At 67.7% G+C, this 114,384-nt stretch carries 98 protein-coding genes and 1 pseudogene (1 of these 99 running past the window's edge); 42 read left to right on the top strand and 57 right to left on the bottom strand.

The window, feature by feature from the left end; genetic code table 11:
• Positions 1-50 precede the first annotated feature (50 nt).
• The 3 genes from ACSQ2B_RS02915 to ACSQ2B_RS02905 are packed head-to-tail and all read right to left on the bottom strand — an operon-like array spanning position 51 to position 1,567.
• Positions 51-221 (bottom strand): hypothetical protein, encoded by a 171-nt coding sequence (locus tag ACSQ2B_RS02915; protein ID WP_436047177.1) that lies wholly within the window; start codon positions 219-221, stop codon positions 51-53.
• A gap of 28 nt (positions 222-249) precedes the next feature.
• A complete protein-coding gene (locus ACSQ2B_RS02910; protein ID WP_436047175.1) occupies positions 250-783 on the bottom strand; it encodes a VOC family protein in 534 nt (177 codons plus the stop codon).
• A gap of 13 nt (positions 784-796) precedes the next feature.
• Positions 797-1,567 carry a phytanoyl-CoA dioxygenase family protein gene (locus ACSQ2B_RS02905; protein WP_436047173.1) on the bottom strand — a complete coding sequence of 257 codons (771 nt, stop codon included), beginning with the start codon at positions 1,565-1,567 and terminating at the stop codon, positions 797-799.
• 196 nt (positions 1,568-1,763) lie between these two features.
• On the opposite strand from ACSQ2B_RS02905, the gene ACSQ2B_RS02900 reads away from it, so the two are divergent.
• A complete protein-coding gene (locus ACSQ2B_RS02900) occupies positions 1,764-2,345 on the top strand; it encodes a carboxymuconolactone decarboxylase family protein (RefSeq protein WP_436047171.1) in 582 nt (193 codons plus the stop codon).
• A gap of 117 nt (positions 2,346-2,462) precedes the next feature.
• On the opposite strand, the gene pcaF is transcribed toward ACSQ2B_RS02900, so the two are convergent.
• The 3 genes from pcaF to ACSQ2B_RS02885 form a co-directional block, all read right to left on the bottom strand.
• Positions 2,463-3,665, bottom strand: coding sequence for a 3-oxoadipyl-CoA thiolase (gene pcaF, locus ACSQ2B_RS02895; RefSeq protein WP_436047170.1), 1,203 nt, complete (start codon positions 3,663-3,665; stop codon positions 2,463-2,465).
• Positions 3,665-4,288, bottom strand: a complete 624-nt coding sequence (locus ACSQ2B_RS02890; protein ID WP_436047168.1) for a nuclear transport factor 2 family protein — start codon at positions 4,286-4,288, stop codon at positions 3,665-3,667. Before ACSQ2B_RS02890 ends, pcaF begins: the two co-directional genes overlap by 1 nt.
• Before the next feature lie 136 nt (positions 4,289-4,424).
• Positions 4,425-5,744 carry an aromatic ring-hydroxylating oxygenase subunit alpha gene (locus ACSQ2B_RS02885; RefSeq protein WP_436047166.1) on the bottom strand — a complete coding sequence of 440 codons (1,320 nt, stop codon included), beginning with the start codon at positions 5,742-5,744 and terminating at the stop codon, positions 4,425-4,427.
• Positions 5,745-5,981: 237 nt separating this feature from the next.
• On the opposite strand from ACSQ2B_RS02885, the gene ACSQ2B_RS02880 reads away from it, so the two are divergent.
• Positions 5,982-7,565, top strand: a complete 1,584-nt coding sequence (locus tag ACSQ2B_RS02880) for an AMP-binding protein (RefSeq protein ID WP_436047165.1) — start codon at positions 5,982-5,984, stop codon at positions 7,563-7,565.
• A gap of 38 nt (positions 7,566-7,603) precedes the next feature.
• Positions 7,604-9,181, top strand: a complete 1,578-nt coding sequence (locus tag ACSQ2B_RS02875) for an AMP-binding protein (RefSeq protein WP_436047163.1) — start codon at positions 7,604-7,606, stop codon at positions 9,179-9,181.
• 268 nt (positions 9,182-9,449) lie between these two features.
• Here ACSQ2B_RS02875 and ACSQ2B_RS02870 read toward each other — a convergent pair whose 3' ends face one another.
• The 3 genes from ACSQ2B_RS02870 to ACSQ2B_RS02860 all read right to left on the bottom strand — a co-directional run bounded on the left by ACSQ2B_RS02870 (position 9,450) and on the right by ACSQ2B_RS02860 (position 12,999).
• Complete coding sequence (locus ACSQ2B_RS02870) at positions 9,450-10,670, bottom strand: amidohydrolase family protein (protein ID WP_436047161.1); 1,221 nt, start codon at positions 10,668-10,670, stop codon at positions 9,450-9,452.
• Positions 10,671-10,850: 180 nt separating this feature from the next.
• On the bottom strand, positions 10,851-11,822 hold the full coding sequence (locus tag ACSQ2B_RS02865) for an SDR family NAD(P)-dependent oxidoreductase (RefSeq protein ID WP_436047159.1): 972 nt from the start codon (positions 11,820-11,822) through the stop codon (positions 10,851-10,853).
• 28 nt (positions 11,823-11,850) lie between these two features.
• Positions 11,851-12,999, bottom strand: a complete 1,149-nt coding sequence (locus ACSQ2B_RS02860) for an acyl-CoA dehydrogenase family protein (protein WP_436047157.1) — start codon at positions 12,997-12,999, stop codon at positions 11,851-11,853.
• Between the two features lie 217 nt (positions 13,000-13,216).
• Here ACSQ2B_RS02860 and ACSQ2B_RS02855 point away from each other — a divergent pair, with 217 nt between their 5' ends.
• From ACSQ2B_RS02855 to ACSQ2B_RS02845, 3 genes are read left to right on the top strand one after another with little or no spacing between them, the layout of a single operon-like run.
• A complete protein-coding gene (locus tag ACSQ2B_RS02855; RefSeq protein WP_436047155.1) occupies positions 13,217-15,328 on the top strand; it encodes a 3-hydroxyacyl-CoA dehydrogenase NAD-binding domain-containing protein in 2,112 nt (703 codons plus the stop codon).
• A 42-nt stretch (positions 15,329-15,370) separates the two neighbouring features.
• Positions 15,371-16,204, top strand: coding sequence for an enoyl-CoA hydratase/isomerase family protein (locus ACSQ2B_RS02850; protein WP_436047153.1), 834 nt, complete (start codon positions 15,371-15,373; stop codon positions 16,202-16,204).
• Positions 16,205-17,173: a 3-hydroxyacyl-CoA dehydrogenase NAD-binding domain-containing protein gene (locus ACSQ2B_RS02845; RefSeq protein WP_436047152.1), complete on the top strand. Its 969-nt coding sequence runs from the start codon at positions 16,205-16,207 to the stop codon at positions 17,171-17,173.
• Positions 17,174-17,186: 13 nt separating this feature from the next.
• Here the strand turns inward: ACSQ2B_RS02845 and ACSQ2B_RS02840 are convergent, their stop codons facing one another.
• The 4 genes from ACSQ2B_RS02840 to ACSQ2B_RS02825 all read right to left on the bottom strand — a co-directional run bounded on the left by ACSQ2B_RS02840 (position 17,187) and on the right by ACSQ2B_RS02825 (position 22,542).
• Complete coding sequence (locus tag ACSQ2B_RS02840; RefSeq protein ID WP_436047150.1) at positions 17,187-18,320, bottom strand: acyl-CoA dehydrogenase family protein; 1,134 nt, start codon at positions 18,318-18,320, stop codon at positions 17,187-17,189.
• Between the two features lie 10 nt (positions 18,321-18,330).
• Positions 18,331-19,512 (bottom strand): acyl-CoA dehydrogenase family protein, encoded by a 1,182-nt coding sequence (locus ACSQ2B_RS02835; protein WP_436047148.1) that lies wholly within the window; start codon positions 19,510-19,512, stop codon positions 18,331-18,333.
• Between the two features lie 129 nt (positions 19,513-19,641).
• Positions 19,642-21,528, bottom strand: coding sequence for an HWE histidine kinase domain-containing protein (locus ACSQ2B_RS02830; protein ID WP_436049564.1), 1,887 nt, complete (start codon positions 21,526-21,528; stop codon positions 19,642-19,644).
• Between the two features lie 183 nt (positions 21,529-21,711).
• The gene (locus tag ACSQ2B_RS02825) at positions 21,712-22,542 is read right to left on the bottom strand and encodes a helix-turn-helix domain-containing protein (protein WP_436047146.1); all 831 of its coding nucleotides are present in this window, start codon (positions 22,540-22,542) and stop codon (positions 21,712-21,714) included.
• 200 nt (positions 22,543-22,742) lie between these two features.
• Here ACSQ2B_RS02825 and ACSQ2B_RS02820 point away from each other — a divergent pair, with 200 nt between their 5' ends.
• The 4 genes from ACSQ2B_RS02820 (at position 22,743) to ACSQ2B_RS02805 (ending at position 26,492) form a co-directional block, all read left to right on the top strand.
• Positions 22,743-23,606, top strand: a complete 864-nt coding sequence (locus ACSQ2B_RS02820) for an IclR family transcriptional regulator (RefSeq protein WP_436047144.1) — start codon at positions 22,743-22,745, stop codon at positions 23,604-23,606.
• 128 nt (positions 23,607-23,734) lie between these two features.
• A complete protein-coding gene (locus tag ACSQ2B_RS02815) occupies positions 23,735-25,483 on the top strand; it encodes an N-acyl-D-amino-acid deacylase family protein (protein ID WP_436047142.1) in 1,749 nt (582 codons plus the stop codon).
• Positions 25,484-25,503: 20 nt separating this feature from the next.
• Positions 25,504-25,932: a carboxymuconolactone decarboxylase family protein gene (locus tag ACSQ2B_RS02810; protein ID WP_436047141.1), complete on the top strand. Its 429-nt coding sequence runs from the start codon at positions 25,504-25,506 to the stop codon at positions 25,930-25,932.
• A 2-nt stretch (positions 25,933-25,934) separates the two neighbouring features.
• Positions 25,935-26,492, top strand: coding sequence for a nuclear transport factor 2 family protein (locus ACSQ2B_RS02805; protein ID WP_436047139.1), 558 nt, complete (start codon positions 25,935-25,937; stop codon positions 26,490-26,492).
• 35 nt (positions 26,493-26,527) lie between these two features.
• On the opposite strand, the gene ACSQ2B_RS02800 is transcribed toward ACSQ2B_RS02805, so the two are convergent.
• Positions 26,528-27,706, bottom strand: coding sequence for an acetyl-CoA C-acyltransferase (locus ACSQ2B_RS02800; protein ID WP_436049562.1), 1,179 nt, complete (start codon positions 27,704-27,706; stop codon positions 26,528-26,530).
• 138 nt (positions 27,707-27,844) lie between these two features.
• Here ACSQ2B_RS02800 and ACSQ2B_RS02795 point away from each other — a divergent pair, with 138 nt between their 5' ends.
• The 4 genes from ACSQ2B_RS02795 to ACSQ2B_RS02780 are packed head-to-tail and all read left to right on the top strand — an operon-like array spanning position 27,845 to position 31,116.
• A complete protein-coding gene (locus ACSQ2B_RS02795) occupies positions 27,845-28,615 on the top strand; it encodes an enoyl-CoA hydratase/isomerase family protein (RefSeq protein WP_436047137.1) in 771 nt (256 codons plus the stop codon).
• A 2-nt stretch (positions 28,616-28,617) separates the two neighbouring features.
• Positions 28,618-28,977 carry a Zn-ribbon domain-containing OB-fold protein gene (locus tag ACSQ2B_RS02790; RefSeq protein WP_436047135.1) on the top strand — a complete coding sequence of 120 codons (360 nt, stop codon included), beginning with the start codon at positions 28,618-28,620 and terminating at the stop codon, positions 28,975-28,977.
• 2 nt (positions 28,978-28,979) lie between these two features.
• Entirely contained in the window at positions 28,980-30,134 is a 1,155-nt protein-coding gene (locus ACSQ2B_RS02785) for an acetyl-CoA acetyltransferase (RefSeq protein WP_436047133.1), read from the top strand.
• 22 nt (positions 30,135-30,156) lie between these two features.
• Positions 30,157-31,116: a TauD/TfdA dioxygenase family protein gene (locus ACSQ2B_RS02780; protein ID WP_436047131.1), complete on the top strand. Its 960-nt coding sequence runs from the start codon at positions 30,157-30,159 to the stop codon at positions 31,114-31,116.
• 75 nt (positions 31,117-31,191) lie between these two features.
• On the opposite strand, the gene ACSQ2B_RS02775 is transcribed toward ACSQ2B_RS02780, so the two are convergent.
• The 4 genes from ACSQ2B_RS02775 to ACSQ2B_RS02760 form a co-directional block, all read right to left on the bottom strand.
• Entirely contained in the window at positions 31,192-32,103 is a 912-nt protein-coding gene (locus ACSQ2B_RS02775; protein ID WP_436047129.1) for a crotonase/enoyl-CoA hydratase family protein, read from the bottom strand.
• A gap of 119 nt (positions 32,104-32,222) precedes the next feature.
• Entirely contained in the window at positions 32,223-32,978 is a 756-nt protein-coding gene (locus ACSQ2B_RS02770; RefSeq protein ID WP_436047127.1) for an SDR family NAD(P)-dependent oxidoreductase, read from the bottom strand.
• Between the two features lie 19 nt (positions 32,979-32,997).
• On the bottom strand, positions 32,998-34,197 hold the full coding sequence (locus ACSQ2B_RS02765; RefSeq protein ID WP_436047124.1) for an NADH:flavin oxidoreductase: 1,200 nt from the start codon (positions 34,195-34,197) through the stop codon (positions 32,998-33,000).
• Positions 34,163-34,966, bottom strand: coding sequence for an enoyl-CoA hydratase/isomerase family protein (locus ACSQ2B_RS02760; protein WP_436047122.1), 804 nt, complete (start codon positions 34,964-34,966; stop codon positions 34,163-34,165). Before ACSQ2B_RS02760 ends, ACSQ2B_RS02765 begins: the two co-directional genes overlap by 35 nt.
• Positions 34,967-35,140: 174 nt before the next feature.
• Here ACSQ2B_RS02760 and ACSQ2B_RS02755 point away from each other — a divergent pair, with 174 nt between their 5' ends.
• Positions 35,141-36,370 carry a CaiB/BaiF CoA transferase family protein gene (locus ACSQ2B_RS02755; RefSeq protein ID WP_436047120.1) on the top strand — a complete coding sequence of 410 codons (1,230 nt, stop codon included), beginning with the start codon at positions 35,141-35,143 and terminating at the stop codon, positions 36,368-36,370.
• Positions 36,371-36,383: 13 nt separating this feature from the next.
• Here the strand turns inward: ACSQ2B_RS02755 and ACSQ2B_RS02750 are convergent, their stop codons facing one another.
• The 3 genes from ACSQ2B_RS02750 to ACSQ2B_RS02740 form a co-directional block, all read right to left on the bottom strand.
• Positions 36,384-37,592 carry a cytochrome P450 gene (locus ACSQ2B_RS02750; protein WP_436047118.1) on the bottom strand — a complete coding sequence of 403 codons (1,209 nt, stop codon included), beginning with the start codon at positions 37,590-37,592 and terminating at the stop codon, positions 36,384-36,386.
• Positions 37,574-38,548, bottom strand: coding sequence for a hypothetical protein (locus tag ACSQ2B_RS02745; RefSeq protein ID WP_436047116.1), 975 nt, complete (start codon positions 38,546-38,548; stop codon positions 37,574-37,576). The genes ACSQ2B_RS02750 and ACSQ2B_RS02745 overlap by 19 nt, the downstream gene beginning before the upstream one ends.
• Before the next feature lie 143 nt (positions 38,549-38,691).
• Positions 38,692-40,332, bottom strand: coding sequence for a GMC family oxidoreductase (locus ACSQ2B_RS02740; protein ID WP_436047114.1), 1,641 nt, complete (start codon positions 40,330-40,332; stop codon positions 38,692-38,694).
• Positions 40,333-40,562: 230 nt separating this feature from the next.
• Here ACSQ2B_RS02740 and ACSQ2B_RS02735 point away from each other — a divergent pair, with 230 nt between their 5' ends.
• Both ACSQ2B_RS02735 and ACSQ2B_RS02730 read left to right on the top strand, forming a co-directional pair.
• Positions 40,563-41,351, top strand: coding sequence for an SDR family NAD(P)-dependent oxidoreductase (locus tag ACSQ2B_RS02735; RefSeq protein ID WP_436047112.1), 789 nt, complete (start codon positions 40,563-40,565; stop codon positions 41,349-41,351).
• Positions 41,352-41,392: 41 nt separating this feature from the next.
• Entirely contained in the window at positions 41,393-42,865 is a 1,473-nt protein-coding gene (locus tag ACSQ2B_RS02730; RefSeq protein WP_436047110.1) for an aldehyde dehydrogenase, read from the top strand.
• A 157-nt stretch (positions 42,866-43,022) separates the two neighbouring features.
• Here the strand turns inward: ACSQ2B_RS02730 and ACSQ2B_RS02725 are convergent, their stop codons facing one another.
• Complete coding sequence (locus tag ACSQ2B_RS02725; protein ID WP_436047108.1) at positions 43,023-44,144, bottom strand: acyl-CoA dehydrogenase family protein; 1,122 nt, start codon at positions 44,142-44,144, stop codon at positions 43,023-43,025.
• Between the two features lie 17 nt (positions 44,145-44,161).
• Positions 44,162-45,358: an acyl-CoA dehydrogenase family protein gene (locus ACSQ2B_RS02720; protein ID WP_436047107.1), complete on the bottom strand. Its 1,197-nt coding sequence runs from the start codon at positions 45,356-45,358 to the stop codon at positions 44,162-44,164.
• Positions 45,359-45,555: 197 nt separating this feature from the next.
• Between ACSQ2B_RS02720 and ACSQ2B_RS02715 the strand changes: the two genes are divergently transcribed.
• From ACSQ2B_RS02715 to ACSQ2B_RS02705, 3 genes are read left to right on the top strand one after another with little or no spacing between them, the layout of a single operon-like run.
• Positions 45,556-46,317 (top strand): SDR family NAD(P)-dependent oxidoreductase, encoded by a 762-nt coding sequence (locus ACSQ2B_RS02715; RefSeq protein ID WP_436047106.1) that lies wholly within the window; start codon positions 45,556-45,558, stop codon positions 46,315-46,317.
• A 52-nt stretch (positions 46,318-46,369) separates the two neighbouring features.
• Positions 46,370-47,350, top strand: coding sequence for a phytanoyl-CoA dioxygenase family protein (locus tag ACSQ2B_RS02710; protein ID WP_436047104.1), 981 nt, complete (start codon positions 46,370-46,372; stop codon positions 47,348-47,350).
• Positions 47,351-47,369: 19 nt separating this feature from the next.
• Complete coding sequence (locus ACSQ2B_RS02705; protein WP_436047102.1) at positions 47,370-48,302, top strand: SDR family NAD(P)-dependent oxidoreductase; 933 nt, start codon at positions 47,370-47,372, stop codon at positions 48,300-48,302.
• Between the two features lie 58 nt (positions 48,303-48,360).
• Here the strand turns inward: ACSQ2B_RS02705 and ACSQ2B_RS02700 are convergent, their stop codons facing one another.
• From ACSQ2B_RS02700 to ACSQ2B_RS02690, 3 genes are all read right to left on the bottom strand, one after another.
• Complete coding sequence (locus ACSQ2B_RS02700) at positions 48,361-48,957, bottom strand: hypothetical protein (protein WP_436047100.1); 597 nt, start codon at positions 48,955-48,957, stop codon at positions 48,361-48,363.
• 97 nt (positions 48,958-49,054) lie between these two features.
• Positions 49,055-49,873 carry an SDR family NAD(P)-dependent oxidoreductase gene (locus tag ACSQ2B_RS02695; RefSeq protein WP_436047098.1) on the bottom strand — a complete coding sequence of 273 codons (819 nt, stop codon included), beginning with the start codon at positions 49,871-49,873 and terminating at the stop codon, positions 49,055-49,057.
• An 11-nt stretch (positions 49,874-49,884) separates the two neighbouring features.
• Entirely contained in the window at positions 49,885-51,549 is a 1,665-nt protein-coding gene (locus tag ACSQ2B_RS02690; RefSeq protein ID WP_436047096.1) for an FAD-binding protein, read from the bottom strand.
• Between the two features lie 713 nt (positions 51,550-52,262).
• Between ACSQ2B_RS02690 and ACSQ2B_RS02685 the strand changes: the two genes are divergently transcribed.
• Entirely contained in the window at positions 52,263-54,653 is a 2,391-nt protein-coding gene (locus tag ACSQ2B_RS02685; RefSeq protein ID WP_436047094.1) for a TonB-dependent receptor, read from the top strand.
• 133 nt (positions 54,654-54,786) lie between these two features.
• On the opposite strand, the gene ACSQ2B_RS02680 is transcribed toward ACSQ2B_RS02685, so the two are convergent.
• The 4 genes from ACSQ2B_RS02680 to ACSQ2B_RS02665 are packed head-to-tail and all read right to left on the bottom strand — an operon-like array spanning position 54,787 to position 60,070.
• A complete protein-coding gene (locus ACSQ2B_RS02680; RefSeq protein ID WP_436047092.1) occupies positions 54,787-55,989 on the bottom strand; it encodes a cytochrome P450 in 1,203 nt (400 codons plus the stop codon).
• Positions 55,931-57,658, bottom strand: coding sequence for a GMC family oxidoreductase (locus tag ACSQ2B_RS02675; protein ID WP_436047090.1), 1,728 nt, complete (start codon positions 57,656-57,658; stop codon positions 55,931-55,933). The genes ACSQ2B_RS02680 and ACSQ2B_RS02675 overlap by 59 nt, the downstream gene beginning before the upstream one ends.
• Position 57,659: 1 nt before the next feature.
• Positions 57,660-58,805: a serine hydrolase domain-containing protein gene (locus ACSQ2B_RS02670; RefSeq protein ID WP_436047088.1), complete on the bottom strand. Its 1,146-nt coding sequence runs from the start codon at positions 58,803-58,805 to the stop codon at positions 57,660-57,662.
• Positions 58,802-60,070 (bottom strand): cytochrome P450, encoded by a 1,269-nt coding sequence (locus tag ACSQ2B_RS02665; protein WP_436047087.1) that lies wholly within the window; start codon positions 60,068-60,070, stop codon positions 58,802-58,804. Before ACSQ2B_RS02665 ends, ACSQ2B_RS02670 begins: the two co-directional genes overlap by 4 nt.
• Positions 60,071-60,266: 196 nt before the next feature.
• On the opposite strand from ACSQ2B_RS02665, the gene ACSQ2B_RS02660 reads away from it, so the two are divergent.
• The gene (locus ACSQ2B_RS02660) at positions 60,267-61,130 is read left to right on the top strand and encodes a metal-dependent hydrolase (RefSeq protein ID WP_436047085.1); all 864 of its coding nucleotides are present in this window, start codon (positions 60,267-60,269) and stop codon (positions 61,128-61,130) included.
• Between the two features lie 11 nt (positions 61,131-61,141).
• On the top strand, positions 61,142-62,338 hold the full coding sequence (locus ACSQ2B_RS02655) for an epoxide hydrolase family protein (RefSeq protein ID WP_436047083.1): 1,197 nt from the start codon (positions 61,142-61,144) through the stop codon (positions 62,336-62,338).
• A 52-nt stretch (positions 62,339-62,390) separates the two neighbouring features.
• Here the strand turns inward: ACSQ2B_RS02655 and ACSQ2B_RS02650 are convergent, their stop codons facing one another.
• From ACSQ2B_RS02650 to ACSQ2B_RS02620, 7 genes and pseudogenes are all read right to left on the bottom strand, one after another.
• Complete coding sequence (locus tag ACSQ2B_RS02650; protein WP_436047081.1) at positions 62,391-63,050, bottom strand: MFS transporter; 660 nt, start codon at positions 63,048-63,050, stop codon at positions 62,391-62,393.
• A gap of 79 nt (positions 63,051-63,129) precedes the next feature.
• Positions 63,130-63,537: pseudogene (locus ACSQ2B_RS02645) on the bottom strand (MFS transporter); the annotation flags it as partial.
• A gap of 497 nt (positions 63,538-64,034) precedes the next feature.
• Positions 64,035-64,334: a protease inhibitor I42 family protein gene (locus ACSQ2B_RS02640; RefSeq protein ID WP_436047080.1), complete on the bottom strand. Its 300-nt coding sequence runs from the start codon at positions 64,332-64,334 to the stop codon at positions 64,035-64,037.
• A 30-nt stretch (positions 64,335-64,364) separates the two neighbouring features.
• On the bottom strand, positions 64,365-66,281 hold the full coding sequence (locus ACSQ2B_RS02635; protein WP_436047079.1) for a C1 family peptidase: 1,917 nt from the start codon (positions 66,279-66,281) through the stop codon (positions 64,365-64,367).
• 152 nt (positions 66,282-66,433) lie between these two features.
• Positions 66,434-67,861 carry a hypothetical protein gene (locus ACSQ2B_RS02630; protein ID WP_436047078.1) on the bottom strand — a complete coding sequence of 476 codons (1,428 nt, stop codon included), beginning with the start codon at positions 67,859-67,861 and terminating at the stop codon, positions 66,434-66,436.
• 81 nt (positions 67,862-67,942) lie between these two features.
• On the bottom strand, positions 67,943-69,508 hold the full coding sequence (locus ACSQ2B_RS02625) for a S8 family serine peptidase (protein ID WP_436047077.1): 1,566 nt from the start codon (positions 69,506-69,508) through the stop codon (positions 67,943-67,945).
• 11 nt (positions 69,509-69,519) lie between these two features.
• Positions 69,520-69,948, bottom strand: a complete 429-nt coding sequence (locus tag ACSQ2B_RS02620) for a hypothetical protein (RefSeq protein ID WP_436047076.1) — start codon at positions 69,946-69,948, stop codon at positions 69,520-69,522.
• A gap of 407 nt (positions 69,949-70,355) precedes the next feature.
• Here ACSQ2B_RS02620 and ACSQ2B_RS02615 point away from each other — a divergent pair, with 407 nt between their 5' ends.
• Together ACSQ2B_RS02615 and ACSQ2B_RS02610 are read left to right on the top strand one after the other, a co-directional pair.
• The gene (locus ACSQ2B_RS02615) at positions 70,356-72,146 is read left to right on the top strand and encodes a hypothetical protein (protein WP_436047074.1); all 1,791 of its coding nucleotides are present in this window, start codon (positions 70,356-70,358) and stop codon (positions 72,144-72,146) included.
• A 45-nt stretch (positions 72,147-72,191) separates the two neighbouring features.
• Positions 72,192-73,229: a hypothetical protein gene (locus ACSQ2B_RS02610; RefSeq protein ID WP_436047072.1), complete on the top strand. Its 1,038-nt coding sequence runs from the start codon at positions 72,192-72,194 to the stop codon at positions 73,227-73,229.
• A 3-nt stretch (positions 73,230-73,232) separates the two neighbouring features.
• On the opposite strand, the gene ACSQ2B_RS02605 is transcribed toward ACSQ2B_RS02610, so the two are convergent.
• A complete protein-coding gene (locus ACSQ2B_RS02605; protein WP_436047070.1) occupies positions 73,233-74,474 on the bottom strand; it encodes an MFS transporter in 1,242 nt (413 codons plus the stop codon).
• A 712-nt stretch (positions 74,475-75,186) separates the two neighbouring features.
• Entirely contained in the window at positions 75,187-75,324 is a 138-nt protein-coding gene (locus tag ACSQ2B_RS02600) for a hypothetical protein (RefSeq protein ID WP_436047068.1), read from the bottom strand.
• A gap of 290 nt (positions 75,325-75,614) precedes the next feature.
• Between ACSQ2B_RS02600 and ACSQ2B_RS02595 the strand changes: the two genes are divergently transcribed.
• The 10 genes from ACSQ2B_RS02595 to tnpB all read left to right on the top strand — a co-directional run bounded on the left by ACSQ2B_RS02595 (position 75,615) and on the right by tnpB (position 86,243).
• On the top strand, positions 75,615-76,973 hold the full coding sequence (locus ACSQ2B_RS02595; RefSeq protein ID WP_436047066.1) for a hypothetical protein: 1,359 nt from the start codon (positions 75,615-75,617) through the stop codon (positions 76,971-76,973).
• A gap of 949 nt (positions 76,974-77,922) precedes the next feature.
• Positions 77,923-78,891 (top strand): ABC-three component system protein, encoded by a 969-nt coding sequence (locus tag ACSQ2B_RS02590; protein WP_436049561.1) that lies wholly within the window; start codon positions 77,923-77,925, stop codon positions 78,889-78,891.
• Positions 78,888-79,367, top strand: a complete 480-nt coding sequence (locus tag ACSQ2B_RS02585; protein ID WP_436047064.1) for an ABC-three component system middle component 2 — start codon at positions 78,888-78,890, stop codon at positions 79,365-79,367. Before ACSQ2B_RS02590 ends, ACSQ2B_RS02585 begins: the two co-directional genes overlap by 4 nt.
• Positions 79,364-81,244, top strand: a complete 1,881-nt coding sequence (locus ACSQ2B_RS02580) for a hypothetical protein (protein WP_436047062.1) — start codon at positions 79,364-79,366, stop codon at positions 81,242-81,244. The genes ACSQ2B_RS02585 and ACSQ2B_RS02580 overlap by 4 nt, the downstream gene beginning before the upstream one ends.
• A gap of 6 nt (positions 81,245-81,250) precedes the next feature.
• Complete coding sequence (locus ACSQ2B_RS02575) at positions 81,251-82,771, top strand: gamma-glutamylcyclotransferase family protein (protein ID WP_436047060.1); 1,521 nt, start codon at positions 81,251-81,253, stop codon at positions 82,769-82,771.
• A gap of 129 nt (positions 82,772-82,900) precedes the next feature.
• The gene (locus ACSQ2B_RS02570; protein WP_436047058.1) at positions 82,901-83,023 is read left to right on the top strand and encodes a hypothetical protein; all 123 of its coding nucleotides are present in this window, start codon (positions 82,901-82,903) and stop codon (positions 83,021-83,023) included.
• A 253-nt stretch (positions 83,024-83,276) separates the two neighbouring features.
• Entirely contained in the window at positions 83,277-84,809 is a 1,533-nt protein-coding gene (istA, locus tag ACSQ2B_RS02565; RefSeq protein ID WP_436049560.1) for an IS21 family transposase, read from the top strand.
• A gap of 9 nt (positions 84,810-84,818) precedes the next feature.
• The gene (istB, locus tag ACSQ2B_RS02560; RefSeq protein ID WP_436047056.1) at positions 84,819-85,559 is read left to right on the top strand and encodes an IS21-like element helper ATPase IstB; all 741 of its coding nucleotides are present in this window, start codon (positions 84,819-84,821) and stop codon (positions 85,557-85,559) included.
• A gap of 94 nt (positions 85,560-85,653) precedes the next feature.
• A complete protein-coding gene (locus ACSQ2B_RS02555; protein ID WP_436047055.1) occupies positions 85,654-85,881 on the top strand; it encodes a hypothetical protein in 228 nt (75 codons plus the stop codon).
• 26 nt (positions 85,882-85,907) lie between these two features.
• The gene (tnpB, locus tag ACSQ2B_RS02550) at positions 85,908-86,243 is read left to right on the top strand and encodes an IS66 family insertion sequence element accessory protein TnpB (RefSeq protein WP_436049558.1); all 336 of its coding nucleotides are present in this window, start codon (positions 85,908-85,910) and stop codon (positions 86,241-86,243) included.
• Here the strand turns inward: tnpB and ACSQ2B_RS02545 are convergent.
• The 6 genes from ACSQ2B_RS02545 to ACSQ2B_RS02520 all read right to left on the bottom strand — a co-directional run bounded on the left by ACSQ2B_RS02545 (position 86,209) and on the right by ACSQ2B_RS02520 (position 89,407).
• Positions 86,209-86,490: a helix-turn-helix domain-containing protein gene (locus tag ACSQ2B_RS02545; protein ID WP_436047053.1), complete on the bottom strand. Its 282-nt coding sequence runs from the start codon at positions 86,488-86,490 to the stop codon at positions 86,209-86,211. The two genes, tnpB and ACSQ2B_RS02545, sit on opposite strands and share 35 nt — an antisense overlap.
• A 64-nt stretch (positions 86,491-86,554) precedes the next feature.
• Positions 86,555-87,241 (bottom strand): plasmid mobilization protein, encoded by a 687-nt coding sequence (locus tag ACSQ2B_RS02540; RefSeq protein ID WP_436047052.1) that lies wholly within the window; start codon positions 87,239-87,241, stop codon positions 86,555-86,557.
• 201 nt (positions 87,242-87,442) lie between these two features.
• Positions 87,443-88,492, bottom strand: coding sequence for a type IV secretion system protein (locus tag ACSQ2B_RS02535; protein ID WP_436047051.1), 1,050 nt, complete (start codon positions 88,490-88,492; stop codon positions 87,443-87,445).
• A gap of 5 nt (positions 88,493-88,497) precedes the next feature.
• Positions 88,498-88,914 (bottom strand): EexN family lipoprotein, encoded by a 417-nt coding sequence (locus ACSQ2B_RS02530; RefSeq protein ID WP_436047049.1) that lies wholly within the window; start codon positions 88,912-88,914, stop codon positions 88,498-88,500.
• 1 nt (position 88,915) lies between these two features.
• A complete protein-coding gene (locus ACSQ2B_RS02525) occupies positions 88,916-89,197 on the bottom strand; it encodes a hypothetical protein (protein ID WP_436047047.1) in 282 nt (93 codons plus the stop codon).
• A 9-nt stretch (positions 89,198-89,206) separates the two neighbouring features.
• Complete coding sequence (locus ACSQ2B_RS02520) at positions 89,207-89,407, bottom strand: hypothetical protein (RefSeq protein WP_436047045.1); 201 nt, start codon at positions 89,405-89,407, stop codon at positions 89,207-89,209.
• 887 nt (positions 89,408-90,294) lie between these two features.
• On the opposite strand from ACSQ2B_RS02520, the gene ACSQ2B_RS02515 reads away from it, so the two are divergent.
• Together ACSQ2B_RS02515 and ACSQ2B_RS02510 are read left to right on the top strand one after the other, a co-directional pair.
• Entirely contained in the window at positions 90,295-91,353 is a 1,059-nt protein-coding gene (locus tag ACSQ2B_RS02515) for an HWE histidine kinase domain-containing protein (protein WP_436047043.1), read from the top strand.
• On the top strand, positions 91,343-91,765 hold the full coding sequence (locus ACSQ2B_RS02510; RefSeq protein ID WP_436047041.1) for a response regulator: 423 nt from the start codon (positions 91,343-91,345) through the stop codon (positions 91,763-91,765). The genes ACSQ2B_RS02515 and ACSQ2B_RS02510 overlap by 11 nt, the downstream gene beginning before the upstream one ends.
• 366 nt (positions 91,766-92,131) lie before the next feature.
• Here the strand turns inward: ACSQ2B_RS02510 and repC are convergent, their stop codons facing one another.
• The 7 genes from repC to guaB form a co-directional block, all read right to left on the bottom strand.
• On the bottom strand, positions 92,132-93,124 hold the full coding sequence (gene repC / locus ACSQ2B_RS02505) for a replication protein C, IncQ-type (protein ID WP_436047040.1): 993 nt from the start codon (positions 93,122-93,124) through the stop codon (positions 92,132-92,134).
• Entirely contained in the window at positions 93,105-93,986 is an 882-nt protein-coding gene (locus ACSQ2B_RS02500; protein ID WP_436047038.1) for a helicase RepA family protein, read from the bottom strand. Before ACSQ2B_RS02500 ends, repC begins: the two co-directional genes overlap by 20 nt.
• 3 nt (positions 93,987-93,989) lie before the next feature.
• Positions 93,990-94,232, bottom strand: a complete 243-nt coding sequence (locus ACSQ2B_RS02495) for a helix-turn-helix transcriptional regulator (RefSeq protein WP_436047037.1) — start codon at positions 94,230-94,232, stop codon at positions 93,990-93,992.
• A gap of 323 nt (positions 94,233-94,555) precedes the next feature.
• Positions 94,556-95,764: a tyrosine-type recombinase/integrase gene (locus ACSQ2B_RS02490; RefSeq protein WP_436047035.1), complete on the bottom strand. Its 1,209-nt coding sequence runs from the start codon at positions 95,762-95,764 to the stop codon at positions 94,556-94,558.
• 294 nt (positions 95,765-96,058) lie between these two features.
• Entirely contained in the window at positions 96,059-97,627 is a 1,569-nt protein-coding gene (gene guaA / locus ACSQ2B_RS02485) for a glutamine-hydrolyzing GMP synthase (RefSeq protein WP_436047034.1), read from the bottom strand.
• Between the two features lie 9 nt (positions 97,628-97,636).
• Complete coding sequence (locus tag ACSQ2B_RS02480; protein ID WP_436047032.1) at positions 97,637-98,935, bottom strand: RsmB/NOP family class I SAM-dependent RNA methyltransferase; 1,299 nt, start codon at positions 98,933-98,935, stop codon at positions 97,637-97,639.
• 67 nt (positions 98,936-99,002) lie between these two features.
• Complete coding sequence (guaB, locus tag ACSQ2B_RS02475; RefSeq protein ID WP_436047031.1) at positions 99,003-100,463, bottom strand: IMP dehydrogenase; 1,461 nt, start codon at positions 100,461-100,463, stop codon at positions 99,003-99,005.
• A gap of 241 nt (positions 100,464-100,704) precedes the next feature.
• Between guaB and ACSQ2B_RS02470 the strand changes: the two genes are divergently transcribed.
• Entirely contained in the window at positions 100,705-101,568 is an 864-nt protein-coding gene (locus tag ACSQ2B_RS02470; RefSeq protein ID WP_436047029.1) for an SPOR domain-containing protein, read from the top strand.
• Between the two features lie 13 nt (positions 101,569-101,581).
• Here ACSQ2B_RS02470 and ACSQ2B_RS02465 read toward each other — a convergent pair whose 3' ends face one another.
• Positions 101,582-102,295 (bottom strand): RlmE family RNA methyltransferase, encoded by a 714-nt coding sequence (locus ACSQ2B_RS02465; RefSeq protein ID WP_436047027.1) that lies wholly within the window; start codon positions 102,293-102,295, stop codon positions 101,582-101,584.
• Positions 102,292-103,377 (bottom strand): Ppx/GppA phosphatase family protein, encoded by a 1,086-nt coding sequence (locus ACSQ2B_RS02460; RefSeq protein WP_436047025.1) that lies wholly within the window; start codon positions 103,375-103,377, stop codon positions 102,292-102,294. Before ACSQ2B_RS02460 ends, ACSQ2B_RS02465 begins: the two co-directional genes overlap by 4 nt.
• Before the next feature lie 161 nt (positions 103,378-103,538).
• Here ACSQ2B_RS02460 and hspQ point away from each other — a divergent pair, with 161 nt between their 5' ends.
• Entirely contained in the window at positions 103,539-103,868 is a 330-nt protein-coding gene (gene hspQ / locus ACSQ2B_RS02455) for a heat shock protein HspQ (RefSeq protein WP_436047023.1), read from the top strand.
• 146 nt (positions 103,869-104,014) lie between these two features.
• A complete protein-coding gene (gene phhA, locus ACSQ2B_RS02450; RefSeq protein WP_436047021.1) occupies positions 104,015-104,878 on the top strand; it encodes a phenylalanine 4-monooxygenase in 864 nt (287 codons plus the stop codon).
• Here phhA and ACSQ2B_RS02445 read toward each other — a convergent pair.
• Together ACSQ2B_RS02445 and ACSQ2B_RS02440 are read right to left on the bottom strand one after the other, a co-directional pair.
• Positions 104,872-109,068 carry a translocation/assembly module TamB domain-containing protein gene (locus ACSQ2B_RS02445; RefSeq protein WP_436047020.1) on the bottom strand — a complete coding sequence of 1,399 codons (4,197 nt, stop codon included), beginning with the start codon at positions 109,066-109,068 and terminating at the stop codon, positions 104,872-104,874. The genes phhA and ACSQ2B_RS02445 overlap by 7 nt on opposite strands.
• Complete coding sequence (locus ACSQ2B_RS02440; protein WP_436047019.1) at positions 109,065-110,846, bottom strand: autotransporter assembly complex protein TamA; 1,782 nt, start codon at positions 110,844-110,846, stop codon at positions 109,065-109,067. The genes ACSQ2B_RS02445 and ACSQ2B_RS02440 overlap by 4 nt, the downstream gene beginning before the upstream one ends.
• 337 nt (positions 110,847-111,183) lie before the next feature.
• Between ACSQ2B_RS02440 and ACSQ2B_RS02435 the strand changes: the two genes are divergently transcribed.
• Positions 111,184-111,558: a hypothetical protein gene (locus tag ACSQ2B_RS02435; RefSeq protein WP_436047017.1), complete on the top strand. Its 375-nt coding sequence runs from the start codon at positions 111,184-111,186 to the stop codon at positions 111,556-111,558.
• Between the two features lie 8 nt (positions 111,559-111,566).
• On the opposite strand, the gene ACSQ2B_RS02430 is transcribed toward ACSQ2B_RS02435, so the two are convergent.
• On the bottom strand, positions 111,567-113,918 hold the full coding sequence (locus ACSQ2B_RS02430; RefSeq protein WP_436047015.1) for a TonB-dependent receptor: 2,352 nt from the start codon (positions 113,916-113,918) through the stop codon (positions 111,567-111,569).
• A gap of 279 nt (positions 113,919-114,197) precedes the next feature.
• Here ACSQ2B_RS02430 and ACSQ2B_RS02425 point away from each other — a divergent pair, with 279 nt between their 5' ends.
• Positions 114,198-114,384: the start of a hypothetical protein gene (locus ACSQ2B_RS02425; protein ID WP_436047013.1), read on the top strand. Its footprint extends 470 nt past the window's final position; 187 of the gene's 657 nt are visible here — the first part of the coding sequence; it begins with the start codon at positions 114,198-114,200; the stop codon falls past the right edge of the window.

Genomic DNA, 114,384 nt, shown 5'->3' with positions numbered 1-114,384 from the left:
CTGCGGCGGCAGGCGGTCGATCGCGACCACCCCATCCCGGATGACGGCCTTCAAAGCCTGCTCGGGCCGGGCATGACCGTCATTCCGCCCACGTCGATCACGGCGCCCTCGCCTGGCCCTTCCCCGATCGCCGTGATGCGATCGCCGTCCAGGGTCAAGCTGCGGCGGCCGGGCAGCATCTGGCGGCCGTCGAACAGCCGGGCGTTGGTCAGGGTGAGCACGATCTCTTCCTCCCTCGCGGCGTCGCGGTCACCCCAGGGTCCGGACCGGATCCCTTCCGTCCCAGTCCTGGGCGGCGGCGCGGATCTGGCCGAAGATCGAGTCGGCGATCGGATTGGCCTCGACCAGCTCGATCATGAATCCGAGGGTCGCGGTGGTGTCGAGCCAGCAGGTCCGGCTGCCCAGCATGGTGCAGTTGAACGCCACCTCGGCGCCAGCCTCCCGGTAGGCGGCGAGGTTGGCGTCGTAGTCGTCGCAGTAGAGCGCCATGTGGTGGAGGCCCGACTGGCCGGCCGGCACGACGTCGCGAATGAAGGACGGCTGGTCGTCGTTCTGCGCGACGACCTCGATCTGGATGTCGCCGGCCTGGGCGATCGCCGCCTCCAGGCTCAGCGGCGCGCAAGGCTGTCCGCGATAGCGACGGTCCTCGAACGGAACGGTCTCGAAAAAGAAGAAGGGCCCGACGCCGGCGCTGCGGGACCAGGTCGCCATCGCCGCATGGACGTCCGGAACCACCCAGCACATCTGCATGAAGCGACGGTCGGGAAATCGCAGCGAGGTCAAGGTTGGCCTTCCTTCAATCGAGCCGCGGGAAGCGGTCGCCGTCGAGGCGTTGATGGAGCTCCATGCCGGTGGTGTCGAAGGCCTCCGACGGCGCGCCGTTCCAGCAGACGTCGGCCGGCTGCACCAGCATCAGGTAGGCCCAGCGCGGCCTGTCCGTCAGGTTCATCCCGGCGCCATGGACGGTCAGGTGGGAGTGGACCGTGACGTCGCCGGCGGCGTAGCTCATCGGGGCCGACATCTCGAGGTCGCGCAGCTCGGAATAGACGTCGAGCAGGTCGGCGTCCCCGTAGGTGTGGTAGCCGCCCACCACCCCCAGGCGATCCGAGCGGCTGACGAAGGACATCGTCCCGAACTCGGGACCGTAGTCCTCGAGCGCCAGCCAGAAGGTCATCCCGCCGGTGCGGTCGACGGCGAAGGTGATGAAGTCCTGGTGGAAGGCGGTGGGGCCATTGCCGGCGTTCCTGGTCTTCTTCGAGGACGGCAGCTTCGGCGCGAAGAAGTCGGTGAAATATCGGACCCCCGACCCCGCCTTGCGAGCCATCAGGGCCTTGGCGTTGCGGCCGACGCCTTCGAGCAGGGCCCGGATCGGCGGGATCGCCAGGCCGCCCCCATACTCCGCGTTGAAATAGGGCTGGTTCAACCCATAGGCGGCGTTGCTGTCGCCATCCTCGCCCATGCGCTGACGCGCGATGTCCAGCAAGGTCCGGACGATTGCAGGATCCACGAAGCCGCTGAGCTTGACCCAGCCGAACTCCCTGTAGTGGGCGATTTCCTCGGCCGTCACGGATCTGCAAGGCGCGCCCGGCGACGAAATGACATTCCGCGTGGCTGTGTCTTTCATCCGGTCTCCTGTTCCCTTCCCCGGCGCGTTCGCAGCTCGCCGGGGCCTGCCCATCCAAAGGCTACCAACGGACCTCGTTGCGCTCTCGACATCGCGCGCCGCTTTGTCGGCATCCTCCGCCTCGCGACTCGAGACGGTCTTGTCCGGCGTCCGGACGGAAGCCGGCGCCGGGCGGCGGCTGCAGAAAGAGCGGCGCAAGATGTCGAGCCGCGGGCGGCAGGCGGCGCTTGTCGGCGACTTGGGCCATCTCAACTTCGCCCGGGTCATGGCGCAGCATCCGGACCTCTACGGCGCCTTCCTCCCCTTCCTCGGCAAGCTGATCCCGGGCTCGGACCTGCCGCCGCGGGACAGGGAGATCCTGGTCATCCGGACCCTGGCGCTCTGCGAAGAGGTCTACGAGGCGCACCACCACGTCCTGATCGCCGACAAGGCCGGAATGACGACGGCCGACATCGACGCCGCCAGAACGGATGGCCCGGGCCTCACGCCGTTCGGACACGCCCTCGCGAGGGCGGCGGAGGAGCTGGTCCGCGATCACCGCATGAGCGATGAGACCTGGGCCGAGCTGACCCGCCGCTACTCCCAGGCCCAGCTGATGGAGGTGGTCTTCCTGGTCGGCGGCTACGCGCTGATGGCCATGGTCACGAACAGCTTCGGCATTCAGGTGGAAGACGACCCGGACACCATCCGCCGTCTCGCCGAGTTGCGGCAGTACACCTGAGGCTTCGGGACCGCGCGAGCGGCGCCGGGTGGGCGTGACATATCTCTTCGCCCCATCATGCCATGGCACCTTAGCGCTCAAGGCCGCGCTGCGGATACGATCCGAGCGTGGATGTCTTCAGTGGACGCGTTCGAAGGCTAGGCTCACGCCCTGGCCCACGCCGACGCACATGGTGGCGAGCCCGTAGCGCCCGCCGACCGCCTCCAGCTGGCGAACGCCCGTGACCACGAGCCTCGCGCCGCTCGCGCCCAGCGGATGCCCGAGGGCGATGGCGCCGCCGTTCGGATTCACCTGCTCTGCGTCGTCCGGCAGCCCAAGCTCACGAAGCACCGCGAGCGCCTGGCTGGCGAAGGCCTCGTTCAGCTCGATCGTGGCGAAATCCGAGATCTTCATCGAAAGCCGCGCGAGCAGCTTCTGCGTCGACCCGACGGGCCCCAGCCCCATGACCCGCGGCGCCAGCGCCGCCGACGCCATGCCGAGGATCCGCGCCCGCGGCCGCAGGCCCAGCGCCTGCACGGCCTCCGCCGAGGCGACCACGATCGCCGCCGCGCCGTCGTTGACGCCCGACGCATTTCCGGCGGTGACCGTGCCGCCTGGCCGCACGATCGGCTTGAGGCCGGCCAGCGCTGCGCGCGTCGCGTCGCGCCGGATGTGCTCGTCGGTCGCAAACGGCTCGACGTCCTTGCCGCGCCGAACCTGCACCGCGACGATCTCGTCGGCGAAAAATCCGCGCTCCGCCGCGCCGGCGGCGCGCTGCTGCGAGCGAACGGCGAAGGCGTCCTGGTCCTCGCGCGAGATGTTGCGCTCTTCGGCCACGGTCTCCGCGGTCTCAGGCATGGTGTCGACGCCGTAGCGCGCCTGCATCGCCGGATTGACGAACCGCCAGCCGATGGTCGTGTCGTAAACCTCGGCCGTCCGCTGGAAGGGCGCGCTCGCCTTGGGCAAGACGAAGGGCGCACGGCTCATGCTTTCGACGCCGCCGGCGATCGCGAGTTCGATCTCGCCGGCCGCGATCGCCCGAGCCGCCTGTCCGATCGCCTCCAGGCCCGAGGCGCAAAGGCGGTTTACGGTGACGCCGGGCGTGGTTTGCGGCAGCCCCGCGAGCAGCAGGCTCATGCGGGCGACGTTGCGGTTGTCTTCACCGGCCTGGTTGGCGCAGCCGAAGATCACCTCGTCGACGCGCTCGACGATCGCCGGGTTGCGCTCCGCCAGGGCGCGTATCGGCGCCGCGCCCAGGTCATCCGCCCGGATCGAGGAGAGCGCGCCGCCGTACCGGCCGAAAGCGGTGCGGACAGCGTCGCAGATGTAGACCGGGTTCATCATGAGGTTCCTGTGTGCACGGGCTGATCCGTCAGTTCGTCCACACCGGCCGGCGCCAGCCGTTCCCAGAACGGACCCCAGGTGGGGAACGCCCCCGGCAGGGCCGGCGGGAGGTCATGGCCCGGCCAGGCGTTGAACGGCGCGCGCGGCCGTTCGAGGACGTCGGCGGCGTACCAATGCCGCTCTCGCCGGCGCGCGAAGTACCACTGCCCGCCCTGCCGCACGTAGTCGTCGAAATAGCAGATGGCCATGACGATCCAGCGGCCGCGATCTTCATGCTCGGCGCGGCAGTAGACGTGGCCTGCGGCGTGGTCGGCGTCCAGAAAATGGAACGCGTGCCCGCAGATCTGGTGGATCGAGCGATAGAAGGTGGTCAGCGGCCCCTCGATGGTCTTCCGCAGCGCCTCTCGGCCCACGCCGTGTCGCCCGCAGTCGACGTCATCCGGAAACAGCGACAGCCAGGTTTCGATGTCGCGCCCGTCAACGGCGAGCGCGTAGCGCATCGGCAGCTGCTGGATCGCCAGCGAAGATTCGATCCGATCTAGGCGCTCGTCATGGTTTTCCATAGCGCTCTCCCGGTCGCCGTCTGCCGAAAGAAATGCCGCGCCGAGACGGCGCGGCAAGTAAAGGGAGGAACGCGCCGAAGGCGCTGACCGAGTTATCCTGGATTTCGGCGCCCTCCCGCAATCGCCGTTCGCCATAAGCCCTGACCGATCAGGAATACGATGGCGGCGCGATCTTCGCGCCCAAGCCCCGACTTCAGTTCCTTCCGTGCAGATAATGGTGAAGCGTGGCGTGGAAGTTGCTGATCGCGCGTTCCTGAACCGGACTGGGGCGCGCGCCGCGGAAGCCCTGCGACTTCATCCCCTTCTGCACCTCGCCGACATTGTCGAAGTCCTGCGCCAGGATCAGGCCCCAGTCGACGGTGCGCCAATCGCCCGCCACCTCGACCTCGACCTTCGGCGCCTCGCCCTCGGCGAAGCGCTCCAGGACATAGATCTCGAAGATGCAGCTGTCCGGGTCATCGCCGTTCGGCCGCGCCCGGTAGCCCAGCAGGTTGGTCGGCTGGTGCAGGAAGACCATGTTGGGGAAGATGTGCCAGTCGGTTCCGGCGGCCATCTGCTGCTCGACCGTGATCGTGGGCCAGGGCGTGCCGTTCTTCGCCGACGCCTCACGGTGGAACTGGGCGAAGGCCGCATAGACTTCGAACGGGGTCGCCGTCTCCGGCAGCTCCATCAGTCGTTCGCCGGCGGCCAGCATCTCTTCCGTCGTCGTCGCCTTCAGGGTGTTCCAGATCTCGCTGTTGAAGGCGTGCAGGCCCTGGCGCACATCGCCCTGCGGCCCGCCGAGCCGGGGACTCAACAGGCCGAACAGGGCCGTCGGCGCATAGCCGAACATGCCGTGCTTGCCCTTGGCCTGGCTGTAGGTGAGGTCGTCGAACAGCGGCAGCAACTGACGATGGGTCGTCTGGACGTGATAGCCCTCGTTGAAGGCCTCGAGCGCGACCTTCCAGTTGCACGGCAGGACGATCTGCTTGCGCCAGCGGTAGCGCATCTTGTCGAACTCGAAGGGATCGAGATGGGCCTTGGCCGGCTCCAGGAAGGCTTCGAGGGACTCGGCCTCCGGGTCCAGGTTGACGAACACCCAGCCGCCCCAGGTCTCCGCCCGCACCCGGCCCAGGCGGATCTCCTCGTCGGGCAGGCACTCGCCCCAGTCGCCCCGGTCGACAACCTCGACGGGCTCGCCCTCGAGGCTCCACTGCCAGCCATGGAAGCGGCAGTGGAACCGTCCCATGCGCCCGCACCCCGAGGTTAGCCGCCGACCGCGGTGCAGGCAGACGTTGAAGTAGGCGGCGATGGCGCCGTCATTGAGCCGCACGACGGTGACGGACTCATCGGCGATCTCGTAGGTGTAATAGTCGCCGGCATGGGGGATCTCCTCCTCCCGGCAGGCCATCTGCCACACCTTGGGCCACAGCCGCGTCTTTTCGAGCTGCAGCCAGTCCTTGGAGATGTAGGCCTCGGCCGGCACGAAATCCTCGCGCACCGGGGGGTTCGACAACGCAGCAACGGAATTCACAGGTCTGGCTCCACTCTGAAGCTCCCGGCCCCGGGAGCCGGCCCCTCGCCCAAAAGCGCCGCGCCTTTGGCAGGCGCGGCAGTTGGCTCACAAGGTGCGCTCGCGTGAGCGCAGCCGCAGTTTCCGAGATCGCCGGGCCCGTGCAACGGGCGGCCCCGAACCATCACATCACCGCTGAGTGGGGCGTGGGCCGCGCCGAGCTTTTACGTCGCTCGGGCGACTTCCTATCATGGCGGCATGAACGGCCCCGGCCCAGCTTCCGACATGACCATCCCCGGCCTGCTTCGCGACGCCGCGCGTCGTTACAAGGCTCGCCCGTCGCTGGTCGCCGCCGACGCGACGATCAGTTTCGAACGGCTCGACGTCGAAGCCGACCGGGCGGCGCGCGCCTTTCTGGCGACGGGGCTGCAGCCTGGTGAACGAGTCGCGGTCTGGGCGCCGAACGCCTGGGAATGGGTCGCCGCGGCGGTCGGCGCGCAACGTGTCGGCGGCGTGCTCGTCCCCCTGAACACGCGGCTGCGCGGCGGCGAGGTGGCCGACATCGTCCGGCGCGCCCAAGTGCGCCACCTGGTCTCGATCGGAGCCTTCCTCGGCCGATACTACCCCGACATGCTCCGCGGCGAGCTCATGCCCGACCTGCGGCGCATCACCGTGCTGGGCGCCGCCCAGGCCGGCGACGAGGACTGGGAACGCTTCCTGGCCCTGGGCGAGACTGTCCCCGACGGCGAGTTCGCCGATCGGGTCGCCGCCGTCCGGCCGACCGACGTCGCCGACATCATGTTCACTTCGGGCACGACCGGCGCGCCGAAAGGCGCCGTCTTCGACCATCGCCGCTCGATTCTCGGCGGTGCGGCCTGGCGCGACATCGCGGCCATGACCGACGAGGACCGGTACTGCGTCTTCGGCCCCTTCTCGCACAACGCCTCTTACAAGGCCGGATGGGTCGCGGGTCTGCTCACCGGCAGCACGGTCTACTGGCCCGAGGCCTACGACGCCGTCTCGATCCTCGACCTGATCGCGCGCAACCGCATCACGGTGATGGCGGCGCCGCCGACGGTTTGGCAGGACGTGCACGGCCATCCCAACCGCCAGGACTGGGACATCTCGAGCCTGCGGTTCCTGAGCACCGGCGCCACCACCATCCCGATCGAGCTGATCCGCCGGCTGAAGCGGGACTTCGTGGGGACGATCATCTCGACCGGATATGGCATGACCGAATGCTGCGGCTCGGCCACCCAGACCCTGCCCGGCGACGACGTCGAGCGTATCGTCCACACAGTCGGGCGGCCGATCCCCGGCACGGAGATCCGCATAGCGCGGCTGGACGGATCGACCGCCGAGACCGGCGAGGTCGGCGAGGTCCTGATCCGCGACGCCAAGCTGCTGATCGAATACCTCGACGACCCGCAGGCCACCCGCGAGGCGGTGGACGCCGAGGGCTGGCTGCATAGCGGCGACATGGGCGTGCTGGACGCGGAGGGCTACCTGAAGGTCACCGACCGGCTGAAGGACATGTACATCGTCGGCGGATTCAACGTCTATCCGGCCGAGATCGAACGGCAGATGAGCGCCCTGGAAGGGCTGCACAGCTGCGCGGTGATCGGCATCCCCGACGAGCGGCTGGGCGAGGTAGGCCAGGTCTTCATCGTCCGCAGCCCCGGCTCCAACCTGACCGAAGCGGAGGTGCTCGCCTGGAGCAAGACCAACCTGGCCAACTACAAGATCCCCCGGCGCGTGACCTTCGTCGACGACCTGCCGACCAACGCCACGGGCAAGGTCCTGAAGTTCGAGCTCCGGCGTATGGCCGAGAAGCTGGACTGACGCGGATGGAGGGCTGGGACCTCTCGTCGGACCATCACATGCCGCAGCTCGTACGGCGGGCGGCGGCCGCCTACGGCGACGACGTCTACCTGGTCGAGGAGGACGGTCGCACCCTCACCTTCCGCGAGCTCGAGACGAAGGTGGAGGAGGCTGCGCGCGCCCTGATCGCGCTCGGCGTCGAGGACGGCGACCGGGTGGCCATCTGGGCGCCGAACAGCGGCGCCTGGATCGTCGCGGCCTGCGCCATCCAGATGATCGGCGCGGTGATGACGCCGATCAACACCCGCTTCCGCGGCCAGGAGGCAGGCTACATCCTGGAAAAGTCCCGGGCCAAGGCCCTCTTCACCGTGGGCGGCTTCCTGGGATCCGACTACGTGCAGATGCTGCGCTCGGCGATGGGCGGCCCCGGAGGCGACGGGCCCATCAGCGGATTGCCGGCGTTGAAGGCCGTCGTCCTCTTCGACGAGCAACCGACCACCGACGGCGCCCTGAGCTGGCGCCGGTTGCTGAACGAGCTCGCGCCGCGCGAAGCCCTGCTTCAGCGCGAGGCCGCGGTCCGGCCGGAGACCCTCTGCGACATCCTCTTCACCAGCGGGACCACCGGCGCGCCGAAAGGGGCGATGCATTCCCATGGCCAGGCCCTGTGGATGGTCCAACTGTGGAACAAGGCGAACGACCTGCGCCGCGGCGACCGCGCCCTGATCGTCAATCCCTTCTTCCACTCGTTCGGCTATCGTTCGGGATGGGTGTCCGCCCTGCTGGCCGGCATGAGCGCCTATCCGACGGCGGTGTTCGACCCGGGCGAGGCGCTGCGACGGATTGAGGCTGAGCGGATCTCGGTGCTGATGGGCTCGCCGACCCTGTTCAACGCCATCCTCGACCACCCTGAGCGCGGCGCCTTCGACCTCTCGAGCCTCCGCGTCGGCCACACCGGCTCCTCGAACGTGCCGGTCGAGCTGATCCGCCGCGCCCGCGAGGAGCTGGGCTTCGAGCTCTTCCTGACCAGCTACGGCCTGACCGAGGCGACGGCGCTGGTCAGCGTCAACACCCCGGGCGACGATTTCGAGACCATCGCCCGCACGGTCGGGCGCGCCCTGCCCGGCACGGAGCTGAAGATCGCCGCGCCGAACGGCGAGGCCGGCGAACTTCTCGTGCGCGGTCCCAACGTCATGCAGGGCTATTTCGAAGACGCGGCGGCCACGGCCAAGGCGATCGACGCGGAAGGCTGGCTGCACACCGGCGATGTCGGGCGGATCGACGCCGAGGGGCGCCTGCGCATCCTCGACCGGCTGAAGGACGTGGTCATCGTCGGCGGCTTCAACGCCTATCCGGCCGAGATCGAGCACGCCCTCCTCGCGCACCCGGCGATCGCCGAGGCTGCGGTCATCGCCGCGCCCGACGCACGTATGGGCGAGGTCTGCGCCGCCTTCGTCGTGCTGAAGCCCGGCGCCTCGCTGGCGCTCGCCGAGCTGACAACCTGGGCGCGCGAGCGCCTCGCGAACTTCAAGGTTCCGCGGCATCTGTTCTTGGAAGAGGCCCTGCCCAAGACGCCGCTCGGCAAGGTGCAGAAGTTCGTGCTCAAGCAGGCCGCGCTCGAAAGGCTCGGGGTCGGCTGAGGTCGAACCGGTGGGCTACGGCAACGCCCTCTCCCCGCTGCGGGGAGAGGGAAGTGTCAGGGATCATCCCGGTCCAATCCGTCAGGAATCAATCCGGTTGCACACGCAGGCGACCGCACGCTCTGCAGGGGGGCAACAAGGATCCTCGTTCCACCGACCGGCGACGCGACGAGGCCCCGCCGCTCCTCACCCACCCCTCTCCCCACGCTGTGGGGAGAGGGCTCAAGAGCGGCGCCGGTTGTGTATCTCGCAGCCCTGAGAGCGAGGCTCAGAGGCGCATGAAGCGCTTGCCATTATCGTACATGATCGCACGCGCCTGTTCGTAGGGCAGCTCCGTCAAGGCTTCGCCGTAGAAGTCGCGCGGCTCCGGCACGCCCTCGGCGTGCGGATAGTCCGAGCCCATCAGGATGCAGTCGGCGGTGCCGATCCGCTCGACCACGCCCTTCACGTCGTCCTCAGGGTAGGCCACCGCAAAGCAGTGACGCTTGAAGATCGCGCTCGGCCGCTCCTTGAGCTGACCGCAGGGCCAGTAGCCGTTCTTGGCCATGCCCCGCATCTTGTCCATCTTCTCCAGGAAGCTCGGCACCCAGTTGGCTCCGTTCTCGACGGAGGCGATACGGATCTCCGGGAAGCGCTCGAAGAAGTTGTGGTAGATGATGTTGGCCATGGTGATCTGCACCGGCAGCTCCGAGTAGCAGAACATCCATTGCCACGCCGTCTGGCCCGTCCGCCGCGACTGCAGCGGGGTCTCGCCGAACTCCCGGATCAGCGGGTGCATGAAGTTGGCTTCGGACACGTGGAAGGTGACGGCCACCTTCGCATCGTTGAGGATCTGCCAGACGGGATCGAAGTAGGGGTCGGCCGGCGAGCGGCCGCCGGCGGGGCCCATCGGCATGCAGACCACCCGCACGCCGCGCTCCACCAGCCACCTGGCCTCGGCGATCGCGGCCTCCAGATCCCAGAGGCTCAGCAGGCCCGTGGAGAAGACGCGGTTCTGGTAGGCGAAGCCCCAGTGCTCGTGCAGGTATTCGTTGTAGGCGTGCAGGACCCGGGCGCCGGTCGCGTCCTGGGGAAAATAGCCGAAGGTCGAGACGAACTCGCCGACGAACAGGATGCAGCCCTCGACGCCGAACTCGTCGAGCTTCGCCAGGCGGGCGGCGGGCTCCATCATGTCCTCGGTCGGCAGGCCCCAGCCTTCGACGTTGGACTTGCCCTCCTTCATCGCTTGCAGCCATTCCTTCAGCTTGCCCGGCGGAGGCACCAGCCCCTGCGCATTCGATTCCGCGTTCTCGACCATGCGGTCGCCGATGTGCAGGCCGAAGCGGCCGTCGGGACCGACCTTGCGCGCGACCAGCCACTCCGCGTGTAGATCTTGCGGCAAATATTTGCGCAGGAAGTCGTAATCGCGCTCCCAGATGTGGGAATCGCAGTCGAAGATCGGCCCCTCATAGGTGGGCAGCACCTCGCCTATGGTTTTGACCTTGGCCATTCCCCTCTCCACATCTCTACTCCCGCAATAAAGCGGCGCTCTGTTAGTGTCTGAACACTAGGCCATGGGGCGCCGCCGGACGAGACGTGGGCGGCGGTGTTCATATCTCTGATGACTCGCCCCGAAGGCTCGATCATCGCCGGGACGCACAGTTGGTGAGCGCGCTCGGCGGACGGCGCCTCAAGGTCGGGTTGGAGCCGTCCGCAGGGCCGCCGCCACCGCCGTATCCATCTCCTCCAGACCGCTCCTCGGCACGACGTAGCGGGCCTGGTCGTCGATCTCGGCGATGTGCGCCGCGAGCTCCTCGACGCTCGGCGCGGCCGCTCCCGGCTTGAACCAGCCCTCGGTCAGGCCGACGAAGATGCGCGAGTATTTCCCGCCTAGGACGGAGTACATGTTCTGCGAGCTGTCGCAGGCGCCGCTCGCCAGGTAGCAGGCCATGGCGGCCACGAAGCTGGGATCCATGCCGTCGAGATAGTGGCGCGAGCGCTCCGCGGCCGCGGCGAGAAAATCCGCGTCGGGCCGCACGTCGCCGGGCTCTCCCCCCAGGCGTCCGCCGCGCGCGTTCGGGAACAGGCAGTTCACCGCCACGCCCGGCGGGGCCTCCTGGGCGATGACGTTCATCAGCCCGATCATCGCCGTCTTGGCGGCGCCGTAGTTCGCGCGGATGGGATTGCCGAAGATTCCCGATTGCGAGCTCACCAGGACGATCCGGCCGTAGCCCTGCTTCACCATCTGGCGATAGGCGGGCTGGGTGACGAAGAAGGCGCCCTTCACGTGCACCGCCAGCACCGCATCGATGTCGTCGGCCGTAAACTCGCCGAAGCGCCGGTTGCGCTGGTTGCCCGCGTTGCTGATCACCACGTCGACGCGGCCGAAGGCGTCCAGCGCCGCGCGGATGATCGCCTCGCCGCCGGCTTCCGTCGCCACCGTGTCGTAGTTCGCGACCGCCGTCCCGCCGGACCGGCGGATCTCGTCGACGACGCGATCGGCGTAATCGGCGGAGCCGCCCTCCCCGGTCGTCGAGCCGCCGAGATCGTTGACGACAACGGCCGCGCCGCGGCGCGCCAGCTCCTTGCAGAAGGCGGCGCCCAGGCCTCCGCCAGCGCCGGTGACCACCGCCACCTGATTGCGGAAATCAATCTCATCCATGACGCGCCCTTTCCGCAGCCGACACGCGCTAAGCCGGCCCTTGCGGGAAGCGCCTGTCGAACACCCCCTCGGCGATGCGGTTGAGCAGGACCTCGACCGCGCCGCCGGCGATCATCCAGCCGCGCGTGCGCCTCAGGCAATATTCGACGAGGCCGTCCTCGCTGTAGCCGGCCCCGCCCATGATCTGCATCGCCTCGTTGGCGCAGTCGAAGCCGGCGCGGTTGCAGGCCGCCTTGGCGATCGCCGTCTCCTCGGGCGAGGGAAAACCGGCGTCGGCGTTGGTCGCCGCGCGATAGAGCAGGAGCTGGGCCGCATCGAGCTTGATCTTCATCTCGGCGAACTTCCACTGCAGGCCCTGGAACTCGCAGAGATAACGGCCGAACTGCTTGCGGGTCTTGGCGTGCTCCACCGCCCGGTCGAAGGCGTAGCGGCCGAGCGCCAGGCTGCGCGCGGTGTTGCCGATCCGCTCGACGTTGAAGCCGGACATCTGCTGCTTGAAGCCGCCCGGCCCGAGCAGGACCTTCTCCTTGGGCACGTAGACATTGTCGAAGAACAGCGGGTTCCATTCCTCGCCGGACATGAAGCGCACCGGCTTGCCGAAGGTGAAGCCCTCCTGCCCCCGCTCGATCAGGACCGAGCCGATGTTGCCGGTGCCAGGGCCGTAGCGGACATAGACGAGGAAGACCGTCGCGTGCAGGCCGTGCGTCGTGAAGATCTTCTGGCCGCTGACCCGGAAGCCGTCGCCGTCGGGGACCGCGGTCGTGGTGAGTTCCGTCACGGCCGAGCCGGCGCCCGGTTCGGTCATGGCGACCGCGATCAGGCCGTCGCCCCTCAGCAGGGCCGCGAGATAGTCCGACTGCTGCTGCTCGGTGGCGAACTGGGCGAAGGTGCGGATCGCGCCGAAGTTGCCCGCCTGAACCACGTCGGCCGAGCGGGGGCAGACCGCCGCCACCTGCTCGATGGCGATCACCGCGTCCATGAGCGTGCCGCCCACCCCGCCCTTCTCCTCCGGGATGGTGATGCCGAGCAGGCCCTGCTCGGCCATGTCGCGCGCGACGTCCCACGGATACTCGTCGGAATGCGCCCGCGCCAAAGCATCGCTCGCCAGCCGCCGCTGAGCAAAGGCGGCGACCGCGTCGCGAAACAGTCTTTGTTCTTCGGAAAGCTCGAAGTTCATGTGGGTCTCTTCTGGCGAAGCGGTTTCACCGCCGCTTAGAGCAAATATCGCTCCGCCGAGAAGCTCTCGGCGCGCCTGCGGAGAACCGAACACAAGTGCGATGACTGGCCCGGCGGCCGGGACGCTGGATTGACACTCCAGGCCCCTAAATCCTTGGTGTTCCTCGAAGACGAGTGCGCCGGCGGCGCGTTGCGCTCCGGGCGCGGGGATGTGTGCTATGTCATTGGCCAACAAAGTGGTTTCGATCGAGGTGAGCGGCGAGATCGGCCTGCTGCTGGTCGATTCCCCGCCGGTGAACGCGCTCAGCCATGCGGTCCGCGAGGGCCTGCTCGCCGGCGTCGCGGACCTGAACGCCGATCCCGCGGTGAGGGTGATCGTGCTCGCCTGCCGCGGCCGCACCTTCTGCGCCGGCGCGGACATCACCGAGTTCGGCAAGCCCAAGCGCGACCCCTCGCTGCAACAGGCCATCGCGGGACTCGAGGCCTCGGCCAAGCCGCTCGTGGCCGCGCTGCATGGAACCGCCCTGGGCGGCGGTCTGGAGGTGGCGCTGGGCTGTCATTTCCGGGTCGCCGTTCCCACCGCGCGGATGGGTTTGCCGGAGATCAGTCTCGGCATCATCCCGGGCGCAGGCGGGACGCAGCGGCTGCCGCGCATCATCGGCCCCGAGAAGGCGCTGGAGCTCATCCTCTCCGGGAAGACCATCACCGCGGCCGAGGCGCTGGCGCTCGGGGTCATCGATGCGGTGCTCGAAGGCGAGCCTCTCGAGGTCGGGCAGGCTTTCGCCCGCCGCATCCTCGCCGAAGGCCTCGCGGCGACGCCGGTGCGCGAGCGCCAGGACAAGATCGCCGCGACGCGCCTCGATCCTGCCGCTTTCGAGGCGCTGGCGGAAAAACTGACGCGCGGCCGCGGCCGCGAGGCCGGTCCAGCCGCCGCGGTGGCGTCGGTGCGGCGCTCCTTCACCCAGCCGATCGACGACGCTCTGGCGGCGGACTCCGAAGTGAACGCCGAGCTGATCGCGGGCGGCCAGTCGCGCGCGCTGCGGCATCTCTTCTTCGCCGAGCGCGAAGCGGCCAAGGTTTCCGGCCTGCCCGCCGGCGTCGCGCCGCGCCCGGTCGCGCGGGCCGCCGTCATCGGCGCCGGCACCATGGGCGGCGGGATCGCCATGTCCTTCGCCGGCGCGGGCGTCCCAGTCACCCTGATCGACGCGACGCAGGACGCGCTGGACCGCGGATTGGACCGCCTGGCGGGCAACTACGCGGCCTCGGTGAAGCGCGGCTCCCTCTCCCAGGCGGAGATGGACAAGCGCATGGGCCTGATCTCCGGCGCCGTCGAGCGGAGCGCCGCGGCCGACTGCGACCTCGTCGTCGAGGCGGTGTTCGAGGACGAGGCGCTGAAGAAGGAGATCTTCGCCGAACTGGAGCGCGTCTGCCGGCCGGGGACAATCCTCGCCAGCAACACCTCGGCGCTGGACGTCGACGCCATCGCCGCGGCGCTGCAGCGCCCTGAGGACTTCGTCGGCATGCACTTCTTCGCGCCCGCCAACGTCATGAAGCTTCTGGAGGTGGTGCGCGCCGCCGACAGCGGACCGGAGGCGATCGTCACCGCCATGGCCGTGGGCCGAAAGATCGGCAAGGTCCCGGTGGTCTCGGGCAACTGCGATGGCTTCATCGGCAACCGCATGGTCGCCAAGCGCTCGGCCCAGGTCGACCTGTTGCTGCAGAAGGGCGCCATGCCGAAGGACGTCGACGACGCCCTGAAGGCCTTCGGCTTCCCGATGGGCCCGCTGGCGATCAACGACATGTCGGGCCTGGACATCGGCTGGTCGATCCGCAAGCGGCGCGGCACGCCGTTCCCGGTGGCCGATGCGATCTGCGAACGGGGATGGTTCGGCCAGAAGACCGGCCAGGGCTACTATCGCTACGCCGCCGGCGATCGCACGCCCCAGCCCAACCCGGAGGTCGAACAGCTGATCCTGGAAGTTGCGGCCCGGCTCGGCGTCGAGCGCCGGCCGATCGGCCAGGCCGAGATGATCGAGCGCATGCTCTATCCGCTGATCAACGAGGGCGCGCGCATTCTGGAGGAAGGCGTCGCCCAGCGCGCCTCGGACATCGATCTCGTCTGGATCAACGGCTACGGCTGGCCGCGCTGGACCGGCGGGCCGATGTTCTACGCCGACGAGGTGGGGCTCGCCCGCATCGCCGATCGCCTTGAAACCTTCGCCGCGGACACCCCCGGCGATCCGTCGCTAAAGCCTGCGCCGCTGCTCGCCGAGCTGGCCGGCCGCGGCTCCACCTTCGCCGAGTGGCAGAAGCAGCGCCTCGCCGCCTGACGTCCGCGCCTGTTGAGCCAGATGAATTTTTCGGAGCCTGAAATGAGCGATTTCCCGCCGCCCTTCACGATCGACTACAGCAAGTACAAGTTCCTGACCGTCGAGACCGGCGCCGACGGCGTCTGCGTCCTGACCATGAACGACCCGGAAAAGCTCAATTCCGTCGGTCCCCACAACCACTGGGAGCTCGAGCACATCTGGGTCGACCTGGCCCGCGACGAATCCATCAAGACCATCGTCTTCACCGGAGCTGGCCGCGCCTTCTCCGCCGGCGGCGACATCAAGAAGATGGCCGACCGGGCGCTCACCGAATACGGCCTGCAGTACGCCCTGCGCGTCCCGCAGAACACGCTGCGCCTCTTCGAGCACATGCTGCTCTGCCCGCAGCCGATCATCGCCGCGGTGAACGGCGACGCGATCGGACTCGGCACGACGCTGGCCCTGTTCTCGGACATGAGCCTGGTGGCCGACGACGCCCGGCTGGGCGACACCCACATCAAGGTGGGCCTGGTCGCGGGCGACGGCGGGGCGGTGGTCTGGCCGCTGCTGGTCGGCCCGCAGAAGGCCAAGGAATATCTGATGCGCGGCAAGCTGATCCGCGGCGCGGAAGCCGCCGACATGGGCCTGGTCAACTACGCGCATCCGAAGGCCGAGGTCCTCGAACGCGCGCTGGAGATCGCCCGGGAAATCGCCGCCCAGCCGGTGTGGGCGGTCCGCTGGTCGAAGGCCTCGGTGAACAAGCAGCTCAAGGCCCAGCTGAACCAGATCCTCGAACTGTCGATCGCCTACGAGTCGATGACCATGCTGACCCACGACTATGCGGCGGCGACGGACGCCTTCGCCAACAAGCAAACCCCCGTCTTCAAGGGCTACTGATTGGCCGCGGAACACAGAGGCTGGCGGCGACCGGAGCAGGTCCGGCGGGTCGCCGTCGTCGGCGCCGGCCTGATCGGCTCGGGCTGGCTCGCCGCCTTCCTGGGCCACGGGCTGGCGGTCGAGCTCTACGATCCTTCGCCCGATGCGGCGGAAAAGGCTCGCGCGCACGTCGCCCAGGCCTGGCCCGCCATGATCGCCCGCGGCCTGGCGCGGGACGCCGCGCCGCCGGCTTTCTCAGTCCATACGGACCTGGGCAGGGCCGTGGCCGGCGTCGATTTCGTCCAGGAGAGCACGCCGGAGCGCGCCGACCTCAAGCGGGCCCTGTTCGCCGAGCTCGATCGCCTCGCCGCGCCGGACGTGGTCGTCGCCAGCAGCACCTCCAGCCTGCCGATCAGCGAGCTGGTGACGGAGCTGGCGACGGCGAACCGCTTCGTCCTCGGCCACCCGTTCAATCCCGTGCACCTGATGCCGCTCGTGGAGCTCGGCGGGGGCGAGGCCACCGATCCCGCCGCGATCGATGCGGCACAGGCCCTCTATGTCGCCATGGGCAAGCATCCGGTGCGGCTGCGACGCGAGATCTTCGGCCACATCGCCAATCGGCTGACCAGCGCCATGTTCCGCGAGGCGGTCTCTCTGGTCGCCAGCGGGACCGCCAGCGTGGAGGACGTCGACGCGGCGATCCGCTACGGCCCGGCGCTCAAGTGGGCCATCCAGGGCCAGTTCACCACCTTCCACACCTCCGGCGGCGACGGCGGTCTGGCGGCCTTCCTGAAGCACTTCTCTCCGGGCGTCATCCGGCGCTGGGAAAGCATGACCACGCCCGATCTCGCCGATCCGGAGCTCCAGGCGCTGTTGGTCAGACAGATGGCCGAGGCCACGGCGGACCGCCCGGTGGCCGAGCTGGCCAAGGCGCAGGACCGCGCTTTGCTGGCCTTGCTGCAGATCCTCGACGAACGGTCGGACGAGTAGCGGCAGCGCGTCTTCAACTCAGCGGGACCAGCCCGCCGGCCTCGGCCAGGGCGTCGAGGTGGTGGTCCGCATCGCCGAACATCAGCTCGATGGCCGTCAGCCGCTTGAAGGCGTGGCCGATCTTGTATTCGGCCGTGAGCCCGATCGCGCCGTGCAGCTGCACCGCCTGCTGGCCCACGTACCGGCCGCCGGCGCCGATCTTCGCCTTGGCGGCCGCGACGTTGCGCCAGCGCTCCTCCGGCCCGCGCTCGAGCGACAGGGCCGCCAGGATCGCCATGCTGCGCGATAGCTCGGTCTGCATCAGCATCTCGACGGCCCGGTGCTGCAGGGCCTGGAAGCCGCCGATCGCGAAGCCGAACTGGGTGCGGGTCTTGAGGTACTCCGTCGTCATCTCCAGCATCTCGCTCATCACCCCGACGGCTTCGGCGCACAGGGCGGCGTTGGCCTCCTCGAACACCCGGGCGAGCAGCTCCGCGCCCTCGCCCGCGCGACCCATCAAGGCTTCGGCTGGAAGGGCGACGTCGGCGAGATGAAGGTCCGCCAGGGCGATTCCGTCGAAGCCCTCACGGCGACGCACGGTGACGCCGGCGAGGCCCGGGTCGAGGAGGAAGAGACTGACGCCCTCGGCGGTCCGCGCGCTGACGATCAGCTCGTCGGCGGCCGCGCCCGCCAGAACCGAAACCTTGGCCCCCTTCAACACCCAGCCGTCTGGCGCCCGAACCGCCGTGGTTCGAAGCTTCTCGACGGTGTGGCGCGGCCCCTGCGCTTCCTGGTGCGCAAGCGTCATGATGCGCTCGCCGGCCACGATTTGCGGAATGCGCGCCGCCTTCTGCGCCGGCGAAGCGGCGCGGCGCAGCAGGCCGCCAGCCATCACCACGGTCGCAAGATAGGGCTCCACCACCAGCCCGCGCCCGAACGCCTCCATGACGATCATCATTTCGACGCCGCCGCCGCCGAAGCCGCCGTCCTCCTCGGGGAAGGCCACGCCCAGCAGGCCCAGCTCGGCGATGTCGCGCCAGACGGCCCGGCTGAAGCCCAGGCTGTCTCGCAGGGCGTGGGCGCGCGCCTCGAAACCGTAGCGATCACGGACATAACCGCCGACCATGTCGGCGAGCAGCCGCTGCTCCTCGGAAAGCTCGAAATCCATCTGGGGCTCCTCAGAGGCCGAGGACGGTCTTGGCGATGATGTTGCGCTGGATCTCGTTCGATCCGCCGAAGATCGAGACCTTGCGCATGGTGAAGTAGTAGGGCGCGGCCGCGGCGACCCAACCGTCGTTGCTTACCTCATCCTCATGGTCGGCGATGGCGAGGCCCGCGGGGCCGGCCAGCTCCATGGCGAGCTCGGTCATGCGCTGCTGGAGCTCGGTGCCCTTGACCTTGAGGATCGAGGCGGCGGTGTTCGCCCCGCCGCCGTGCGCATCCGCGGCGACAACGCGCAACTGCGTCAGCTCGAGCGCCCGAAGCTCGACCTCCGCCTCGGCCAGCTTGCGGCGCAGCCGCTGGCGGTCGCGCTCATCGAGCACGCCCGCCTCGGCCAGCTCGGTCTCCAGCCGGCGCAACAAGGCCAGGCGCTCTTTGGAGAGGCCGATGCGCGCAATACCGCTGCGCTCATGGCCGAGCAGATGCTTGGCGTAATCCCAGCCGCGACCTTCCTCGCCGATGCGGTTCGCCACCGGAACCCTGGAATTGTCGAAGAAGGCCTCGTGCAGGTCCGAAACGCCGTCGATCGATTCGATCGGTCGGATCGTCAGGCCGGGCGTGCGCATGTCGATCAGCAGGAAGGTGATCCCCTGCTGTCGCTTGCCGCTATTGTCGGTCCGCACCAGGGCGAACATCCAGTCGGCGTGCTGGGCCTGGGTGGTCCAGATCTTCTGGCCGTTGACGACGTAGTCCTCGCCGTCGCGCACGGCGCTGGTCTTCAGCGCCGCCAGGTCAGAGCCGGCCCCCGGCTCGGAGAACCCCTGGCACCACCAGATGTCGATATTGGCCGTCGCCGGCAGGAACCGCCGCTTCTGCGCCTCGGAGCCGAACGCGGCGATGATCGGACCGATCATGTTGACGTTGAACGGCGAGCCTTCGGGCGCATGGGCGAGCGCCATCTCTTCCTGGAAGATGTAGCGCTGGGTCGGCGTCCAGCTCTGCCCGCCCCATTCGACCGGCCAGCCGGGGACGGCCCAGCCGCGGGCGTTCAGGATCCGCTGCCAGTCCACGATGTCCGCCTTCTCGAGATGCTGGCGGGCGATCATCTTGCTGCGCAGTTCGTGCGGCAGGGCTTGGCGCAGGAACGCCCGGACCTCGTCTCGGAAGGCGCGATCCTCGTTCGTGAAATCCAGGTTCATCAATCGCAATCCGAGGCGGGTAAGCCCAATCGGAATCCGGCCTTGGCGGCCGCGCGTCAACGAAAGGAGCGGGTCTCCCAGGAAGCCAGCACATGGCTGATATCCGAGGGGCGAAAGCGGCCTCTGGGCTCAAGCCTCGCCGATCTCGGTGGTTGCGGCGCGAACGTCCTCCACCTCGCAGCGGATCTCGCAGCGAACCCCCTCCGGCGCGAAGGTGAAGGCGACCTCGCCATGCAGGTCATGGGCGAGACTGCGCTGCAGGAGCCGCGTGCCGAATCCGGAGCGGGTGGGCGCCGCGACCGGAGGGCCGCCTTCCTCGATCCAGGAGAGCGTCAGCTGCTCGCCAGATGCGCTCCAGCTGATCGTCACGCGTCCCTCCGGAACGGACAGCGCTCCATACTTTGCGGCATTGGTGGCGAGCTCGTGCAGCGCGAGCGCGAGGGCGAGCGCGCGATGCGCCGCCAACCAGACCGGCGGGCCCGAGCGGTTGATCTGCGGCCGCTGCGTCGCTTCAAATGGCGCCATGGCGCTGGCCACGACGTCGGTGAGCCGCGCGCCGCGCCAGCTTTCCGCAGTCAGCAGGTCGTGCGCGGCGGCGAGCGCCACCAGCCGTGTTTCGAAAAGTTCCCGGGCGCTTGTCAGGTCGGGCGCGGAGCGCAGCGTTTGGGCCGCGATCGACTGCACGGTGGCGAGCGAGTTCTTCACCCGGTGATTGAGCTCGTTGATCAACAGCTGCTGCCGCTGTTCCGCGCGGCGCCGTTCGGTGACGTCATCGACCACGCCGACCACCCGCGTCAGCCGTCCATCCGGAGCTGGGAAGTAGTCGTTGACGCTGACGACGTCGCGGAGCGAGCCGTCAGGCAAGTGGATCCGATACTCGCGCTCCCGTCGCGTCTGACCGACGGCCTTGTCGGCGTACGCTTGATCGCGGATTCCTTGGAGATCGTTGCTCTCGATCCGCCTGTTCACGTCCTCGATCATGAGGGTCTCGTCAGGGCCGAACCCGAAGATCTCGCGCGCGCGAGCGTTGAGTGTCGCTTGTCTGGTCTCCAGGTCCATTTCAAAGACGCCGAGGCGCGCGACGGACATCGCGGCGTTCAGCCGACGATTGCTTTCCTCGACCGCCGCCTGGGCGCGCACCTGCTCTGTGACGTCGAATCCCTCGACGAAAATGCCCGTGACCTTGCCGTCCTCGCCGGTCACAGACTGCATGACATAGTCGATAAAGTGCACCTCTTCAGGACCTTCCGGGCTCTTCTTGAGGCGGGCCGGCTGCGCCCGCGCGACATGGCGTCCACCGGTGGCGTAGATGCGGTCCAGGATCTCGACGTAGGCTTGCTCAAGCGTGTCGGCGAAGACCTCCCGATGCGGCTTGCCGATGATGTCCCGCTTGCCGATCAGGCGCATGTAGGCTTCGTTGACGAAGTCGAAGATGTGGTCCGGCCCCCGGGTGATGCGGATGAAGCCGGGCGCCTGTTCGAACATCCGCCGCTGCTGCTCGGCCTGAGCGCCCGCCTTGCGCTCGGCGAGAACGCGCTCCGTGGTGTCCACCACGATCGCCAGGACGCCCGCGGGCCGGCCGCTCTCGTCCGGAACCGGAAAGTAGTCGATGTTCAACCAGAGCTGATCCGGCTTGCCCGTGCGTTGAAGCGTCACAGCCTGGTCGCGATATTCCACGGTCGCGCCGCCCAGAACGGGTTTCATGACCCGGTCTTCGAAGTCGGCGGACTCCGACCAACCCTCCCGCACCGTGGAGCCGAGCAACTGTGGGTGGCGGGCGCCGGCGATGGCGGCGTAGGCGTCGTTGTAGATCAGGACGCCGTGCTCGCCCCACCGCAACATCATGGGGACCGGCGACCGCAGCAGAATCCCCGTGGCGGTCTTCAGGCTCTGCGGCCAGGCGCTGAGCGGTCCGAGCGGGGTCGAGGCCCAGTCGTGTTTCGCGATCAGCTCCCCCGTCGCGCCGACGTCGCGCAGGAAAGCCGCCTCGTCGTCGTGAGAGTGGAGATTTCCCATTTCGAGCAACACGTTGGCGCCTAGGAAGCACACCATCCGTGGTCGAGGGCAAGCAACTAGGACGAGAACCGGAACTCGTGCTCCCACATGCACAGTCGTGCCTCAGGACTCGTTCCGCCGCTCCCAAACAAACGCCCGGCTCATGCGAGCCGGGCGGACCTGTCATTTGGGATCGCCGCCGCGCTAGGCGACCAGGGCTCGCGGCCGATGGTTGTCCTGAGACGAGCCGACCACCTCGGCCAGGCCCTCGAAATCCGAGCTGATGGTGGCGCGCATCACGGTCGGCGGCGGCGGGCTCGGGGCCTGCGGCAGAATGTGGTCGCGCTCCTGCAGCATGATCGCCAGGATCTCCTCCCCGCGGGTCTCGATCGTCTCGCGGGTGGCGAGCACGCTCAGGGCCAGGCGCTCGACGCCGCGCCGCGGCGGCAACAGGATTGTCACCACGCCCGCGCCGTCGTCGCGCGCCTCGGGCTCGATCAGCCAGCCTTGCTTGCGCAGCTCGACCAGCTCCTGGAGCCGCTCGCTGATGCGCACCCGGCGCTCCGGATCGGGCTCCTCGGCGTTCAGCCGGTGCAAGGCCGAGCGGATATGCATGTCCCGATAGCTCGACAGGATCAGCCGGCCCTGAGGGCTGTGCAACAGCGACTCGTCACGGCCGGCGTGCTCGAGGACGGCCTGCTCAGAGGCGCCCGGCACGACGTGCAGGTGCTGCAGGAGGTAGTTCGCCGCCGTCGAGAGCAGCACCGTCTCGCCGACCAGTTCGGCCACCTTATCGACGGCGCCCAGGACGGTGCCGCCCCGGAACAGGGCTGGGTCGACCCACGATCCCAACAAGGCGACCCGCGCCTTGGGGCTGTAGGTCCGCCGATAGCGGTTGTAGTGCAGATATCCCAGGCGGGTCAGCGACCGCAGCAGCTCCGAGGTGCTGGACTGCGGATAGGCCAGCGCCCGCGACATGTCCATGACCGTCGCCGACGGGTGATCCCGGTCAAAATATTCCAAGATTTCAAGCACCCGACGCGCCGATTTGATTGTGCGCTCTTCCCTGGTCGTCACGGCCTGCTCCCTTGCTGGCTGTCTTCGCCGGCTTGCTGAAGATCTACTCCCATTCTTGCGCTTGGCAAGGTTTTTCGAATTGCGTTCGATTTTTCGAACCCCTACGAAGCTGAGGCGGATTGTCACTGGGACCGCCCGGTCTGCCGCAGGCGCAGAGAATGAAGGGACCTAAGGTGATGGCTGGACGCGGCGGGACAGGCGGCGACGGCGCGCGCTCGCGCGCAATGAGCGGTCCCACCGCCGGGCCGCGAGCCATGTCCCGGGTCCTGCGCCTCCTCGACCTGCTCGCCGCCCGGCGCGGCGGCATGACGCTGTCGGAAGCGAGCGAGGCGCTGGACGTCGCGAAGAGCACCTTGCTGGCGTCTTTGAAGGCGCTGGTGACCGACGGCTTCCTGATCAGCGAGGGCGGGTCATATTCCCTCGGTCCGGCGAGCTATCGCCTCGCCGGGGGGATCCTGGCCTCATGGTCGATGCCGGATCTGATGCGGTCCTATGTCCGCGGCCTGGCCGATACGACGCAGGAGTCGGTGGGCTTCGGAATCGCCGACTGGGAGATCGGCCAGGTCATCTACACCGACGGCGTCAACAGCCCGCAGCCGGTGCATTACGCCATGCGGGTCGGCATCCGCGCCCCGCTCTACGCGAGCGCCGCCGGCCGGGTGTTGCTGGCCTACGCGCCTGAAGAGCGGCGGGCGGCGTACATGGCGCGCATGCCCTTCAAAGCGCTGACCGAGGCCACCCTGACCACCGCCGAGCGTCTCAACGAGAACCTCCAGTCCGTTCGACAGCTCGGCTACTGCGCCAGCTTCGGCGAGCTCCTGAAGGACACGGCGGCGATCGCCGTGCCGGTCTTCGACCCGAATGACGAGATCGTCGGCGCGCTCATGGTGGCCGCACCGCTCGAGCGGATGCGCGCCAACTTCGACCAGCTGCTGACCGCCCTGCAGTCGTTCGGCCGTCGGGCGTCCGGCCTCGAACCGCAGACGCAGGATCTACCCGCCGCCGAACCATCACCCATGTGAACGGTGCGCCGCTCCCACAGCACATGGCTGTCAAATTCCGGAGCACAGCGCCTATGCTCGGGCCAAGTTCGGCGAAGGCCGAGCATGAGGGAACTCTCCAGGGCAGCGCGGGCTGCGCGAAGGTGACCATGACTCCAGCCTATGACCTCGTGATCCGCGGCGGCTCCATCGTCGATGGCTCCGGCGCAGCGCCCTACACGGGCGATATCGGCGTCCGAGGCGACCGCATCGTCGCGGTCGGCGACGTGGACGGCTCCGGGGCCGTCGAGCTCGATGCGACCGGCATGGTCGTCACCCCGGGCTTCGTCGACGTGCACACCCATTACGACGGCCAGGTCACCTGGGAGCACCGCTTGGCGCCCTCCTCCCAGCACGGCGTCACGACGGTGGTCATGGGCAATTGCGGCGTGGGCTTCGCGCCGACCAAGAGCACCGACCATGAGCTCGTCATCAAGCTGATGGAGGGCGTGGAAGACATCCCCGAGGTGGTCATGGCCGAGGGCGTGCCGTGGAACTGGGAGAGCTTCCCGCAGTATCTGGAGGCGCTCTCGCAACGCGAGACCGACATCGACTTCGCCGCCCAGTTGCCGCACAGCCCCTTGCGCGTCTATGTGATGGGCGAGCGCGGGGCCAACCTCGAGCCGCCGACCCCTGACGACCTGGCGGAGATGCGGCGGCTGACCAAGGAAGCCGTCGAGGCCGGCGCCATCGGCGTCAGCACTTCGCGCCAGCTGGCCCACCGCTTCCGCGACGGCCGGCCCGCGCCCTCGACCGCCACCGAGGTCGACGAGCTGAAGGCGCTGGCGCTCGGCCTGCGCGACGCCGGCGCCGGCGTCTTCCAGCTGATCCCGAGCACCGACAAGCTCTCGCGCGACGAGTGGCAGGTGATCGAGACGCTCAACGAGACCTCTGGCCGGCCGGTGAATTTCAGCCTGCTGACGGGCAATGCCGTGACGGGCGGATACCAGGTGCTGGTGGACGGCCTCGCCAAGGCCGCCAGCGAAGGCCGCAAGATTCACGGCCAGTTCTATCCGCGGCCGATCGGCCAGCTGTTCGGCCTCGACCTCAGCTACCATCCGTTCTCGCTCAACCCGAGCTACAAGCAGATCGCCGACCTGCCGCTCGAGGAGAAGGTCGCCCGTATGCGCGACCCGGCGTTCCGGGCGCAGCTGCTCTCCGAGCAGCCGGAAGACCCGAACCCCTTCTTCCTCTGGGTGGTGTCGCAGACCCATCTGCTTTTCCCGCTGGGCGATCCGCCCAACTACAACCCCTCGCCCGAGGACAGCATCAAACGCCGCGCGGCCGTGCTGGGCGTCGGCGAACGCGAGCTGATGTACGACGAGCTGCTGCGCAACAACGGTCGCAGCATTCTCTATTGCCCGATGGGCAACACCCAGGACGACCGGTTCGACGCCGCCACCGACCTCTTCGGCAAGCCCGGCACGGTGCTGGGGCTCGGCGACGGGGGCGCCCACTACGGGATGATCTGCGACGCCGCCTATCCGACCTTCATGTTGACGCAGTATGTCCGCGAGCAGGGCGTGCTGCCCATCGAGATGGCCGTGCGCATGCTGGCCCGGGACACCGCCGAATCCGTCGGCCTCAACGATCGCGGCCTGCTGAAGGCCGGATATAAGGCGGACTTGAATGTCATCGACCTCGAGCGGCTGCATCTTTACGCCCCGCGGGTTCAGCGCGACCTTCCCGCGGGCGGCAAGCGGCTGACCCAGAGGTCGGACGGCTTCGAGGCGACCATCGTCTCGGGCCAGGTGACCTATCGCAAGGGCCGGCCCACCGGCGCCCTGCCCGGCCGCCTCGTTCGCGGCGGCAGGTCTGACCCGGCTGGCGTCGACGGCCAGCAGCTCGCCGCCGAATGAAAAATGAGCCGGAGCCAGCGATGACCAAGCTAGACGAGAAGGGCCAACGCGGCCTGGCCGTGATCAGCAGCATGATGGGGGCGGAGTACGGCGAGAAGCTCGAAGCCTCCGCCACCTCCGGCAAGTTCGGCTGCGACATCACGCGGATGGCTCTGGACTACTCCTTCGCTGACAGCTGGGGCCGCGAAGGCCTGGCCCGGCGCGAGAAGAGCCTGGCGGTCATCTCCGCCCTGATCGCCCTGAAACAGCCCGCCGAGCTCAGGAACCACGTCAAGATCGGCGTGGCCAACGGCCTCACCGTGGCCGACTTCGAAAGCCTGCTCGTCCAGCTCTCCTCCTATGTGGGCTTCCCCTGCATCGCCACCGCCCAGACCGCGGTCATCGAGGCGCTGCGCGAGGTGGGCATGGATCCGGATGTGAAGACCTCCGAGGAGCGGGGGCTCCTCTAGCCATGGCCGACGCAGCGCTCGACGCCGACCTGGTCGCCTTTGTCCGGCAGGCGAAGGACCGCCAGGAGATCCTCGACTGCCTGCACCGCTACACCCGCGGCGTGGACCGCCATGACAAGGCGCTGATGCTGTCGGCCTACCATCCCGACGCGATCGACCAGCACGGGGTGGCGGAGGCCCAGGCGGAAGAGTTCTGCGATTGGGCGATCGGCTGGCACGGCGAGTTCCAGACCAAGCACCACCACGTCATCGCCAACCACACGGTCGAGATCGACGGCGACACCGCCCACGCCGAGACCTACTACATCTTCTGGGGCGAGAACCGCGAGGGTCCGCCCAGCCTCTGCTTCGGCCGCTACATCGACCGGCTCGAAAAGCGCGAAGGACGCTGGGCCATCGCCCACCGCGTCTGCCTGAACGAAAAGATCGGCCACTTTCTCGACGCCGACCTGCCCGAGGCCTGGGCGAAGGCCGCGGCCTCGACGGGTCCGTCCACCCGCGACCGCAGCGACCTCTCCTACGTGCGGCCGCTGATGGACGGGAAGCTGCGGGAGAGCTGAGGCGCGCGAACGCCCCCTCCGGCGCTGGAGCATTTTCACACGATTTCGAACAGCGCCGCCGCGCCCATGCCGCCGCCGATGCACATGGTCACCACCGTGGTCTTGGCCCCGCGACGCCGGCCCTCGATCAGGGCGTGGCCGGTCAGGCGCGAGCCGGACATGCCGAAGGGGTGGCCGACGGCGATCGCGCCGCCGTCGACGTTGAGCCGCTCGGGCGGGATCCCCAACCGGTCGCGGCAGTAGAGGACCTGGCTGGCGAAGGCCTCGTTCAGTTCCCAGAGGTCGACGTCCTCGACCTTGAGGCCGGCGCGATCGAGCAGCCTAGGCACGGCCAGCACGGGGCCGATCCCCATCTCGTCCGGCTCGCAGCCGACGACCTGCATGCCGCGATAGAGGCCGAGGATCGGAACGCCCCGCCGGACCGCCTCGTCGGCGTCCATCAGCACGCAGACGCTGGCCCCGTCGGAGAGCTGGCTGGCGTTGCCGGCGGTCACGAAGCCGCCATCGCGGACCGGCTTCAGCCTGGCCAGCGCCTCGAGCGTGGTGTCCGGGCGATTGCCCTCGTCCTGGGCGAGCGTGAGCTCCTCCTGGCCGGTCACGGCGCCGGTCTTGTCGACGACGTTCTTCACCACCCTGATCGGCGCGATCTCCTGATCGAGCCGACCGGCCGCCTGCGCCGCGGCGGTGCGCTGCTGGCTCTCGACCGAATAGGCGTCCTGGGCCTCGCGGCTCACGCCATAGCGCCTGGCGACGATGTCGGCCGTCTCGATCATGGCCATGTAGATGTCCGGCCGATGCTCGGCCAGCCACTCGTCCTTGGCGCGGAAGGTGTTGCGGTGCGGGTCCACCAGCGAGACCGTCTCCACCCCGCCAGCGACCTGCACATTCCCCTCCCCCGCGCGGATCCGCTGGGCGGCGAAGGCGATCGTCTGCAGGCCCGAGGCGCACTTGCGGTCCAGGGTCACGCCGGCCACGGAGACCGGCAGCCCCGCGCGCAAGGCCGCCTGTCGGGCGATGTTCGAACCCACCGCGCCCTCGCACCTGGCCGAGCCCAGCAGCACGTCCTCGACCTCCGCCGGATCGAGACCGGCGCGCGCGAGCGCGGCGGTGATCACATGGGCCGCCATGCTCGCGCCGTGGATGTTGTTGAGCGCCCCGCGGTGGGCCTTGCCGATCGGGGTGCGCGCGGTGGCGACTATGGCGGCGTCCTTCATGCCCAGGTCGTAGGTGAACCGCGTGCGCGCCCGCAATCCGCGCGGGATTTCATCACCCTCTTGATCAGTTCCCGCCCGCTTTGACTTGAGCCGGGTCATGGCGGACTCCGGAAGGCGAAGACCTGCGCGGAGCAACTCATGACGGTCCATTTCGAGCGGCAGGACGCGGTGGCGATCGTCACCCTCGACCGGCCGGAGACGAAGAACGCCATCACGCCTGAGATGCGCCGCCAGCTGTGGGAGGCGTTCGAGGACATCGCCCTGGATCACGAGATCCGCGCGGTCGTGCTGACCGGGGCGAACGGCGATTTCTGCTCGGGCATGGATGTCGGCGGCATGGGCCGCGGCGGCGTCGTCGGGTCCATGGACCGCATGCACACGCTGAACCGCATCTCCCGCGCCATCCACAGCTTGAACAAGCCCACCATCGCCGCCGTGCCGGGCGTCTGCGTCGGGGTCGCCTGGGCCTACGCCATGTGCTGCGACTTCGTCCTGGCCTCGGAGAAGGCGCGCTTCGCCCTGATCTTCCGCAACATCGGCCTGGCGCCGGACGGCGGCTCGTTGTGGCTCTTGCGCCAGCAGCTCGGGGCCATGAGGACCAAGGAGCTGGCCTATTCCGGCCGGATGGTGGGCGCCGAGGAAGCGCTGGACCTGGGGTTGGCGCTTGAGGTCCTGAAGCCCGACCAGCTGCTCGAGCGCGCCCTGGAGCTCGCCCGATCCCTGGCCGAGGCGCCCACGGTCGCGCTCGGATTCGCCAAACGGCAGGTCGACCTCGCCGCGGCGACCAGCTTCGACCAGTACCTCGACGTCGAATCACTGATGCAGCCGATCGCCAGCCGCACCGAGGACCACGAGGAGGGCCTCAAGGCCTTCCGCGAACGCCGCAAGCCGGCCTTCAAGGGGGCCTGAGCATGATCCACCCGGAGATGGAGTGGCGCGCGCACCTGGCCGAGGGCCGCTTCATGATCCAGCGCAGCCGCTCGACCGGCGGCTACGTCTTCTATCCCCGCATCGCCGAGCCCCGGACCGGGGCCGAGGATCTCGAATGGGTGAACGCCAGCGGCCGCGGCGCGGTGCATGCGGTGACCGTCGTGCGCAAGAAGGACCCGGCCGACAGCTACACTGTGGCCCTGATCGATCTGGCGGAGGGTCCGCGGATGATGTCGCGCGTCGACGGCCTGGCGCCCGACGCCGTCGTCATCGGCCTGCCAGTGCAGGCCCGCATTGTGACCGAAGGCGACCAGCCGCTCGTCGTCTTCGTTCCGGCCTGACCATGGCGCACGGATTTTCCCGGGCCCGCACCGCTATCGTCGGCGCCGCCACCTTCGGCGTCGGCGGCTGCGCCAACGTCTCCGCCGTCGACATGACCGCCAAGGCCGCCCTGCTCGCCCTGGCCGACGCCGGCCTTGAGCTGAGCGACGTCGACGCGCTCTACACCTCGGCGCCTTACGAGGCGCTGGGCGGGCTGGAACTGGCGGAATATCTCGGGATCACGCCCAAGGTCACGGACTGCAACCGCACCGGCGGCTCGGCCTTCGAGGTCTATGTTCAGCAGGCGGCGCTCGCGCTGGACGCCGGGCTGATCGACTGCGCCCTGATCGCCTACGGCTCCAACCCCCAGAGCCATCCGCCGGCGGGGGTCGGCATGACGCGCCAGTCACCGTGGGAAGCGCCCTACCGGCCGCTGGCGCCGCTCTCGTCCTATGCGCTGGCCGCCAGCCGGCACATGCACCTCTACGGCACGACCCGCGAACAGCTCGCCGAGGTGGCGGTCGCCGCGCGCAAATGGGCGCAGCTGAATCCCGAGGCGGCCGTGCGCGAGCCGCTGACGATCGCCGACGTCCTGAACGCGCGGATGGTGTCGGACCCGCTGACCGTGCGCGACTGCTGCCTGTTCAACGACGGCGCGGCGGCCGTGGTGATGGTCCGCGCCGACCGCGCCCGCGACTGCGCCAAGCGCCCGGTGGCCGTGCTGGGCGCGGCCCACACGGTGACCCATCGCGAGATCTCGTCCATGCCGGACCTGACCGTGACCGGCGCGGCGATTTCAGGCGCCCAGGCCTTCGCCCAGGCCGCTTGCGGCCCGGCCGAGGTCGACCTGGTGATGGTCTACGACGCCTTCACCATCACTCCGATCCTGTTCCTGGAAGACCTCGGCTTCTGCCCTAAGGGCGAAGGCGGCCGCTTCGTGCAGGGCGGCGCCGTGGCGCCGGGCGGGCGACTGGCGATGAACACCAACGGCGGCGGCCTCTCCTGCGTGCACCCGGGGATGTACGGGCTCTTCCTGCTGGTGGAGTGCGTCCGGCAGCTGCGCGGCGAGGCGGGCGACCGACAGTTGCAGAAGGCGGACATCGCCCTCGCCCACGGCAACGGCGGCGTCCTGTCCAGCCAGGCCACGGTGCTTCTGGGGACGACAGCGACCATATGAAGATCAGTAGAGGAACCGCGCCATGAGGCTCGAGCTGAAACCCCTTTCGCCGCACCTCGGCCTTGAAGTCGTCGGCGTCGACCTGAGCCGGCCGATCGACGAGCCGACCCGCGACGCCATCCTCGACGCCTGGATCCGCGCCGGTGTGCTGCTGTTCCGCGGCGCCGGGACCAGCGACGAGGTCCACATGCGCCTGAGCGCCGTCTTCGGCGAGATGGAGCCGGCGGCGACCGCGGACATGAACCGGCCGGACAACCCCTATCTGATGACCCTCGCCTACGACCCGGAGGACCGCGCCCCGAGATTCGCACAGCACTATGAGCTTGACGGGATCGTCCGGGCCGGCTGGCTCGGCTGGCACTGGGACCAGAGCTTCATGCCGACCATCGTCCGCGGCGCGGTGCTGTGCATGAAAGAGCCCTCGCCGGAGATGGGCGAGACCGGCTTCATCGACGCGGTCGCCGCCTATGACCGGCTCTCGCCCGAGCAGAAGGCGCGGATCGAGGGGCTCGAGGTCGTCTACGAGTTCAACCCGGACATGGCCTCGGGCCAGTTCGGCTTTCCGCCCGAAATCCGCGCCTACCGGCCGGCCGACGCTCCCCCGCGAAGCGAAAAGACCTATGACTTCCCGCCCTGCGTCCACCCGCTGGTGATCACCCAGCGCGAGACGGGCCGGAAGGTTCTGAAGCTCTCGCCGATGCACGCGCGCTACATCCTGGGCCTGGAGAAGGCCGAGAGCGACGCGCTGCTGAACGAACTCGCCGGCGTGCTGTGCGACGACCGCTACGCCTATTTCCACAGCTGGGGCCGCGACGACATGATCGTCTGGGACAACTGGCGGGTCATCCACTCGGCCAAGGGCGTGCCGCTGCACTGCCGCCGCCGCGCCGAGCGCACCACCATCATGGGCGACTACAAGGTCGGCCGCTATCTCGATCCAGAGCTGGACCGCGACCGCAAGGTCAAGCGGATCGTCGACTGAGGTTCCTCCCTTCGGGCGACGTGATTGACCCATCTGGCGCCGCCGAGCCCTCTCCCCGCAAGCGGGAGAGGGCTATTATCGCGGCGCCCTCGCCCGCAGCCTGATGCGGCCGTCGCCGAACGGCGCGTCGCGATTCTTCAGGGCGTCCTTCAGCCCGAGCTCGGCCATGTCCTGGCGGAAGCGGTCGCGCCGCGGGCCTTGCGAGAGGTGCGCGCGGGCGTCGAGTTCGGCGGCATAGCGCTGCGAGAGCCTGGCGCCGGCCAGCTCCATCTGCATGTTCACCACCCGCTTGTGCGTAGCCAGGATCTCGGCGTCGACGCAGGCGATCCGGCGGGCGAGCTCGACCGCACGGTCCTCAATCTCCTCGGCGGGATAGGCCTCCAGCACCAGGCCGATGCGGGCGGCGTCGAGGCCGCTGATGACGTCGCCGGTGAACAGCATCCGCTTCGCCCACTGCGGGCCGCAGTGGTAGAGCCACAGATTGGTCGGCGGCGTCCCGTTGGCCCGCGCCGCGGGAAACCCGATCTTGGCGTCGTCGGCCGCCAGCACGATGTCGCACGAGAAGGCCAGGTCCGTGCCGCCGGCCAGGCAGTTGCCCTGCAGCTTGGCGACGATCGGCTTGTGCAGGTCGAGCATGATCAGCGTCAGCTCCTGCTGGCGCTCCAGATGCCAGATGTCGTCATCGAGCGTGCCCGCCCGGGTGCGATACTGCGCGGGATCATAGTCCGCCGTCTCGGCCCCGCCCCCGCCGTAGCTGTCCGTCAGGTCGTAGCCGGCGCAGAAGTCCTTGCCCGCACCGTCCAGCAGGATGGCGTGCACATCCGCCCGGTCGTCGGCCTCGAGCAGCGCCTGATGCAGTTCGGCGAGCATCCGCCCGCTGAGGGCGTTGCGCTTCTCAGGCCGGTTGAGGGTGATCCGCGCGACAGAGTCCGAAACCTCGAACTTCAGCGTCTCGGTCGTCTTTAGCCATTTGCGGTTTTCGCCCACGTTCAACTCCCTGCGGCAGCCTGGCTCCCCGACCTAATTGCTGAGATTTCCCTCCGCTCGCCTAGGTCGGAGGCGGGCGCGACCGAGGGACATCACCTGCGTGATCGCTGCGCCGCCGCTCAATGGCGGCCGCCGGCGACCTCGAGGTCGCGCCCCGTGATCATCCCCGCCTCGTCGCTGCTCAGGAAGAGGACCGACGCGGCGATCTCCTCCGGCGTCACGGCGCGGGCGATCACCTGGGCCTCGCCGGCGATGGCGTTCTGCTGCTCGACGCTGAACATCCGTGCGATCAGCGGCGTGGCGGTCAGGCCCGGCGAAACGCTGTTCACCCGGATCCCGTCGGCCGCGTGGGCGCAGCTCGCATAATGGCTGAGCTGGATGACGCCGGCCTTGGCCGCCGCATAGGCCGGAGACGCCGCGGGCGTGAAGATCTTCCCCGACATGGAGGCGGTGTTGACGATCGTCCCGCCGCCGGCGGCGCGCATCGCCGGAACCTCATGCTTCATGCTGAGAAAGGTCGAGGTGAGCGTGGTGGCGAGTGTCCAGTCCCAGTCCACCCGCGTCATGGTCTCCAGCGTCCCCTCGCGCGAGAGGCCGACGTTGTTGAAGGCGTGCCGCAGCGGGCCGTGACGGGCGACCGCCTGTTCGACCATGCTGACGATGGAGTCCTCGTTCGTGGCGTCGGTGCGCTGGGCGAATGCGACGCCGCCCAGCGCGCGGATCTCCTCGACCGCCTCTCCGGCGGCGTCCGCATCGAGATCGGCGACCAACACCCGGCCGCCCTCGCGGGCGAAAGCCAGGGCCGCGGCCCGGCCGATCCCCGAGCCGCCGCCGGTGACCAGGATGGAGCGACCCTCGAAACGAAGCGCTTTCATGGATGGTCCTCCGGAAACCTCAGGTGAGCCGCTGCAGATTGGCGGGGTCGAAGGGTGCGAACGGCTCGCCCGCCCGCGCCTTGCAGAACCAGTCCGCATCGTTCAGCACCGAACGACCGACGGCGACCAGATCGAATTCACCGCGCTCGAAGCGCTCGACGACCCGCGGCAGGTTGTCGGCCGAGGCCTGGCTGTCGTCGATGTGCTTGGCGGGGCCGGCGGCCTTGCCGAGCCCCACGCCGCCGACGGTCATCGACGGCCTGCCGGTCAGAGCCTTGGCCCAGCCCGCGAGGTTCAGCGACGAGCCCTCGAAGATCGGGGTGTCGAAGAAGCGCTGGCTGGCGTCGAAGAGGTCGACACCGGCATCGGCCAACGGCCCCAGCAGGGCTTCCAGCTCGTCGGGAGACGCCGCGATCTGCGCGCGGTAGTCCTGCATCTTGAACTGCGAGAGGCGCAGGGCGATCGGCATCTCCTCGCCGACCTCCCGGCGGATCGCCCGCACCACCGCACAGCCGAACTCGGCGCGGGCGCGCAAGCCCCCGCCCCAGCGGTCCGCCCGCCGGTTGGTGACGCCCCAGAGGAAGCTGTCGATCAGGTAGCCGTGCGCGCCGTGAATGGCGACGCCGTCGAAGCCGAGCGCCTTGGCGTGGCGCGCGGAGAGCGCATAGGCCTCGACTGCCTCCTGGATCTCGGAGTCGGTCATCGCCCGGGTCTCGGGCAAGGCGCGGCTGCGGGTCTCCTGGGGAATCGAGATCACTCCGTCGTCGGGGCCCCAGACGCCAGATGGGCGCAGGCCCCCCATGGCGTCGTCGCCGGCGTGCTCGACGTTCCACATCGGGCCCTGGTGCCAGAGCTGCGGCCAGATCACCCCGCCCGCGGCGTGCACCGCCTCGACCACCGCCTTCCAGCCCTGCAGCGCCGCCTCGCCGTGGAGTCGGGGCACGCCCGGATGGTCGACCGCCAGCGGGTGGGCGACGGCCGCCCCCTCGGTGACGATGAGGCCCAGGCCCGAAGCCGCGCGGCGGGCGTAGTAGGACGCGACCTCCGGCGTCGGGATCCCGCCGGGGCTCATGTAGCGGGACATGGGCGCCATCACGACCCGGTTCGCCAGCCGGCAGCCGCGCAGCTGCAGCGGCGTCAGCAACGGGTCGACCGACGTTGCGTCCGGCGAGCGGATTGCGGGGTCAGCGCTGGAGGAACTCGGGGCGGCGTTTCTCAAGGAATGCTCTTCGCTTTTCGGCGCTGTCCTCGGTGGACTGGCTCATGAAGATGGCGCGGTTTTCGAGCTCGATCGCGGCTTCCAGACTGCCGGCGCTGGCGTTCAGCCACATGCTCTGTTTGGTGAGGGCGATGCCGATCGGGCTGTTCAGCTGGATCTGGTCGGCCAGGGCCAGGGCCTCGTCCATCAAGGTCTCGTCGGCCACGGCGCGCAGGATCATGCCGATCGAGGCCGCCTCCTCGGCCATGACCGGCCGGCTGGTCAGCAGGATCTCCGCTGCGCGCTGCGCGCCGACGGCGCGCGGGAGCATGTAGCTCACCCCAAGCTCATGCCCGGTTCCGGCGTTGTGGAAGGCGTTGACGAACTTGGCCGATCGCGCCGCGATCGTCAGGTCCGCCGCCAGGGCCAGCGCATAGCCCACGCCGGCCGCGACGCCGTTGACCGCGCAGATCACCGGCTGGGGAAGCCCGCGGAGACGCTGCGGGATCTCGCCGAGCCTGGCGACGATCGCCCGGACCATCTGCGCCTTGCCCTGACCCTGCGCGACCCAATCGGGATCGCCGCTGGCGCGCAGATCGTGGCCCGAGCAGAAGCCCTTCCCCGTCCCGCTCAGCACCACCACCCGGACGTCAGGATCAAAGCGCAGCCGCTCCAGAACGGCGAGCAGCTCGGCGTACATTGCATAGGTGAAGGCGTTGAGCGTGTCCGGCCGGTTCAGGGTCAGTCGGCAGACGCCGGGCGCCGGGCTGTCCTCGATGATGTCGCTCATGGCCTCTCTGTCCGCGAAGCTCGCACCCCACTATCGCGGAGCGGTCCGGCGGGGGCGAGCGCCCAACCGCTCGGAGGGCCAGCAGATCAGGCTTGTGATGCCCTCGGGCGGCCCGCTGACATGCGACCGCGATGTCTTATCACCGGAGGGGCTCGGCCAAAGACGGAGGCGATCGTGGGCCAACTGCCGCTCGACAACATCAGGGTGCTCGACCTGACCCGCGTCCTCGCCGGCCCGCTGGCGGCGCAGATGCTGGGCGACCTGGGCGCCGAGGTGATCAAGGTCGAGCGCCCGCTCTCCGGCGACGACGCGCGCGTGTTCGGCGAGCCCTACCTGCGCGACGCGGAAGGGCGCGCGACGCGCGAGAACGCCTTCTACCTGTCGGCCAACCGCAACAAGACGTCGGTCTCGATCAACATCGCCGACCCGCGCGGGGCCGATCTGGTCCGCCAGCTCGCCGCCCGGGCCGACGTGTTCATGGAAAATTACAAGGTCGGCGACCTCGCCCGCTACGGCCTCGACTACGAGGCGATCCGGGCGATCAACCCGCGCATCATCTACTGCTCGGTCACGGGTTACGGCCAGAGCGGCCCCGACGCCAAGAAGCCCGGCTACGACGCGGTGTTCCAGGGCCGGGGCGGACTGATGAGCGTCACCGGCCTTCCCGACCACAAGCCGGGCGGCGGCCCGATGAAGGTCGGACCCAGCATCGTCGACGTGATCACCGGGCTGAACGTCTCCAACGCCCTGCTGGCGGCGCTCTACCACCGCGATGCGCAGGGCGGCGTGGGCCAGCACCTGGATATCGCCCTACTCGACTGCGTGGTGGCGGCGCTGTCGCACTACGCGCAGATCTATCTGACGTCCGGCGAGGTGCCGGTGCGCAAAGGCACCCAGGGCAATGGCGGCATGCCGTCGAGCCTGTTTCCCTGCCGCGACGGCGCGATCATGCTGACCGCGGGCAACGACGTGCAATATGTCCGCCTGTGCGACGCCGTCGAGCGGCCTGACCTGGCCACGCACGAGCTGTTCCACACCAACAACCTGCGCGTCGCCAACCGCGAAGCCCTGACCGAGGCGTTCGACGCCATCTTCCGCCAGAACACGGTGGCGTACTGGCTGGAGCGGCTGGAGTCCTTCGGCATCCCCTCGGGGCCGATCAACGACATCGGCCAGGTCTTCGCTGATCCGCAAATCCGGCACCGGGGCATGGCCGTCTCGACCCCGCATCCGCTGGCGCCGGAGCTGCGCGTGGTGGGCAGCCCGCTGCGCTTTTCGGCCACGCCGATCGAGCGCTACGTCGCCCCACCGATGCTGGGCGAGCACACCTTCGAGGTGCTCGGCCGCGAGCTCGGCCTCGACCGCGCCGCCCTGGAGGCCCTGCGCGCCGAGGCCGTGATCTAGCGGCGCCGCTCCCTCAGGCGGACCACCGCAGGTTCAAGCGCGCGTAGGAGATGTTCACCCCCGCCTGGAAGGTGAGCTCCGGCTCGGCGAGTTCAAAGTCGGGAATGCGGCGAAGCCATTCCTCGAGGAAGATCCCCAACTCCGAACGGGCGAGCGCGGCGCCGACGCAGCGATGCGGGCCCTGGCCGAAGCTGCCGACGCTGTGGATCCGTCGTGAGAAGTCCACCTTCAGCGGGTCCGGATAGGTCTCGTCGTCGAAATTCAGCATCGGCGGCGGCGCCATGACTTGATCTCCGGCGCGGATCGGCGCCGGTCCCAGCTGGATGTCGCTGACGCACATTCGGCCGGCGCCGGCGGTGACCGTCGGAAACCGCCGAAGCAGTTCGTCGACCGCCGAGGCCAGGATGGCCGGCTCTTCGCGGAGCTGGCGGCGGTGGGCGGGATTCTCGGCGAGGAAGCGGGCGAAGAAGCCCAGGGTGTTGGCCACCGAATCCAGGCCGCCGATCAGAAGCAGCGTGCACATGCTATGCAGCTTGTCTTCGGACATGCGTTCACCGTCGACCTCGCGGGTCGACAGCCAGCTGATCAGGTCGTCCCCCGGCGCGGCGCGGCGCGCCTGCACGATGGGCTTGAGATAAGCGGCGAGGCCAGCGATCACCTCGGCCTTGTTGCTGCCCGGGCGGATGATCTTGGCGACTTCCTGCAGCAGCCCTTCGCGGTGTTCGAGCGGCAGGTCGACAAGCTTGAGGAAGACGATGATCGGCAGCTGGAAGGCGAAGTCCGCCATGAACTCGCACTGACCCTTCGGACGCAGGCTCTCGATCAGCTCGATCGCCAGCCCCCGCACGCCAGGCACAAGGTCCGCCACCGCCTTGCGCGACAGGCCCACCGAGAGATGGTTGCGGTACTTGGTATGTTCCGGGGGATCGAGCGCGATCGGCACGAAACCCTTCTCGGCATTGTTGCTGGCCGGAACCACCAATCGGCGGCTGGAGAAGGTCTCGCTGTCCTTCAGAACCTGGTTCGCCAGCGCCGCATCGGTCACGTACCAGTGACCTTCGTTGTAGCGGGTCCAGAAGACCGCCGGCGCACGCTTCTTGAGCTGGTAGAGCTCGGCGTAGAAGTCGGACCCCGGCGGACCCGGCGCATAGATGTCGTAGTCGTAGACGAGCTCGGCCGGAACGTGGTCCGGCACGATCGGATTCATTGCATAGGCGGGCACGTCGATTGTCTCCCTGAGCTGTCCTGGGCGCTCCCGCGGGTCCGGCGTGGCGCCCTGTCCGCCGCCCAGGCGCTCAGCGCGTCCCATAGCCGCCGACGCGTGGAGGCGAAGTTGTGCATGTGGGCCATCTGCGGAACCACCAGCAGACTGACGTCGCGCGACGCCGGGAAGGCGCCCGGCTCCGCGTGCGGGTCGGGGCTGACGTCCCGCTCCCCGTAGCCCAGGAAGACCGGCGCTTCGACGGATGCGGCTTCCGCGGCCACGAAACCGGGCGACATCATCGCCACGACGCAGTTCGGAAGGGTGAGGCTGCCGAAGGGCGGGGCGCTGCGACGAAGCGGATATCCGCCCCGCATGTCGGCCTCGACGATGTCCGCCGGCACGTCGCCCCAGTGGAAGGGATAGACGAAGTCCGCCACCTCCGCGCTGGAGCGCGCGACGGAGAGCTCGGCCGCCGACGTCGTGCGCGAGTACTGGTAGTGCGCCTTCGCCGCTTCGAGATCGAAGATCGTGCGCTGCGGCAGCACCGTGTGGATGGCGCTGTAGCCCAGCACTCCGATCGCGTCGAAGGTGCAGTGTCGCCCCTGCATGATGATGGTCACGCCGCCGCCCATCGACTGGCCGATGCCAACGTGCAGGGCCTGCGGGAGGGCGGGAAACCCTTCGCAGAGGCGGCCGGTCTCGATGAGGTGCTGGACCTCCAGAACGGCTTCGTTGTTGGCGTCCGCGATGTCCTCGATGGACAGGGCGGCGAGGCCGGCGACATCGCTCTCGCCCACGCCCAGGTGATCGTAGGCGACGACCACATGGCCCTGGGCGGTATGGTGCTCAGCCTGACTGTAGCCCGGGCGGCCGTCAAAGGTCATGTCGTAATAACCGCGGCTGTAACCCCCGCCTGGCGAAGCGAAGATCACGCATCCGCTAAGTTTATCGCCCTCCGGCAGAAACGCCGTCATGGCAATCCGCTCATGCGCGGCTCGGATCTGGATGGTCCTCATGGGGATATCCTCCGAGCTGCAGAATAGCGCGCCCTGGGTACTTTCGCAGAAATCATCGAGCACTGTTCTTCAGCAATCACACCCTTGATGAAGCTCTGCAGCTAAGCCGCCTGGCGGATCAGGTCGGAGGCCTTCTCGGCGATCATCACGGTCGCGGCGTGGGTGTTGCCGGACACGATCGCCGGCATGACCGAGGCGTCCACGACGCGCAGGCCGCTCACGCCGTTCACGCGCAAGCTGGGATCGAGCACGGCGTCCTTCTGGCCGCCCATCGCGCAGGTCCCGGTCTGGTGGTAGCCGGTCGAGCCGGCGGCCCGGGCGAAGGCCAGCAAGTCTTCGTCCGAAGCGGCCGCGGCCCCGGGCGTGAGCTCATGATCGACGTAAGGCGCCAGCGCCTGCTGGGCGATGACCCGCCGCGACCAGCGCAGGGCCGCGACCATGGCCCGCTGATCGGCCAAATCCTCCAGGAAGTGCGGGGCGATCGCCGGAGCCTGCCGGAAATCGGGAGAGGCCGCGTGCACCGTCCCCTTTGAGCGAGGACGCATCACATAGCCGCCGATCGTCAGCCCGGGCTCCGCCTCCATGGTCATGGCGCCCTTCCTGACGTGAGCCTCGAAGTCGACCGTTGCCGGGCTGGCGAAGAATTGCAGGTCGGGCAGGTCGAGGGCGGGATCGGATTTCAGGAAGGCCGTCAGGTTCGACCCGCCGGCCGCAAGGAGGCCCTTTCGGAAAAGGGCGAAGCGGGCGGCCTGACCGAGCAGGCCGAAGTCTCGGGAAAGCGCATTGAAGCTCGGCGCCCCGCGCTTCAGGCGCGCGCGCACCATGGCGGCGTAGTGGTCCTGGAGGTTTTCGCCCACCCGGGGACTGTCGGCCACCACCGCGATGCCCAGTTCTCGGAGGCGCTCGGCCTGGCCCACGCCGGAGAGCTCCAGCAACTGCGGCGAGTTGATCGCCCCTCCGCTCAGGATCACCTCCCGGCGCGCGCGCACCGTCCGCATCACCCCGTCCTGCAGGTATTCCACGCCGACGGCGCGTTGGCCGTCGAACACGACGCGCGCCGCGAGGGCCTGGGTGAGCACGCGCAGGTTGGGGCGCTTCATGGCGGGATGCAGATAGGCCGCAGCCGCCGAGCGGCGCAGTCCGTTGCGAATGTTCAGCTGGATCTTCGACACGCCTTCGCGCGTCGTGCCGTTCAGGTCCTCGCTCATCGGGGCGCCGGCTTCGCGGAAGGCCTCGAACATGCGGTCGAGCATAGGGTGAGCCATGGGCGAGTCGCTGATGTCGAGGCCGCCGCCCCCGGGACCCGCGGACACGCCCTGCCGCCGTTCGACCCGCCGGAATATCGCCTCGACCTCGGACCAGGACCAACCCGCGCAGCCCAGCTGGCGCCAGCCGTCATAGTCCTCCGGAAGGCCGCGCACATAGATCATGCCGTTGATGGACGACGAGCCGCCCAACACCTTGCCGCGAGGAAAAGCGTGCCGGCGGCCGTTCGTACCGGGATCGGGCTCGGTCTGGTAATTCCAGTTGACCTTCGGGTCCGCCAGCATGCGGGTGAAGCCAGCCGGAATGTAGATGTTCATCTTGCTGGAAAGCTGGCTCGGGTCCTTCCAGGGGCGGTCGTCGCCGCCGGCCTCGAGCAGCATGACCTTCGTAGACCCATCGGCGGTCAGCCGGTTGGCCAGGACGCAGCCCGCAGAACCTGCGCCGACGATCACATAATCGGCTTCCAGCACCACCATGCTCCTCCCCCGTGATGTCGGTCCCAACCCTTAAGAACCTCCGCTATTTCAAGTTTTTGAGCCGGAGGAAGCAGGCTGGGCGCCGGCGCAACGCATCAGCTTTAGGGCGCCGCCCGGGACCCGGCGAGAGGGCGAGGCTCACATCATCGATGTGATGGATCGGGCCCGGGGCTTCATCGCAGCCTCGCGCACGGCTTACCCATGTCGTCCCTGCAGACAGGATCCCGCACGTGCCGCCAAGCTTCTCCCTCTCCGGTCGGACCGCGCTCGTGACCGGCGCCTCGCGCGGCCTGGGGCGGGCGATCGCGCTGGGCCTGGCCGCCGCCGGCGCCGAGCTGATCCTGGCCGCGCGCGACGAGGCGAAGCTGCAGGGGGTGGCCGACGAGATCGTCGCGTCGGGCGGCAAGGCGCGGACCGCGGTCTTCGAGCTCGGCGACGCCGCCGCCGTGGCGCGCGCCAGTGACAGCCTGCTGGCGTCGGGCGCGCAGGTCGACATCCTGGTGAACAACGGCGCGATCGCCGGCTGGGGCGGCCTGGACAGCTCCACCCTCGACCAGTGGCGGACCATGTTCGAGGTGAACGTCACCTCGATGTACCTGCTCTGCCAGGCCTTCTCCAAGGGGATGGCCGCGCGTCGCTGGGGGCGGATCATCAACTTCGGCTCCTATGTCTCGGAAACCGGCCGCCCCAACCTGGCCGCCTATACGGCGAGCAAGCATGCGGTGCTGGGACTGACGCGCTCGGTCGCGGCCGAGCTCGCGCCGCACGGCGTCACCTGCAACGCCATCGCGCCCGGCTTTTTCGACACCGACATGGCCGCGCCCACCGTGGGCGATCCGCAGCGGTCGAAAATCTTCCGCGACGCCATCGCCATGGGGCGGTTCGGCGATCCGGCGGAGATCGTCGGGCCGGTGCTGTTCCTCGCCACCGAGGCCTCCTCCTACGTCACCGGCCACATGCTGAACGTCGACGGCGGCGTCGGCGGAATCCTGTCGCTGCCCGTCGTGGTCGAGACCTGAGCGCCACGCCGCTCCGCCCTGCCCCAAACCTGAGGTCCGAGATGAATCCCAACGCCGTCGAACTCGCCTACCCGGACCAGTTGTTCATCGGCGGCGCCTGGGTCCCGCCGCAGACCTCCGCCTCGATCGAGATCGTCTCGCCCTCCGACGAGACCCTGGTCGGGCGTGTGGCCGAGGCGCGCCAGGCTGACGTGGACCGCGCGGTGGCCGCGGCCCGGCGCGCCTTCGACGAGGGCCCCTGGCCGCGCATGACGGGCCCTGAGCGCGCCGCGGTGCTGCGCCGGATCGGCCAGCGGGTCGGCGAGCGGGCGGACCAGTTCGCCCGCGCCTGGGCCGTGCAGGTCGGCATGCCCTACGCCTATGCGGCGGCCACCGCGCCGTTCTCGAAGGGCTATTTCGACTATTTCGCCGGCCTGGCGGAGCAGGGCTTCGAGGAGCTGCGCACGCCCGCGCAGGGCGGCGCCTGCGTGGTGGTGCGCGAGCCGGTCGGCGTCACCGCCGCCATCGTGCCGTGGAACGCGCCGCTGGCGACCACGCTGCTGAAGGTGGCGCCGGCGCTGGCGGCCGGCTGCACGGTGGTCGTAAAGCCCTCGCCCGAGACGCCGCTCGAAGCCCTGCTGCTGGCGGAGTGCGCGGCCGACGCCGGCCTGCCCGACGGCGTGCTCTCCGTCCTGCCGGCCGATCGCGAGGTCTCGGAATACCTGGTCCGCAGGCCGGAGATCGACAAGGTGAGCTTCACCGGCTCGACCGCCGCCGGCCGCCACATCGGGGCGATCTGCGCGAGCCGCATGGTCCGCTACACCGCCGAGCTCGGCGGCAAGTCCGCGGCCATCGTGCTGGACGACGCCAAGATCGAGACCATCGTCGCCGGCATCCTGCCGAACCTGATCAGCCTCACCGGGCAGCAGTGCGCCGCCTTCAGCCGGATCCTGGTCTCGCGCCGCCGCCAGGCGGAGGTGACCGAGGCGCTGGCCGCGGCGTTCCGCGACATCAAGGTCGGCGACGCGTTCGACGCGCAGACCCAGATGGGCCCGCTGGTGAGCAGCCGGCAGCGCGACAGGGTCTGCGGCTACATCGCCAAGGGCGCCGAGCAAGGCGCCCGGCTGGTGACGGGCGGCGGCCGGCCCGCGCACCTGCCCAAGGGCTGGTTCGTCGAGCCGACCCTCTTCGAGGGGGCCAACGACATGACCATCGCCCGCGAGGAGATCTTCGGCCCCGTGGGCGTCGTCATCGCCTATGACGACGAGGAGCAGGCGATCGCCATCGCCAACGACAGCGACTACGGCCTCTCCGGCGCTGTGTTCACCGAGGACGTCGAGCGCGCCTACGCCGTCGGCCGGCGCATCCGCACCGGCAATTTCGCGATGAACGGGCGAGTGATCGACTTCACCCTGCCCTACGGCGGCTTCAAGCAGTCAGGCGTCGGCCGCGAGGGCGGCGTCGAAGGCCTGCACGGCTTCACCGAGGTCAAGACCATCTGCCTGCCGCGGCCGCCGGGGCATCTCGGCGGCTGAGGACGCCGCCGCTTCGCGATCCCCTTCCTCCCCAGTGGGACAGGGCACGGCGCTTCAAGGCGTCACGCGGCCCCGCCGCGCGACGTCTCGTCTTCCGGTGTGCATGGGTCCCGGTTTTCGCTGCGCGAAACCGGGATGACAGTCGTGGGAGAACCGCTCAGCTCACGAACGTCGCCTCCGCCAGCCTGCGGGTATGCCAGTCGATGTCGCCGAACAGCTTCTCGATCGTCAGGAGCCGGCGGAAGTGGTGGCTGATCGCATACTCGTCGGTGATCCCGCAGCCGCCGTGCACCTGGACGCCGTTGCGCGAGACCACCTGGCCCGCCTCGGCGATGACGATCTTCGCCGCCGACACCGCGGCGACCCGCGCGTGGCTCTCCTGATAGCTTCCGGAGATCGCTTGGTAGAGCATCGACCGCGCCTGATAGGCGGCGATGAACATATCCGAGAGCATGTGCTGGACCGCCTGGAACGAGCCGATGCTGACGCCGAACTGCTTGCGCTCCCGGACGTAGTCGCCGCAGATCTTGAGGCAGGCCTCCATCGAGCCCACCGCCTGGGCGAGTTGCGCGACGCAGGCGCGATCCACCGCCTCCTCCAGCAGCCCCGGCCCGGCGTTCGGGCCGGCGATCAGCGCGCCTCGTCCCACGACCACGTCGCGCAGGACCACGTCGGCCGCGCGGCCGCCGTCGATCAGCGGATAGGGGTCCAGCAGCACGCCCTCGGCGTCGCGACCGACCAGGAACAAGGCCGCCCCGTCCTCGCCCTCCAGCTCCGCCGAGACGATCAGCTTGTCGGCGGACGGCGCGTCAAGGACGATGATCTTGCGCCCGTTCAGCAAGAAGCCGCCGCCGGTGCGGATCGCCACCGTTTCCGCCGCGTCGGCCGCCAGCGGGTCGCGTCCGGGCTCGGCGTGCGCCAGGGCCAGCAGCAGGGCGCCCTCCGCCACCTCGGCCAGGAGGTCGTCCCTTCCTTCGGCGCCGGCCAGGATATGGCTGCAGAGCACGGCGGTGCTCACATAGGGCTCCGTCGCCAGCGAGCGCCCCAGGGCGATGTTCAGCAGGGCGATGTCCTCCAGGGATCCGCCCAGGCCGCCGACCGATTCCGGGAGCGGCAGCGCCAGCCAGCCCAGCTCGGCGAAGCCCGCCCAGCGCGCCCGGTCGAACCCGTCCGGGGTGAGACGCTGGGCGCGCCAGTACTCCACGCCGGCCTGCTCGCCGAGGAAGCGCTCGGCGCTGTCGAGCAGCATCTGCTGGATGTCGGATTTGGCGAAATCCATAGGTCTTTTTCGATCCGTCAGAGGTCGTAGGCGAGTTTGGCGAGGATGTTCTTCTGCACCTGCTTGGTCCCGCCGTAGATGGTCGCCGCCCGGGTGATCAGGGCCACCGTGGCGCGGCTAGCGGCGTAGTCCGGCCATACGGCGCTGGGCGCCGGCGGGTGGGGCGGCGGGAAGTACCGCAGCGCCTTCGGCCCGAGCGCGTCGAGCTGCAGGGTGGTGATCTCCTGCTGCAGCTCCGATCCGCGGATCTTCAGCACCGAGGCGGCGGCGGCCTCCGGATAGCCGGTCTCCTCCTTGGCCAGCACGCGCAGGACGGACCATTCGAGCGCCAGGAGGTCGGCCTTCAGCTTGGCGAACCGCGCCTGAAACCGCGGGTCTTCCGCCAGCGGCGCGCCTTCGACGATCTCGCCGCGCGCGATCTCCAGCAGGCGGTCGAGCTCGCGCTTGCTCCAATAGATGAAGGAACTGGCGGTGCGTTCGTGCTCGAGCAGGAATTTGGCGTAGGTCCAGCCCATGCCGGGCTCGCCGATCAGCTGGTCGGCCGGGACCTCGACGTTCTCGAGAAAGATCTCGCAGACATGGCCCTCGCCGTTGATCTGCGGGATTTCCCGCACCGTGACCCCAGGCGTGTCCAGCTTGATGATCAGGAAGGAGATCCCGCGCTGCGGTTTCACCGAGCGGTCGGTGCGGACCAGGAAGAACCCCCACTCCGCCTCGGAAGCGCCGCTCGTCCAGATCTTCTGGCCGTTGACCACATAGACGTCGCCGCGCAGCTCCGCATAGGTCCGCAGCGAGGCGAGGTCGGAGCCGGAGCCCGGCTCGGAGAAGCCCTGGGCCCAGTTGTAGCGCCCCTCCCGGATCGCCGGCAGGAACCGGTCCTGCAGCGCCTTCGAGCCGAAGGTGTAGAGCACCGGCCCAAGCATGTGCGTGCCCGCCCAGTCGAACTCGGGGGCGTCCGCCGCATAGAGCTCCTCGTTGAAGACGAAGAGCTGCTGGGGCGACCAGCCGCAGCCGCCGAATTCGACCGGCCAGTGCGGCGCCGAGCGGCCATGGCTGTGCAGGATCCGCATCCATTCCAGCTGGTCTTCGACGATGGCGTTGTTGCGGACCTTGGTGCGATGACGCGCCTGGATCTCGCGCGGGAGGACTTCGGCGATGAACTGCCGGATCTCGCCGCGAAAGCGCTCCAGGTCCGGGTCGTGCTGCAACTGCATGGAAGTCTCGGTCGTCCTTGGCGTAACGAGAGATTTGTCGGGCGCCCGCGAGCTGCGGGGAACCCACCCGGGCATGCCATCAGCTATCTGATGGTGTGGCTCCGGAACTGGCCGCGCGCGTCCGCATCGGGAAGCTCCATGATAGGCCAGCGGAAAGGCCCGCCGTGGCGGGACCTCATGTGAGGTGGGAGGAGCAGATGACAGGCAGGCTTGCGGGCAAGGTGGCTGTGATCACCGGCGCCGGTCAGGGCATCGGCCTTGGGATCGCTCGGGCCTTCATCGCCGCGGGCGCGGACCTGGTGATCACCGGGCGCGACGAAGGCAGGCTGGCGCGGGCCGCGGAGGAGCTCGCCGCCATTGGCGGCCGGGTCGCCGCCAGCGCCGGCGACGCCGGCGATCCGGCCGCCGCCCAGCGCGCGGTGCAAACCGCCCTCGACCGGTTCGGCGGTCTCGACGTGCTGGTGAACAACGCCCAGAGCTCCAAGCCGGGCACGCCGCTCGAGGAGACCGACGAGGCGACGCTGCGGATGACGCTGGGCTCCGGCCTGTTCGGAACCTTTCACCACATGCAGGCGGCCTTCCCTCACCTCCAGGCGCGCGGCGGCGGATCGATCATCAACTTCGGCTCGCGGGAGGGGATCTTCGGCGGCGTGGGCTTCGGCGCCTATGCGGCCACCAAGGAGGCTATTCGCGGTCTCTCACGCGTGGCGGCGCGGGAGTGGGGGCGGCACGGCGTGCGCGTGAACGTGCTCTGCCCGGCCGCGCTCAGCCCGAAGGCCGTCACCTACCTTGAGGAGCACCCGGCGGAGGCCGAGATGTACCGCAGGGAGATCTCGCTGGGGCGGTTCGGCGATCCCGAAGACGACATCGGGTCGGTCGCCCTGTTCCTGGCCTGCGACGACAGCCGGTATGTCACGGGCCAGACGATCAATGTGGATGGGGGCCAGATGATGCTCTGAGGCGCAGCGCGCGGATCAAGGACGCCAAAAGAAAAACGAGACGGGAAACGCCATGTCTGCCGAAGCGCTGAGACTGCCGGAGGCCGAGGACCTCGAGGTTCACGACGTCACGCCACGCGGCGAGCTGGAGTCCTGCAACCACCTGCTGGACGATCATTCGGCGCTGATCCGCTGCTATGAAGAGAACGGCTACATCCTTCTGCGCCAGGTGCTCGATCCGGCTTCGGTGGAGCGGGCGCGCGACGAGATGCTGGCGATCGCGGCCCGCCACGGCCTGGTCGCACCGGGCGACAAGGACGCGGTCTGGACCGGGGTTCCGATCAACATTTTCGAGGAGAGCCTTGAATTCAGCGGCATCTCCAGGCGGCTGATCGAGCACCCCGCAAATCTTCAGGTGATGGAGAAGGTGCTGGGCGAGCCCGCCTGCGCGGTGCCGATCGTGCAGTATCGTCTCTATCCGCCGAACGGCCCGATCACCCGGATCCACCAGGACGGTTTCTACAGCCCGGGAATCCTGGACTACAAACCGGTCTGGGCGCCGCTGACGCCCTGCCAGCGTGAGCTTGGCGGGTTGATGCTGGCCGTGGGCCAGAACAAGCGCGGGTATTTCCACAATCTCGCCAAACCGTCCTTTCCGGTGCCGACCGGCGTCGTCCCGGACGAGAGCTGGGCGACCACGGACTATATTCCTGGCGATGTGCTCATCGTGCATCCCTTCACCCCGCACGCCAGCCGTCCGAACAACTCCAACCGCCTGCGCGTCACCTTCGACACCCGCGTCCAGTCGGCCAGCCGCCCGAGCGCTGTCGCCGTCACCGTGAAGGCGGTTACGCCGAGATCGGTCACGGTCGAGACCGACGCCTTTGGAGAGCGCACCTACGGCGTGGACGCCCAGACCTTCATACGGGTGCTCGACCCTGGCGTCCGCGAACCCTTCCACAGCTTCGCCCAGGTGACCAAGCCCGGCATGCGCCTGGTCCTGGTCACCGAGGGTGATCGCGCGGTCATGCTGCGCCAGGCGGCCGAAGGCTGACCCTTCAGGAGATGAGGCGATGAACCAGCGGCTGAAGGACAAGGTCGCCGTCGTGACCGGGGCCGGGCGCAACATCGGCCGGGCCGAAGCCCTGCTGCTCGCCGCGCAGGGCGCCAAGGTGGTGGTGAACGACCTCGGCGGCGGGCCCTACGGGACCGAGGCGGGCGATGTCAGCGTCGCCGAGGCCGTCGCGCGCGAAATCCGCGACCTCGGCGGCGAGGCCGTGGCCGAAACCTCCAGCGTGGCCTCGCTCGAAGGCGGGGCTGCGGTGGTGGACCGGGCGATCGAGGCCTTCGGCCGGATCGACATCCTGGTGAACAACGCCGGCATCGTGCGGCCGGCGCGGATCGATCGCATGACCGAGGCGGACTGGAACCTCTGCCTCGACGTCAGCCTGAAGAGCAGTTTCGCCACCATCCGCGCCGCCGCTCCGCACATGATCGCCCAGCGCTCGGGGGTGATCGTCAACACCGGCTCGCCCTCCGGCTTCGGTCACTGGGGGATGAGCAACTATTCCGCCGCCAAGGAGGGGCTGATGGGCCTCACCCGGACGGTGGCGCGCGAGCTCGGCGAGTTCGGCGTGCGCTGCAACCTCATTCGCCCCGTCTCGCACCTGACCACCACCCACACGCCGGAGATCGACCAGACGATCCGGGAAGCCGCCCGCCTGGGCATCCCGCTCCTGTGGAACCGGCCGATGAGCGCGCCGCGCATGACGGCCCTGCCGGAGCATGTGGCCGCCCTGGCGGTCTGGCTATGCACGGCGGCCGCGGCGCAGGTGACGGGCCGCGACTTCTTCGTCCAGGGCGACGAGGTGGCGCTGCTGCCGGAGCCGGAAGCCATCCGCACCCTGTTCCAGCCCGGCGGCTGGACCCTGGAGGGCTTCGACGAGCCCGCCAACCGCGACTATCTCATCGGCGACATCCAGAATCGGTTCGTTCGGGAGGCTTGAGCGGGGGGGCAATTCAAGATTGTCCCGGCGCCCTGTTCGGAAAGCGAGCGCGCCACGCTCAGCCGGCAAAGCGCGCCCGCCGAATTTCCGGCCAGTTGATATCCGCCTTACTGCTGTAGCGCTCTCGCAGATACTCCAAGTCGGAGCACCAAAGCGCCACGGCGTGCCGCATGTTCGGCTGCGTGCTGTTCCTCCCGATTGTCAGGCCGTGGATGTGGGTGACCACGCGCTGCAGGCGCTCTTTCTTTTTGGGCACGCCCCACTCGGCTAGGTAAGAGGGCTCGAACGCTGGCATCAGCGGACCGAGGATGCAGCACTCCAAGTAAACACGCCGCAGGCTTTCAGTGAGCTTAGCCCGCTGCGCCACGTGATATCCATGCGCCGTGAGCGGGCTGCCCGCGGGCAGTTCGGACGTGTCGTCGTAAAGGTCGCCCCAGGTTATCGGCTGCCAGTCCCTGATATGGTCTTTGTCGCGGAGCACGGAGGTTCGCCGTCGGTCCCACTCCTCGTGTATCGCCTCAATGTAAGCGTCCACCATGGGCCAGCGGTCCCGGAAGCCGGGGTCGTGCCGCTTCCGTATGGCGTTACGCCACGATCCGGCGATTTCACCGAGATTCCACGTCGGAAGTAGATCGATCAGTTGACCGGTGCTCACGGCGACCCCGCACTGCTGTCGCGGCAAACATCGCAATCTCTGGCTGTGTTGCCAAGCCTGACGCGACGAGTGGGTGCAGGCGTCGCGCGCCGCCCCCTCACCCGCCCATGATCAGGCCATGCGCCGCGAGCGGCGCGATCGCGGTGACCCCGCCATCCACCGGCAGCTCCACGCCCGTGATGAAGCGCGCCTCGTCGCTGGCGAGGAAGGTGACGGCTGCGGCGACGTCCCAGGCGTCGCCTTCGATGCCGAGAGGTCCGACCTTGCGGCGCGTCTCGCGCATCTCCGCCGCCATCAGATGCTCGACGTGCGAGGTCATCACGTGGCCGGGCGCCACGGTGTTGGCGCGGATGCCGGCACGGCCATAGGCTGCTGCGATCTCCCGCGACAGCTGGGCCATCGCCGCCTTCGAGGCGCCATAGGCCAGCGAGCCGTGCGCGCGCATGCCGGCAATCGAGGAGATGTTGATGATCGCCCCGCCGCCGCCTGCCGTCATCGCCGGAACCGCGTAGCGGCTCATCAGGACGGCGCTCTTGAGATTGACGTCGAAGACACGCGACCAAAGCGCCTCGTCAAAAGAGTCCAACCGCGTCGGCGGCGAGATTCCGACATTGTTCACCAGCACGTCGAGCCGACCGTGGCGGCTCACGGTCTCGGCCACGAGGCGCTCGCAGTCGCCCGCCTGGCTGACGTCGCCGGCGACGGCGAAGGCCGCGCCGCCCGTGCGGCCGATGCGCTCCGCCGTGGCCTGGGCGCGGGCGAGGTCCAGGTCGGCGCAGCAGACCCGCGCCCCCTCGCCCGCCAGCACCGTGGCGATGGCGCGGCCGATGCCGATCCCCTCGCCTTCGGCCCCCGCCCCGGTGACGATGGCGACCTTCCCCTCCAGACGGCCGCCGTATCGCGTCGGTTCCGGCATGCTCTCTCCGCTCAGACGGTCTGTTCAGGGGCTGCGCGGCCCACCGCATGGTGCGCCGCCAGCCAGGCGAAGACAAAGGACGCCCCGATGCTCGCCCCGGCGCCGGGATAGCACCGCCCCATCACCGAGGCCGTCGAGTTTCCGGTGGCGTAGAGCCCGGGGATCGCCGTGCCGTCCTCGCGCAGCACCTGGGCGTGTTCGTCGGTGACGACGCCGCCGGCCGTCCCGACGTCGCCCGGGACCATCTTGAAGGCCAGGAACGGCGGCTTTTCGATCGCGCCGAGGTTGGGATTGGGTTTGACCGTCGGATCGCCGTACCAGGTGTCGTAAGCCCGCTCGCCGCGGTGGAAGTCCAGGTCCCGTCCGCTTCTGGCGAAGCCGTTGAACCGCTCGACCTCGGCCGACAGCGCGGCGGGATCCAGCCCCATCTTGGCGGCCAGCTCAGGAAGGGTGTCGGCCTTGAGCATGTAGCCTGAGCTTTCCCAGGCCGGCGGCGTGACGCCGGGAGGCTGGGTTCCCCAGGCGTAGCGTTTGCGGTGGCGGCTATCCATCACCACCCAGGCCGGCACGCCGGCGGCATAGAGCGCCTGGCCGTTGGCCATGTAGGACTGGCTCTCGTTCATGATCCGCTTGCCGCGCCGGTCGACCACGATGCAGTGCGGCTTGGAGAGGCAGGTGACGTGCATGAAGATCTGGCCGTCGGGCGGCAGGGTCCCGGGCACCCACCAGGCCTGATCCATCAGATCCAAAGCCGCGCCGTGAGCCTGGGCGATCTCGATCATCTCGCCGGTGTCACCTGGATTGGCGTTGGTCCACTCGGTGGAGGCGGGCTTCGGACCATATTTCTCCCGCAAGGCCTTGCTGTGCGAAAAGCCGCCGGCGTTGATCAGCACGCCGTCGCGGGCGCGGATCCGCAGGCGCCTGCCGTCACGCTCGGCGATCACACCCACCACGCGGCCGTCCTCTTCGATCAGGTCGACCACGCCGGTCTCAGTGCGGATCGGAATCCCCTTCTCCGCCGCGACCATCAACATGCGTCCCTGCAGCGAGCCGCCATAGCTCAGGATCGGCTTGCCAGTCCTGGCGGCCTTGCGCATGCGCCAGAGCAACATGGCGCCCTGGATCATCCCCGGCAGGGTGCGGGTGGCCAGGGTGATATCGCGGGTGTGCTCCACCGGCAGCGGCATGGCCATCGGTCCGAGGCGCAGCTTGTCGAACAGCGGCCCCATCTTGCGCGAATCCAGCATGGGCGCGCCCAGCGAGCGGCTGCGCGCGCACCCCCCCTCGAGATCGTCGTAATAGTCCGACCATCCCTCGGCCCGGACGAATTTCATGCCCTGGGCCTGCAGGAAGTCGATCATCGGCGGACCAGCCCGCAGGAAAGCTTCCTTGCGCGCGGGCGAAGCGCCCGGACCGGCGTCGTCACCGACGGCGGCGTCCATGTAACGGCGTCCCGCCTCCAGGCTGTCATCGACGCCGGCGGCCTTCTGCAAGGGGTGATTGGGGATCCAAAGAAGACCGCCCGACATCGCGGTCGAGCCGCCGATCTTGTCGGTCTTCTCGAGGATCAAGGGATGTCGCCCGATCGAGACGAGGAACAGCGCCGCCGCCATCGACCCTCCCCCCGAGCCGACGATCACGAAATCGGCGGTTTCATCCCAATGGCTGTCGCTCATTCCGTCCTGCCCGTCAGCTTCGATCCGGGAGGCGTCGCAGCCCGAGCCCGGCGACCGCCGATCACGCCAAGGCCGCGCCTCCCCAAGTATTTCTCTTCAGCTGGGTTCGACACCCGCCGCCTCTGGAGAGGCTAGCCCAGGCGGCGCCAAAACCCCCGCCCCCGCCAAGGACATCATGTTTGTGAAGGCTTCCGTCCGGCCGTTTGGAGGGATGTCGTCTGCCCCCGCGGCGCCCTAACATGGTTATGTGGCAAGGCGCGGGGGCGCATCGCCGCGAGCTGACCGCGACAGGAGATATCGGCGCAGCCGATGCGGACGAGCTTCACCTTCGAAGCCCAGCTTTTCCGAATAGATTTGAGCGCTGTCTAGTTTAGCTGCTCATAACTCCTGGTCGCATCCCCGGGTCGGATTCACAACCCAAGATTTGATTTCTGCGACTTCGGCAGGACGCGTCTGGGTTGAAGCGTTGACTTCAGATGCTGTGCGCAACGGCGAGCACCATGCAGGCTTAGGAATAATGCTGCGCTGCGGTATCACTTGCACAATACCAGCCAACCGAGACCGATCACACGTGTGATATCGAGCTCTCTTATTAACTTACGGGCTACTCTGCCCCAAGAGCGCGCATTAAAACTCGGCAGCGGTTGGCTTGAGGCTCGCCGGCACAATTCACGGCTCAAAGAAGCCACACCGATCCAGAGGAGGGGACGACCATGAAGATCCGAGCGACGAAGGCGATCCTGCTGGGCTGCACAATGCTGGCGACGCCCGCTGCGGTCGCCCACGCCGCAGACGCGCCGGCGGACCCAGCGGTGTCAGAGGGGTCCACGCTCGGCGAGATCATCGTGACCGCCCGGCGACGGGAGGAGAACGTGCAGGACGTGCCGCTCTCCGTTTCGGCGATCTCCGGAGACGCCCTCACGCGGGCGGGCGTCAAGGACGTGCAGGGCCTGCAGTACCAGACGCCGTCGCTGACCATCACGACCGGCGCTTCGCAGCGCAACATTGTCAGCTTTGCGATGCGCGGCCAGCGCACCCAGGAGACGCAACTCTTCACCGACCCGCCGGTCGGAACCTATTTCGCCGAAGTGGTGCAGCCGCGTCCCTACGGCTTCGGCAACTCGCTCTACGATCTCGAATCGGTCCAGGTCCTGAAGGGCGTGCAAGGCACGCTCTTCGGGCGGAACATGACCGGCGGCGCGGTGCTGGTCGAGCCGCGCCATCCCGTCCTCAACGAATTCTCCGGCGAGATTCGCGGCAGCGCCGGCAACCATCAGATGCGCGAACTGTACGCGCAGGTAAACGTCCCGGTGAACGACGTCCTGGCTCTGCGGTTCGCCGGCGTCACCCGCAGGCGCGAGGGCTGGTCTCATGAGGTGACAACCGGGCGGGACTACGACAACCAGCACTACGACGCCTACCGCGTCTCCGCCCTGTTCAAGCCGACCGACACCCTCCAGTCGCTGACCGTCTTCGACTGGTACCACAGCGACGAGCACGGCACCGCGGCCTTCCTCACCTCGATCAACACGGCCGCTCCCTCGCTGATTGCGACCTATGAGGGGCTGCGCCGCGCGGGCCTGATCACGACCAACATTCCGGCCGAGTTCGCCGCCGCGCGCGCCCTGTTCGCCAATCGTCGCTTCTCGCTCGACATGGGCGCTGGCGAGGGCGGAAACCTTGACGCCCTGGGCGCCCCCTACGAGAAGACGACGAACTGGGGGATCACCAACAAGACGACCTGGGACATCACCGAGAACCTCACAATCAAGAATATTATCGGGTATCGAAAGAACACCCGCGACACGGTTCAGGACTACGACGGCATTCCTGCCTTCTTGATTACGCCGTACCAGTTCGCAAATGTGGATTCCTACAGCGAAGAACTCCAGCTCCAAGGCAGCGCTTTCGAAAAGAAGCTCACCTACATTCTCGGCGCCTATTATTTTCGGGAGGCGGGGATTGACGGCGCCTTTGCGAACACGCTGCCTCAGCTGACGTTCGCCGGCGCGCGGGTCCCGCAATCCACGCCGGCCGCCCGGTTCATCAACTACACGGCCGGGTCGGGGCCCTCCAAGAGCTACGCCGCCTTCGCGGCGGGCACCTATCATATCACCAACCAGGTGAGCGTCTCCGGCGGCGTCCGCTACAACGAGGACAAGCGGACCATCAATATTTCGCCGAACCTTCCCAATCTGGGCGTCTGCCAGTTCGACACCAACCTCACGACGCCCGGCGTGCAATCCGTGCCGATCGGTCAGTGCCATTTCACCAACAGCAAGTCTTTCAACGAGCTCACCTACGACGGCACCCTGCAGTGGGAGCCGAGCGATGCGATCACGACCTACGTCAGCTACCGGCACGGCTACCGCGCGGGCGGCTTCTCGACCCGCGCGGTGAACGCCATCCAGCTTCGGCCGTTCGAACCCGAAACGGTCAACGAGATCGAACTCGGGCTGAAGACCAACTCCCAATTTGGTCCCGGCCGCCTGAAGACGAGCACCGCCCTGTTCCGGCAGAACGGGTCCAACGTCCAGAAGCAGCGCGCCACCAGCTTCGACACCAACGGCGACGGCGTTCCCGACACGGTGCTTACGGTGGTGGACAACACCGCCAAGCAACGCAACACCGGGGGCGAATTCGAGGCGAGCTATAATCTCGGCGACCTGACCCTGTCCGGCTTCTACGCCTACACCAAGATCAAGATCCTTCGCGGGGCCGCGGTCGCGGCCAACGGGGCCCCGGAGATCGCCCAGAGAGGCGTCCCGAAGCACTCCGCCGGCCTGACGGCCACCTATCGGAAGGACCTGCCGGACAACCTCGGCCAGATGGCGCTGACCGCCAACGGCACCTGGCGCAGCAAGATCTATCTCGACGATTTCGAGCTGGAGGGGCTCCAGAAGTCATACGCCCTCCTCAATCTGCGAGCCGAGTGGAACAACGTCCGCGGCAGCAAGGTGAACGTCGCCGTCTTCGGCAACAACGTCACCAACGATACCTACCGCATCGGCGTCCTAGGCCTGCTCGCCGAGAACCTCGGCTTCCAGTCGAGCGTCTATGGCGAGCCGCGCATGTACGGCGTCGAGGTGAGCTACCGGTTCTGAGGGGCCGGCCCTGGGCCCGCCGCCGGCGTGCTCAGGGCGACCTGTCCGACGCGCAGGAGGCGTGGAGCGATCAGCTCCACGCCTCTTTTTTTGCTTTAAGTTCCTCATCTACGTGACGGGAAGAAAACGCAGTTTACGTCCTCCAGGACAACTGCAGCTCGACGACGCCGCTGACGTTGCCCGCCTCGACGACCGGGATCGTGCCGGGCTTGATCCCGAAGTCGGGAATGCGCGCGAGCCATTCCTCCAGGAACACCTTGATCTCCCGCCGCGCCAGCACCGCGCCAGGACAGGTGTGCACCCCGTTGCCGAAAGCGGCGTGCGGGATCGGCCGCTCGCGGTGGAAGTCGACCCGCATGGGGTCGGTCACGGTCGCCTCATCAAGGCCCACGAACACGTTCGGCGCCTGGATCTGGTCGCCCGCCTTCAGGGGCGCGCCCTTCAGCACCAGGTCCTGCTTCACCAGGCGGCAGGTGTTCGCCACGCCGTGCCGGCGGATCAGTTCCTCGACCGCGTTGGGGATCAGGCCGGGGTCTTCCACAAGCTCGCGCCGATGCGACGGGTTGAGCGCCAGGAAGCGGGCGATGAAGCTCAGCATCGAGGCCACCGTGTCCAGTCCGCCGAACAGCAGGAGCAGGCACATGGCCATGACCTCCTGGTCGCTGAGCTTGCGTCCCTCGATCTCGGCCGTGGCGACTGTGCTCAACAGATCTGTCCCGGGCGTCTCCGTCCGCCGCTGGATCCAGCCCTGCAGATAGCCGGACATGTTCGCCAGCGCCTGGTTGCGCTCGGCCGGGTCGCTCGAGCGGGTCATCACCTCGGTCCAGGCTACCATCGGCCCGGCGTCGCTGAGCGGCAGGTCGACCATCTCGAGGAAGACGACGATCGGCAGCACGCGGGCGAAATCACCGACGAACTCGCATTCGCCCTGCGGCGCGAGCTTCTCGATCTGTTCGACGGCGACCTCTCTCGCGCGCGCTTCGAGACGGGCGATCGCCTTGGGCATGAAGGCCGGCTGCATCAGCCGGCGGTACGGAGCCTGCTCCGGCGGATCGAGCGTCAGCGGATACATCGGGAACGCCGTCTCGCGCGGGATCGAGATCAGGGCGTGGGAGAAGGTCTCGTGCTCGAGCTGAATGCGGACGATATCCTCGGCCCGGGTGGCCACCCAGTTGCCGCCGTACCGGGGCGTCCAGAACACCTCGCCCGGCGCCTCGTCGCGCAGCCGCCGCCAGTGCTCCTGGGCGTCCAGGCCCGGAGGCACGGGGGCGAAGGCGTCAAAGTCGTAGACCAGGTCCGGCGGGACGTGCGGCGGAACGGTGAAGCTCTCTGACATTGGACGATCCTTCAGGGCTCTCGCCGGGCGCGGCGGCGTCTGTCCGTCCCGCATCCTCCAGGATGAGGTCCGCGGCTCGCCAGGCGGCGGCGATGATCGGGCCATTGGTGTTGCACGAGACCATGGCGGGCATGATGGAGCCGTCGACGACGCGCAGCCCATCCACCCCGCGCACGCGCAGCCTCCCGTCGAGCACGGCGGCCTCGTCCAGCCCCATCCGACAGGTCCCGCAGGCGTGGTAGCCGGACTGCCCGCGGTCGCGGAAGGCGGCGATGATCTCCTCGTCGCTCTGCACCGGCGGGCCGGGCGCGGTCTCCTCGCCGATCAGCCCCTTCAGCGAAGGCTGGCGCATCCAGCGCCGGATGTAGCGGAACATCCGCACCGTCGCGGCCTGGTCGTACGGATCTGACAGATAATTCGGCCGGATGACCGGCGCCGCGGCGGGATCCGCCGCGCTGATCATGACGCTGCCTTCGCTGCGCGAGCGGAGCGGATAGCCGAAAAGGTGGATGCCGTGCCCTGCCCCGGTCGCCACCTCGCCGCGGCTGTTCAGGCCCAGCGAATAGGGCGCCATCAGGATCTCGACGTCCGGCAGCGGGTCGTCAGGATCGGTGCGGGCGAAGGCGGCGACCTCGTAGGAGCCCGCCGCCATCGGCCCGCCGCGGGTCAGAGCGTAGCGCAAGGCGTTGCGATAGAGTCGCCAGCCCCGGAACTCGGCGTTCTGGCTTCGCGGCTTCAAGAGCGCGTACTCCATCATCAGCAGCCGGTGCTCGAGCAGCCGCCGGCCGACCGACGGGCTGTCGCGCACCACCGCCACGCCCAGCGCCTGCAGCTGGGCGGCGGGGCCGACGCCGGACCGTTGCAGGATCAACGGCGAGGTCAGCGCGCCTGCGGCGAGGATCACCTCGCCCCGGCTCTTCACCCGACGCCGTTGGCCCGCGTGGCGTACGGCGACGCCGACGGTTCGCCGCCCCTCGAACAGCAGCTTTTCGACGACGGCTCCGGTGACCACCTGCAGGTTCGGCCGATGCTCCGCCGGCTTCAGAAAGGCGCGCGCCGCACTTTGCCGCCGCCCGCGCTTCAGCGTCCGCGTTGCATAGGCCACCCCCTCACGGTCCGACTGGGTGACCTCCGGGCGGCGGGGCAGGCCCATCTCGGTTCCGGCGGCGACCAGGGCTTCGCTCAGCGGCGAGCGGTCGGGGCTGGTGGAGACGTGCAGCCGACCGCCGACGCCCAGGCCCGGCTCCGCGCCCGGCTGGCCGGCCGCCTCATGATCCTCGACCGCGGCGAAGGCGCGTTGCATGTGGGCCCAGCCCCACTGGGGTCCGGCGGCAGCGGCCCAGCCGTCGTAATCCTGCGGCTGGCCGCGGAAGTACATCATTCCGTTGATCGAGCTCGACCCGCCCAGCAGCTTGCCGCGGATCCAGGTCTCCGACGGCGTGAATTCATCCGCCTCGGTCTGGAAGAAATGCACGTGCTCCGGGTCGGCGAACAGCTTGCCCATGCCCTTGGGAATATGGACCAGGGGGTTTGCGTCCGAAGGCCCGGCTTCGAGCAGCAGCACGCGCCGCCGGGGATCACGCGACAACCGATCGGCGAGCACGCAGCCGGCCGAGCCGGCGCCGATGACGATGTAGTCCCAGGAGCTCTCCGCCCAGCCGCGCGTCACCTCAGGCGAGCCCCAGCGTCTGGCGAATCACGTCGCCGACCAGGGTGCGGCTGTCCTGCTCGACCTCGACCGTGTCGAACATCCGGTTATGGCAGAAGGCGACCGCCAGTCCGCGCTCCAGGTCCGCCCAGCCGAGCGAGCCGCCCATGCCCGGGTGACAGAGGGCCTTGGGATTGCGCGGCGCCGAGACGGGCGGCCGCTCGCCGCCGAGCCAGTATCCCGCCCAGCCGATCGGCACCACCATGCCGAAGAAGACCGGATCGGCGTCGTCGTAGTGCGGCCTGGGCGCGGCGAAACTTCGCACCCGCTTCTCCGACAGCAGCCGCACCCCCTCCAGCACGCCGCCATTGGCGAGCATGGCGAAGACGCGCGCCTCGCTGCGGGCGTTGAAGATGCCGCCCACCGCCGGAATGCAGGCGCGCCGCACATAAGGCCGCTCGAACGGGTCCGGCATCAGATCGACCTGAATCGGGCAGGCCTCGCGCGTCAGGTTGCCGTCCGGCGCGACCTGGACCGCGCTGTCGTCCAGCTTAGCCACCCGGGGCTCCACGGAGTCGGGAATCCCCAGCCACAGATCGGTGCAGCCGAGCGGGTCGGCGATCTCCTCCTTCACGAACCGGCCGAAGGGGCGGTGCTCCGGATCGGTGCGCCGCACAATCTCGCCCAGCAACCAGCCGAAGGTCATCGACTGGTAGGAGGAGCGCGAGCCGGGCGGATAGAGGCCGGGCGTCTCGGCGATGCGCCGGACCATCCACTCCCAGTCGCACATCAGCTCCGGCGTCACCTCGGGCGGCATGCGCAGCACGCCGGAGACGTGGCTCAGCACATGGCGCACCGTCACGCCGTCCTTGCCGCCTTGCGCAAACTCCGGCCAGTAGCGGGCGACCGGCGCGTCGTAGTCGATCAGGCCGCGCTCAGCCTGGATGTGCGCGGCTGTGGCCGTCACCGCCTTGCTGACCGAAAAGACGTTGAACAGGGTCTCGCCATCGACCTGACGGCCGGTCGCCGGGTCGGCCAGGCCAGTCCAGCAGTCCACCACCCTCTCATCACCCAGATAGGCGCAGACCTGGACGCCGACCTCGCGCCCCTCGGCGACCAGCCGGTCGAGCGTCGCCTGGACGGCGGCGTTGGCTTCGCCCCGCCTCACGCGGCGCGCTGGGCGTTGAAGCGGACGTGCAGCGCATGCGGCCCGCGCAGCGACAGGCCGTCGATCACCGGAGGCGAGCGGTCGGTGTCCAGCCGCAGGTTCGGCAGACGGTCGAACAGCGCATTCAGCGCCACCCCCATCTCCATCCGCGCCAGGTGCTGGCCGAGGCAGATGTGCGCGCCATAGCCGAAGGCCAGGTGGCGCCCCGGCGGGCGGTGGATGTCGAACACGTCGGGCTGGTTGTAGGCCTGCTCGTCGCGATTGGCGGCCGCGAGCACGACGTCGAGCCGATCCCCGGGCCTCACCTCGACGCCCGCCAGCTCCGCAGGCTTGAGCGGCGTACGCTGGATGATCGGGACCGGGCAGTTCCAGCGCAGCCCTTCCTCGATCGCGCGCGAAACCAGGCTGCGGTCCGCACGCACCGCCTCGAGTTGGTCGGGATGAGTCAGCAAGCCCGTCAGCACGGTGGAGAAGCCGTGATAGCTGGTGTCGCCCCCGGCGTTCATCAGCTGGCGGAAGAAGGCGATGACCACCTCGTCGGGCAGACGTTCGCCGTCGACCCTGGCGTTGGCGATCGCATGCACGAAATCGTCGTCGCCGACCGGATGGTCCCGCCGCGCATGGACGAGATCGGTCAGATAGGCCTTGAGCTTCTCGATCGCCTCATAGGCGCGCTCGCGGTCGAAGAAGACGTTCACCTGGGCGAAGGCCAGCTTCTGGAAGGCGAAACGGTCCTCGAGCGGCAGCTGCATCAGCTCGTGGATGAAATGGAACGGAAAGTGCAGGGTGAAGTCGCCGACCAGCTCCGCCCGGCCCTTGTCCGCAAAGTCGTCGATCAGCCGGTCGATCATGCGGGGCACGATGGTCTCGCCCCAGCTCGCCAGCATCGGCTTCATGAACCCGGCCTGGAAGGCGTGTCGGAACAGCGGGTGCTCGGGCGAATCCATGGTGGTGATGGAGCGGCCGAAGGAGACGCCGAGGTTCTGGTTGTAGACGAGGTTGGAATAGGTCGCGGCGTCCCCCAGGACCTCGCTCGCGGCGGCGTAGCCCAGCACCACAACCTTGCGCATCTCCGTCGTGGTGATGTCCGGCGCCAGGCCGAAATGGCGGCGGATGTCGAGCGCCTGCACCGGCGCCGCGCGTCGCAGGCGCGCCAGTTCCGGATAGATGTCGCCCAGCCCGGACTCGCCGCCCGTCTCCGCGGCGGCGCTGAACGGATCGTAGCCTACATCGTCGAAATCCTGGATGCGGACGTGCGTGGTCATGTTCATCCCGCCGGGTTGGTTGTCCCGACAGCAGGCGACATCAGCCGCCTCCACTCTGCAACGTTTCGAGCCGCCGCGGCCCAAGGCATCATGGATGTGGGGAGGCGGCCTGGCGGGGGACGCGGATCCGGCGGTTCTGTAGCCTCACCGGAAATCCCTGGGCGCGGCTGCGTCCAAGCCAACGAGGGAGGCTGCGATGCAGGTCCGGTTTCCGAGGATCGACTATTCGCGCGTGCGCCCCGACTGGGCGCCGAACCGCGAGTTCGCGTGCGACCGCAACGCGTCCTCGACGATTCCGACCTATATCGAGCCCTATCTCATCAAGATCATGAACCGCGCCAAAGAGGCCCTGCCGGAGAGCGCGATCGAGTTGCGGCAGGCGGTCGAGACCTTCAACCTGCAGGAAGGGCAGCACACCCGCCAGCACAGCGCCTTCAACCGGCGCATCCGCGAATTCTATCCCGAGATCCTGCCGCTGGAGCTCAAGCTGAAGGCCGACCTCGAACGCTTCGCCGAAGCCCGGTCGCTGCGCTTCAACCTGGCCTACTGCGAGGGTTTCGAGTCCCTGGGCCCGCCGGCGGCCAAGCTCTGGTTCGAGCACAGCGACGCCCTGCTCGAGGGCGCTGACTACGAGGCCGTGGCGATGTGGAAGTGGCACATGGCCGAGGAGTTCGAGCACCGCGAGGTCTGCTACCGCACCTTCAAGGCGCTCTACGCCAAGGGGCTTCTCGGCCGGATCGGCTTCGGATGGCTCTACCGGGTCTACGGCTTCCTGTTCGTCTTCTTCCACCTGGGCGCCTACACCAAGGCGGTGCGTGACCGCATGTTGGCGAGTGACCGCAGCCGCATGACGCCGGAGGAGCTGGCGCAGTCGCGCCACAACCTGCAGGCGGTGTCGCGGTTGGCGCTCCGGCGCCTCCTGCCGGCGCTTCTGCCCGTGCTCTCGCCGTTCTACGACCCGGCGAACAAGCGACCGCCCCGCGGCATGGACGCATATCTCGCGCGCTTCGAGAAGGCCGGGGACATGGGTCGCGACACGCCCGCCCCGGCGGCAGGCTGAAAGGCCAGGCGATGCCGTCGATCAGACCGTTCAAGGTGACGATCCCAGACGAGGCGCTCTCGGATCTTCATGCACGCCTCGACCGGACCCGGTGGGCGGGCGAGTTCGAGGATCCCGATTGGGCCTATGGCGCCAACCTCCCTTATCTGCAGGCGCTGGCCACCTACTGGCGCCACGACTTCAGCTGGCGCGACGCCGAGGCGCGGGTCAACGCCTTCGACCAGTATCTGCTGGAGCTCGACGGCCTGGACCTGCACTTCATCCACCAGCGCTCGCCGCATGAAAACGCCACGCCGCTGTTGATGTGTCACGGCTGGCCCGGCTCGATCGTCGAGTTTCTGGAGGTGATCCCTCGCCTGACGACGCCCGAAGCCTTCGGCGGATCGCCGGAGGAAGCCTTCCACGTGGTCTGCCCCTCCCTGCCCGGCTACGGTTTCTCCGCCGCCCCCAGCCGGCCAGGCATGCACCCCGGCGTCATCGCCGACCGGCACCACCGGCTGATGACGGCGCTTGGCTACGACCAGTACTTGGCGCAGGGCGGCGACTGGGGCTCGCCGATCACCCAGCTGACGGCGGTGCGGGCGCCGGAGAATTGCCGAGCGATCCACGTCAACCTGCTCACACCGCAGCCGCCGCGCGACGTGGCCGATCCGATGGCGCTGCTGCGGGCGCACGAGCGGGAGTGGCTCGCCGACAACGAACGCCACCAGCGCGACGGCGCGGCCTATTCCCAATTGCAGTCCACCCGCCCGCAGACCGTGGCCGCCGCCCTCGCCGACTCGCCCGTCGGCCTGTGCGCCTGGATCGCGGAGAAGTTTCACTACTGGTGCGACTGCGAACAGGACGGCCGGCGCGACATTCGCAACGCCGTCTCGTGGGACGCGCTGCTCACCAATGTCTCGCTCTACTGGTTCTCGAACTCGATCGCCGCCTCCATGCGGCTCTACAAGGAGCTGGCCCAAGCCCTGGAGCGCCGCGAGTTCTCGCTCTCCGGCCGCCTGCCGGTTCCCCTCGGGGTGACGGTCTACCCTCGCGAAATCATCAAGTCGCCCAGGGCCTGGGCTGAGCGCCGAGGCGAGATCATCCATTGGGCCGAGCCCGCCCGCGGCGGCCACTTCGCCGCGATGGAACAGCCGCAGGCCTTCGCCGAGGACCTGCGCCGCTTCGCGAAAAACGCCCGACACGCGCTCGGGGCGTCCTTTCGCTGACGCCCGTCCGCGGCTCGGCCGTCGATGACCGATGGACACGCCCCCCTGCGCCCTATTCGGCGGGCGCCAAATCCGGGGTCCGCAGACGCAGCGCGAACGCTCCCGCAGCGAGCACCGCCATTGCTACGCCGACCACAACGAACAATCCCTGCACGCCGACGGCGTCGCTCACGGGGGCGAAGACGAAAGGATTGATCAGCGCCCCAACGAAGGAGAACGCGCTCAGCAGTCCGATCGCCCGAGCCCGCACACGCGGCGCGGCGCGGAGCGTGACGACGTGGTGGACGTAGGGGACCGTGACGCCGACGTAGACGCCCATTAGCGCCGCGCCGCCGACGGCGGCCACAGGCGTCTCGCCAAGTCCGATCAGCGCCATGCCCACGGCCACGGCCGCCAGCCCCAGCACCAAGGACCCTTGCAGGCCGAGCCTGCGCTCAATCGGCCCGAACAACAGGGAGACGACCACGCCCAGCAGGGTGATCGCGCTCATGACCAGGCCGATGGATCCGGAGGCCGTAACCCCCACCTGCGGCAGCAGGAACGCGAACTGGGTCGATCCCATGAACATGACCGCCGTGAGCGCCATCGCAAGGATGTAGAGCGGCCACAGACTCCAGGCGCCGGCGCTCCGCCCGCCCCCGGTATCGACCTCCTTGCGGTCGGCTGAATCGACGGCTGGGAATGCGAACAGCACGAGCAGGACGGCGGCCACGGCCAACAGCGGGATACTGCAGGAAGGCGAAGCGCCAGCCGAACGCCTGAGCCGTCGCTCCGCCGACGACGAGCCCGGCAAGAGACGTCGCGCTGCCAATCCCCGACGACGCGCCGATCATCCGCGCGCGGGCATGCGGCTCATAGAGAGCCGCGATCGTGGCGATGCAGGCGGTGACCAGGCACGCCGCCGCGAAGCCGACCAAGGTGCGGCTCGCCAGCAGCGTCACCGCATTCGTAAGAAACAGTCCGCCGCTTCCAGCGGCGCCGTAGACCGCCGCCGCGACAAGCGCCGTGATCCGAAGGCCGAGGCGCGCGATGATCCATCCGCTGACAAGCGCGCCGATGACGACGCCTGCAGAGGCGATGGTGACGCAGAGCTGAGCGATCAAAGCGCCATTCCCGGCGCCGTCGAAATCCCGCGCGATCGCGCCCAGCGCCGGTGTGAAGGCGGTGAATGTCAGGCCTTGTGAGGCATGACCCAGCATCAGCGCAGCGACGCTGAATGCTCCTCCCGCGACGGCCTTTGACGGTCGTTGCTGCTGCATTTTCCCTCCCGGACCGGACCGCTTCCGCCAGGCGGGCGGAAAGATCCCCAGGATGCGCAGCCGGCACGCCGTGGCTACTCGCCGCGGCGCCATATCACGTGGGTGAAGCCTGCCGGAAATGATCGAGTGGGAGTAATTTCTTCCGCCGCAGACCGATCGATAAGGTGACGATCGGGATCTTCGCAGCAGCATCAGCCGCACTCGTTGGGTCAGCAACTCGGCCTTCAGCAAAAGGCGAACGGCAGCCCTAAAGCACCTCTTTCGTTCGAGTTACCTGTAGTTCGGCGCACAGACGATATTACAGAACTTTCGAAAGATTGGTCGGCGCTGGATTCTTCAATGTCCAGACAGTGGAAAAATCTTCAGCCAGAGCCCACAAGACCGAAGCAATAGGTAGATGAAATGAGCCTGGCGTGAACCGACGCCGCGTCCCCCGTTCAACCTTCGCACTCGATCTCGAACGTCCGCCGTTCCAGCGGCTCGGTCTCCCAGGGCCGCCTTAGGACGAAACACACCGTCGCCGGCAATCGCTGCGAGATCTTAAGTCGAAAGGTGCGAACCCCGCCGCCGCCGGCGACGCCGGGCGGCGGCCCCTGCTCGAGCGACCGCTCGACAACGGCGGCCGGAGACCCCTCCTCAAGCTCCCACAGGTAGCCGCTCGTCGGTGACTCGGGGAGGCTGACCACAGCGAAGCCGTTCGCGGCTCGCACCTTCTGAACGCGCTCCGCTGGGTCCATGGTTCGCACCTTCGCGACGGCCGGCGAGGATCAACCGTACCAGTAGCTGTCCTCAACCGAGCCATTCGCGCCAGTCCACCACAGCTCCATGCTGTTGGGAATCCGCGACACCGCGGAGACCGCTCCGTTGACCGAGGCGCTGCCGGCGGCGGCGAGCTCGTAGCGTGTCCAGGCGCCGCCCTCGTACCAGAAGGCCGCCTGCATGGAGCCGTTCACCCCGATCCACCACAGCTCCATGCTGTTGGGGATCCGCGACACCGCCGAGATCCCGCCGTTCAGCGAGGCGCTGCTGGCGGGCGCCAGCTCGTAGCGCGCCCAGGTGCCGCCCTCGTACCAGTAGGCGGCCTGGACCGAACCGTTGGCGCCGGTCCACCATAGCTCCATGCTGTTGGGGATGCGCGATACGGCCGAGAGCCCGCCTGAGAGCGAGGCGCCGCCCGCAGGCGCCAGCTCGTAGCGCGCCCAGGCTGCGCCTTCGTACCAGTAGGCCGCCTGCACCGAGCCGTTCGCGCCGATCCACCAGACTTCCATGCTGTTCGGGACCCGCGACACGGCCGAGATCGCCGAGCCTGTCGCCGCGCTGCCGGCAGCCGCCAGCTCATAGCGATTCCAGGCGCTACCCTCGTACCAGTAGGCGCCCTGGATCGAGCCGTTCGGGCCCACCCACCACAGCTCCATGCTGTTGGGGATGCGCGACACCGCGCAGATCCCGCCGGCCGTCGATGCGCTGCCCGCGGGCGCCAGCTCGTAGCGGGCCCAGGCTGCGCCTTCGTACCAGTAGGCCGCCTGCACCGAGCCGTTCGCGCCGATCCACCAGACTTCCATGCTGTTCGGGATCCGCGATACGGCCGCGATGCCGCCGTTCAGAGAGGCGCTGCCCGCGGGCGCCAGCTCGTAGCGGGCCCAGGCTGCGCCTTCGTACCAGTAGGCCGCCTGCACCGAGCCGTTCGCGCCGATCCACCAGACTTCCATGCTGTTCGGGATCCGCGACACGGCCGCAACGCCGCCGCTTTGGGAGGCGCTGCTGACTGGCGCGAGCTCGAAGCTCCGCCACGCGCTGGGCGTCTGGACGCCGTCCATTCCGTACATCGGGAAGCGATTGAGCGACCCGTCGGGATCGCGATCGCTGCTGGTCTCGTCGATGCCGCACTCGCCGTAGCCGATCCGGAAGTACCCGCCGTCGCCCCAACTGGTGTCCCAGGAGTTCTTCGCGATCCAGCACCTGTCGGCGTCGGAGTAGCCGATGATCTCGACGCAGTGGTAGCCCTCATGGTCGCCGTGGACGTGGCGATAGATGTCGGTTCCGGCATGGTAGAAGTCTGAATAGACGTGGAATACGCCGCAGAGCGGGCCGCGGGTCGCGAGCCACTGCTTTCTCTCGTCCATGCTCTGCAAGGTCACGACGCTGCCGGGGCGGAAAAGCTGGTCGTCCCTTTGTGGATTGAGCTTGCAGCTGGGATTTCCCGAGGCGTCGAAGGCGCTGGAATAGGGAAAGACCCACTCAGGCGGAACGCCGCGGCGTGCAGCCTCCACGAGCGCGTCAGACGGCCACCAGCCCCCACAGCTCGGGCCGTGAGCCGAGCAGAAGTGGAGGTCGGCCTCGCTGAGGTCCACCACGCCGCCCCCTGCGATCGATACCGCCGATTCGACGGAGGCGCACACGCAGAAGGAGACGCAGGACCCGCAGTTGCCCTGGCTCTTGACCGGCGAGACGTGGTTGGCGCCGTTGACGTTTCGCCAGTCCACGGCGGCGGGCAGGCCAGCGAACGCCCTGAAAAACCGCGGTTGTCGCGCAAGCTCCGCGAGCTCTTCGCGGTTGACCTTGACGCCGAGGCGGCTGCGTCGCGCAGCGTCGTCCAGGTCGATGATGGGGCTCCATTTCGCCCGCCAGCCTGCATTCGATCGCGACAAGATTTCGTTGAGCTGGGCAGCGCCGGGAATTGGCATCGGAGTTCTCCAAGATGGGCGCCGCATCCACGGCGCGCGTGAGGTTGGGACTACGCAAAGCCGCCTCGGGGACCGTCCGACTCGCACGACCCCGAGGACTTTTCAGCACAATTTCAACGACTTGAACTTCGGCCGCATTCGCGTGGCGACGCCTAGTCGGTGGCCGGGCAGACCGTGCCGCCGGCCTCGATCACCGCCTGGCAAGCCTGAAGCTTGTTGAGCTTCAGGCGCGTCTCGAGCCGCGCGGCCTCTTCCTCCCAGACCTCGACCTCGCCCTTGCCGCGGACCGCCTTGCGCGCGGCCGCGCCAGCCTCGGCGATCTCCGCCAAGGATCCGGTGGCGTTCTCAGCCGTCGCCTCCGAGCCCCAGCTGAACGAGGACTTGCGGCCAAACTGGTCGAAGGTCATGCCGACGGAGCGCGACTGGCTGAAGCCCACATCGAGCGGCAGGTAGGTCGCCGGTCCCCACTGGGCCATCGGGACCTCGGCCAGGCCGAGGGTGTCTCCCTCCTTGCGCCCGACGAAGTTCCCGTTGTTCGCCGTCAGGGTGACGGTCGCGGGCGTCGGCTCCGCAAGGACCAGGGTCCTTGCGCACATCGGCGCGTCCCCGGCGATGGGGTGCAGGCAACGGCTCTTCGAAGGGCGCTTTTCATCCACCGTTCCGGCGACGGAGTAGCCGAGGGCGAAGTGCGCGGTCTGCGCCTTGCAGCCCGTCCCGGTGAAAGCCGAGGGCATGGCCGGCGTGCAGGGCTCCTTCTGGGGATCTTCGGACATCCACTTGGCGAGGTCCTTGATCGTCCAGTTGACGCTGGCGCCGGAGACCGGGGCGTCGCCGACCTCGAGGGGTCGCCAAAGGGAGATGGTCAGCGGGCCCGTGCTCAGGAAGGCGAGCTGGGCGACCAGCACGTCGATCTGCGCGCCGACCTTCTCCGCGTCCGCAGGGCTGGCGGTCGAGAGCGCCGCGCGCCGCTTTTGGATAGTGGCCGCCAGATCGTTCGCCTGTCGCAAGGCTTCCATCGTTTGCGCGTTGCAGAGGCTTGGCGGCGGCGGTGCAGGGCGGAGCGCCGGTCTGGCCCCCGCGCTGGCCGGCCCTGGGCCCGGGGTTACGGCGGAGAAGGTCGAGGCGACGGTGGTGAAAATCTTCAGAATGTTGGTGATCACCGCCCCCGTCCGGTCCGACGAGGCCGCGTTGAGCGACCTGATCGTCCGGTCGTCAGTGAGGTCGAGGGCCAGCTCCCGCTTCTGCAGGCTCGACAGCAGCTCACGACCTTCGAGATGGAACTCCGCCGCCGGGTCGGCCGCGCCGCGCTGGACGAGCGACAGGGTGGGCGCCGCCAGGATCCGGTCGGCGTCGCAGGCGAGCAGACGGAGATCCCCTTGCACCTCCAGTTCGGTCTTCGGCGCGAAGTAGCTGATCTTGGCGGCGTCGGGCTCGTTCCAACCGGGAGCGCCCTTGGTCGTGGCGCAGCCGGTCAAGGCCATGCAGACGGCGACCAGCGGCGCCCCGGTCGCAAGACCGGCTCGGGAGCGACCGCTCGCGGCCGCTTCCGGTGAATAGGATGTACTCGGAAGATCTCGCATGTGGCTCTGCCCCCGCGGATAAGTTTCGTCCTGGACGATGGTCACGGATCGGCGGCAAGGCCGGACCTGCCGCCGCCAGCCCTACTTCGCGGGCGCCGCGGCAGTCGCCGCCGCCGAAGCGGATGCCTTCGACGCCTTCCGGCGGTCCTGGGCCATTCGAACGGCGGCCAGCACGTCCAGCCGTCCCGCCCCGAAGTAGTCGTTGCGCCCGTTCGCGTAGGGGAACTGCCCCACCTTCTGGGCTGTGTCGGTGATGATCCGGGCCACCTGGGTCCCGGTGAGGCTCGGGTCCGCCGAGAGCACGAGGGCGCAGGCGCCGGCGACGATCGGCGTGGCCGAGGAGGTCCCGTTGAAGTTCGGGATGTAGTCGTCCGGCGTGTAGCCGTCCGCCCCGCCGATGTCCGTCGTCATGTTGTGGACGCCGGGCGCTGCGACATCGACCTCAGGCCCGTGGCAGGTTCCCCACCAGGTCTCGCCGTCACGGCTCGTCGGTGTCTTCGCCTCGTCGTATTCGTTGCTGGCCGCCACGGTCAGGACGTCGGCAAGGGTCGCCGGGAAGGTCACATCGTCGAAGGTGTTGCCGGCGGCGATCACAACCACGCAGCCGAGGCCGTTACGCCCCTGCTTCCGGGCCCGCTCGAATTCGGCGGAGATGTCGTTCGACGGCGCGCCGCCGCCCCAACTGTTGCTGAGCACGTCGGCCCCGTGGGTCCAGGCCCACTTGATCCCGTCGCGGATCACGCTGTTGCTCGTGATCCAGGGCCCCTCCCGAACCTGCGAGTAGGCGATGCGCACCGGCATCAGGGAGGCGCCGGCGGCCACCCCGCGGACGCCGATCTCGTTTCCGCCGACCGCCGCCGCCAGGCCGGCGCAAGAGGTGCCGTGGCCGTCCCAGTGATTGGGCTCCTGCTCCTGGTCCCCTTGGGTGGCGTCGAATGGGTCGACGATGGCCGCGGCGAGGTCGGGGTGAAGGGTTTGCACGCCTTCGTCGAGGATGGCGATTCGGATCTTCGGGTCACCCTCCTGCAGCTTCCAGGCCTCCGCCGTCCCCGTGATCGTCATGGCGTACTGACGCTGGATGAGCGGGTCGTTGAGGATCGGCGGCTGAGGCGGCCCTACCCGCTTCGGCACATGCCGGCCGATGGTGACGAAGTCCGGCTCGGCGTAGCTCACGCCCGGCTCAAGACTGAGCGCCTCGCTGACCGCGAACGGGTCGGCGCCCTCGCTCACCCGGACCACGAGCCGTTCCGGCTCGGCCTTCAACACCTCCAGCCCATGCTTGCTGACGACATGGGCGGCCTGGGGCGTGTCCAGGCCGACGATGACGCGGTCCGTCGTCACCACCTGGTTGCCCGCGACCCTGAACACCGGCAGGGCGTGGCTGACCCCGTCCTGCGCATTGAGCGCCCGCAGCGCCGTGCTCGCCCGCTCCATGCTGGGCCCGACGGCAGATGGCGCGGCCGCCGTCGGCACCAGGGTCAGCTCCTCGCCCGGGACCTCGAAGCGGCTGGAGAACGGCCCCACGCCCGCCGCCGCGGTCGCGCCCGCACGGAAGCTCTTGGGACCGGGCTTGAACCGCACGGCCACGACCGTGGGATCGGGATCCAGGCGGACCGGCTGGCCGGCGACCTTGTATTCGTACGACATGGTTCTGCTCCCTAGGCGATGCGGACGCTGAGGCGTCCGATGTCGGTTGGATTGGCGGCGGGGCCGATCTGGCCCTGCGCGCGGACGGGGTTCTCAAAGGACTCGACGGGACGGATCAGTTCGCCGCGCGCATCGCGCACCGACAGCGCCGCCGCGTAGGTTGCGCCGGGAGCCGCATTGGCAATGACGCGCCAGCCGACGGTGAAGGCGGTGGTCTCGGCGTCCGGCGGGCAAGGCTCCACCTGCCGCCAGACGACCGAGCTCTCGTCCTTGTAAGCCTGAGGCAGCATCCTCGCGTGCCGGCCGCAGGCCTGCACGAGCTCGGCCTCGTGCAGATAGACGTGCCGGTCCAAGGTCAGCTCGACGCTGAGCGGCCCAACCGACGCGCCGGCGGCGAGGCGAACCTCGCCTTTCGACTGCACGACTTCATCTTGAAACATTGTTTGCATGGCGATCCACTCATCCGGTTACTGACGAGCCGCCGCGGGACTGACCGACAGGATGGCGTCCCGCGAAAGCTCTAAAAAGCAAGATCTTCGAGCCGATCGAGCGAACTGAAGACCTGAACGATGATCGACTTCCTAGGTACGCGTCACGCCCGGCGGCTTCGCGTGAAATGATCGTCAATTCGACTACTTGAGCTGATCTGAATTCGCGCCCCCGGTGCGCCGCAGCCTGAACAGCGGACCGAAGCGGCCGGCTCAAGCACTTGTTTCCCAGGGGGATTGCTGAGGTCCGGCGCAGACGCGCCCTCGACGCTCATCGTGAAAACTTCGTTAAAGCAGAAGACGGCCTAGCCTCATCCCAGGCGTGTGGGTGTACGATGGCGCAGCTTGGGGGCTCCACCATGGCCACGTATGAGCCAAACCGCGCGGACGACCCGCTGATCCGGCTACGCTTGTTCGGGCCGATCGAAGCCCTGCGCGTCGGAGGCGGCAGCGTCCTGCCCCGCGGCCGCAGGGCCCAGGCGATCCTCTGCTACCTCGCGCTTTCCCCCGACGGCGCGGTGCCGCGTCAGCGCCTTGTCGACCTCCTCTGGAGCGGCCGCTGGGAAGAGCAGGGCCGCGCCAGCCTGCGCCAGAGCCTGCTCGAACTGCGCGTGGCCCTCGGCGAGCGGCAGGAGGACTACCTGTCCATCGAGCGTGACCGTGTGGTCCTGGATCGTCGCCGCCTATGGATCGACGGGCTCACGCGCCACGAAGGGGCCGCTGCGACCGCGGCCGCGCCGGAGACGCCGCCGGACGTGGACCAGCTGCTCGAAACCCTCGTCGGGCTGGATCCGACGTTCGACGCGTGGATCGCCGGCATGCGGTCGGAGGTGGCGGCGGCCCACGGTGTTCCACACGGTCCCACGCGGGCCAGGCGCGTCGCCGTCGACCGCAAGCGGCTGGTCGACGACAAGCCGGCCGCCGACGCGCGGGCGGCCGCCGACGGCCTCCTCCTATCGGTCGCGCCGCTCATCAAGATCGGCGCCGGCCAGCTCGACGACTACGTCGCCCCAGCCCTGACCCAGGAACTCGTCACCGCCCTGGCGCGCGTCCGCTGGATCCAGGTCCGCTTCAGCCCCTCGCCCCAGGGCTGTGACGCCCAGTACCGACTCGAGGGATATCTCAGCAGGACGGACGCTCAATGCCGGGTCGTCCTGCGCCTGATCGACCAGGCCGACCGCGGCGTCATCATCTGGACCGGCGTCATCCATGCACCCTACCCGCTGCACTACGCGACCCTCGGCGAGGTGGTCGAGCAGGTCGTCGAGCAGGTCGTCGAGCAGGTCGATCCCGAGATCCTCAACATCGAGACGCGCAAGGCGCTCAGGCGTCCCGACGTTTCGACGGACAGCTATGAATGCGTTCTGCGGGCGATCCCCCTAATCTACCGCTTCGACGAGGACTCCTGCCGACAGGCCGGCGCGCTGCTCGAGAGAGCCGTCGGCCTCGACCCGCAACATGGCCGCGCCTTCGCCTTCTCGGCTCTCCGCCGGGTGACGGCCCTGGCCCAGGGCTGGAGCCGCGACCCGCAGACCGACCTCCGCGAGCTCGACCGCGAGGCCGCCCACGGGGTCGCCTGCGATCCGCGGGACTCGCTCGCCCTGGCGCTGAGCGCGCATATTCGCGCCTTCCTGCACCACGATTTCGCAAGCGCCCTGGCCCTGTTCGATCGGGCGGTGCAGGCCAATCCGAGCTGCGGCTTCGCCTGGGGCTATTCGGCCCTGACGCACGCCTACACCGGCCAGACCGAGGAGGCGGCGCGCCGGCTCGCCCGCGCCCAAGCGATCATGATCCACGATCCCTATTCTTCGTTCCTGGAATCCTTCGCCGGCGTGATCGCCTATTTCTCCAGCGACTGGGCTGCGACCATCGCCCTTTGCCGTCGCCAGCTCGAGATGCGTCCGCGCTTCACCAACATACGCAAGCTGCTCATCGGGGCGCTTTGCTTCGTCGGCCGGTCCGACGAGGCGCGCGACGAGAACCAGGTCCTGGCGCAGCACGAGCCGGAGTTCACCTGGGCCCGGCACCTCGAGACCTACCCCTTCGGCCGCGCAGAAGACCGCCTGGCCCTGGAAGCCGTCCTGCGCCGCGTCCAGCTTCTGTCGGATGCGCCGTCCTCGCTGCGGCTCGTCGCGGCGAACAGTCTGTGAGCGTCCCATCCCCCATCAACCCTTTGCGCTTTTTGGAGAGGCGCCATGAGCCATGCAGACCTGTACCCGCCCTACGGTCGGATGATCTTCGAATGGGAATCCGGCCTGGGCTTCCCGAATGAGGGCTCGCCCCCGAACCACTGGAACAAGGGAAAGCCCGACGACTGGACGTCCTGGCTGAACGGAGTCGCCGACCTGCTTGGCGAAATCCTGTGGCCGCGTTGGATTCCCGGCCAGAAATGGCAAGGGTCCGCCACGGCGATCATGCACGATTTGACGCTGGCCGACTTCGAGCTGCTCAAATCCCTGCGGTCAGTCTTCGACGCGGACGCCCAGCTGCCGGGCGGCGCCCTGATCGCCCAGCGACGGCTGTTCCGCTGTGAGGACGAGGAGGATGCGAAGGACCCGTTCCGAACGGCGGGCGACGAGACGGTGCGGCTCGACATGAGCGTCGATGTCACCCTCAACAAATACTTGGAAGCCGTCCTCGACGACACCCGACGCTCGGCATTCGTGAAGGCCTATATCGACGGCCTCTGGAACAAGTCCGGCAACGTCGACCTCGAGCTCAAGCCGCTGATGCAGCGGCCGCGCGCCTATCAGATGGCGTTCATCCTGAACCAGGAGCAGTTCAGCAATCGCCAAGCGAAGTCGGCCCTGACGCCCTCGATGATCAGCGGCCATTGCCTGGAGATGTGCCTGGGGGGCGTCGACGGCTTCTACCGCGCCAAGGCGGCGGCCTTCCCTCAGGCGGCGATCGACGCGTTGGCGCAGCATACCATCGACGTCGGCGACCGCCGCGTCTTCGGCGGCGTCCACTACCCCAGCGACAACCTGTCCTCCTGGATCAGCAGCCTGCTGCTCTGCCCCAACGTCTGCGACGACGACGAAGGCGCCCAGTGGCTCTGGGCCGCCATCGAGACGCGCAGCGCCGTCTATGCGCGGGTGAGGCAGGCGGTCGAGGAAGGGGTCTGGCCCTACCAGCGGTCGTTCGATCTCCTACGGGAGATCGGCGCCCGCAAGGTCGTCACGGTCGAGCAGGCGCTCGACTGGGCCGCGGCCCGGCCTCTGGCCGCGGAATAGCCGTCAGGACCGCGCAGAGGCGCTGAGCAGCGCAGCGCCTCTGCGCCCTCCTGGGGCGGTTTCTGGCAGGGCAGCGATCGCCGCCGCCGCCAGGAGCATCGCCGCCGTCAGGCAGGCGGCCGGGGCAAGCGCGCTGCCCGTGGCGGCGGTCAGCCAGGCGAGCACGAACTGCGTCGAGCCGCCGAAGACCGAGACCGCCAGGGCGTAGAGCAGCCCCAGCCGGCCGCTGCGGTGCTGCGGCGGCAGGGTCTCCGCGATGGACGCCAGCGCCGCGGCGAGGAAGAGCGCCGTGCAGCCGGCGATCCAGGCCGAAAGCCACAACAGAAGCGCGCCCGAGCCGCTACGCGAGACCAGCCAGAACGCCGGCGAGCTCGCGACCGCCAGAACGACGACCGGGACGATCATCACCGGCTTGCGGCCGAAATGGTCGGAGAGCCAGCCGCCGACGGGGCCCAGGACCATGCCGGCCAGTCCCACCGCGGCGGTCGCCAGGAACCCGGTGTTCAGGGAGAAACCCAGCGTCCGGGTGGCGTAGGTGGTCATGTAGGTTCCGACATAGGTTGCGACCGCGCCCGCGGCCAGCAGCACCAGCGACAGGGCCGCGGTGCGCCGCCCCCCCGATGGTCCGCGCCCCCCCTGCGCGTCCGCGAGGGGTTCCGACAGCCTGCGGCGAAGGATGAGCCCGTATGGAACGATAAGCGCCCCGAGCAGGAAGGCGACGCGCCACCCCCAGCTCTCCAGAGCGGCTGGCGACAGAGCCTGAGCCAGCGCCAGCCCGACCAGACCCGCCGTCAGAATGGCCACATCCTGGCTCAGGTACTGCAGCGAGATGCAGAGGCCTCGCCGCCCTGGCGGCGGCGTCTCCAGAAGGAAGGCCGTGCTCGGGCCGAACTCGCCACCGAATGCGAATCCCTGGACGAGCCGAAGAAAGATCACCAGCACCGTTGCGGCCGGCCCGATCACGCTGTGGGGCGGCATGACCGCGAAGGCGAGCATCGCGCCGCCCATGAGGCTGAAGCTCAGCAGCATGGCCGGGCGGCGGCCGGCGCGGTCGCCATAGCGCCCGATCACCACCGCGCCCAACGGGCGGGCGAGAAAGCCCGCGCCGAAGGTCGCGAGGGAGGCGAGCAGACTCGTCGTCTCCGAATGCGCCGGAAAGAAAGTTCGGCCGATCTGCGCCGCGAAGACGGCGTAGGCCAGAAAGTCGTAGACCTCCAGCGCATTGCCCACCGCGACTGCGACCAAGTCGCGGGCTCCTAGACGACGCGATACCTGCTCCCCCACCGCCGCGCCCCCTGTTCCCGTTGCTGCGCCCGACTGTCGGCTGACATCTACGCCCGTCCAAATCCAGGTAATCCGGACGACGACACTTTGGAGACGGGCTCACGACCTCTGGACTGTCAGTGAACGACTTGTGTTCACCGGTGCGTTGTAATCGGACAATAGGCTGGACGCATTCTGGCCACGAAGGGCCCCGCCCGTCGACATGACCTGTTCATTGGGGCTTGGTCATGATTGTCGCATTCAAGAAGCCTAGCCGCCCAAGCTAAAGTCGCGTTAGCGATCAGTTAGAACAGCAAGTTGCGCGGAAAGACTTCGTTTCTTCAGCGCCGGCACGACCATCAGCAAGGATGTTCGTCGCATGATCGGTGCATGGGCAGCCCCCCAAAACGGCACATTGCCGCTCCACCGAGTGGAATATTGATTCAACTATCGTCAGATCAAAAGTAGATTTTCAGATCTAAAATATCCCTACAATCTATACTATTACTTGCTTTCCATAACCCATCTACTCCCACTCGAACATCAATGGTCCGAAAAACTACTTTAAAATCATGTAATTATGACGATCATTTGCGCCCATGCCACGAATAATACCATGTCGGGAAAAGGCTCTGCGCGTTGTGGAGGCGCGGCTACGCCACTGCCATGAAGTCAGCGCTCCAGAGTGCTGAAGCTACTGTTCGCGCAAGCGTCGCTCTTCGCGCGCGATCTGCCGGTTGGAGAACCACAGAGCAATCAGCCCCATTCCGCCGATCGGGACTCCAAAGGCGAGAGCCATCAGCACGAGCGGGTTGGTGAATGCTTCGATCATCGTTCGGACCATACTTTCAAAAATATGCCGAGAAATACGGAAAGAACAGCCGCGGGAAGGTGGGGTGGAGATGACGCTTACTCCGGACGGCGCCATTGGGCCGCTGATGCGGCCGGAACTGCCGAGCCGGACGAAAGGACAGCACCTGCTCGACACCGGCGAAGCGCGCGAACGGAGGGTTCAGTCGCGGCCGGCAGTTCCGCTGCGCCCTAGCGTTAAGCAGACATGCTAAAAGCGAACGGGCGCGGACGCGACGTACGCTCCACAATCGCCGGAAGAGGACATTCCACTTGCGTTTCGCCGTCGGCGATACCTACACCCGCAAAGAGGTCCAGGACCTGCTCAGCGTGCCTGAGGGCAAGCGCAACGGTCAATGGCAGAACGGCTACCCCAGATACCAAGGTGAGCTGTTCATCTTCTGCAATGTAGGCGCGCCCGGCCGGACTGGGCACGACTACCCCAACGCCTGGGATGGCGATGATCTGCTTTGGGTTGGCCGCGAAGGCGCCGAGCTCCACCAGCCGGTGATGCAGGAGATCGCCAACAACGCCCTGCCCATCCATGTGTTCTGGCGAAGCGAAAACAAGCAGCCCCGCTTCACCTACCACGGTCTCGCACGCACAAAGGCCGCGAACGCGAGTTCGCCGCCGCAATTCCGCTTCGGATTCGAGGCGCCTGCGTCCCTCGCGAACGCTACGCCGCGAGGCGAAACAAGCACACTCCGCCAGCTGCTCGGCCGCGATGGCCGGCTCTTCGCGAAGAGCGAATTCGGCGTTGTCGACGGCAATTGGCCGGCGCTGTCCTTCTCAGTTCGCAAGTCCGCCGCCGACCTGTTCGAACACTACAAACCGGAGCGCGACCTCGTGCTGGTCGTGGGCACGTCTGACCCCGCGCGAACGGTCATACCTGAGCACCGAAAGCATGTGCTTTGCGCCGTCCGACTCGAGCCTCGTGCGCCCATCAGCACCTCACAGATTGTCCCGGAGGATGCATGGGCTGCCTCTGTCGCAAAATGGGGTCAGAAGTGGGACTGGTCGTTGCCCGTGACCGCCAGCTACCAGTTTGAGCCGCTGCTCGAAGCCCGCCGACACATGCCTCGAACCTACGAAGGTCTCGGCCACATGGCCAACATCGGACGGTGGACGTTCGTGCATGACGAGGACCTGCCGACACTGCTCGACGCGCGACTCTTTAAGCTCGATCTCACGCTCCGCCCCAGCGTGCAGAAGATTGTCGCCCTAAATGCGAGCACGCCCGATGTCCGAAGGGCGCTGTCCCAGGTCGCACTGAACATTCAGCAGCGGATCCAGCTCAGCGGACAGGAGCGGATTGGTCAGCATCCGGTGCGCAAAGGGCCGAACCTGTCCGACATCTTGGCTGCCTTGACCGAGAAGTGGGACGAGCAAGGCGGCCACTGTTTGCTCTGCGGGGGGCGCATTCCGCTGAGCCCGAAGAACCGCCTTCTGCAGATTTCCCCCGATCGCATCGACAGCGAGGCAAAGACCTACGATCCCGCCAACGTCCACCTCACTCACCTCGGCTGCAATCTGGCCAAGAGCAGCGGCACGATGGAGGATTGGCAGGAATTTCTGGCGGTGATCCGTACCCAATCTGCGGCCGGATCTTCCGCGGAAGACGCCGACGAGTGAGCCCGACGATCTTGCGCGCGAGCACCGCCCCGAAACAGCCAGCTCCCTGCAAGCGCGGCCTTGATTCACCAGCTGGAGCGCGCCACAAGGAGACCTTCGCTCCCTTCCGGTTTCCGGACATTCGCACGAGCAGGCCCCGTCTAAGGGCCAGTTGTGTGGGCGCCTCGCTCAAAGATCTCGTGGTCCGCGGTCCAACCGCAAGCGCGACACGACCAGAGGCGCGACCAGGCCCGGACCCGCTCCCGGTATCCGACCGCTTTTTGTTTCGCGCGGCTCACGAAGTACTTCCACGCCAGCGCAAGCGTCATCATTGCCGCCAGTAGTGCGATGCTCCACTCGTGCTGCGTGAAAGAAAATAGCAACAACACGACCACGAATGTCGCGATCGAACTTGCTAGCGCATATAGCCCACATGTGAGCAGGTCATCCGGGGGATCGGGCGGCGCGAAAACGTCGGCGCTCACAGTCTGAGTCTCGATCGACCCAGCAGCCGCATGTGGCCCGACACTACCCGCCCACGTACCGGTCTGCGCCCCGTCCGCATGGGATCAGAGCCACGCGGCGAACGTTGGAACTAGAACACCTCGGACAGATCGCGCCCATTCGGTTCTCCCCCGATGCATCGCGCGGTACGTTAGGTGCGCCAAGCCCCACGTGCAATCTGAGGGTGTCAATTCCCTTACGGCCGCCTGGTACCAGGAGGGGACGTTGGCTCTGTGTCCAAGAGCAGACGCTCGACCGCCCCTCGGCCCGAATCCACTCGCGAAGCCCACCGGACGCGATCACCCAGAATCAGGCTAAACTCACCGTGCACATGCATCTGGACAACTTACAAGTCCGGCGAATTGTACGAAGAAGCGGCCTGGGATAGGATTCCCTAGGACTGAAGGAAAGAGCCGCGCGCGCGACGCCCCAGATGCAGGTAAAACACGACAGACTTATCTTGATCATGGACGACGATGAACTGGAACAGTTCTGTCGCGAGTGGGTCGATGGCCTGCCCGGTTACGTCGAGGTGCATCGTTTTGCTGGTCCGGGCGACAAGGGTCGCGACGTGGTCGGCTTCGTGACCACGCAGCGTCACGAGGGTCCGTGGGACAACTATCAGTGCAAGCAGTACCGTGAGCGGCTCGGTCTCAACGACGGCCTCCTGGCCGTCGGGAAGGTGCTCTACTGGGCGTCACGGGGCGAGTTCACGGCCCCTCGTCGGTTCTACTTTGTCGCGCCCAAGGGGTTGAACCAGAAGCTCGCCGCACTGGTGGACAAGCCGTCGGAGTTCAAGCAGTCGCTCATCGACAAGTGGGACATTGCGTGCGGCGGGAAGATCATCTCCGGTCAGAAGATAACGATCGATGCTGCGCTGCAGGCCGTCATCGAGGCGTTCGACTTCATGTCGATCTTCAAGGTCACCGTCGATGAAATGCTGAAAGATCCGGCGATCAAACCCCTGCTCTTCAAGAAATACGGGGCCGATCCCGGCGACTACCCCAAGGGGACAGTTCCTGCCGACGTCGGTGCAGAGGAACAGCGCTACTTGCGTGCGATGGTTGAGGCATACGGTGAGCGCGAAAATTCAGCATTCGCCGACCACGAGGCTGTGTTCGCACATTCTGTGCACGGCCCCGACTTGCGGGATCACCGGGAGCGGTACTTCGAGGCGGACGCCTTCCAGAAGTTCTATCGCGACAACACGTCGCCGGAGGTGATCGCCACGTTCCGGAAGGAGATCCACTTCGGCATCAAGAGCACCCTAAAGACGACGGCCGCGGACACGCTCGCCCGCATCGATGCGGTCATGGCGCAGGCTTCAACAGTCTCGCCCGCCGGGCCGCTTGCGAAGTACGCCTACGTTCCCGTCAAGCAGGGCATATGCCATCACCTCGTGAACGACGACGAAATGTCGTGGAGCGGGTCATGAGCGCGGCGAAGCCCCAGCTATTCAACAGCCCGCTGGAGACCGGTGTGCGAAGCGTCGTGCTCCTCGATGCGGCCACACCGCGCGCCTATGACCTGACGCACCTGACGTGGCTCGACCATCTAGTCGTTCATACTGAGGATTTGCCCGAGGGACCGCCGAGCCTACATCCGGACATCCCACAGCGGTCCGGCGAACTCATCGTTCGGCGATCCGTCGTGGAAGAAGGCCTCAAGCTCATGGCTCGCCTTCACATGGTCGAGGAACGATATACCGAGGAAGGCATCGCCTACGCCACGACCGAAGAGGCCTCGCTGTTCGTGCAGCTCATCCGGAGCGACTACGGCAAGGCATTGAAGGAGCGCGCGACGTGGCTGGTTGACTACGTGACGAATTCCGACCCGTCGTTCCTAGCCAGCCTCATCCAAGACAAGGTCGGCCGCTGGACCGTTGAATTCCAGAACGAGGGCGCTGCGTGATGGGTAAGGCGCCGCGACTTCGGATCAACAAGCTCGTCTTCATGGACCGAGACGACGGCTCGGCGAGCCTGGAATTCCCCGCGTCACTGTCGTTCGTTTATGGCGCGTCGAACACGGGCAAGTCCTTCGCCGTGAAGGCCATCGACTTCATGATGGGCGGAAGCCGCGAGCTGCCGAACATCGTCGAACGTCATCCTTACAGCCGCGTGCATTTGCACCTTGCAGTGGACGATACGCCGATCGTTCTGGATCGCTTTATCGGGGGCGGCGACTTCCTGCTGAAACCGGACGACGGCTCCGAGCGTGTTCTCTCTGCGCGGCATAGCGCGGAAAACGACGCCAACCTGTCGAACTACCTGCTCCGAAGCCTCGATATCGAAGGCAGGGAGCTGGCGAAGGACAAGTCCGGCACCAAGAAGCCGCTTAGCTTCCGAGACATCGTCCGCTTCTGCATCACGGACGAGACGGCGATCCAGTCAGAGACCTCTCCCGTGGAGAGCGGCGACAAGATCCTGCAGCAGGTCGAACGCAACACCTTCAAGTACCTGCTGACAGGTGTAGACGACTCCGCGCTCATCACGCAGGAGAAGCCCGCTGAATTCCGGACCGGCAAGTCCGCCCAGCTACGGTTCATCACCGAAATGCTGGCTCAGATCGAGATCGAGATCGCCGAAGATTTTCCAGATATCGACCAGCTGGACGAACTTCAGGAGAGCGTCGAGGACGAGCTGAAGGCGGTCGAGCAGGATATCGTGGCGGCGCGCGGCTCTGTCCGCGCCGCGCTGGAACGGAAGCGGCTCCTCACGAACCAGCTGAGTTCCGACCAGCAGCGCGTAAACGACATCGCGATCACGCTGGAGAATTTCGACCAGCTGCAACGCGTTTACATCAGCGATATCGCGCGCCTTGAGGCCCTTGAAGAGGCGGGCTTCCTCTTCGGCATGGACGCCAACAAGGCCTGCCCTGTTTGCGGCGCGCCGCCCGAAGCGCAGGTCCATGACCACGGTCTCGTCGAGATCGGTAGGGCGCGTGCTGCGGCGGAAGCGGAAATCGCGAAGATAAGACTGCACCAGAGCGAGCTACAGAAAACGACCGAGGCAGCGCAGTCGGAACTCGTCGCGGCAGGTGATCGTCTCCTCGAAAACCGGGGGCAGCTCGCCACGGTGGAGGCGGAACTCCGGACTGCCTCGCCGAACGCGGACGACCAGCAGCGGCGGTTCGCCGAGATCATTCCTAAACGCGACCGGATCAATCACGGCCTCTCCCTGCTGCAGCGGCGTGACGAACTGGAACGACAGCAAAAGAGGGTCGAGAGCGCCAAGCAGGTCCGGCCGAAGACGAATTTCCAACCCGGCTTGTCGTTTCAGACCGCACAGGAGTTCGCCGACGAAGTTTCGAACGTACTGACCGCTTGGGGCTTCCCCGGCGATAAGCGGGTGCAGTTCGACATGCAGTCGTATGACGTGGTCATCGGCGGAAAGCACCGGAAGGACAACGGCAAGGGCGTGAGGGCGATTACGCACGCGGCCTTCAAGGTAGCGATGCTGACGTTCTGTCGCGGCAGGAGCTTGCCTCACCCGGGCTTCCTCGTGTTGGACACCCCGTTGATCACCTATCGCGACCCGATCCGCTCCCCGCTCGGCGCGTTGTCCGCCGACGAACGGGCGATCACGCAGACGAACCTGAAGGAAGCGTTCTTCAAGCATCTCGCCGGATTGGGCCACCTCGGACAGGTCATCCTATTCGACAACGCCGATCCTCCTCCGGGTGCCGATGCCTACGCCTACATCGAGACGTTCACGAATGACCCGGACCAAGGCCGTCAGGGCCTTTTCACTGTACCTCGCCCGCCGATCGAAGAAGACCTCATCGGGTAGTTCGGCATGCTAAAAGCCACCGAAGAAGAGACCGAGGAAGTTCGAGAGTATTTCGAATGGCAGGCCCCCGATCTGGAAGTGACCTTCATGCAGAAGGTCTACTCGGAGGCCGTTTTCAACACCCGCCACGACGTGTGGGACATCCACACCAACAAGGATCGTTGGTGGGTGATCACCGGCGGCACAAACCTCTACTCCCAAGAGCAGTTCCCCAACATGGACCTGGCTCTCACCTTCCACATCGGCCTGATCCTCCGTATTCCGCGCACGGAAGAGCAACAGCAGGACGATCTTCGGATTCTCCCCTTCGCGTCAGTCTTCGAGAAGATGGAGGAGGCCACCGCGTCCCTGACGCAAGCACAGAACGTCTCGGATTATCAGGCCGTCGGGGTTCGTTGCCGCGAAGCGCTGCTCGAACTGATCGGCGCCGCGCAGGATGCGGCCGTCTGGACTGATGAGCCCCCGAAGCGTGCCAACTTCCGCGCGTGGACAGAGATCATTTGCAACGATCTTCTGCCGGGAGACACGAACAAGGAGCGCCGTGGAGCTCTCAAGAGCGCGCTTGAATCCGCGTGGACGTTTTCTAACTGGCTGACCCATTCCAAATCGGTCACCTGGGTCGATGCCGACATCGCGCAGTCGCTCATCCAGCATGCCATCGGCATGGCGACGTCGTTGATCCTGCGTGTGCTGCGCGGTGTTCCAGCTGAATGTCCGAAATGCAGCTCGCCCCGTCTCGAACCTGAGCACGGCGAAAACACCGAGGCACCTGGAGTACTCTGGGAGCGGCCGCGCTGCACCGATTGCGGCTGGGTGGGTAGACCCGTCCCCATTCTCGACGGTGGAGACGGCCAGTCCATTATCACCCGCGAAGGCGAGGAGACGGACGAGTGCGGCATCATGACGGTGCCGCTACGTACGATCCTAAAGCCGGGAGACGCCAAAATCGCACCGCTCAAAAATACGGAGAAAGGCCCTCCGGAGCACACCGTCTATTTTGCCTATGGTTCCAACATGTCGACCGCGCGGCTGCGCGAACGCATGCCGAGTTGCGAACCGCTCGGTGTGGCGACGCTGCCTGGTCATGCGCTCCGCTTTCACAAGAGAAGCGTGGACGGTTCCGGCAAGTGCAACGCCTTCGCCGCCAGCGCCGAGGATGAAGTTGTCGGCGTGCTGTTCAGCTTCGATCCTATCGAGCGTGCGCGGTTGGATAGAGCTGAAGGCCTGGGAAAAGGCTACGACCACGCCACCGTCACCGTCATCAATGACGAGGGCCGCAGGAGAAAGGTCCTTACCTATCTCGCCACCGCCAACCACATCGACGACGGCCTCAAACCTTACGGCTGGTACAAGGACCATGTTCTCGCTGGAGCGACGGAACATGGGCTGCCGCCGGGGTACATCTCCGACTACATTCAAGGGGTTGAGGCCACCGAAGATCCCGACGAGAAGCGCGAACTGAAGGAGCGGTCCACGCTCGGGACCCTTGAACAGCGACTGCAAGGGGACGCCGAGGCGGCGAGCTAGCTAGGCGTGAAGCGGACAATCGCAATGTCGGCAACGAGTCGTCGTAAGCGGCGTCTCCACCCCACCTTCTCGCGCCTGAGCTGATCGCCGAGTCTGGGCCCCGGCGTGGTCGAGGAGCTTAGAGTGGTGATGATGTCGGGTGATGATGTGCTGCCTATGCCCGAGGTCCGGCGCATTGAGGTGTTCACGGGGGCGGGTCGCCGCCGGCGCTGGAGCGTGGAGGCCAAGGCGCAGATCGTCGCTGAGAGCTAAGTCGCTTCGGTGGGCGAGGTCGCCGAGCGGTACGGTCTTCGCACGACACAGATCTTCACTTTGCGGATTCCGACCTGATCCCGCCAGCCGTTCCGGAATGATGCCGCCACCCATTCCGATTTGATCCCGCCACCTATTCCGGAATGGTCCCGCCAGGGATTCCGGTGATGCCGCCACCGCCGGGGCGGGGGCTTCGTCGACGCTAAGGTCGCTCCTTTTCGAGGAGGGGCTGATGCCGACGGAGAGGATCGCGATGCGCCGCGTGCGCGAGATGTTGAGACTGCGGCTGGACGCCGAATTGTCGGTGCAGGAGGTGGCCCGGCGAACCGGTGTCGCGCGCTCGACGCTGCGGGAGATGCTGCAGCGGTTCGCCGCCTCTGGCCTTCCATGGCCGCTGCCCTTGGCGCTGACGGATAAGGACCTCGAGCTCAGGCTCTACGGCGAAACGGGGACGAAGCAGGGCTTCCGTCGGCGCGCCGAGCCGGACTGGGCGGCGCTGAACCGCGAGCTGAAGAAGAAGCACGTCACCCTGCAGATCCTGTGGGACGAGTACATCGAGGCTCATCCGGACGGGTACCGGTACAGCCGGTTCTGCGAGCTCTACCGCAGCTGGGAAGCTCGCCTGCCGGTGACGATGCGCCAGACGCATCTCGGCGGCGACAAGCTCTTCGTCGACTACGCCGGCGACACCGTGCCGGTGATCATCGACCGCCGCAGCGGGAAGACCCAGCCGGCGCACATCTTCGTCGCGGTGCTGGGCGCCTCCAGCCTGACCTTCGCCTGCGCCACCTGGAGCGAGAAGCTCCCCGACTGGGTCGACGGCCACGTGCAGGCCTTCGTCTTCTTCGGCGGCGCGCCGCGGCTGCTCGTGCCGGACAATCCCAAGGTGGCGATCATCAAGGCCTGCCTCTACGACCCGCAGGTGGGCCGTGCCTACGGCGAGCTGGCCGCCCACTACGACACCGCCGTGCTGCCGGCGCGGCCCAGGCGACCGCGGGACAAGGCGAAGGTGGAAGCCGCGGTGCGGATCGCCGAGCGCTGGCTGCTTGGCAAGCTGCGCCATCGCCGCTTCTACAGCCTGGCCGAGGTGAACGCGGCGCTGGGCGACCTGCTGGTCTGGCTCAACGACCAGCAGGTCCGGCGTTATCAGCGCCGCACGCGGCGCCAGCTCTTCGAGGAGATCGACGCCCCGCGGCTGAAGCCGCTGCCGAACGAGCCCTATGCCCTCGCCGAATGGCGCGTGCGCAAGGTGGGCCTGGACTACCACGTCGACGTGGACGGCCACTTCTACTCCGTGCCCTACCGCCACGCCCGCGAGACGGTGGAGGTGCGGCTCACCGCCCGCGGCGTGGAGATCTTCCTGTGCGGCGAGCGCATCGCCGCCCATCTGCGCGGCTCCGGCGACGGCAAGCACACGACCCTCAGCGAGCACATGCCCGCCAGCCACCGCCGATACAGCGACTGGACCATCGAGCGGATCCTGGCCGAGGCGCGGGCCTGCGGCCCGTCTGTGGCGCTGCTCTGCCAGATGATCCTCGAGCACCGCCCGCACCCCGAACAGGGCTTCCGCACCACGATGGGGATCGTGCGCCTGGCCAAGGTCTACGGCGTCGCTCGCCTGGAGGCGGCCTGCGAGCGCGCCCTGCTGGTGAGCGCGCGCAGCTACGGCGCGGTGAAATCCATCCTCGACAACCGGCTCGACGGCCAACCGGTCCGGCGGCGCGACGGCGAGGCCGGCGGCGCCGTCGCCCACCCCAACATCCGCGGCTCAACCTACTACCACTGAGGAGATCTGATGCTGACCCATCCCACCTTCGACCAGCTCAACGCCCTGGGCCTCCAGGGCATGGCCAAGGCCTTCCGCGAACTGCTCGACAACCCCGAAGCCGGCGGCCTGGGACATGCCGACTGGCTGGCGCTGCTGCTGGACCGCGAGACCGTCCACCGGCAGGACAAGCGGCTCGGCGCCCGGCTCCGCCATGCGCGCCTGCGCCACCACGCCGTGCCGGAAGACATCGACTACCGCGCCCACCGCGGCTTGGACCGCGGCGTGCTCAGCACGCTGCTCAAGGGCGACTGGATCGACGCGGCCGAGAACCTCGTCATCTGCGGCCCGACCGGCGTGGGCAAAAGCTGGATCTCCTGCGCGCTCGGCCACAAGGCCTGCCGCAACAACCGCTCCGTCCTCTACGTCCGCGTCCCCAAGCTCTTCGACGAGCTCGCCCTGGCGCATGGCGACGGCAGCATCGGCCGACGCTTCAAGAGCCTGGCCGCCGTGCAACTGCTGATCTTGGACGACTGGGGGCTGGAACCGCTGGACGCCCAGGCCCGACACGACCTGCTCGAGATCCTCGAGGACCGTTACGGCCGGCGCTCCACCATCGTCACCAGCCAGCTGCCGGTCTCGGCCTGGCACACCGTCATCGGCGAGGCGACCTATGCCGACGCCATCCTCGATCGGCTGGTCCACAACGCCCACCGGCTCGACCTCAGCGGCGACTCCCTGCGTCGCCCGAAACCCGCCGATCAGGCTTGACCAGCCGGCCCAACACCTTCCACATCAACACCACGACGAAGCCCCCTCCGGGGTGGCGGGATCAGCCCGGAATGACTGGCGGCATGATCTCGGAATGACATGGCGGCATCGTCGGAATCCGCACTTCACTTGGCGGCGGGACGCGCGGCGTGCCGCCGGCGCGGGGTTCGCGCCGGTCTTCCTGGCCGACGCGGACGTGAGCGGTGCTGGCGAGGTCGGCGTGATCGAGGTGCGGATCGGCGAGGTGTTGGTGCGGATCCCGCGGGAGGCGGATCCGCGCATGGCGGCGGCGGTGATCGCGGCCCCGAAGGCGGCGCGGTGATTGGGCCGACAGCAGCCGTCCGCGTGATGGTCGCGACGAAGCCCGTGGATTTCCGCAAGGGGATGGACGGCTTGGCGGCGCTAGTGAAGGAGCAGCTGCGGGCCGATCCGTTCTCAGGCGTCGTCTACGTCTTCCGCGCCAAGCGGGCGGACCGGGTCAAACTGGTCTGGTGGGACGGCACGGGCCTTTGCCTGCTGGTCAAGCGGCTGGAGGATGGCCAGTTCCGCTGGCCGAAGATCGAGGACGGGGTGATGCGGCTGACGTCCGCCCAGCAACAATTCCGCACTGCGTCTCCGAGGTCTTGCACCGTGCAAGACCTCGACTCGGTCAGGCGTCGTCCTCGAGCTGGATACAGAGCTTGAATCCGGCCGCCGTGGCGATGTCGACCAGAGCGTCAAGCGAGAACTTTTCCAGCTTGCCGCGCGTCAGATCATTGAGGCGGGGCCGAGTGAGCCCGAGCCGTTTTGCGGCTTCCCCTTGAGGAACGCCCCATTTCTTCACCCGCCCGCAGACGCCGCTCATTAGCGTCGAACGAAGCTGCAAGTTGGCGGCCTCCTCGCGGGTATCGCAGATCGCGTCCCACACGCTTTCGTAAGTCTCGATCTCCATGGGAAGGCTGTATCAAAATCCATACATGCCGTCAGGACAGTGGAACTCTTGCACGGTGCAAGACCTAGTCACCCTGATCGAACCGGACCGGCCGTCTGCGGGGCCGTCGTTTGCGGGCGGCTTCGGACATGCGCGCCGCCGCGTCTGCCCTCTCGACGGCGCCGGCCGCCGCTGTCGGCCGCTCGGCGTCAGGCAAGCCCCAATTGTCGAAATTGCCGGTCATGACGGCCACGACGCGCCGCATTTCGGCGCGGACCAGCTCGGCCGCCTCCTTGGCGGCAAGGCCCTGGTGCGGCGGGTATTCGCCCATCTGCACGGCGACATTCAGCGTGCGCGCGATCTGGTTGACGTTGTTCCCGATCGCGCGCAGCTCGCGGAACAGGGCACGCAGTTCTTCCAACTCGGCCGCATTCCATTGCGGCTTGCTGGCTAGGTGGACGATCGCCAGCGAGCGAACCCAATTCGCCGGGCTTGTCCCCCGCTGCTCGGCCGCCTCGGCCAGCGCGCGCCGCTCGTCATCCTTCAATCGGATTCCGACCTGCTTCCCACGCCCGACGCCAACAGGCGCGAGGGCCGACCGGGCAGGGCTTGCACCGTGCAAGCCCCCCGCCCCACCGTCCATTGCTTCCACAATCAAACGACGCAGCGCTGCCGCCTTGCCGCCGTCCGCTCGCGCCCACGCCTCGAACCGCTCGGCAAGTGCGGCGGGAACATAGGTTCCGACCATCTTGTGACCGGGCGCCGCCGGCATAGGCTCCATCTCCGTTTTATACCTGCTACCACCAAGCATATCCTGCCCTAGCCCCTCTTCGAACCTAGTACCCCTTCGCCAACTCGGAATTGGGCAAGAGAAAAAGAACGGGGTGGGAGCGGAGCGGGCTTGCACGGTGCAAGCATGGGACGGGCGGCGTTCAAGCCTTGCACGGTGCAAGACTTGAGCGGTGGAGAGCGATTAGCTGTCGGAGAGCGAGCCGCCGGTTGTCGGCCGGATACGCTGATAAACCGCGCGACCGCCGGCTATCGCCCCTCGCCCGGCTATGGAGGCCGCCATGTGACCCGCGCCCATGACGCCGCTGCGGCCCACATGATGCGCGCCCCCTTGCCCATCGAATTGTTTGCTCCCGGTCGAGCCGACGAACATCTGAGCTGCGCGCCCGATCCCGCCCGTGTGGAATTGCACCCCCCCTGCGAGCGAAGCGGCCACGCCTGGAAGCTGAAAGGCGACGAATCCCGCAACCGCGAAAAAGATCACGCCCGCGAACAGGACTTGGAGCATGGCCATCGTATCGACGGAGCCCATGATTGCGACCTTTCCTGCGACTTGTTGTTCTACGGCCAAGACGATGTAAAGCAGCGTGACCGTCGTGATCTGGAGGATCACGCAGGAGATCAGCGAGCCGATCCAGCGTTCGAAGATTGAGCGGGTCGCAGGGAACAGCGCCAAGGCGACCAGCAAGGGGCCGATCGCGATGTAAAGCGCCAGGAGTACGCGCGAAATCAGCCAGATCGCGAAGGCGAAGACTGTCGAGATGATGGCGGCGGCCCAGAAGACGACAATGACGAGCTTCTCGGCGATGTCCTGCCAGGACAGCGTCCGATAGACTTCAAGGCCGGCGCGCCACGCCTTGATCCACACTATATCGAAGCTGTTGGCGTCGATCGTCGTCACGCCACCCGACGTCAGGGCGCTCGATAGCCCCTGTGGAAGGACCGTGAAGAAGAAGTCGTAGAAGATCCCCTGATAGGCGCCGGTGCCCGTGAGCACCCACAATATGAGCGCCATTTTCAGGAAGCGGCCAATCAGGGCGGAGCCGGCCTCATCCGTATGGCCGGTGATGATGCGGATGCCGGTGAGAGCAACATACAGGACGAGCGCGACCTTGAGCGGCGGACCTACGAACGTCAGGAAGGCACCGACGACCTGTGCAACCACGCTGATTAGCGGCGTCTCGACCTGTGAGACGATGTAGGCAAAGACTTGCCACTGAATATCGCCGCCCATGACGATTACCTTTTAGCATTCCCGGCTTCGATCAGCAGCGAGCGCCTGGCCGCGTCGCAGCCGTCGAGCTGAGGGTTGAGGCGGCACATCGAGAGCTTAGCCGCACGGGTGTTCGGATCGGCCGACCAAAAGGCCGGGTCGCGTGGATCGAGCGTGCCGGTGCGGGCGCGAGCGATTCGCAGGGCGACCTCAACACTCGCCTGATGGGCGTTGATGCAATCCGGGTCGCGCGCGAGCTGACCCGGATTGTCCATGCACGCGAGCTGCCTCAGCGCGCGCTCCTGCTGATGGTTCGCATACCAAGAGACCGTTTTCGGCGCCTGTTGGGGAGCACCCTGTCCCGCTGCCGGCGCCGAAACGGCGAGCGTGGGCAGGAGGAAAAGGGCGACCGCCAGGGCTTGCACGGTGCAAGACTTGTTCATGTCAGCCCCTGCACGCTTTGGCCTGTCTGCGCATCTGCGGATAAACCACATGGCGATAGCGCCATTGAGCCCAGCAAATGCCGATGGCGATCACGCTCATTAGGAATGCCTTTGACATGATTAAGTCGCCACCGAACATGTCTTTCAAATAGGCCGGAATTTGCAGAATTAGCAGCAAAAATTGCAGAACTCCCATGAATAGAACCAGGATTGATAACCACTCCTGCAGGGCGCGATTCACGCACTGAGCGCCGTCTTTGATTTTCTTTACATGATCAGACATCCCGCTCTCCTATTTCACTAATCGACGACGTTTTGTTTCCTGTCCCGGTTCCCACGCTTCGCCCTTGGAGAAGCGCCACACATATTCGCGGATCAGATCGCGCAGAACCTGACTTGAAACCCGATCATTGCCCTGTGCGGCGGCCTCGAATTCCGCCTTTAGCTGTGCGTCGATCACGGTTCGAATGACGGTTTTGGGCTCTGTAGTCACGCGGCGCCTGACAGTAGCTAATCAGTAGCTGCCATTATCCCCTTTAGGAGCCAGATTTCAAGATTGTCTATTTAATTCAGTCACTCGTAAATAGTTGTACGGGCCGCCTTTACAGGTATTGACGGCGATGTGGTCGTGCGCCGACCAGCAGGTGAGCGCGGATTGAGGATCAAGTCTTGCACGGTGCAAGACCTCCTCTTCCCTCCTGCCCCTCTCAAAATCGCGCGAGGGCCCGGGCGCCCTCAAGGCGCGGCGCTTCGCGCGCATGGTAGAAGTTCCCTAGAACTTCTTAGACCGGCATTTCGTCGAACGGCGAAAAGCTAGACCGAGCGCGGGTTTGCACTCGTTTTGGGGGCCTAGATCGTTGCCACCTGAGACGGGGGTAGTTGCCACCTAAGACGGGGGCGATTGCCACCTAAGACGGGGGTATTCGGCCGATCCGGCGTCCAATTTTGCCAGTCGGTCGGCTCCGGCTCGGACGTAGCCGGCCACCGGATCGGCCGGGCGCCGCCAGCCAGGTCATCCAGTCGGGGCCAGCCGTCACCCACTTCCGCTGAGCGGACGTCCGGGATGACCGTTCGGGGTGGATTTCGCCCGTTGATGAGCGAAGCTTACGGCCTCTCGCACAGCCTGGCGGGAGCCTATGCAGAAAACTCGCTGCAATGAGACAGATGGGGTCATCCAACGCCAGGCCCACGATCCAGCTTTGCGGCAGCCCTAAGCGCCCGGCGTTGTGGCGCGCCGCCGATCCTGCAACCATTGCGCGAAATCAATCGTTGACACCTGGCGGATGGAAGCATCTGTCTCGTCAGTCGTAGTTTGTGAACGCGAGGCGACGAACCCGCTGCTGAGCTTCTGGCTATCGACAAAAAGATCGGGCTCGTCCCATGCCGAAGATCGCCCGAAAGTCCGCCGACCAGAAACGGGCCGAAGCGACAGTCGAGGGCTTTCGGAGGGACCTTGGCCCGTTCGTCGTGGCGGCCGAGACCACGCGAATGCCCATGGTCTTCACGGACGCCAAGGCGCCCGGTCACCTGATCATCTTCGTCAACGACAGCTTCCTCGCCTTGACCGGCTACGCCCGGGAGGAAGTGCTGGGACAACGCCTGGACTTCCTCTCGGCCCGCAGCGGCGGCCCCGGGGCCCCGAGCCAAGTTGAAGACGCGTTCGCGGCCGGCGCCGAAGATGACATGGAGAGCCATTACCGTCGTAAGAACGGCGAGGTGTTCCGGGCGGCCCTCTTCTTCAGCGCGGTGCGCGATGAGGCGGGCGATGTTGTTCAGAACTTCATCTCACTGGTGGATCTTTCCAAGCATGAGCGCGAGGAGGAGCGGCTGCGGTTCCTCCTCGATGAGTTGAACCATCGTACTCAGAACACCCTGGCCAGCGTGCAGTCCATCGTCCTGCGGACCTTGCGCGGGCACGCCGACCCGAGCCTGATCGATACCCTCGAGCGGCGCATCCTCGCGCTCTCCAAAGCCCACGGCCTGCTGGGACGCGACAATTGGGACGCTGTGCTCCTGCGCGACGTCCTGGACGAGATAATGCGGCCGATCGACTGGAACGGCCATTCGGCCCCCCGCATCTCGCCCGAAAGTCCCAACGTTCGTCTGTCGCCGAAAGCTGTCCTCAGCCTCGCCGTCGTGCTGCACGAGATGGCGACCAATGCGACCAGCCATGGGGCGCTCTCCAACGGCTCCGACGGGAGGGTCGATGTCGATTGGGGAATGGTGCCGACGCCCAACGGCCAACGGATGCGGTTGCAATGGCGCGAAAGTGGCGGGCCGCTGGTGAAACCCCCGACGGAACAAGGCTTCGGTTCCCGTCTGCTGCAGGGCCCCTTGGCGCAGGAGCTGCAGGGAGAGGTCATGCTGGACTTCGCGCCGGCTGGCATGGTCTGCACGATCGTTATGCCAGTCTCCAAGGAGGCCGCGCATGATGCATAGCCCCCTCTCCGGCCGCCGCGTCCTCGTCGTCGAGGACGAAATGCTCGTGGCCCTGCTTCTCCAGGACATGCTCGCCGATCTCGGTTGCGTGGTGATCGGGCCAGCCGCGAGCGTCGATGAGGCCCTGTCGCTGATCGAGACGCAGTTCCTCGACACCGCGGTGCTCGACGTGAATCTCAGCGGCCAGATGAGCTACCCGGTGGCGGACGCCTTGCTCATCCGCCACGTGCCCTTCGTCTTTTCGAGCGGCTATTCGTCGAACAGGCTGCAGGAAGGCTATCGGACGCAGCGCGCGGTGCAGAAGCCGTATCACATGACCGAATTGCGCAACGCGCTTGCGGACGGGTTGGCGCAGGCCAAGTCCAGCGCCAACATTGCGCCGGGAACAGGGCCGGCTGACTTGGCGGCTTAGCCTGGAGCTCGGCCGCAGGGGCAGATGGCCAGCCACCACGCTCTGCATCCACCTGGGGCTAAGTCCGGCGGACGTCGGTAACGCAAACGTCCGATTAGGGTCGTTCCACCCCGTTAGCTCCCCTGCCAACAAGCGGACCTCGAAAGGTCGGCTACGCGGACGTTATCCGCCGCTGCTCGACCGCCGCAAGATCAGCGGCCTTTTTCAATGACATCGACCCGTTGCGGACGTCCGACAGCTCAGCGGAGGTGGACGACGGCTCGCCGCGAATGGATGACCGGGCTGGCGGCGCCCGGCCGATCCGGTGGCGATCAACAGCTTGGCCGGACCTCCGAAGTTGCCACCTAAGACGGGGGTAGTTGCCACCTAAGACGGGGTATTCGGCCGATCCGCCGTCCAATTTTGCCAGTCGAGCGGCTTCTGCCCGGACGAGTTCGTTGGGTCGCTCGGCCTGATGTCGTGCCGTCCCTCAAGGAATGGTAGTTTCTTGGGGCGGCTCACCAGCACAAAACCGTTGCTGGTCTGATCGATGGCCCAGCCGGCGCCACCTTCCAGGTCTCGTGTTCGATCTACAATCTCGTCCAGCGCGGCCCGCAACTGGCCACGCTTCTTGCTGCGGTCGGCCGCGGCGAAGCCTTCCCACGCGGCCCGGCCCCACACATGGGGCGCAAGGGTGTCGAGGTGCGCCCCGTTGCCGTTGCCCAGCGCCCGGCCAAGTCGGATGTTTGAGCAGAGCCAGCAGTGCAGCAGCTTGGCGACCTCGCCGTCCAGCTTGTTGCGCTCGCACAGCGAGACTTTGACGTGCTGCCCCCGGAGAACGGCGCCCGTAAGTCTGGGATTGGCCGCGACGTAGATCTCCCCGGTTTTGTGGTTGAAGCTAACCGCAATCAGGTTGCAGGCTCTGTCCCAGCCACTCACACGGTCAGCCTCTCGAATCTGCGTCGCTCGTAACCGATTGAGGCTTGCCTTGGCTCTTGCAAGCGCTGCGCCGCTTTCTGGGTATTTATATCCAGCGTCGATCAGCAAGCTTCGTAAACTGGTACGTTTGCTCGCCAGCGGAGCGCCATCGTCTTGCTGAAAATCCAGCGCGAGGCGCAACTGCCTGCTCATCGGTCCTGCCGCGGCATAATCGATCACGAGCCCGTCGATACCGAGCTGGGCGGTCAGGGCCAGCAAAATGGACTGGTCATCGACCCCGAGTTGCTCAAAGCCCTGGAACCCAATCTCTATCTTGCCAAACCGGCGCGGCTCTACAAGCAGACGCCCACGCCTCTTGCCGTTGGTGGGCACGAAGAGTCCGTCGAACACATGGGCAGGGTCAAATTTAGAGTAGGCGGGCCTAATACGTGGCGACGCCATAGCACTTGCCCCCGTTCTGAATCCCGCGCTCGTGCCTCGTCTCCACCAGTTCTACGGGCAACAACACGCCGCCGCCATGCCGCGAATACCAGCGGTCAATAGGTATGCAGTCGTAGTTCTGTTTGGAGATGCCGAAGCGCACAAAGTAGCCACGCCGGTCATTGCCGATGGGCTCCCGGTCATAGCTGCGGTCACTCAGGCGCCTGGCCTCTTCCTCGTTCATCTTGGCGACGAAGCCGCACCAGCGGGCGTTGTCGATCAGGGCGGATGCTCCCCTCGCTGCCTGCTGCTGATCGGTCTGGCCCTCGCGGGCACTGCCCTTGCTGACGTGGTGCAGATACAGGACGGACGCCCCGGTGCTGGCCGCGACGTGTTCTAGCGTGGCGACAAGCTGTGCCATGTCACCGTTGCTGTTCTCATCGAGAGCGTGGATGCGGCTCAAGGTGTCCAGCACGATCAGTCGCGCTCCGGTGCAGAACTCGATGATGCGGGCAAGGTGCCGATCGTCCATTACGTTCGGCCGCTTGCCCATGATCGGCTCAACGGTCAGGTTTTCCGCGATGGCTTCGCGGGCCTGCTGACTCAAGTGCTGGCCGATAGCGTGAACCCGGCACACAAGCGCAGGCGACGGGTCTTCTCCGGCCAAGTACACCACGCGACCGGTGTGCGCAGGGGCAAGGCCCACAAGGTCGCCGCCGGCAACGCTACACGCGACGGACATTGCGGCTTCCAGCGCCCAGAAGCTCTTGCCCGTGGCTCCGGGAGCAACCAGCGCCCCCACAGTGCCCGCAAGAAAACCGGGCCATATGAAGTCCAGCACAGGCGGTTCGTTCTCAAACGCCGCCCGTAGATCGATCGCCACGGCTCAGGTCGCCATACCGGGGCGCGTAGCTTGGATGCCGGACGACTTTCGGGTCTCAATCCATTCCTCGATCTCAGCCAGATCCCACGCGACGTTTCGGCTGGTGAGCGCGATCCGGCGGGGAAACTCCCCTCGTTGTTCCATGTTGAAGATCGTGCGCTCACACAGCGGGATCATCGCATGGAGCTTCTTGCGGTTGATGAGGGTCCTATTCCCCCTTCCCGATCCCTTCTCCACGTCGAGCACCTCGTTGCGTCACGTATCGAGGCTCAACTATTGCTCGGAAACGCCCGGCCTTACCAGTCCAGAATCCCGCATTTTTCAGTTAAATCAAAGACTTGTAAACAGATGTCCAGGGCATGTTGACAATTGTTGACGGCACACCGAACCCAAACCGAGCAGCAAGATCCATCTAATTTATTGTATTTATTGATATTACATTCTGCACATCGTGCGAATTACTTCCGCTACTGGAGATGCGTTCTACGAACAAAAAAGCCCACCGAAGTGGGCCTTTCATTCCGCAGCAGGAACGTTCCGACGCGCTTGGCGCGCCATGCAGCTCAAATTCACTTCCTTGGCCCCGGTTTCTTGAGCCCCCATTCGTCGATCATGTCCGCCCAGTCCTGAAGCATCGCCGTGCGTTGCTCACGGTATTCAGCCTTGTTGTAGACGGCCCTTACGCCTCTCTGCTCGTGCGCCAGGCACTTCTCGATCCAATCGGTGTTGTAGCCAGCTTCGTGCAGCAACGTGCTAGCCGTGCGCCGCAAGTCGTGCGGCCCGAATTTGGCCAGCGGCTTCCCATCTTTCTGCGCCAGCCGGTATGTCAGGGTCAGCACCTGATTGAGGGTGGCGCTGCTCATGGGCAGGTCCGAGTCATACCGCGACGGCAGCACATAGTCCGATCCGCCTGCGAACGTTTTCAGGGCAATGAAAATATCCAGCGCCTGCCGGGACAGGAACACTAGGTGTGGATTGCGCCGCTTCATCCGCTCTTTGGGGATCGTCCAAAGCGCCTCGCTGAAATTGATCTCGCTCCACGTCGCGTTGGTCAGCTCGCTCTTGCGCACCATTGTCAGCAGCAGCAACTTGGCCGCTGCCCGAATGGATGGCGCCGTCCCGATGCGCTCGATGTACTGGTACATCAAACCGATTTCGTCGGGCGTCAGGGCACGGTCGCGCGGCTCAAACTTGGCGATGGTCGTTGGCCGCACTAGCTCTGCCGGGTTCTCGACCTTCTGACCACGCTCAATGGCCCAGCGATAGACCTGGAACACCACCTCACGGGCATGTACTGCCGTTGCCGGCGCGCCCCGCTCCACGACGGCGTCGGTCAGCGCCCGCAAGTCCTCGTGGGTAATCTCGACTAGCTTCCGATTGCCGAATTTCGGCTTCAACTCGCGCTCAAACACTGAGCGACGCATGTCGCGGGTGGAATCGGCCATCTGGTAGCCGCGCAGCCACCTTTCCGCCCAAGCCCCGAACGTCTCCGCACCCTTGATGCGAGCCTTGTCCCGAGCCTTCTCCTTCGCAGGCGACTTCCCCGCTGCGATCAGCTTCTTGGCCTCGCTCAGCCGTTCGCGGGCCTCCGAAAGCGTGATTCCGCCGACGCCATAACGGCCGAAAGTGATGGTCTCCTGTCTGCCGTGGATCGCGTAGTTGTAGCGGAACGAGATCGCCCCGGCAGGCGTGACGGCCACGTAGAGGCCGTCACGGTCGTTCACCTTATAGAGCTTGTCCTGCGGCTTGAGGTTTCGCAGCTTGGTATCGGTCAGCATGGCTCACTTCAAATACCACGATCGAAACTGCCGAGCCAATCGACATAAACTCGCTATAAATCAACGCATTATCTTCATTCGATACCATACATCACCCTCACAGGCCGACATGGTATCAGACACCAAACACACTTCATGGGCTGTCAGAACCATGCACTATGCCATAAAAAAACGGTGCTTGACGGTGCCAAAAGTTGCCCGGACATGCCAGACCCACAATCAAAAAATCCGGTATTTACATGGGTTTAGGTGTGTTTTCGTGCCTTTAGACGCCAGCCAATGCCGGACGCGAGATCATTCCCACTCGATCGTCCCCGGCGGTTTGGACGTCACGTCGTAGACGACGCGGTTGATGCCCTTGACCTCGTTGATGATGCGGGTGGCGGCGCGGCCGAGGACTTCCCAGGGGAATTCGAAGAAGTCGGCGGTCATGCCGTCGGTCGAGGTGACGGCGCGCAGGGCGCAGACGTTCTCGTAGGTGCGCGCGTCGCCCATCACGCCGACGGTCTTGACCGGCAGCAGCACGGCGAAGGCCTGCCAGATGGAGTCGTAGAGGCCGGCCTTGCGGATCTCGTCCAGGTAGATGGCGTCGGCCTGCTGCAGGACGGCGACCTTCTCGCGGGTGATCTCGCCCGGGATGCGGATGGCCAGGCCCGGTCCCGGGAAGGGATGGCGGCCGACGAAGGCCGGCGCGAGCCCGAGCTCGACGCCGAGCGCCCGGACCTCGTCCTTGAACAGCTCGCGCAGCGGCTCGACCAGCTTGAGCTTCATATAGTCCGGCAGACCGCCGACGTTGTGGTGGCTCTTGATCACGGCGGAGGGACCGCCGCGGGCCGAGACGCTCTCGATCACGTCCGGATAGAGGGTGCCCTGGGCGAGGAAGTCGGCGCCTTCGATCTTCGCCGCCTCGCGATCAAAGATCTCGACGAACAGCCGGCCGATGGTCTTGCGCTTGGTCTCGGGATCGGAAACGCCTGCGAGTTGTCCGAGGAATTCATCAGCCGCATCAATGTGTATGAGCGGAATATTGTAGTGATCTCGGAACAGGGTGACGACCTGTTCGGCCTCGTTGTGGCGCAGCAGGCCGGTGTCGACGAAGACGCAGGTCAACTGGTCGCCGATCGCCTCGTGGATCAGCACCGCGGCCACCGAGGAATCCACCCCGCCGGACAGGCCGCAGATCACCCTGCCCTCGCCCACCTGGGCGCGGATGCGGGCGACCTCTTCCTGGCGGAAGGAGGCCATGGTCCAGTCGCCGTGGCAGCCGGCGATGCGGTGGGTGAAGTTGCGCAGGATCAGCGCGCCGCGCGGCGTGTGCGCCACCTCCGGGTGGAACTGGATGCCATAGAAGCGGCGGCCCTCGTCGGCGATCACCGCGTAGGGCGAGCCTTCGCTGGCGGCGACCACCTCGAAGCCCAGCGGAATGGCGGTGATCTTGTCGCCGTGGCTCATCCAGACCGTTTCGCGATCGCCGACCTCGCCGAGCCCGTGCAACAGCGGAGACTCGCGCTCGATCAGGATTTCCGCGCGGCCGAACTCGCGTTCATGGCCGCTCTCGACCGCGCCGCCGAGCTGCGCCGACATGGTCATTTCGCCGTAGCAGATGCCGAGCACCGGAACGCCGAGCTCGAAGATCTTCTGCGGCGCGGACGGGCTCTCCGCCTCGTGGACGCTGGCGGGGCCGCCGGACAGGATCACCCCCTTCGGCGCGAAGCTGTCGAGGACCGCCTCCACCTTGTCGTAGGGATGGATCTCGCAATAGACGCCGCTCTCGCGGAGACGGCGGGCGATCAGCTGAGTCACCTGGCTGCCGAAGTCGACGATCAGGATGCGTTCGTGGCCCGGTTCGGGAGTCTTGGTCATGGCGGTCCGTTAGCTGGATTTCGGCTTTCGGTCATCGCGGCGCTCGAGCACAGCGACGAAAAATCCGTCGGTGGATGAGGTCCTGGGCGTCAGCCGCAGGTAGCCTTCTGGAGTCAGGCGCGAAGCAAGATCCTCGCGCGTGGTCGCGGGCTTGAGCGCGAACTGCGGCGCACGCTCCAGAAAAGCCCCCACGCGGTCCTCGTCCTCGTCCGGCAGCACCGAGCAGGTGACGTAGATCATCCGCCCGCCCGGCTTGACGAAGGTCGCGCCGAGATCCAGCACCGCATCCTGATCCTGCAGCCGCCGCGTCAGGGTCTCGGGCGTCAGCCGCCACTTGGTGTCGGGATGGCGCCGCCACGAGCCGGAGCCCGAGCAGGGCGCGTCGACGAAGACCACGTCCATGCGGTCCTCCATGCCCTTCAGCGGATCCGGCTGGATCGGCGAGCGGACCTGCAGGTTGCGCACGCCCGCGCGGTCGCCGCGCCGGATGGTGTCGGTCAGCCGCCGCGCGTCGCTGTCATAGGCGTAGACCTGGCCGGTGTTGCCCATCTCGGCGGCCAGGGCGAGCGTCTTGCCTCCGCCGCCGGCGCAGAGGTCGAGCACCTGCTTGCCCTTCACCTCGCCGGCGCAAGCCGCGGCGATCTGCGAGCCCAGATCCTGCACCTCGAACCAGCCCTTGGAGAACTGGGGGATGGCCTCCACCGCCCCGCTGCGCGCGCTGGGGTCAGGGGCGGCGATGCGCAGGGCGGTCTCCAGCACGCCGGCGGGCTGGGCGCCCAGCGGATCGAGCGCCTTCAGCGCCCGGACCGGATCGGTCTTCAGCCTATTGACCCGCAGATCCACCGGCGCGCGCTCGGACAGGGCCGCGCCTTCCAGGGCCCGGTCGTCCCCGAAGGTCCGCGCGAGCGAGGCGTCGAGCCAGTCGGGATAGTCGCCCCGCACCGGCGCGGGCGCCTCGGCGAGGTCGCGCGGACTGGCGAGCGCCTGGCGTTCGGCCTCGGTCAGAGGCCCCGGCCCATGAGGTTCGTCCGCGGCGGCCTCGGCGATCCTCTCCAGCGGCCAGCCCCAGACGAGGCCCAGGGCGCCGAGCACGGCCGCGCGCGGTCCCTCCGCCCCCATCCGCCAGGCGAGCGAACGCTTGCGGCGCAAGGCGTCCAGCACCAGGCCCGACACCGCGGCGCGATCCTTGGCGCCGGCGTAGCGGGCTGCGTCGCCCCAGGTCTTCAGCGCCAGTCGCACCGGGCGATGATGGTTCTCGATGTCCGTCAGGACCTGAATGGCCGCCCCAAGGCGTCCGCCGTCACGCAAGACGCGACCTCATAGGAAAAGGGGCCAGAAGGGGGAAAAGGGACAAGACGGCCCCGCGCCGCCCCACTCAGACCTGGCTCGGATAGTTCGGCGCTTCCCGGGTGATCATCACGTCGTGGACGTGGCTTTCGCGCAGGCCCGCGCCGGTGATGCGGATGAACCGCGCCCGCTGGCGGAATTCGGCGAGGTTGGCCCCGCCGACATAGCCCATGGCCGCGCGCAGGCCGCCGACCATCTGGTGCAGGATCGGCGCGATCGGGCCCTTGTAGGGCACCTGGCCTTCGATCCCTTCGGGCACCAGCTTCATGACGTCCTTGACGTCCTTCTGGAAGTAGCGGTCGGCCGAGCCCTGTCCCATGGCCGCGAGCGAGCCCATGCCCCGGTACGACTTGTAGGTCCGGCCCTGGTAGAGGAAGACCTCGCCCGGAGCCTCGTCGACGCCGGCGAAAACCGACCCCATCATCGCCACCGAGGCGCCCATGGCCAGCGCCTTGGCGAGGTCGCCGGAGTATTTGATCCCGCCGTCGGCGATGATCGGCACGTCGGCGTCGGCCGCCGCCCGCACCGCGTCGGCGATGGCGGTCAGCTGCGGCACGCCCACGCCGGCGACGATCCGCGTGGTGCAGATCGAGCCCGGACCGATGCCCACCTTCACCCCGTCCGCGCCGGCGCCGATCAGGGCGCGGGCCGCATCGTAGGTGGCGACGTTGCCGGCGACGATCTGCACGCGGTTGCTCTCGCGCTTGATCCGCTCGACCGCCAGGGCGACGTTGGCGTTGTGGCCGTGGGCGGTGTCGATGACGATCACGTCGACCCCGGCGTCCACCAGCGCCATGGAGCGCTCGTAGCCCGCATCGCCGACCGTGGAGGCCGCGCCGACCAGCAGCCGGCCCTGGCTGTCCTTGGCCGCGCTGGGATGGAGCTGGGCCTTCTCCATGTCCTTGACGGTGATCAGGCCGACCGCGCGGTTGTCGTCGTCGACGACCAGCAGCCGCTCGATCTTGTGCCGCCGCAGCAGGTCGCGAGCCTCCGCCTGGCTGACGCCGACGCGCACGGTGACCAGGTTGTCCTTGGTCATCAGCGCCTTGGCCGGGACGTCGTCGCGGGTCTCGAAACGCATGTCGCGGTTCGTCAGGATGCCGCAGAGCTTGCCGTCGGCGTCGACGACCGGGAAGCCGGAGATCTTGCGGCGCGCCTTGATCTGGCGGACTTCACTGAGCGGGGTGTCCGGACCGATGGTCAGCGGATTGATGACCATGCCGCTTTCGTAACGCTTCACCTCCCGCACCTGGTCGGCCTGTTCCTCGACCGTCAGGTTGCGGTGCAGGACGCCGACGCCGCCGTTCTGGGCCATGGCGATGGCCAGCCGGCTTTCGGTGACCGTGTCCATGGCGGCGGACACGAGCGGGATGTTCAGCGTGATCTCTCGCGTGAACCGGGTGGCGACATCCACCTGGGTGGGCATCACGTCGGATGCGCCCGGTTCGAGCAAAACATCGTCGAAGGTGAGCCCTTCGCGGATCTCCATGAGATTCTCCGGTTTTGCGGCGCGGGTATAAGCGGTCGGGGCCCCGTGCGGCAAGGGCTGCGCGCAAATCAATTGGGGACGCGGACGGAATGACGCTATCGAATCGGGGGCGTCCTCCGCAGGCTACGGTCAAGGTTGAGGACCGACAGATGAAGCCCCCCTGCGGCGAGGCGGCGAAACGGACCAAGGTCGCGAACGCCTGGACCCATTCGGCGCAGCGCGGGCTCGCGGTCGCGCCCCCATGATCGGCCTCATTGCAGCGCTGGCGGCCGCCAGCTCCGCCTCCACGGCCACCTACCCCGCCGCCGTCGATCGCGACGCCATCGTCATCTGGCTTCCGCAGGCGACCGGGCTGGCGGCGAACCAGGTGATCGCGGTCACCGCCTCGTCAGCCGTCGCGATCGTCACGCGGACGCGGACGCCGGAGGGCCGGGTCGGCGTGCTGCTTCGCGCCCTCCCGCTCACGCCGGAAGCGACCGCGCGCGGCGGCGTGCTCGCCTGGCAGATGCGGCTCGAGATCGACTGCCGAGCCGGCGCCGTGCGACTGGGCGGCACCACCGGCTATGACACTCAGCTCGCCGACGGCGAGGGCGTGGCGCTGGCGCCCGCCGAGACGGTCTGGCGGCCTCCGAAGGCCGGCACGCCGCTGGAAAGCGCCCAGCGCGCGGTCTGCGAGCGCGACTTCCAGCTCCCCCTGGTCGCCGCTGGCCAGCGCCTCGCCCAGGCCGCGCCTGCTCCAGCGCCGCCCCGCGCAGCCGCACCAGCGCCTGCGCCCCTGCTGGCCGCCCTTCGCCCCGCGCTGCCGGCGCCCTTCTCCGCGCCCAACGCCGCGTTCCGGACCCCCGCGAGCGTCGCGCCTTCCAAGCCGGGCCCGGGCGCCATTCAGGTGGTGAGTTCGTCAAACCCGGCCGAGGCCCGCCAGGCGCTGGCCAACCTGCAAGGCCGTTTCACCGAGTTGCAAGGCATGCGCGCGCGCGTCGAGCCGGCCCAGGTCCGCGGCCGCGCGGTCTACCGCGGGGTGATCAGCGGCTTCGATTCGCGCGACCAGGCGCGCGCCTTCTGCGAGACGCTGAAGCGCGGCGGCCGGGACTGCCTGGCGCGCTAAGGCGCTCCAGCCTCTAAGGCGTGGGCCGTCCCTTGAAGCCGGTGGCGACCAGGTAGAGTTCCGACGAATCCGCCCGGCTGGCCTTGGGCTTGAAGTTCTTCACATCGGTGAAGTGGCGCTTCAGATGAGCGATCAGCTCGGCGGTTTCGCCGCCCTGGAAGGCCTTGGCGATGAAGACGCCGCCCGGCTTCAGCACCTCGAGCGCGAAGTCGACGGCCGCCTCGATCAGGCCGACGATCCGCAGGTGGTCGGTCTGGCGGTGGCCGACGGTGTTGGGGGCCATGTCCGACAGCACCACGTCGGGCGCCCCGCCGAGCAGATCCATCAGCATCGGCCCGCAGCTCGGGTCGGTGAAGTCCATCTGCAGGATGTGGGCGGGCGGCATCGGATCGACCGGCAGGAGGTCGACGCCGACGATGTCGCGCACGCCGCGCTCGATCGCCACCTGCGTCCAGCCGCCGGGAGCCAGTCCCAAGTCGATCACCTTGGCGCCCGGCTTCAGCACATGAAGCTTGTCGTCGATCTCAGTCAGCTTGTAGGCCGCGCGGCTGCGATAGCCGTGGGCCCGGGCCTTGGCCGAGAAGGGGTCGTTGATCTGCCGCTCCAGCCAGGCCTGCTGAGAGGGCGTGCGCATCTTAGCGGTCTTCAGGCGCGCCGGCTGAGGGCGACCCTCGTCGGTGCCGCCGGTCGGCCGCTTGACCATGCGTTTGCGGGGGGGCTCGGTCATGCTGCGGTGGCCGTCAGCGCGCGGCCCGAACGTCCGCGCCGGCGACGACGGCGTCCGCCGCGCTGGTTGATCAACGAGATCAGTATGCCCTCCCGCAGGCCGCGGTCGGCCACCCGTACGCGCGTACAGGGCCAGAGCTCCTGGACCGCCTGGAGAATGGCGGCGCCCGCCAGCACGAGATCTGCACGGTCGGGACCGATGCAGGGCTGGGCGGCGCGCTCTTGGGTGGTCAGCGCCAGCAGCCGGTCTGCGGCCTGGTCGCATTCATTTCGGGTCATCCAGATACCGTCTACACGGTTTCGGTCGTAGCGCGGCAGATCCAGATGCATTCCCGCCAGGCTGGTGATTGCGCCCGAGGTGCCGACGAGGTGCGCCCGGTCGGCGTCAAACACCGGCTTCAACACATCGGCGCGACGGAAGGCGGCGATCTCGGCCTTCACCGTGTCGACCATGGCGCGGAACCAGATGTCCGTGGCGGTCTCGCCCTCGGGAAAGCGCTCAGCGAGGGTGACGACGCCGATCGGGATCGACAGCCAGGCGCGCATCGGCGGCGACTCCACCTCGCGGTCGGCCTTGAGGTCGAGCCACGACATCTCCGTCGAGCCGCCGCCCACATCGACCACCAGGGCGGCGTCGTGGCTGCGGTCGAGCAGCGTCAGGCAGCCGGCGACCGAAAGCCGGGCCTCTTCCTGCGGCGTGATGATCTGCAGCTGCAGGCCGGTTTCCTCGGCGACGCGTTCGACGAAGGCCCGACCGTTCTCTGCGATGCGGCAGGCCTGGGTGGCGATGGCGCGCAGCCGCACCACCTTGCGCCGGCGGACCTTCTCGGCGCTGACCTTCAGGGCCGCCAGCGCCCGCTCCATGGCCGGTTCGGCCAGCCGGCCGCTCTGGGCCAGCCCCTCCCCCAGTCGCACGATCCGCGAATAGGCCTCGACCACTCGAAAGCCGGTTCCCTGGGGTGTGGCGATGAGCAGGCGGCAGTTGTTTGTGCCCAGGTCGAGCGCCGCATAGCATGCAGGCTCGCGCATTGGCCTCACCCGGCTACGCATCGGGGCGCCGGGCGCGCTCGGCGCCTCAGTCATGGACCGCCTTTTCGTCCTTCGCAGGCCGCGCTACACCGACGCAGCCTGATTTCGAGAGGCAATGTAGCAAGCGCCCCGTCACCGCGGAAGGCGCAGCCTCAACAGGCGACCGTGGCGAGCGTTCACCTCCCGGTCAGAAGAGAGGGGTTAGCCTTGGTCTCATGAATACGCGACTCGCCAAATTCGCCATCGGCCAGATCGTTCGGCATCGAGTCTACTCGTTCCGCGGCGTGATCTTTGACGTCGATCCGGCCTTCACCAACACCGAGGAATACTGGCTCTCGATCCCGGAGGACATCCGGCCGCCCAAGGACCAGCCCTTCTACCACCTGCTCGCCGAGAACGAGGAAAGCGCTTACGTCGCCTATGTCTCCGAGCAGAATCTGATGCCGGACGACTCCGGCCAGCCCGTGGGCCATCCGCAGGCCTCGGTGATCTTCGAATCCTTCCGCGAAGGCCAGTACAAGCTGAAACCGCGCATCAGCCACTGAGCGAGAGATCCAGACGACACCTTCTCCCACAAGGGGAGAAGGACGAGCCACGCCACTCGATTCCGCGCAAAAGGCTTCCTGTGAATCGCCGTCGCGCCGCAAAATCCGCACGGAACTTCCCCGCGAACGGGTCCATTCTCGCAAGCATGAGCGCAGATGGCTTGGCCTTGGCGCCGCCCCCTGGCGCGCGGCCCGACTGGACGATCGACCAGGACTGGGCGGGCTACACCGCGTCCGAGCACGAGGTCTGGCTCACCCTCTACCAGCGCCAGATCGAGCTTCTGCCCGGCCGGGCCTGCGAGCCCTTTCTCCGCGGGCTCGAGACCCTCGACCTGCACCGCGCCGGCATTCCGGACTTCGCCCGCATCAACGAGGAGCTTCGCAGGCTCACCGGCTGGAGCGTCGTCGCCGTCCCGGGCCTGGTCCCCGACGAGGTCTTCTTCGAGCATCTGGCCAACCGCCGGTTTCCAGCGGGCCGTTTCATCCGCAAGCCCGAGCAGCTCGACTACCTGCAGGAACCGGACGTCTTCCATGACGTCTTCGGCCATGTGCCGATGCTGACCGATCCGGTGTTCGCCGACTACATGCAGGCCTATGGGCAAGGCGGGCGCCGCGCCCAGGGGCTGGGGCGGCTGACCAACCTCGCCCGGCTCTACTGGTATACGGTCGAGTTCGGCCTGCTGCAGACGCCGGCCGGCCTGCGCATCTATGGCGCGGGCATCGTCTCCAGCCGCGCCGAGAGCCTGTTCGCCGTGGAGGATCCCTCGCCGAACCGGATCGCCTTCGACCTCGAACGGGTGATGCGCACGCCCTACCGCATCGACGACTTCCAGCAGGTCTATTTCGTCATCCCGTCGCTCGAGGCGCTGCTCGACGCCAGCCAGCAGGACTTCGCCCCGATCTACGCCAGGCTTCAGGATCTGCCGGACATTCCGATCGCCGCGATCCTCGACGAGGATCAGGTGTTGACCCGCGGCACCCAGGCCTACGCCAAGGGCAGGCCTCAGTAGTCGCGCCGCCACCGCACCGCCAGCCGCGCGCCGGCCTGGCCGCCGAGGCGGGAAATGATCGAGAGCTGGCGGCGCACCCGCCACTCGACCTGCGCAGTCGGGCCTTCGCGGCCGCCGCCGGTCAGCTCCAGATAGACCTTGTCGGTGATGTACTTGCCGCCGGACACCGTGACCCCGGTGGTCTGGTCGCCGCCGCCCACCGCCAGGCGATCGAGACCGGCGAACGCTCGCAGGTTGCCGATGACGTCGAGGCCGCCGCCGCTGGCCATCGCCGACACCGCCGAGGCCAGCTGGGCGGCTTCCAGCGGCGAAAGCTGCGAGGCCGAAGCGCCGAACAGAACCTGCGACAGCACCTCGTCGCTAGGCAGGCTGGGCGTCGAGGTGAAGGTGATCTCCGGCTTGGCCGCGGTTCCGGCGATCTTCACCACCGCCGTCAAGGTCGGGTCGTCCCGCGTGGCGCTAAGGTCGAGGCGGATGTCGCGCGGGCGGGTCGACAGGTAGACGATGCTGGTCGGGTCGAATTCGAACCGCTTGCCCGCAAAGTCGTAGTCCCCGCGGACCACCCGCGCCGTGCCCGTAAGGTCCGGCCTGCTGGTCGTGCCGCCGACATGGGCGTCGAGCGAGAGCTCCACGTTCAGCCCCCGGCCGCGCAGGTAGATCCGGGCCGGCGCCTTCAGGCTGACGTCGAGCGCCCATCCCCCGCCGCCGCCGACGCCGACCCGCGCGGCCGGGACCGGCTCGGTGGCGATCAGCTCCGCCGGGCGGTTCTTCTCGATCACGTCCATGCTGACGACGGTGGAGCTGTTTGGCAGCCTGGGCGCGATGTCGGCGCGGTCGATGCTCAGCGCGCCGGACAGCTTCACCTGGCCGTTGGCGTCGCGGTTGATGGTGGCCTGGCCGGTGGCCGAGGCGGTCGCCTGCTCGTTGTCGATCAGCCGGAAGCCGTGCAGGTCCAGGCGGAAGCTGGAGACGCCCTGGCGCTCGAGGCTGACGCGGCCCGCCGCCGAGACCGAGCCCCCGTGGCCGTCGACGCCGCGCGCCTCGGTCACGTCCACCGCGCTGCGCGCGAACGCGGCCTTGATCGCCACATCGCGCAGCGAAAGCCCGGTGGCGCCGTCGTCGAAACGGCCGCCGGCGACCGTGATCTGGCCGGTCGCCTGCGGAGCGGCCAGGGTGCCGCCCAATACGCCTTCGGTCTGAACCCGGCCGGACAGGCTCCGTTCGCCGCCGATCAGCAGGTCCCAGAGCGGGCGCACCTCGCCGTTGGCGAAGAACTTTCCGCTCATCGGCTGTTGGCGGGCGATCGCCAGCCGGAACGGCGCGCCCGAGGCTTCCGTCGGCAGCACGAGGCTGGCGTTGGCCTTGAGGCCCTGGCCGTTGGAGGCGACAGCGTCGAGCGCCAGACTGGAGTCCGCCAGCCTGCCATGCACCACGCTGTCGACGCCGCTGGCCGCCGGCGCGCCACGGCCGCGCGCGCCGCTCAGGCGCGCCTCCAGCCCGCCGTCCAGTCGGGCGCCGCGGCCCTCGAGGGTCAGTTCGGCGTCGATCTTTCCGGCCAGGTCCTCGTCGAGCAGGTTCAGCCCCACCCCCGCCAGTTGGGCGCGGACGTCGGCTGCGTCGTCGGTGAGCCGTCCGTCCAGGCTGATGCGCCCGCCATCCGAGGCCGCCAGCCGCAGCCTGGCGCTGCGCTCGGGGCCGCCGAAACGGAAGCTGGCGGTCTCGGTGGTGCGTACGTCGCGCGCGCCCAGCCGGCCCGCGCCGTCGAAGGTCGCCTCATAGCCGGGCTGGACCTGGGAGAAGACGCCGCGGCCGTTCGCCTGGAAGGCCCCGGCGCTGGTCACCCCCTTGGCGTCCAGCGCATAGGGCAGCCGTATCAGCGATCCGTCGGCGGTCAGACGCGCCGCCGTGAGCGTGGTGGTCGAGCCCGGCGTCCGCGCGCCCTCGGCGGTGAGGTTGAGCTGGGCGCGCGGCCCTCCCGGCGTGTCGACGATCTTCATCAGCCCGCCGATGCGGCCGGCTTCGAGAAAGGCGCCGCGTCCCACCGTCAGCATCAGGTTGGCGGCCGACGGCGCGCTCTTGCGCAGCGAGACCGAGCCATCCGCCTTCAGCCCGCCCGCATCGACGGAGAGACCGGTGAGGTCCACCCCGCCTTGCGGGAAGCGGAAGTCTGCCCGGCCGCGCGCGGGGCCGAACGCGCTGGCGGCGGTGACGGCGATCATGCCGCTGGAGCCGTCCGGCTGGCGCAGGAAGCTGAGGGTCAGGTGCGTGGACTTCAACGGCAGGCGCGGCAGGTCGATCGCATCGAAGTCGGCGATCAGGTCGGCGCGCGGCGCGCCGAGCGTGCCGGTGATCGCCCCGTTGCCCTTTGCGGCGCCGGTGATCTCGACCGGGCCGGCCCGGAACGGCCCCTGGGCCTTCCAGTCGAGCTTGAAGGTGAGCTTGCCGTCCTCCCCCAGCACGCCGGCGCTGGAGGCGTTCAGCGCCGCCCCGTCGAGGCTCGCCCGCGCGACCGAGAGCCGACGGCCTTGCAGCGCCGCCTGGGCCGAGACCCGGGGCTTGGCCCCCAGCAGCCGGTCGAGCTCAGGATAGCCGGTGGCGAACTTCTCGCCCGAGCCGTCGATCTTCAGCGACCAGGGCTCGCTGGCGCGGCCCTGCCCGGCCGACCAGACGATGTTGGCCGCGCCGCTGGCGCCCGTACGCGCGGCGGCGAGGTTGGTGACGTTCGCCTGGCCCTTGAAGGTCAGTCCGCCCAGCAGGCCGCGGGAGCCGCTCGCCTGCACCCGCAGGCCCGAGCCTTGAACCTCCAGCTTGCGCAGCGCCAGCCGGCCGTCGCTCAGCCGCGCGCCTTCGAAGGTCGCGCGCGGCGCGGCGCCCAGCATGGCGGCGACCCAGCCGGCGCCCTTGCCGCCGCGGGCGGCGAGCTGAGCTTTCAGCTCCATCCCATGGACATCACGGGTGAATTCCAGCGGTCCCGAGACCTGTTCGAGCCCGTAGCCGCCGAGCGCCAGGCGACTGACCGCGGCCGCGCCCGCGAAGCGCCAGCGGGCCTGGGCGTTGGTCAGCACCCCGGTCACCCGCCCGAGCCCCATCTGTGGACCGCCGGTGATCCGCGACAGGGCCGGCGACGACGCCGTCACCGTCAGGCCCTTGGGACCGAGCTTGCGGGTCCCGAGATCGCCCAGGCCCTGGGCCCGCAGCGTCAGGTTCTCCGCTGCGGCCTGGAGATCGAGGTCATAGAAGCTCGGGTCCGCCTTGCGGCCGACCAGGTTGAACCGGACCTCCGGGCCCAGGCGATGCGCCCAGGCCGACGTCAGGCTGGAGGCTGTGAGCGAGGCCCGTCCGTTCGCCTGGCCCCCTTGAGCGCTCCACGCGCCCGAAGCCTCCAGCGGGCGCGTCGCCCCGGAGATGGCCATGGCGGTGAACCGGCCCGCCGAGGAGGTGCTCCCATCGGCGGTCACCCGCAGCAGGAAGGGGCGGTCCGCGGGCAGCCCCAGAGCGCCGGCGAGCGCGCCGCCATGCGCCTCCGCCGCGTCGGCCTGGATCAGCAACGGCCTGCGCTTGTCCACCTCGAACCGCAGGTTCAGGTGATCGCCGGGATTGAGCAGGCTACCTGCGCGGACCGTGCCGTGCATGCCCCCGCGACGCTGGACGGCGAGATAGAGGGCCAGGTCGTAGGCGCCCCGCTCGCCGCTGAAGCCGGGGAGCATCTCCACCTGGCCATGGGCGTCGTCGATGTAGAAGGAGACCGGCAGGCCGCTGCTGCCCTTTCCCTTCGGCGCGAGCGTCGGCCGGCGGATCAGCCGCAGAGTCTGCACCTCGATGCGCTGGGCGTGGAAGCGGCGCAGCAGGAGCTCCGAGTAGCGCCAGTTCAAGTGCAGGTTCTGGGCTTCCAGCCAGACGCCCTTCTCGTCGCGGATCGTCAGCCGGCGAATGCGGAAGTCGCGCCAGACGTCGCCGGACAGCCCCTCGATCTTCAGCCGCCCGAGGCGGCCGAGCTTCAATCCGTCGGTGCGCGCCTCGATCAGCAGTCGCGCCTGGGGCAGCAGCACGCCGTAGCGGGTCCCGGCGATCAGGCCGGTGAAGATCAGGGCCAGGCCCAGGCAGACCGCCACAATGGACTTGGGCAGGCGCGAGGCCTTCTTCGCCGCCTCTTCGGCGGGGGCGGCGGCGGTGTCCGTCTCCTCGCTCAAAAGCTCTGTCCAATGCTGACGTAGATCTGCACGGGCGACCCGCCCTGGGCGTTGGAGACCGGGGTCGCGACATCCACCCGGATCGGCCCGAACGGCAGGTTGTAGCGCAGGCCGAGACCGGCCCCGACGCTGAGGTTCGAGAAGTCCGGGTTTCGGGTGATGCTGATGCTGCCGGCGTCGACGAAGGCCACGACGCCCCAGCGCGCGGTCACCATCTGCCGGATCTCGGTCGAGGCCTCGATCAGCGAGAGCCCGCCTTCGGGCGTGTCATTGTCATCCGCAAGCCTGGGGCCGACGGCCTGATAGGAGAAGCCGCGCACCGAGCCGCCGCCGCCGGCGTAGAAGCGCTGCGGCGCCGGAATGTCGGAGACCGTCCCGTTGAGGATGCTGCCGATCCGCAGCCGCCCGGCGAGCACCGTGCGCGCGCCACGACCGATCGGCAGGTAGCCGGTGCCCTGGGTCTGCACGCGCAGATAGGGCAGCGTCCCGTGGCCCGCCAGCAAGGTCGGGTCGGCGATGAGGTTGAGCCGCCAGCCGCGGCGCGGATCGAGCGCATCGTTCGAGCGATCGAGGTAGACGTTGCCGTGCAGCGCGAAGGTGGCGATCTCGCGCCCGAGCGGGGTCAAAGAGCCGATGCGCAGCTCGTTGGTGCGGCTGAAGTCGGTGGAGGCGCCGACCGAGACGTAGGAGGTCTTGCCGTAGCGGCGCTGGACGTCGGAGCGGGCGGTGACGCCGGTCTGGTCATAGGCGTCGGTGTTGGCGTGGTAGGCCTCGGCGCCGAGCGTCAGGGTCTGCGCCGGCCGGCGCCAATGCGGCAATCCGACCGTGACGCCGACGCGGCTGTCGACGGTCGACAGCCGACCGAACAGGGCGAAGGTGTCGGCCCGGCGGAAGGTGTTGTAGCGCGTCCACCGCACGTCGAGGCCGAGGCCTTCGACGCTGGCGTAGCTGGCGCCGAACTCGAACGTTCGCCGCTTACGCTCGGCCAGGCCGACCAGCACCGGGCGCAGCCCCTCGGTCGTGGTCTTGTCGACCGGCGCGAGCGCCACGGTGACCTGGTCATAGGCGCCGGGATCGAGCAGGCGCCGCTGCAGTTCGGCGACCAGCTCCGGATCGTAGACGTCACCCGGCTTCCAGGGCGCCAGCCCCTCCACCCAACGCGGGTTGGTGCGTCCGGTGTTGGTGAGCTGGATCCCGTCCAGGCGCACGAGCGGACCCGCAGCGATGTGGAAGGTCGGCTGCACCGAACGGTCGGCGTGGTCGACCACCACCTGGCGCGGCTCGGCCTCGGCGTCGGCGTAGCCCTTCTGCTCCAGGGTCGAGACGATCCGCCCCTCGGCGCCCACCACCTCCGCGGCGCGACCGGGCGCGCCAGGCGAAAGCGCCAGGGCCTTCTGGGCCGCGGCCTCGTCTTGCGCCGGCGGCGCGGTCCCGACCCACTCGATGGCTGGGGCCGTGATGGTGAAGCGCGGGCCGGGCGTGATCCGCACCTTGGGGGTCGGGGTGTCCCCATCGCCCACCTCGGGCTCGACGATGGCGGCGTAGTAGCCCTCAGAGCGCAGCACGGCGGTGGCGGTCTCGGCGGCGTCACGGGCCCGTCTGCGGGCTTCAAAACGATTGTCGATGGGCCGGTCGGTCTCGCCGATCTCGCTGACGATGGCGGCGCGCAGGCTCGGATCGAGGTCGCCTTCGATCGCCGCGCGCGGTTGAGCGGCGAAGGACAGCGTCGGAGCACAAGCGGCCGCTGCTGCGACGACGGCCAAGATCAGTCGACCCAAGATCGAGAATCCCTAAGCGGCCCCCCTCCCGTGTAGCGGCGCGTCCCGGACGTGTCGACGGGGCGCGGGCGGGTTCCTGGCCGAAGATGGGGCGCTGCGGCGGGAAAGCGCTCTTGCGATGACGCTTTGGCCCACCGTCCGGAATGGGGCCGGCATCGGCGCGCCGGTCGGCCGTCGTAGCCCGCCGCAGCCCCAGAAACTTAAGGAGACGACGCGGTGAACGCAAACGCCGAGCCGCGCTGTCCGCAGGGACAAACCGGACTGATCAGCCTCGTCCGACTTGTGGAGAACGTTCAGTCGGCAGAGGGTGTCGCCACATAGAAATTCGGAGGCCAGCATGGCCAAGAAGACCAAAATCCCCAAGAAGTTCGCCAGCGTAAAGCTACCCAAGGCGCTGCGGCGCGACCTGCGGGATCTCACCGCGACCCAGACCGGCCGCACGACGCTCCTCGATGCGCTGACGGCGAGCGCGGCGCACGCCGCACCGAAGACCAGAGGCGCCAAGGCCCCAGGAGCCAAGGCCTCGGGCGCCAAGACCTCGGGCGCCAAGACGTCCAGCGCCAAGACCTCGGGCGCCAAGGCCAAGGGCGCCAAGGCGCGCGGCGCCACCGTGGCCGCCTCGAAGGCCGTCGCGCCGGCCTTCACCGAGGCGCCGGACGTGACAGAGGCGCCGCCGCAAACGACGACGCCCCCGTCCGCTTCAACCCACTAGGGGCGCATCTAGAAGTCCTTGCGGACCGTGACAAAGGCCTGCCGCGGCGCCCCGGCCAGCAGGGTCTGGGCGTCGCCCGAGTTGCCGAAGCCGTTCGACCCCACGGTCGAGACGTACTTCTTGTCGAACAAGTTGGTGAGGTTGACCTGCACCTCCAGGCCCTTGCTCCAGCCCTCGCTGGCGAAGCGGTAGCCCGCGGTCAGGTCGGCTATGACGTAGGACGGCACGCTCTGGTCGTTGGTGTAGGTATAGAAGCGCTTGCCGGTGTAGTGCCCGGAGAGCGAGCCGAACCAGCCGTCGTGGCCGTAGGACAGCGCCAGGTTGGCCAGCGACTTGGGCGTATCGACCACGGTCTTGCCGCTGGTGCGGGCGACCAGGGCGCCGGAGCCGTTGAAGACGTCGTCGTCGTACTTGGAGCTGTTGTAGGCGTAGGAGCCGAACAGGCTCCAATCCGGGGTGATCGACCAGGTCGCCGCCGCCTCGACTCCCTTGGTGGTCACGCTGCCGACGTTGGAGAGCACCGCCGGGTTGCCTGCGACGCCGGCGCCCACCGCGGTCGCCAGCAGCCGGTTGTCGAACTTCACGTGATAGGCCGCGATCTGACCGCGCACCTTGTCGAGCTGGAAGCGGTAGCCGAGTTCGTAGGTCTTGGAGGTCTCAGGCTTCAACCTTGAACGGATGGCGTCGAAGCCGGCCTGGGTGGTCGAGAACGGCCCCGAGGTGGCCGCGGACTGGAAGGCGCGCATGTTTTCGGCGTAGCCGCCGAACACTTCGCCGGCGGCGGGGCCGACGTTCCAGGCGAAGCCGGCCTGGGGCAGGAAGCTGTCCTTGGACTCGATGCTGCCGCTGTTCACCAGGGGGCCGTCGCCGTCGAGGAAGGTCGCCTTGTTGGTCACCTTCAGCGACTTGAACCCGAAGTTCAGCTTCAGGTCCTGGGTCACGCTCCAGGCGTCCTCCAGGAAGAACTGGGTGGTCTTGGTCTTGAAGGCGTAGTGCCAGCGCGTCCTGTAGAAGTTCGACTGGAAGTCGAGGGCGTCGCGGTTCGGCGCGGCGCGGTCGAGGGCGTAGTAGCGGCGCGCCTGCTCGAAGTCGTTGTCCTCGTACCAGCCGCCGGCGCGCACGACGTGGTCGCCCAGGGTCAGCTCAACGTCGCCGAACACGCCCTGGCGGTCGATGCTGTACTCGGTCGTGCGGAACGAAATGGACGAGTTACCGGTGGTGGCGCCGGCCACGCCGAAGTTCGGGCTGGGGTTGAGCGGCGCGAACCAGCTGCCCTGCCCCTTGTTCTTATGGCCGTAGTAGGTGGCCGACACCTTCAGGTTCTCGCCGATCGGCGTCTTGGCGTTGAGGTACCAGAGGTCGTCGTCACGCAGGCCGCCTGCGTCGAAATAGGCGTCGTCGTCGCAACGCACCGGCGCCGGATAGACGTTGGTCCCGTCGCCCGGGTCGGAGACGCAGAAAGCCGGATCGCCCGACGTTCCTGTGGCCAGATAGTGGCCGAGCGCGGTGTCGGCGATCTGGTTGGCCGCGGCCCAGTTGTTTGAGATGTTGTCCCAGCCGTAGCCGAGCCGGTTGATCATCTCCTTCGACATGTCCTGGTAGTCGTTTTCACGACGCTGGGACCAGTCGTAGAAGGCGGTGATCGTCGCCTCGCCGATCGGCTGGACGAACTTGACGTTGGCCTGCTCCTGCTTCTGCTCGCCCCAGCCCTTCCACTTGTCGGTCTTCTGGTTGGCGTAGCTCACATAGGCCTTGCCGCCGGTCGGCAAGGCGCCGGTGTCGAGGCGGACGAAGCCGCGATACATGTTGTCGGAGCCGTAGGTTCCCTGGACGTTGACGCCGAAGGTCTCGCTCGGATCGCGCGAGAAGAACTCGAGCGTGCCGCCAAGGTTCGAGCTCGAAGCGGTGGCGAGCGAGCCCGCGCCCTGCGCCAGCACCACCGAGCCCAGGTTCTCCGAGATCACCGCGCGGCTGATGTGCAGGCCGTTGAGGTTGCCGTAGGTCATGTCGCCGAGCGGCACGCCGTCGAGGGTGAAGCCCAGCTGGTTCTGATTGAAGCCGCGGATCGAGATGCGGGTCGACCACTCATAGGCGCCGAAGGCGTCGGCGGACTGGAAGTTCACGCCCGGCAGCTTCTGGACGATCTTGATCGGGCTGACGCCTGCGACAGCCCTTTCGATTTCCTGAGCGTTGATCGTCTGCACTTCGCGCGACTGTCCGCGACCGAAGACCACCACCTCGTCGGCGGTCGCAACAGCGGCGGCTTCCGACGTCGCCGCGGCCTCTTCGGCCATGGCCGTGTTCGCCAGCATGCAGAGCAGCGCACAGGCGGCGGCGCCGCCAAGCCATCCAGATTTCATGATCGATCCCCAAGACTTTCGTCGAGCGCGCCAGCCCTAAGGGCCGTGTTTCCACGCCTGGTTGGGTCGGTAGCGACCGTCCGTGACATTACTGCAACGCTTGGTTGTCACTCCGACGACAATGGCGGCTTCGCCCCGACGCGCAGCCGCACAGGCGGACTATCGGCTGCGCCGAGATCCTCCTTGCACCCCGGAGTCCGGCCGTGATCCCAGATAGGCGCGGCGCCCAAGGGGGCCTCGAATCGGGCGATGTTTTCCCCCTCTGGGGGGATTCGATAGATGCAGATTGCGGTGTGCCTGTCCGGGGCCGAGCGGCTGGAGAGCCCTGCCCTCACCCATTTCGCCCGCAATCTGCCGGCCGATGCGGCGATCGACTGCTACGCCTTCTTCTGGGAGGGCGGCCCGCTCAGCGACGAGGCGGCGCTGCGCGAGCTGATCAACCAGAAGACGGAAGGCCGCTTCCGCA

Origin of the sequence: Phenylobacterium sp. LjRoot225 (assembly GCF_964252855.1) — a bacterium.
Classification (GTDB): Bacteria; Pseudomonadota; Alphaproteobacteria; order Caulobacterales; family Caulobacteraceae; genus Phenylobacterium.
Note: the sequence above shows the minus strand (reverse complement) of the source record. Positions and strands in the feature narration are given on the sequence as shown.

Bases quoted from the DNA above. Each gene is read 5' to 3' on its own strand.
- guaB (WP_436047031.1), bottom strand. From the start codon at position 100,463: ATGGAGATCCGCGAAGGGCTCACCTTCGACGATGTTTTGCTCGAACCG.
- ACSQ2B_RS02635 (WP_436047079.1), bottom strand. From the start codon at position 66,281: ATGCCAATTCCCGGCGCTGCCCAGCTCAACGAAATCTTGTCGCGATCG.
- ACSQ2B_RS02800 (WP_436049562.1), bottom strand. From the start codon at position 27,706: ATGAAGGACGCCGCCATAGTCGCCACCGCGCGCACCCCGATCGGCAAG.
- istA (WP_436049560.1), top strand. From the start codon at position 83,277: ATGCGCCGCGTGCGCGAGATGTTGAGACTGCGGCTGGACGCCGAATTG.
- ACSQ2B_RS02640 (WP_436047080.1), bottom strand. From the start codon at position 64,334: ATGGACCCAGCGGAGCGCGTTCAGAAGGTGCGAGCCGCGAACGGCTTC.
- ACSQ2B_RS02720 (WP_436047107.1), bottom strand. From the start codon at position 45,358: ATGCAGTTGCAGCACGACCCGGACCTGGAGCGCTTTCGCGGCGAGATC.
- ACSQ2B_RS02815 (WP_436047142.1), top strand. From the start codon at position 23,735: ATGACTCCAGCCTATGACCTCGTGATCCGCGGCGGCTCCATCGTCGAT.
- ACSQ2B_RS02725 (WP_436047108.1), bottom strand. From the start codon at position 44,144: ATGGATTTCGCCAAATCCGACATCCAGCAGATGCTGCTCGACAGCGCC.
- ACSQ2B_RS02585 (WP_436047064.1), top strand. From the start codon at position 78,888: ATGAGCGCGGCGAAGCCCCAGCTATTCAACAGCCCGCTGGAGACCGGT.
- ACSQ2B_RS02745 (WP_436047116.1), bottom strand. From the start codon at position 38,548: ATGACGGCGTTTCTGCCGGAGGGCGATAAACTTAGCGGATGCGTGATC.
- ACSQ2B_RS02510 (WP_436047041.1), top strand. From the start codon at position 91,343: ATGATGCATAGCCCCCTCTCCGGCCGCCGCGTCCTCGTCGTCGAGGAC.
- ACSQ2B_RS02695 (WP_436047098.1), bottom strand. From the start codon at position 49,873: ATGCCGGAACCGACGCGATACGGCGGCCGTCTGGAGGGGAAGGTCGCC.
- ACSQ2B_RS02600 (WP_436047068.1), bottom strand. From the start codon at position 75,324: ATGATCGAAGCATTCACCAACCCGCTCGTGCTGATGGCTCTCGCCTTT.
- ACSQ2B_RS02875 (WP_436047163.1), top strand. From the start codon at position 7,604: ATGCCGCAGCTCGTACGGCGGGCGGCGGCCGCCTACGGCGACGACGTC.
- ACSQ2B_RS02665 (WP_436047087.1), bottom strand. From the start codon at position 60,070: ATGACCACGCACGTCCGCATCCAGGATTTCGACGATGTAGGCTACGAT.
- ACSQ2B_RS02620 (WP_436047076.1), bottom strand. From the start codon at position 69,948: ATGTTTCAAGATGAAGTCGTGCAGTCGAAAGGCGAGGTTCGCCTCGCC.
- ACSQ2B_RS02460 (WP_436047025.1), bottom strand. From the start codon at position 103,377: ATGACTGAGGCGCCGAGCGCGCCCGGCGCCCCGATGCGTAGCCGGGTG.
- ACSQ2B_RS02810 (WP_436047141.1), top strand. From the start codon at position 25,504: ATGACCAAGCTAGACGAGAAGGGCCAACGCGGCCTGGCCGTGATCAGC.
- ACSQ2B_RS02435 (WP_436047017.1), top strand. From the start codon at position 111,184: ATGGCCAAGAAGACCAAAATCCCCAAGAAGTTCGCCAGCGTAAAGCTA.
- ACSQ2B_RS02835 (WP_436047148.1), bottom strand. From the start codon at position 19,512: ATGAACCTGGATTTCACGAACGAGGATCGCGCCTTCCGAGACGAGGTC.
- ACSQ2B_RS02690 (WP_436047096.1), bottom strand. From the start codon at position 51,549: ATGAGCGACAGCCATTGGGATGAAACCGCCGATTTCGTGATCGTCGGC.
- tnpB (WP_436049558.1), top strand. From the start codon at position 85,908: ATGGTCGCGACGAAGCCCGTGGATTTCCGCAAGGGGATGGACGGCTTG.
- ACSQ2B_RS02615 (WP_436047074.1), top strand. From the start codon at position 70,356: ATGGCCACGTATGAGCCAAACCGCGCGGACGACCCGCTGATCCGGCTA.
- ACSQ2B_RS02855 (WP_436047155.1), top strand. From the start codon at position 13,217: ATGTCATTGGCCAACAAAGTGGTTTCGATCGAGGTGAGCGGCGAGATC.
- repC (WP_436047040.1), bottom strand. From the start codon at position 93,124: ATGGCGTCGCCACGTATTAGGCCCGCCTACTCTAAATTTGACCCTGCC.
- ACSQ2B_RS02830 (WP_436049564.1), bottom strand. From the start codon at position 21,528: ATGGGAAATCTCCACTCTCACGACGACGAGGCGGCTTTCCTGCGCGAC.
- ACSQ2B_RS02625 (WP_436047077.1), bottom strand. From the start codon at position 69,508: ATGTCGTACGAATACAAGGTCGCCGGCCAGCCGGTCCGCCTGGATCCC.
- ACSQ2B_RS02680 (WP_436047092.1), bottom strand. From the start codon at position 55,989: ATGTCAGAGAGCTTCACCGTTCCGCCGCACGTCCCGCCGGACCTGGTC.
- ACSQ2B_RS02865 (WP_436047159.1), bottom strand. From the start codon at position 11,822: ATGGATGAGATTGATTTCCGCAATCAGGTGGCGGTGGTCACCGGCGCT.
- ACSQ2B_RS02760 (WP_436047122.1), bottom strand. From the start codon at position 34,966: ATGAGCGACATCATCGAGGACAGCCCGGCGCCCGGCGTCTGCCGACTG.
- ACSQ2B_RS02715 (WP_436047106.1), top strand. From the start codon at position 45,556: ATGACAGGCAGGCTTGCGGGCAAGGTGGCTGTGATCACCGGCGCCGGT.
- ACSQ2B_RS02660 (WP_436047085.1), top strand. From the start codon at position 60,267: ATGCAGGTCCGGTTTCCGAGGATCGACTATTCGCGCGTGCGCCCCGAC.
- istB (WP_436047056.1), top strand. From the start codon at position 84,819: ATGCTGACCCATCCCACCTTCGACCAGCTCAACGCCCTGGGCCTCCAG.
- phhA (WP_436047021.1), top strand. From the start codon at position 104,015: ATGAGCGCAGATGGCTTGGCCTTGGCGCCGCCCCCTGGCGCGCGGCCC.
- ACSQ2B_RS02790 (WP_436047135.1), top strand. From the start codon at position 28,618: ATGATCCACCCGGAGATGGAGTGGCGCGCGCACCTGGCCGAGGGCCGC.
- ACSQ2B_RS02555 (WP_436047055.1), top strand. From the start codon at position 85,654: ATGACATGGCGGCATCGTCGGAATCCGCACTTCACTTGGCGGCGGGAC.
- ACSQ2B_RS02515 (WP_436047043.1), top strand. From the start codon at position 90,295: ATGCCGAAGATCGCCCGAAAGTCCGCCGACCAGAAACGGGCCGAAGCG.
- ACSQ2B_RS02820 (WP_436047144.1), top strand. From the start codon at position 22,743: ATGAAGGGACCTAAGGTGATGGCTGGACGCGGCGGGACAGGCGGCGAC.
- ACSQ2B_RS02590 (WP_436049561.1), top strand. From the start codon at position 77,923: ATGGACGACGATGAACTGGAACAGTTCTGTCGCGAGTGGGTCGATGGC.
- ACSQ2B_RS02545 (WP_436047053.1), bottom strand. From the start codon at position 86,490: ATGGAGATCGAGACTTACGAAAGCGTGTGGGACGCGATCTGCGATACC.
- ACSQ2B_RS02730 (WP_436047110.1), top strand. From the start codon at position 41,393: ATGAATCCCAACGCCGTCGAACTCGCCTACCCGGACCAGTTGTTCATC.
- ACSQ2B_RS02685 (WP_436047094.1), top strand. From the start codon at position 52,263: ATGAAGATCCGAGCGACGAAGGCGATCCTGCTGGGCTGCACAATGCTG.
- ACSQ2B_RS02740 (WP_436047114.1), bottom strand. From the start codon at position 40,332: ATGGTGGTGCTGGAAGCCGATTATGTGATCGTCGGCGCAGGTTCTGCG.
- ACSQ2B_RS02795 (WP_436047137.1), top strand. From the start codon at position 27,845: ATGACGGTCCATTTCGAGCGGCAGGACGCGGTGGCGATCGTCACCCTC.
- ACSQ2B_RS02870 (WP_436047161.1), bottom strand. From the start codon at position 10,670: ATGGCCAAGGTCAAAACCATAGGCGAGGTGCTGCCCACCTATGAGGGG.
- ACSQ2B_RS02655 (WP_436047083.1), top strand. From the start codon at position 61,142: ATGCCGTCGATCAGACCGTTCAAGGTGACGATCCCAGACGAGGCGCTC.
- ACSQ2B_RS02705 (WP_436047102.1), top strand. From the start codon at position 47,370: ATGAACCAGCGGCTGAAGGACAAGGTCGCCGTCGTGACCGGGGCCGGG.
- ACSQ2B_RS02430 (WP_436047015.1), bottom strand. From the start codon at position 113,918: ATGAAATCTGGATGGCTTGGCGGCGCCGCCGCCTGTGCGCTGCTCTGC.
- ACSQ2B_RS02490 (WP_436047035.1), bottom strand. From the start codon at position 95,764: ATGCTGACCGATACCAAGCTGCGAAACCTCAAGCCGCAGGACAAGCTC.
- ACSQ2B_RS02535 (WP_436047051.1), bottom strand. From the start codon at position 88,492: ATGGGCGGCGATATTCAGTGGCAAGTCTTTGCCTACATCGTCTCACAG.
- guaA (WP_436047034.1), bottom strand. From the start codon at position 97,627: ATGACCAAGACTCCCGAACCGGGCCACGAACGCATCCTGATCGTCGAC.
- ACSQ2B_RS02710 (WP_436047104.1), top strand. From the start codon at position 46,370: ATGTCTGCCGAAGCGCTGAGACTGCCGGAGGCCGAGGACCTCGAGGTT.
- hspQ (WP_436047023.1), top strand. From the start codon at position 103,539: ATGAATACGCGACTCGCCAAATTCGCCATCGGCCAGATCGTTCGGCAT.
- ACSQ2B_RS02840 (WP_436047150.1), bottom strand. From the start codon at position 18,320: ATGGATTTCGAGCTTTCCGAGGAGCAGCGGCTGCTCGCCGACATGGTC.
- ACSQ2B_RS02780 (WP_436047131.1), top strand. From the start codon at position 30,157: ATGAGGCTCGAGCTGAAACCCCTTTCGCCGCACCTCGGCCTTGAAGTC.
- ACSQ2B_RS02785 (WP_436047133.1), top strand. From the start codon at position 28,980: ATGGCGCACGGATTTTCCCGGGCCCGCACCGCTATCGTCGGCGCCGCC.
- ACSQ2B_RS02805 (WP_436047139.1), top strand. From the start codon at position 25,935: ATGGCCGACGCAGCGCTCGACGCCGACCTGGTCGCCTTTGTCCGGCAG.
- ACSQ2B_RS02850 (WP_436047153.1), top strand. From the start codon at position 15,371: ATGAGCGATTTCCCGCCGCCCTTCACGATCGACTACAGCAAGTACAAG.
- pcaF (WP_436047170.1), bottom strand. From the start codon at position 3,665: ATGAACCCGGTCTACATCTGCGACGCTGTCCGCACCGCTTTCGGCCGG.
- ACSQ2B_RS02575 (WP_436047060.1), top strand. From the start codon at position 81,251: ATGCTAAAAGCCACCGAAGAAGAGACCGAGGAAGTTCGAGAGTATTTC.
- ACSQ2B_RS02540 (WP_436047052.1), bottom strand. From the start codon at position 87,241: ATGCCGGCGGCGCCCGGTCACAAGATGGTCGGAACCTATGTTCCCGCC.
- ACSQ2B_RS02860 (WP_436047157.1), bottom strand. From the start codon at position 12,999: ATGAACTTCGAGCTTTCCGAAGAACAAAGACTGTTTCGCGACGCGGTC.
- ACSQ2B_RS02465 (WP_436047027.1), bottom strand. From the start codon at position 102,295: ATGACCGAGCCCCCCCGCAAACGCATGGTCAAGCGGCCGACCGGCGGC.
- ACSQ2B_RS02630 (WP_436047078.1), bottom strand. From the start codon at position 67,861: ATGCGAGATCTTCCGAGTACATCCTATTCACCGGAAGCGGCCGCGAGC.
- ACSQ2B_RS02570 (WP_436047058.1), top strand. From the start codon at position 82,901: ATGATGTCGGGTGATGATGTGCTGCCTATGCCCGAGGTCCGGCGCATT.
- ACSQ2B_RS02610 (WP_436047072.1), top strand. From the start codon at position 72,192: ATGAGCCATGCAGACCTGTACCCGCCCTACGGTCGGATGATCTTCGAA.
- ACSQ2B_RS02525 (WP_436047047.1), bottom strand. From the start codon at position 89,197: ATGTCTGATCATGTAAAGAAAATCAAAGACGGCGCTCAGTGCGTGAAT.
- ACSQ2B_RS02530 (WP_436047049.1), bottom strand. From the start codon at position 88,914: ATGAACAAGTCTTGCACCGTGCAAGCCCTGGCGGTCGCCCTTTTCCTC.
- ACSQ2B_RS02770 (WP_436047127.1), bottom strand. From the start codon at position 32,978: ATGAAAGCGCTTCGTTTCGAGGGTCGCTCCATCCTGGTCACCGGCGGC.
- ACSQ2B_RS02880 (WP_436047165.1), top strand. From the start codon at position 5,982: ATGAACGGCCCCGGCCCAGCTTCCGACATGACCATCCCCGGCCTGCTT.
- ACSQ2B_RS02470 (WP_436047029.1), top strand. From the start codon at position 100,705: ATGATCGGCCTCATTGCAGCGCTGGCGGCCGCCAGCTCCGCCTCCACG.